The organism is Pseudomonas sp. AN3A02, assembly GCF_011765255.1.
Taxonomy (GTDB): Bacteria; Pseudomonadota; Gammaproteobacteria; order Pseudomonadales; family Pseudomonadaceae; genus Aquipseudomonas.
Genome location: NZ_JAARNI010000004.1, coordinates 1 through 115,343 on the forward strand (window position 1 = coordinate 1; position 115,343 = coordinate 115,343).

The 115,343-nt window shown below is 60.3% G+C and carries 93 protein-coding genes (1 of these 93 running past the window's edge); 40 read left to right on the top strand and 53 right to left on the bottom strand.

Going from position 1 to position 115,343, the window contains the following annotated elements; genetic code table 11:
- Positions 1-308: transposase (locus HBJ59_RS17210; protein WP_167664206.1), on the top strand; the 308-nt coding region annotated here is incomplete at its 5' end.
- A 26-nt stretch (positions 309-334) separates the two neighbouring features.
- Here HBJ59_RS17210 and map read toward each other — a convergent pair.
- A complete protein-coding gene (map, locus tag HBJ59_RS17215) occupies positions 335-1,090 on the bottom strand; it encodes a type I methionyl aminopeptidase (RefSeq protein WP_167664207.1) in 756 nt (251 codons plus the stop codon).
- Positions 1,087-1,290, bottom strand: a complete 204-nt coding sequence (locus HBJ59_RS17220; RefSeq protein WP_017475587.1) for a ParD-like family protein — start codon at positions 1,288-1,290, stop codon at positions 1,087-1,089. Before HBJ59_RS17220 ends, map begins: the two co-directional genes overlap by 4 nt.
- 258 nt (positions 1,291-1,548) lie before the next feature.
- Between HBJ59_RS17220 and ilvA the strand changes: the two genes are divergently transcribed.
- Positions 1,549-2,571: a threonine ammonia-lyase, biosynthetic gene (gene ilvA / locus HBJ59_RS17225; RefSeq protein ID WP_167664208.1), complete on the top strand. Its 1,023-nt coding sequence runs from the start codon at positions 1,549-1,551 to the stop codon at positions 2,569-2,571.
- Positions 2,572-3,075: 504 nt separating this feature from the next.
- The gene (locus HBJ59_RS17230; protein WP_063029815.1) at positions 3,076-3,351 is read left to right on the top strand and encodes a DUF1652 domain-containing protein; all 276 of its coding nucleotides are present in this window, start codon (positions 3,076-3,078) and stop codon (positions 3,349-3,351) included.
- 90 nt (positions 3,352-3,441) lie between these two features.
- On the opposite strand, the gene HBJ59_RS17235 is transcribed toward HBJ59_RS17230, so the two are convergent.
- On the bottom strand, positions 3,442-3,702 hold the full coding sequence (locus tag HBJ59_RS17235) for a DUF2790 domain-containing protein (protein ID WP_076013619.1): 261 nt from the start codon (positions 3,700-3,702) through the stop codon (positions 3,442-3,444).
- A gap of 278 nt (positions 3,703-3,980) precedes the next feature.
- Here HBJ59_RS17235 and aqpZ point away from each other — a divergent pair, with 278 nt between their 5' ends.
- Complete coding sequence (gene aqpZ, locus HBJ59_RS17240; protein ID WP_076013618.1) at positions 3,981-4,673, top strand: aquaporin Z; 693 nt, start codon at positions 3,981-3,983, stop codon at positions 4,671-4,673.
- A gap of 2 nt (positions 4,674-4,675) precedes the next feature.
- Here aqpZ and HBJ59_RS17245 read toward each other — a convergent pair whose 3' ends face one another.
- The 18 genes from HBJ59_RS17245 to HBJ59_RS17330 all read right to left on the bottom strand — a co-directional run bounded on the left by HBJ59_RS17245 (position 4,676) and on the right by HBJ59_RS17330 (position 35,453).
- Positions 4,676-7,342, bottom strand: coding sequence for an autotransporter outer membrane beta-barrel domain-containing protein (locus tag HBJ59_RS17245; RefSeq protein WP_167664209.1), 2,667 nt, complete (start codon positions 7,340-7,342; stop codon positions 4,676-4,678).
- A 156-nt stretch (positions 7,343-7,498) separates the two neighbouring features.
- Positions 7,499-8,437 carry a carbohydrate kinase gene (locus HBJ59_RS17250; protein ID WP_167664210.1) on the bottom strand — a complete coding sequence of 313 codons (939 nt, stop codon included), beginning with the start codon at positions 8,435-8,437 and terminating at the stop codon, positions 7,499-7,501.
- Between the two features lie 12 nt (positions 8,438-8,449).
- Complete coding sequence (gene xylB, locus HBJ59_RS17255; protein WP_167664211.1) at positions 8,450-9,931, bottom strand: xylulokinase; 1,482 nt, start codon at positions 9,929-9,931, stop codon at positions 8,450-8,452.
- A gap of 147 nt (positions 9,932-10,078) precedes the next feature.
- Positions 10,079-11,560, bottom strand: a complete 1,482-nt coding sequence (locus HBJ59_RS17260; RefSeq protein WP_076013614.1) for a mannitol dehydrogenase family protein — start codon at positions 11,558-11,560, stop codon at positions 10,079-10,081.
- Between the two features lie 18 nt (positions 11,561-11,578).
- A complete protein-coding gene (locus HBJ59_RS17265) occupies positions 11,579-12,682 on the bottom strand; it encodes an ABC transporter ATP-binding protein (RefSeq protein WP_167664212.1) in 1,104 nt (367 codons plus the stop codon).
- A gap of 37 nt (positions 12,683-12,719) precedes the next feature.
- Positions 12,720-13,550, bottom strand: coding sequence for a carbohydrate ABC transporter permease (locus HBJ59_RS17270; protein ID WP_003215312.1), 831 nt, complete (start codon positions 13,548-13,550; stop codon positions 12,720-12,722).
- A 10-nt stretch (positions 13,551-13,560) separates the two neighbouring features.
- Positions 13,561-14,487 (bottom strand): carbohydrate ABC transporter permease, encoded by a 927-nt coding sequence (locus HBJ59_RS17275; protein WP_017475596.1) that lies wholly within the window; start codon positions 14,485-14,487, stop codon positions 13,561-13,563.
- A 136-nt stretch (positions 14,488-14,623) separates the two neighbouring features.
- The gene (locus HBJ59_RS17280; protein WP_076013611.1) at positions 14,624-15,934 is read right to left on the bottom strand and encodes a sugar ABC transporter substrate-binding protein; all 1,311 of its coding nucleotides are present in this window, start codon (positions 15,932-15,934) and stop codon (positions 14,624-14,626) included.
- A gap of 297 nt (positions 15,935-16,231) precedes the next feature.
- A complete protein-coding gene (locus HBJ59_RS17285) occupies positions 16,232-17,137 on the bottom strand; it encodes an AraC family transcriptional regulator (protein ID WP_076013610.1) in 906 nt (301 codons plus the stop codon).
- 167 nt (positions 17,138-17,304) lie between these two features.
- On the bottom strand, positions 17,305-23,007 hold the full coding sequence (locus tag HBJ59_RS17290) for a dermonecrotic toxin domain-containing protein (protein WP_167664213.1): 5,703 nt from the start codon (positions 23,005-23,007) through the stop codon (positions 17,305-17,307).
- A gap of 173 nt (positions 23,008-23,180) precedes the next feature.
- Positions 23,181-24,464, bottom strand: a complete 1,284-nt coding sequence (locus HBJ59_RS17295) for a glycosyltransferase (RefSeq protein WP_076013608.1) — start codon at positions 24,462-24,464, stop codon at positions 23,181-23,183.
- A 102-nt stretch (positions 24,465-24,566) separates the two neighbouring features.
- Positions 24,567-29,189, bottom strand: a complete 4,623-nt coding sequence (locus tag HBJ59_RS17300; RefSeq protein ID WP_167664214.1) for a hypothetical protein — start codon at positions 29,187-29,189, stop codon at positions 24,567-24,569.
- Between the two features lie 177 nt (positions 29,190-29,366).
- A complete protein-coding gene (locus HBJ59_RS17305; protein WP_167664215.1) occupies positions 29,367-30,449 on the bottom strand; it encodes a nucleoside hydrolase in 1,083 nt (360 codons plus the stop codon).
- 27 nt (positions 30,450-30,476) lie between these two features.
- Complete coding sequence (locus HBJ59_RS17310; protein WP_076013605.1) at positions 30,477-31,787, bottom strand: MFS transporter; 1,311 nt, start codon at positions 31,785-31,787, stop codon at positions 30,477-30,479.
- Positions 31,788-31,928: 141 nt separating this feature from the next.
- A complete protein-coding gene (locus HBJ59_RS17315; protein WP_076013604.1) occupies positions 31,929-32,561 on the bottom strand; it encodes an N-carbamoylsarcosine amidohydrolase in 633 nt (210 codons plus the stop codon).
- Between the two features lie 188 nt (positions 32,562-32,749).
- Positions 32,750-33,502: an Asp/Glu racemase gene (locus HBJ59_RS17320; RefSeq protein WP_167664216.1), complete on the bottom strand. Its 753-nt coding sequence runs from the start codon at positions 33,500-33,502 to the stop codon at positions 32,750-32,752.
- A gap of 11 nt (positions 33,503-33,513) precedes the next feature.
- Positions 33,514-34,323 carry an alpha/beta fold hydrolase gene (locus HBJ59_RS17325; protein WP_167664217.1) on the bottom strand — a complete coding sequence of 270 codons (810 nt, stop codon included), beginning with the start codon at positions 34,321-34,323 and terminating at the stop codon, positions 33,514-33,516.
- The gene (locus HBJ59_RS17330) at positions 34,320-35,453 is read right to left on the bottom strand and encodes an FAD-dependent monooxygenase (protein ID WP_003215332.1); all 1,134 of its coding nucleotides are present in this window, start codon (positions 35,451-35,453) and stop codon (positions 34,320-34,322) included. The genes HBJ59_RS17325 and HBJ59_RS17330 overlap by 4 nt, the downstream gene beginning before the upstream one ends.
- A 307-nt stretch (positions 35,454-35,760) precedes the next feature.
- Between HBJ59_RS17330 and HBJ59_RS17335 the strand changes: the two genes are divergently transcribed.
- The 4 genes from HBJ59_RS17335 to HBJ59_RS17350 all read left to right on the top strand — a co-directional run bounded on the left by HBJ59_RS17335 (position 35,761) and on the right by HBJ59_RS17350 (position 41,689).
- Positions 35,761-36,813 (top strand): 2,5-dihydroxypyridine 5,6-dioxygenase, encoded by a 1,053-nt coding sequence (locus tag HBJ59_RS17335; RefSeq protein WP_167664218.1) that lies wholly within the window; start codon positions 35,761-35,763, stop codon positions 36,811-36,813.
- 155 nt (positions 36,814-36,968) lie between these two features.
- Positions 36,969-37,403, top strand: a complete 435-nt coding sequence (locus tag HBJ59_RS17340) for a MarR family winged helix-turn-helix transcriptional regulator (protein ID WP_167664219.1) — start codon at positions 36,969-36,971, stop codon at positions 37,401-37,403.
- Between the two features lie 256 nt (positions 37,404-37,659).
- A complete protein-coding gene (locus HBJ59_RS17345; RefSeq protein WP_076013599.1) occupies positions 37,660-38,136 on the top strand; it encodes a (2Fe-2S)-binding protein in 477 nt (158 codons plus the stop codon).
- Positions 38,137-38,152: 16 nt separating this feature from the next.
- Positions 38,153-41,689, top strand: coding sequence for a molybdopterin cofactor-binding domain-containing protein (locus HBJ59_RS17350; RefSeq protein ID WP_167664220.1), 3,537 nt, complete (start codon positions 38,153-38,155; stop codon positions 41,687-41,689).
- 120 nt (positions 41,690-41,809) lie between these two features.
- Here HBJ59_RS17350 and HBJ59_RS17355 read toward each other — a convergent pair whose 3' ends face one another.
- A complete protein-coding gene (locus HBJ59_RS17355; RefSeq protein WP_167664221.1) occupies positions 41,810-42,466 on the bottom strand; it encodes a TetR/AcrR family transcriptional regulator in 657 nt (218 codons plus the stop codon).
- Positions 42,467-42,619: 153 nt separating this feature from the next.
- Here HBJ59_RS17355 and ggt point away from each other — a divergent pair, with 153 nt between their 5' ends.
- Entirely contained in the window at positions 42,620-44,344 is a 1,725-nt protein-coding gene (gene ggt, locus HBJ59_RS17360; protein WP_167664222.1) for a gamma-glutamyltransferase, read from the top strand.
- Between the two features lie 76 nt (positions 44,345-44,420).
- A complete protein-coding gene (gene xth, locus HBJ59_RS17365; protein ID WP_167664223.1) occupies positions 44,421-45,215 on the top strand; it encodes an exodeoxyribonuclease III in 795 nt (264 codons plus the stop codon).
- On the opposite strand, the gene HBJ59_RS17370 is transcribed toward xth, so the two are convergent.
- From HBJ59_RS17370 to HBJ59_RS17385, 4 genes are all read right to left on the bottom strand, one after another.
- A complete protein-coding gene (locus HBJ59_RS17370; RefSeq protein ID WP_167664224.1) occupies positions 45,212-46,729 on the bottom strand; it encodes an FAD-dependent oxidoreductase in 1,518 nt (505 codons plus the stop codon). The genes xth and HBJ59_RS17370 overlap by 4 nt on opposite strands.
- Positions 46,730-46,798: 69 nt before the next feature.
- A complete protein-coding gene (locus HBJ59_RS17375) occupies positions 46,799-47,326 on the bottom strand; it encodes an AAA family ATPase (RefSeq protein WP_167664457.1) in 528 nt (175 codons plus the stop codon).
- Positions 47,323-47,886 (bottom strand): nicotinamide riboside transporter PnuC, encoded by a 564-nt coding sequence (pnuC, locus tag HBJ59_RS17380; RefSeq protein WP_076013592.1) that lies wholly within the window; start codon positions 47,884-47,886, stop codon positions 47,323-47,325. The genes HBJ59_RS17375 and pnuC overlap by 4 nt, the downstream gene beginning before the upstream one ends.
- A 231-nt stretch (positions 47,887-48,117) precedes the next feature.
- Positions 48,118-49,752 carry a methyl-accepting chemotaxis protein gene (locus HBJ59_RS17385; RefSeq protein ID WP_167664225.1) on the bottom strand — a complete coding sequence of 545 codons (1,635 nt, stop codon included), beginning with the start codon at positions 49,750-49,752 and terminating at the stop codon, positions 48,118-48,120.
- A 229-nt stretch (positions 49,753-49,981) separates the two neighbouring features.
- Here HBJ59_RS17385 and HBJ59_RS17390 point away from each other — a divergent pair, with 229 nt between their 5' ends.
- Both HBJ59_RS17390 and HBJ59_RS17395 read left to right on the top strand, forming a co-directional pair.
- Positions 49,982-50,812, top strand: a complete 831-nt coding sequence (locus HBJ59_RS17390) for an undecaprenyl-diphosphate phosphatase (protein ID WP_076013590.1) — start codon at positions 49,982-49,984, stop codon at positions 50,810-50,812.
- The gene (locus HBJ59_RS17395) at positions 50,809-51,192 is read left to right on the top strand and encodes a DUF1294 domain-containing protein (RefSeq protein ID WP_167664226.1); all 384 of its coding nucleotides are present in this window, start codon (positions 50,809-50,811) and stop codon (positions 51,190-51,192) included. The genes HBJ59_RS17390 and HBJ59_RS17395 overlap by 4 nt, the downstream gene beginning before the upstream one ends.
- Here the strand turns inward: HBJ59_RS17395 and HBJ59_RS17400 are convergent.
- The gene (locus HBJ59_RS17400; RefSeq protein WP_076013588.1) at positions 51,175-51,537 is read right to left on the bottom strand and encodes an MmcQ/YjbR family DNA-binding protein; all 363 of its coding nucleotides are present in this window, start codon (positions 51,535-51,537) and stop codon (positions 51,175-51,177) included. The two genes, HBJ59_RS17395 and HBJ59_RS17400, sit on opposite strands and share 18 nt — an antisense overlap.
- A complete protein-coding gene (locus HBJ59_RS17405; protein ID WP_167664227.1) occupies positions 51,534-52,442 on the bottom strand; it encodes a LysR substrate-binding domain-containing protein in 909 nt (302 codons plus the stop codon). The genes HBJ59_RS17400 and HBJ59_RS17405 overlap by 4 nt, the downstream gene beginning before the upstream one ends.
- A 236-nt stretch (positions 52,443-52,678) precedes the next feature.
- Between HBJ59_RS17405 and HBJ59_RS17410 the strand changes: the two genes are divergently transcribed.
- From HBJ59_RS17410 to HBJ59_RS17420, 3 genes are all read left to right on the top strand, one after another.
- Positions 52,679-53,617, top strand: a complete 939-nt coding sequence (locus tag HBJ59_RS17410; protein ID WP_167664228.1) for an AraC family transcriptional regulator — start codon at positions 52,679-52,681, stop codon at positions 53,615-53,617.
- Positions 53,618-53,737: 120 nt separating this feature from the next.
- Positions 53,738-54,349 carry an FMN-dependent NADH-azoreductase gene (locus HBJ59_RS17415; protein WP_076013585.1) on the top strand — a complete coding sequence of 204 codons (612 nt, stop codon included), beginning with the start codon at positions 53,738-53,740 and terminating at the stop codon, positions 54,347-54,349.
- 227 nt (positions 54,350-54,576) lie between these two features.
- Entirely contained in the window at positions 54,577-55,614 is a 1,038-nt protein-coding gene (locus HBJ59_RS17420) for a dienelactone hydrolase (protein ID WP_076013584.1), read from the top strand.
- Here the strand turns inward: HBJ59_RS17420 and HBJ59_RS17425 are convergent.
- The 3 genes from HBJ59_RS17425 to HBJ59_RS17435 form a co-directional block, all read right to left on the bottom strand.
- Positions 55,608-56,792: an MFS transporter gene (locus HBJ59_RS17425; RefSeq protein WP_167664229.1), complete on the bottom strand. Its 1,185-nt coding sequence runs from the start codon at positions 56,790-56,792 to the stop codon at positions 55,608-55,610. The genes HBJ59_RS17420 and HBJ59_RS17425 overlap by 7 nt on opposite strands.
- 1,744 nt (positions 56,793-58,536) lie before the next feature.
- The gene (locus HBJ59_RS17430) at positions 58,537-60,126 is read right to left on the bottom strand and encodes an ABC-F family ATPase (protein WP_076013582.1); all 1,590 of its coding nucleotides are present in this window, start codon (positions 60,124-60,126) and stop codon (positions 58,537-58,539) included.
- A gap of 162 nt (positions 60,127-60,288) precedes the next feature.
- Positions 60,289-61,527, bottom strand: coding sequence for an MFS transporter (locus HBJ59_RS17435; protein WP_167664230.1), 1,239 nt, complete (start codon positions 61,525-61,527; stop codon positions 60,289-60,291).
- Positions 61,528-61,829: 302 nt separating this feature from the next.
- Here HBJ59_RS17435 and HBJ59_RS17440 point away from each other — a divergent pair, with 302 nt between their 5' ends.
- Positions 61,830-62,642, top strand: a complete 813-nt coding sequence (locus HBJ59_RS17440) for a bifunctional 2-polyprenyl-6-hydroxyphenol methylase/3-demethylubiquinol 3-O-methyltransferase UbiG (protein ID WP_167664231.1) — start codon at positions 61,830-61,832, stop codon at positions 62,640-62,642.
- A 138-nt stretch (positions 62,643-62,780) separates the two neighbouring features.
- Here HBJ59_RS17440 and HBJ59_RS17445 read toward each other — a convergent pair whose 3' ends face one another.
- The gene (locus HBJ59_RS17445) at positions 62,781-63,167 is read right to left on the bottom strand and encodes a TIGR03067 domain-containing protein (protein WP_076013579.1); all 387 of its coding nucleotides are present in this window, start codon (positions 63,165-63,167) and stop codon (positions 62,781-62,783) included.
- 399 nt (positions 63,168-63,566) lie between these two features.
- Between HBJ59_RS17445 and HBJ59_RS17450 the strand changes: the two genes are divergently transcribed.
- Together HBJ59_RS17450 and lpxO are read left to right on the top strand one after the other, a co-directional pair.
- A complete protein-coding gene (locus HBJ59_RS17450; RefSeq protein WP_167664232.1) occupies positions 63,567-64,910 on the top strand; it encodes a Wzz/FepE/Etk N-terminal domain-containing protein in 1,344 nt (447 codons plus the stop codon).
- A 263-nt stretch (positions 64,911-65,173) separates the two neighbouring features.
- The gene (gene lpxO / locus HBJ59_RS17455) at positions 65,174-66,073 is read left to right on the top strand and encodes a lipid A hydroxylase LpxO (protein WP_076013577.1); all 900 of its coding nucleotides are present in this window, start codon (positions 65,174-65,176) and stop codon (positions 66,071-66,073) included.
- Between the two features lie 18 nt (positions 66,074-66,091).
- Here lpxO and ligD read toward each other — a convergent pair whose 3' ends face one another.
- Both ligD and HBJ59_RS17465 read right to left on the bottom strand, forming a co-directional pair.
- Positions 66,092-68,605: a DNA ligase D gene (ligD, locus tag HBJ59_RS17460; protein WP_167664233.1), complete on the bottom strand. Its 2,514-nt coding sequence runs from the start codon at positions 68,603-68,605 to the stop codon at positions 66,092-66,094.
- An 11-nt stretch (positions 68,606-68,616) separates the two neighbouring features.
- Entirely contained in the window at positions 68,617-69,453 is an 837-nt protein-coding gene (locus HBJ59_RS17465) for a Ku protein (RefSeq protein ID WP_076013575.1), read from the bottom strand.
- A gap of 198 nt (positions 69,454-69,651) precedes the next feature.
- Here HBJ59_RS17465 and HBJ59_RS17470 point away from each other — a divergent pair, with 198 nt between their 5' ends.
- Together HBJ59_RS17470 and HBJ59_RS17475 are read left to right on the top strand one after the other, a co-directional pair.
- Positions 69,652-69,972: a hypothetical protein gene (locus HBJ59_RS17470; protein ID WP_076013574.1), complete on the top strand. Its 321-nt coding sequence runs from the start codon at positions 69,652-69,654 to the stop codon at positions 69,970-69,972.
- A 30-nt stretch (positions 69,973-70,002) separates the two neighbouring features.
- On the top strand, positions 70,003-71,163 hold the full coding sequence (locus HBJ59_RS17475) for a PQQ-dependent sugar dehydrogenase (protein WP_076013573.1): 1,161 nt from the start codon (positions 70,003-70,005) through the stop codon (positions 71,161-71,163).
- A gap of 121 nt (positions 71,164-71,284) precedes the next feature.
- Here HBJ59_RS17475 and HBJ59_RS17480 read toward each other — a convergent pair whose 3' ends face one another.
- Both HBJ59_RS17480 and HBJ59_RS17485 read right to left on the bottom strand, forming a co-directional pair.
- Positions 71,285-71,764: a nuclear transport factor 2 family protein gene (locus tag HBJ59_RS17480; RefSeq protein WP_167664234.1), complete on the bottom strand. Its 480-nt coding sequence runs from the start codon at positions 71,762-71,764 to the stop codon at positions 71,285-71,287.
- A 32-nt stretch (positions 71,765-71,796) separates the two neighbouring features.
- Positions 71,797-72,348 carry a TetR/AcrR family transcriptional regulator gene (locus HBJ59_RS17485; protein WP_167664235.1) on the bottom strand — a complete coding sequence of 184 codons (552 nt, stop codon included), beginning with the start codon at positions 72,346-72,348 and terminating at the stop codon, positions 71,797-71,799.
- 125 nt (positions 72,349-72,473) lie between these two features.
- Here HBJ59_RS17485 and pssA point away from each other — a divergent pair, with 125 nt between their 5' ends.
- On the top strand, positions 72,474-73,817 hold the full coding sequence (gene pssA, locus HBJ59_RS17490) for a CDP-diacylglycerol--serine O-phosphatidyltransferase (protein ID WP_167664236.1): 1,344 nt from the start codon (positions 72,474-72,476) through the stop codon (positions 73,815-73,817).
- A gap of 30 nt (positions 73,818-73,847) precedes the next feature.
- Here pssA and HBJ59_RS17495 read toward each other — a convergent pair whose 3' ends face one another.
- The 5 genes from HBJ59_RS17495 to efeU all read right to left on the bottom strand — a co-directional run bounded on the left by HBJ59_RS17495 (position 73,848) and on the right by efeU (position 78,643).
- Positions 73,848-74,276: a hypothetical protein gene (locus HBJ59_RS17495; RefSeq protein WP_167664237.1), complete on the bottom strand. Its 429-nt coding sequence runs from the start codon at positions 74,274-74,276 to the stop codon at positions 73,848-73,850.
- Between the two features lie 137 nt (positions 74,277-74,413).
- Entirely contained in the window at positions 74,414-75,232 is an 819-nt protein-coding gene (gene efeO / locus HBJ59_RS17500) for an iron uptake system protein EfeO (RefSeq protein WP_167664238.1), read from the bottom strand.
- A gap of 27 nt (positions 75,233-75,259) precedes the next feature.
- Entirely contained in the window at positions 75,260-76,567 is a 1,308-nt protein-coding gene (efeB, locus tag HBJ59_RS17505; protein WP_167664239.1) for an iron uptake transporter deferrochelatase/peroxidase subunit, read from the bottom strand.
- Between the two features lie 14 nt (positions 76,568-76,581).
- Complete coding sequence (gene efeO / locus HBJ59_RS17510) at positions 76,582-77,784, bottom strand: iron uptake system protein EfeO (protein ID WP_167664240.1); 1,203 nt, start codon at positions 77,782-77,784, stop codon at positions 76,582-76,584.
- 10 nt (positions 77,785-77,794) lie between these two features.
- On the bottom strand, positions 77,795-78,643 hold the full coding sequence (efeU, locus tag HBJ59_RS17515) for an iron uptake transporter permease EfeU (RefSeq protein WP_003218412.1): 849 nt from the start codon (positions 78,641-78,643) through the stop codon (positions 77,795-77,797).
- A gap of 168 nt (positions 78,644-78,811) precedes the next feature.
- Here efeU and HBJ59_RS17520 point away from each other — a divergent pair, with 168 nt between their 5' ends.
- On the top strand, positions 78,812-79,834 hold the full coding sequence (locus tag HBJ59_RS17520) for an AraC family transcriptional regulator (protein ID WP_167664241.1): 1,023 nt from the start codon (positions 78,812-78,814) through the stop codon (positions 79,832-79,834).
- A gap of 550 nt (positions 79,835-80,384) precedes the next feature.
- Here HBJ59_RS17520 and HBJ59_RS17525 read toward each other — a convergent pair.
- The 5 genes from HBJ59_RS17525 to HBJ59_RS17545 form a co-directional block, all read right to left on the bottom strand.
- Positions 80,385-81,800, bottom strand: a complete 1,416-nt coding sequence (locus HBJ59_RS17525) for an efflux transporter outer membrane subunit (RefSeq protein WP_167664242.1) — start codon at positions 81,798-81,800, stop codon at positions 80,385-80,387.
- Positions 81,797-84,976 carry an efflux RND transporter permease subunit gene (locus tag HBJ59_RS17530; protein WP_076013563.1) on the bottom strand — a complete coding sequence of 1,060 codons (3,180 nt, stop codon included), beginning with the start codon at positions 84,974-84,976 and terminating at the stop codon, positions 81,797-81,799. Before HBJ59_RS17530 ends, HBJ59_RS17525 begins: the two co-directional genes overlap by 4 nt.
- A gap of 15 nt (positions 84,977-84,991) precedes the next feature.
- Positions 84,992-86,233 carry a multidrug efflux RND transporter periplasmic adaptor subunit MexE gene (mexE, locus tag HBJ59_RS17535; protein WP_076013718.1) on the bottom strand — a complete coding sequence of 414 codons (1,242 nt, stop codon included), beginning with the start codon at positions 86,231-86,233 and terminating at the stop codon, positions 84,992-84,994.
- A gap of 225 nt (positions 86,234-86,458) precedes the next feature.
- Positions 86,459-86,869: a DUF3757 domain-containing protein gene (locus HBJ59_RS17540; RefSeq protein ID WP_167664243.1), complete on the bottom strand. Its 411-nt coding sequence runs from the start codon at positions 86,867-86,869 to the stop codon at positions 86,459-86,461.
- Positions 86,870-86,937: 68 nt separating this feature from the next.
- Positions 86,938-87,324 (bottom strand): cupin domain-containing protein, encoded by a 387-nt coding sequence (locus HBJ59_RS17545; RefSeq protein WP_076013561.1) that lies wholly within the window; start codon positions 87,322-87,324, stop codon positions 86,938-86,940.
- A gap of 265 nt (positions 87,325-87,589) precedes the next feature.
- Here HBJ59_RS17545 and HBJ59_RS17550 point away from each other — a divergent pair, with 265 nt between their 5' ends.
- The 4 genes from HBJ59_RS17550 to HBJ59_RS17565 are packed head-to-tail and all read left to right on the top strand — an operon-like array spanning position 87,590 to position 92,064.
- On the top strand, positions 87,590-88,576 hold the full coding sequence (locus HBJ59_RS17550) for a sugar ABC transporter substrate-binding protein (protein ID WP_167664244.1): 987 nt from the start codon (positions 87,590-87,592) through the stop codon (positions 88,574-88,576).
- Positions 88,576-90,111: a sugar ABC transporter ATP-binding protein gene (locus HBJ59_RS17555; RefSeq protein ID WP_167664245.1), complete on the top strand. Its 1,536-nt coding sequence runs from the start codon at positions 88,576-88,578 to the stop codon at positions 90,109-90,111. The genes HBJ59_RS17550 and HBJ59_RS17555 overlap by 1 nt, the downstream gene beginning before the upstream one ends.
- Positions 90,098-91,090, top strand: a complete 993-nt coding sequence (locus tag HBJ59_RS17560) for an ABC transporter permease (protein WP_076013558.1) — start codon at positions 90,098-90,100, stop codon at positions 91,088-91,090. The genes HBJ59_RS17555 and HBJ59_RS17560 overlap by 14 nt, the downstream gene beginning before the upstream one ends.
- Positions 91,087-92,064 (top strand): ABC transporter permease, encoded by a 978-nt coding sequence (locus HBJ59_RS17565; protein WP_076013557.1) that lies wholly within the window; start codon positions 91,087-91,089, stop codon positions 92,062-92,064. The genes HBJ59_RS17560 and HBJ59_RS17565 overlap by 4 nt, the downstream gene beginning before the upstream one ends.
- A 30-nt stretch (positions 92,065-92,094) precedes the next feature.
- On the opposite strand, the gene HBJ59_RS17570 is transcribed toward HBJ59_RS17565, so the two are convergent.
- From HBJ59_RS17570 to HBJ59_RS17585, 4 genes are read right to left on the bottom strand one after another with little or no spacing between them, the layout of a single operon-like run.
- A complete protein-coding gene (locus HBJ59_RS17570; protein ID WP_167664246.1) occupies positions 92,095-92,946 on the bottom strand; it encodes a DUF1989 domain-containing protein in 852 nt (283 codons plus the stop codon).
- A gap of 14 nt (positions 92,947-92,960) precedes the next feature.
- Positions 92,961-93,626: a GntR family transcriptional regulator gene (locus HBJ59_RS17575; RefSeq protein ID WP_167664247.1), complete on the bottom strand. Its 666-nt coding sequence runs from the start codon at positions 93,624-93,626 to the stop codon at positions 92,961-92,963.
- Between the two features lie 17 nt (positions 93,627-93,643).
- Positions 93,644-95,152, bottom strand: coding sequence for an amino acid ABC transporter permease/ATP-binding protein (locus HBJ59_RS31880; RefSeq protein WP_076013555.1), 1,509 nt, complete (start codon positions 95,150-95,152; stop codon positions 93,644-93,646).
- Positions 95,153-95,168: 16 nt separating this feature from the next.
- The gene (locus HBJ59_RS17585) at positions 95,169-96,014 is read right to left on the bottom strand and encodes a transporter substrate-binding domain-containing protein (RefSeq protein ID WP_167664248.1); all 846 of its coding nucleotides are present in this window, start codon (positions 96,012-96,014) and stop codon (positions 95,169-95,171) included.
- Between the two features lie 264 nt (positions 96,015-96,278).
- Between HBJ59_RS17585 and HBJ59_RS17590 the strand changes: the two genes are divergently transcribed.
- The 8 genes from HBJ59_RS17590 to HBJ59_RS17625 all read left to right on the top strand — a co-directional run bounded on the left by HBJ59_RS17590 (position 96,279) and on the right by HBJ59_RS17625 (position 105,177).
- The gene (locus HBJ59_RS17590) at positions 96,279-97,679 is read left to right on the top strand and encodes a DHA2 family efflux MFS transporter permease subunit (protein WP_167664249.1); all 1,401 of its coding nucleotides are present in this window, start codon (positions 96,279-96,281) and stop codon (positions 97,677-97,679) included.
- A gap of 118 nt (positions 97,680-97,797) precedes the next feature.
- Positions 97,798-98,757 carry an AraC family transcriptional regulator gene (locus tag HBJ59_RS17595; protein WP_076013553.1) on the top strand — a complete coding sequence of 320 codons (960 nt, stop codon included), beginning with the start codon at positions 97,798-97,800 and terminating at the stop codon, positions 98,755-98,757.
- A gap of 85 nt (positions 98,758-98,842) precedes the next feature.
- Positions 98,843-100,219, top strand: coding sequence for a Rieske 2Fe-2S domain-containing protein (locus HBJ59_RS17600; RefSeq protein ID WP_167664250.1), 1,377 nt, complete (start codon positions 98,843-98,845; stop codon positions 100,217-100,219).
- A complete protein-coding gene (benB, locus tag HBJ59_RS17605) occupies positions 100,216-100,704 on the top strand; it encodes a benzoate 1,2-dioxygenase small subunit (RefSeq protein ID WP_167664251.1) in 489 nt (162 codons plus the stop codon). Before HBJ59_RS17600 ends, benB begins: the two co-directional genes overlap by 4 nt.
- Before the next feature lie 10 nt (positions 100,705-100,714).
- Positions 100,715-101,737: a benzoate 1,2-dioxygenase electron transfer component BenC gene (gene benC, locus HBJ59_RS17610; protein ID WP_076013550.1), complete on the top strand. Its 1,023-nt coding sequence runs from the start codon at positions 100,715-100,717 to the stop codon at positions 101,735-101,737.
- 10 nt (positions 101,738-101,747) lie between these two features.
- Positions 101,748-102,509 carry a 1,6-dihydroxycyclohexa-2,4-diene-1-carboxylate dehydrogenase gene (locus HBJ59_RS17615; protein WP_167664252.1) on the top strand — a complete coding sequence of 254 codons (762 nt, stop codon included), beginning with the start codon at positions 101,748-101,750 and terminating at the stop codon, positions 102,507-102,509.
- A 55-nt stretch (positions 102,510-102,564) separates the two neighbouring features.
- Complete coding sequence (locus HBJ59_RS17620; RefSeq protein WP_076013548.1) at positions 102,565-103,899, top strand: MFS transporter; 1,335 nt, start codon at positions 102,565-102,567, stop codon at positions 103,897-103,899.
- Between the two features lie 30 nt (positions 103,900-103,929).
- Positions 103,930-105,177 (top strand): OprD family porin, encoded by a 1,248-nt coding sequence (locus tag HBJ59_RS17625; RefSeq protein WP_167664253.1) that lies wholly within the window; start codon positions 103,930-103,932, stop codon positions 105,175-105,177.
- Here HBJ59_RS17625 and HBJ59_RS17630 read toward each other — a convergent pair.
- Positions 105,174-105,392, bottom strand: coding sequence for a DUF2790 domain-containing protein (locus HBJ59_RS17630; protein WP_167664254.1), 219 nt, complete (start codon positions 105,390-105,392; stop codon positions 105,174-105,176). The genes HBJ59_RS17625 and HBJ59_RS17630 overlap by 4 nt on opposite strands.
- A gap of 110 nt (positions 105,393-105,502) precedes the next feature.
- Between HBJ59_RS17630 and HBJ59_RS17635 the strand changes: the two genes are divergently transcribed.
- Complete coding sequence (locus tag HBJ59_RS17635) at positions 105,503-106,426, top strand: LysR family transcriptional regulator (RefSeq protein WP_167664255.1); 924 nt, start codon at positions 105,503-105,505, stop codon at positions 106,424-106,426.
- A 91-nt stretch (positions 106,427-106,517) separates the two neighbouring features.
- A complete protein-coding gene (locus HBJ59_RS17640; protein WP_167664256.1) occupies positions 106,518-107,351 on the top strand; it encodes an oxidoreductase in 834 nt (277 codons plus the stop codon).
- 8 nt (positions 107,352-107,359) lie between these two features.
- On the opposite strand, the gene HBJ59_RS17645 is transcribed toward HBJ59_RS17640, so the two are convergent.
- Complete coding sequence (locus HBJ59_RS17645; protein WP_003217142.1) at positions 107,360-108,274, bottom strand: LysR family transcriptional regulator; 915 nt, start codon at positions 108,272-108,274, stop codon at positions 107,360-107,362.
- 248 nt (positions 108,275-108,522) lie between these two features.
- Here HBJ59_RS17645 and HBJ59_RS17650 point away from each other — a divergent pair, with 248 nt between their 5' ends.
- The 4 genes from HBJ59_RS17650 (at position 108,523) to pgm (ending at position 114,801) form a co-directional block, all read left to right on the top strand.
- Positions 108,523-109,545, top strand: a complete 1,023-nt coding sequence (locus HBJ59_RS17650) for a zinc-dependent alcohol dehydrogenase family protein (protein ID WP_076013528.1) — start codon at positions 108,523-108,525, stop codon at positions 109,543-109,545.
- A 654-nt stretch (positions 109,546-110,199) separates the two neighbouring features.
- Positions 110,200-111,621 carry a hypothetical protein gene (locus HBJ59_RS17655; protein WP_167664257.1) on the top strand — a complete coding sequence of 474 codons (1,422 nt, stop codon included), beginning with the start codon at positions 110,200-110,202 and terminating at the stop codon, positions 111,619-111,621.
- A 24-nt stretch (positions 111,622-111,645) separates the two neighbouring features.
- Positions 111,646-113,055, top strand: a complete 1,410-nt coding sequence (locus HBJ59_RS17660) for a PLP-dependent aminotransferase family protein (protein WP_076013526.1) — start codon at positions 111,646-111,648, stop codon at positions 113,053-113,055.
- Positions 113,056-113,154: 99 nt separating this feature from the next.
- Positions 113,155-114,801, top strand: coding sequence for a phosphoglucomutase (alpha-D-glucose-1,6-bisphosphate-dependent) (pgm, locus tag HBJ59_RS17665; protein WP_167664258.1), 1,647 nt, complete (start codon positions 113,155-113,157; stop codon positions 114,799-114,801).
- A 125-nt stretch (positions 114,802-114,926) separates the two neighbouring features.
- On the opposite strand, the gene HBJ59_RS17670 is transcribed toward pgm, so the two are convergent.
- Positions 114,927-115,343, bottom strand: partial view of a pirin family protein gene (locus tag HBJ59_RS17670; protein ID WP_167664259.1) — the 3' portion only. 279 nt of this gene lie beyond the right edge of the window; 417 of the gene's 696 nt are visible here — the last part of the coding sequence; its start codon lies off the right edge, out of view — the gene reads right to left on this strand; it ends in the stop codon at positions 114,927-114,929.

The window sequence follows — 115,343 nt, forward strand, 5'->3', positions numbered from 1 at the left end:
CCGATGCCTATATCGCGTTCCTAGGAATGGACTTGAGGGTGTCTGACTCGGGGCAAATGAGCGGACGTCGATCACTGAGTAAAAAGGGGGACTCGGAGATCCGTCGGTTGCTGCATAACGCGGCGTCAGCAGGTATCAAGTCAAACGCTTGGAAACCGCTCTATCAAGGCTATCTGGGCAGAGGCCTGAAAACGACTCAGGCCTTGGTTATCATCGCTCGCAAGCTAGCGCGTATCGCGTTCTCCCTGATGAAAAACCAAAGTGAATACCAGTCGAAAGCGGTTTTGGGGGCTTCCCCAAAACCATAGAATCTCCCACAGGGGATTTGCGCCATTCAGACGTCCGGCTGCAACGTCAACACCTCAAACCCATCCCGCGTCACCGCCACGGTATGTTCCCACTGCGCCGACAGGCTGTTATCCCGCGTCACCACCGTCCAGCCGTCTTTCAAGCTGCGCACCTTGGCGCTGCCCTGGTTGAGCATCGGTTCAATGGTAAACACCATGCCTTCACGCAGTTCCAGCCCGGTGCCGGGACGGCCGAAGTGCAGGATCTGCGGGTCTTCGTGCATCTCGCGGCCGATGCCGTGCCCGCAATATTCACGCACCACGCTGTAGCCGTTGCTCTGGGCATGGCTCTGGATGGCGTAGCCGATATCCCCCAGGCGTGCGCCGGGCTTGACCTGGCGAATTCCGGCCCACATCGCTTCAAAGGTCATTTCCACCAGGCGCCGGGCCTTGGGGGCGACGTTGCCGATCATGTACATCTTGCTGGAGTCGGCAATGAAACCGCCTTTTTCCAGGGTGATGTCGATATTGACGATGTCGCCGTCCTTGAGCACCGCCTTGGCGCTCGGCATGCCATGGCACACCACCTCGTTGATCGAGGTGTTGATGCAGAAGGGGTAGTCGTATTGGCCCAGGCTCGCAGGCCGTGATTGCAGGTCGTTGCGGATGTAGGCTTCTACGGCGCTGTCGATCTCCAGGGTTGACTGGCCTGCGGCGACAAAGCCGTCGAGCATGGTAAACACCTGGGCCAACAGGCGGCCGGCTTCGCGCATCACGGCGAGTTGTTCCGCAGTCTTGATCATTGCGCGCGCCCCCGGATCAGGTCGGGTTTGTCCAGCAACAGTTTGTTGATCAGGTCGTTATAGGCCAGGTGCGGATTGAGCTCGGCGAGCAGGCCGATCTTGATCCAGAACTCGGCCTGGGCGTTGATGGAACGGTCCATGGTGGCGCTGGCCAGACGGAGTTGTTCGTGCAATTGGTCGGTGATCTTGACGATGCCCATGAGCTTCACTGTGCAGGGTTGATATACAAAGCGTATACGTTTCGTATGCTCTACGTAAAGCCTGGCGTTTCGCCATTGACTTGCCCGGCACCGCCGGTTAATTTCAATTCATGACATTTCAAACCTATCATTGCCAGCCAAGCATTATTACCGCCATTCCTCATCTGGCGGGATAGCGCTCGGCTGTACCCAAACCCGCCCTAGAGGCGGGTTTTGTTTTTCCGTCTCCAGGGCTCTGTAAATTCCCAGGAGACACCCATGAGTACCCACCCGGCGGCGAGCCAGACCCAAGATTCCGGATTGCTTGAGCACTACGTGAAAAAGATCCTGGCCGCCCCGGTCTACGACCTGGCGGTGCGCACGCCGTTGCAGGCGGCGCCGGCGCTTTCGGCGTTGCTGGGCAATCAGATCCTGCTCAAGCGTGAAGACCTGCAACCGACCTTTTCCTTCAAGATTCGCGGCGCCTACAACAAGCTGGTGCAACTCACTGAGGCACAAAAGGCCCGGGGTGTGATCACGGCGTCGGCCGGCAACCATGCCCAGGGCGTGGCATTGGCGGCGCGGGAGTTGGGGATCAAGGCAACGATCGTCATGCCGTGCAGCACCCCGGAGCTGAAGGTGTTGGGCGTGCGCTCCCGAGGCGGCGAGGCGGTGTTGCATGGGGCCAGCTTTCCGTTTGCCCTGGCCCATGCGTTGCAACTGGCCGAGGCCACCGGCAGCACGTTTGTCTCGCCGTTTGACGACCCGGACGTGATTGCCGGGCAGGGCACCGTGGGTATGGAAGTGTTGCGCCAACAGCAAGGGCCGCTGGACGCGATCTTCGTCCCGGTGGGCGGCGGCGGCCTGATCGCGGGTATCGCCGCCTACGTCAAATACCTGCGCCCTGAAGTGCGCATCATCGGCGTCGAGCCTGAAGGCTCCAGTTGCCTGCTGGCAGCACTGCGCGCAGGGAGCAGGGTGGTGCTGCCGAGCGTCGACAGCTTTGCCGATGGCACCGCCGTGGCCCAGATCGGCGCCTATGGTTTTGAAATCTGTCGGCACCACGTGGATGAAGTGATCACTGTCAGCAATGACGAACTGTGCAGTGCCATCAAGCTGATCTACGACGATACGCGCTCGATCACTGAGCCTTCAGGTGCCTTGGCTGTTGCCGGTATCTGCAAGCATGTCGCGAAGACCGGCATCCAGGGGCAAACATGGGTGGCGATCAACTCGGGGGCCAATATTAACTTCGATAGTTTGCGGCATGTTGCTGAACGCGTAGCAGCTCAGGCAGGTTAAACGTTTAATCTAACGAATGTTTAATTTAGTTACATTCACCCATTTGGATGGCAGTTATCCAAGTAGAAAAAAGTTCTTTAGGTGCACTTATAACGAGCGGTCTTTCATTTTGCATGATGCCAGGGCAGGTGCATTGCAAGACGCATGAACCGGCAGGCGGTTTTTTGTCCGAAAGCTGCGGTTTGTCTGGGGCGCTTCGCCGTGGGCCTGACGGCATGTTTAATGCTTTATAAGATCCTGTTACAACTCTGAATGAGCAACAAACACAGCGGCTAACACCTCGAACGGGTGAGTTAATGGCGGTCTGCCACGTAACTTATATAAGTAACGCTCTTGCTTATGAGGAAAGGATCCAACGCGTTTCAAACGAGCCTAGTACGCTGGGTCAGTGAAGCCGTCTGCCAAGGCTGGTAAGGCGCAAACGGCGAGCGTGTCACCGCGTTCGCCAGCAGTACGAAGATTGATAACAATCGATTGGCAATCTCATAAAAGGAGAGGTCGGCCATGCTTTCGGATCTGGAATTACGCGGCATCATTGAAGGAAGTTTCCTGCCCAAGCGCTGTGAAGTCACTAAGGCGCCAGACGCGTCGCTGACGGTGAAGGTCTATCACGAGATCGACCATGACCGGGTCGACCTGGTGGTCACCGGCATTTGCGCGAACAAGCTCGACAGCAGTCGGGCGATCTGCAACTTGATTACCGAGTTGCGCGAAGACCTCAAGCACACCCACACCCATGCCCCGGCCCTCAAGAGAGCTGGCGCACGTCCATTCTATTAAACGCACGGCTGAGCTTCAGTCAGTGAAGATTTGCGGGCCTGGATAAACACCAGGCCCGATGCCGTTTGCGTGATCACAGCGCACATTGGATCAATTCTGGAAATCACAGGCTTCTGACAGTTTGTGATAACCCACGTCCTGGATTTTGCCGGCGCTGTCCACGAACTTGATATCGGCCTTGATCACTTTGCATTCATTGGTATCGGTTTCGTGCATGGCAAGCACCTTCTGCACATCCATCTTCTCGCCGTAGTGATAAGGCGTGATGACAGGGGCGCTATCAGCCTGTGCCATCCCCGTTACAGCCGTCAGGGCAAATGCGCTACCGAGCATTAACGTACGCAGTTTCATGGTGTTTCTCCGCAAGCCGTTCGCAGGCTCTCGAGGTGATGAGCCGCGGCCGCCCTGGGCATCGGCCGGAGCCGTGCGAGTGCGGTCGATTCGACGATCGTCCCGGGGGATTAACCATCGATTAAGTGAGGCTTTACTGACAAAAGCTTCATCTTCAGCGTAGTCGTAACCTCACGCACACAATCCGGAAAACTCCGATACAGGCCCGGACAACGCGCTTGCTACCGTCGCTCGCGGGTCCATCAATCGGATGGCGTGTGTAAAAGGCGGAGTCGGGTTTGCAAAAGAAAATCGCAGCAGAGTTTCTCGGAACGTTCTGGCTGACCTTCGGCGGCTGCGGCAGCGCGATACTGGCGGCGGCGTTTCCAGAGTTGGGTATTGGCTTTGCGGGTGTGGCCCTGGCCGCTGGTTTGACGGTGCTGACCATGGCCTACGCAGTGGGCGGTATTTCCGGTGCGCACTTCAACCCCGCGGTGACCATCGGCCTGTGGGTCGGCCGCCGGATGGCGGGTATCGATGTAGTCCCCTACATTATTGCCCAGGTGGCCGGTGCGATGGTCGCTGCCGCCGTATTGGCGCTGATCGCCAGCGGCCGTCCGGATTTCGAGATAGGTGCATTCGCAGCCAATGGCTATGGTCAGTTGAGCCCGGGGCAATACAACCTGCTGGCGGCAGTGGTGGTGGAAGCCGTAGCGACGTTCTTTTTTGTGTTCATCATCATGCGCGTCACCGGTCCTGGTTCGGCAGCGGGATTTGCGCCCATCGCGATCGGCCTGGCGCTGACCCTCATTCACCTGGTGACCATGCCCGTCACCAATACCTCGGTCAACCCGGCCCGCAGCACGGGGCCGGCATTGTTTGCCGGGGGGGAATACGTGATGCAACTGTGGCTGTTCTGGGTGGCGCCGATCGTGGGCGCGGTGATCGGCGCCATCGTCGCGCGAGGGGTCACCTGCCCCAGGCAGGCGTGAGCCTACCAGCTCATGCGTACCCCCGCGTTGCCGCTGAATCCTTCCAGGGTGTTGCTATCCAGTTGAGTGTTGTAGTCCGCCGCCAGGTACACGCTGACGGTGGACGACAGCTTGGCCACAACGCCCACACCGAGGTCGGCGGTGGATGATGTGTGATCGGTTTTAATCCGGTCCACGTCATCGTAGGTCACCGTGTCACTGCCACCGAACGTGCGCCAGGCGTTGGCCCGCACATACGGCTCGATTGGCGTGTTCTGCACCAGGTAGCGGCCCTTCAAGCGTGCACCGAGGCGGCCAGTCCAGTAATCCTGGGAGTCGAATGAGACCTTGGAGATGCCGTCGTGCTGGCTGTCCATGTCAATCTGCTGGTTGATCACCTGGACCTGGGGTTCCACCACCCAATGTTCGGAAACAGTAATCGGGTAACCGGCTTCTGCCGACAGGGCCAGGGCGTGGCCCTTGTTGTCGATCTTCACGTCACGGTCGGATTTGCTGTCACCGTCGAGACGCGTGCCCATGGCCACCAGGTCCACGTACCAGCCTTTGGGGTCGGTGAGGGTCCAGTAGGCGCCGAAGTTATCACCGTCCAGCTTTACGCGCCCGGAGCGGTTGTCCTGGAAGCCCATTGAAAAGCCCTTGATGTCACCTTGCAGGCGGCTTTGGCCGATGAACAGGCCGAAACGCTGGATCTGCCCGCCGCTGGTCTCGGAGGCGTAAAGGTCGTGGCCGACTTGATAGCCCTTGATGGAACCGTCGAAACTCGGCGACACCGTGCCCGACCAACTTTTGTTGAAGTCACTGCCATAGGCACGGCCCCAGCCGGCCGGTACCGGCCCGGTTTCACTGAGCAGGCTTTGCTCGCCCTGGCGGTCATGGAAGGTACCCAGGGCTTGCAGCGTCATCAGTTGCGCGGCCGGTACGACCACCGAGTACACCGGCACCTCCAGGCGATACAACGGAATTGGCTCGGCCCCGGCGATGGCGGTAGGCAACACCGGGTTGCTCGCTGCCGACTCCGGTGAGGTTGCCGCCGCTACCTGGCTGGGCGCAGGAGCAGGCGGCTCAACCGGCGCGACGGGTTGCGAGGTGGGCGGTTCCACCGGCGGTTCATCCGGCGCTACCACGGGCGGCACCGGGGGAATGGGCGGCACCGGCACGATCACCGGTGGTGTGGGCGGCGTTGGCGGCACCACCGGCGGCTGCACAGCGACCACCGACGAGCGCAGGTACCAGTTGTTTTCCGTGCCAGCGGTTACACCACCTTTGAATAGAAGATACTCATAGGCCCCGGCGGATACCGAGCCTTTCAGGGCAAAGGCGTCGGTGCTGCTGGTGGCGCCGTTGAGCGCTTGCACCACCTCGATCCCGTTGTTCTGCGTAAAGCCCCCGGCGCCGCCGAGGTTGGTCACGGCCAGTTGGGTATTGCCGCTGATGGACCCATCTGAAACCACCAGTTTGTCACTGGCGGAACTGTCGTCACCGAGTACCGATTGCAACCACAGTTGGCCATTGTTGCCGACGTAGTTGCCATACACGGTCAACGTATCCGTGGCGCTGTTGCTGCGGGTGGTCATGTCGAGGGTGCCCGCGTTGTTCAGGGTGGCCAGGGCGCCCGCGGTGTAGGGGCGGATGCTGCCTTGAGTCACGCCGAGGGTACTGCTGCCATCGATGTTGAAGGTGCCGGTATTGCTGGCACTGTCGCCGAGGAAAAAGTCGCCGGCCAGGTCGAAGCGCGAGTTGTTGTTGAGGTTGACCGTCTCCCAGCCGATGTAGCGTGCAGCGGTGCTGGAGGTGGTGTTGTCGAAGGTCAGTTGGTCGTTGCCCAGGCCGCCGTCAATCGAAGGCGTGGTGCCAAGCAGGGTTTCGTTGAGGCCGCTGAGCAGTGCGGTATCGTCGCCATCGCCCATCAGCACCGCGGATTTGATCTGGCCGCCATTGAGCCAGTTGAGTGTGTCATTGCCGACACTGGCGCGGATCTCGCCATTGATGACCCCGCCACTGACGGTAATGCTGTCGTTGCCGCCACTGGTGCTGATATTGCCGCCGATGCTGCCGCCGGAGACGATGATCGTATCGGTCCCGAAAGCAGTCACCAGGTTGCCGAGAATTGACCCGCCGGACATGTCATAGATGTTGTTGTCGAGCTTCATGTCGACCCGGCCGATGGTGCCGCCGGTTTGCCTGGCCACGTCGCCATCTTCGAAGGCGCCGACGATGGTGCCGCCAGTCATCAGGAACGTATCGCGTCCATCGCCCTGGGCCAGGGACTGGATCTGTCCGCCGCTCATCACGAAATCATCAATGCCGTTGCCCTGGAAAACTGCGCCGGTCACGGTCCCCGAGCTGATCTGGAAACGATCGGCGCCGTCACCCTGGGTGATGCTCCCCACGATGCGTCCGGAATTCATATCGACGAAGTCGGTGCCGGCGCCGAAGGTGATATTGCCGTTGATGGTGCCGGTGCCGCCGGCGGGCAGGGCCAGGGTGTTATTGCCGGCAAGGTCGGTCAGGCCGGTGGCGCTGGTGCCGCTATCGCAGGTGAAAGTGTCGTTGCCGGGGCCCGGGGTGAGTACGCAAGCCGCCAAGGCTTGTTGGGGGGCCAGGTAATGCAGTGAGAGGATGCCGACAGCCAAAACGGCGCGAGGATGAAAAGTCCGTTTATTGCGCATTTATCTGCCCTGTGTTTGTTATAAAAACTGCACATGTTTTTTGGGTTTAGTACAGTTTTTGACACAGTGCAGGATTTTCTGACAGATAACCGCAGGGCTGTAAGCCACGTAATACGTGGCTTACATGGTGGCATATTGATTTCTATCGTGTATTTGTCAGTTCAACTGCTGACGATAGGGCAGGTCCGGACCGGTCTTGCTGCAGGTGAGAGCCGCAGCGCGGGTGGCGAAGGTGAGCATGCTGCTGATCTGTTCGCGGGACAGCTGTTGCAGGCCCTCGACCGAGTCCAGTTGCTGCTCGGTGAGCCAGGTGATCAGTGCCGCCTGGAACGTATCGCCAGCGCCGACGGTATCGGCCATGACGACCTTAATCGCCGGTGCCGACCAGGTGCCGTGTTGACGGCTGAACACCGTCGCGCCATCGCCGCCACGGGTCAGGAATACCAGTTGGCAACGGTGTTGCAACCAGCCTTGCAGGATGCTTTCTGGAGCCTGGCCGGGGTAGAGCAGGTGCAGGTCTTCGTCACTGACCTTGATCAGGTCGGCATGCTTGACCAACTCGGCCACGCGGGCGCGCCATAGCTCGATGTTCGGCTCGGGGTTCAGGCGTACGTTGGGGTCGAGACTGATCATGCGCTTGCCGCTTTCCCGGCGGACCAGGGCCAGCAGGGTGTCGGCAATCGGCTGTACCACCAGCGAAAAAGAGCCGATGTGTACGCCACGTACTTCATCGCCCAATACGGGCAAATGTTCGAGCTGCAACTGGCGGTCGGCGCAACCTTCACCACGGAAGCTGTACTGCGGTGAGCCATTGGCACCCACGGCGACCATTGCCAGGGTGGTAGGCGCGGCGAATTCCAGCAGGAAATCCTCGCGCACACCTTCGTCCTTGAGCACCTGCAACAGGCGCCGGCCGAGGTAGTCGTCGGAGATCCCGGCGAAAAAGCCCGCGTCGATTCCCAATCGACGCAAACCTACCGCGACGTTGAACGGCGAGCCGCCGGCAATCGCCTTGTAATTGACTCTGGACGCCTTGCCGCTGGCATCGTCCTCGCTGAAAAAATCAAACAGCGCTTCGCCACATACCAAATACATATTCGTTCGCTCTTAAAGGGATGCCACGTGCTGTTGATAACGCTCATAAGCCTGCTGGTAGGCGCTGACGCTGTCGGCGTCCGGCAGCGTGCGGCTGGCCGCGTCGACGCTGACGCAACGCTGGCACAGCTGCGCCAGGCTTTCACCGGACTGGCACCACGCCGCCTGGATCGCAGCGCCCAGGGCAGCGGCTTCGCTTTGTTCGGTGCAGATCACTTCGGTGTTCATGATATCCGCGACCATCTGCCGCCACACCGGGCTTTTCGAACCGCCGCCAATCAGCCGGATGCTCTGGCTTTGCAGGCCGGTCTGGCGCAACAGGTCGAGGCCGTAGCGCAGGCCGAAGGTGGTGCCTTCGACCACGGCGCGGCACAGGTTGGCGCGGGTCAGGTTGGTCATGGTCAGGCCGTGCAGGCTGCCGGTGGCGTGGGGCAGGGCGGGCACCCGTTCGCCATTGAGGAACGGCAGCATGCTCACGCCGTCGGCGCCAATCGGTGCCTCGGCCACCCGCGCGTTGAACGCCGCCAGGTCCAGGTCGAACAGCTCGCGGATGACGCCGGTGGCGTTGGTCAGGTTCATGGTGCAGATCAACGGCAGCCAGCCGCCGCTGGAGGAGCAGAACGTCGCGACCGACGCCTGCGGGCTGACGTTGGCCTGATCGGCAAAGGCATACACGGTGCCGGACGAGCCCAGGCTCATGGTGATCACACCGGGGGCGATATTGCCGGTGCCGATGGCGCCCATCATGTTGTCGCCGCCGCCGCTGGAGACTTGCGCATTCGGGTTGATGCCCAGGCGCTCGGCGATGGCGGGCAGGATGGTGCCCACTGGCTGATTGGCTTCGATCAATTCGGGCAGTGCGGCTTCCAGGCGTCCTTCGGGGTCAATGTGGCGCAGCATTGCCAGGTCCCACTCCCGGGTGCGTACGTTGAAATAACCGGTGCCCGAGGCATCGCCGTATTCAGCGCAGGCGCGGCCGGTGAGCCAGTAGTTCAGGTAGTCGTGGGGCAGCAGGATATGCGCGATGCGCGCGAACACCTCCGGGTGTTGTTCGCGGGTCCATAGCAGTTTGGACACGGTGTAGCCGGGAGCGATGGCCACGCCGAGGCGCTCCAGGGAACCGCTTTCACCGCCCAGGTGTTGCAGCAGGCGATCGTTTTCGGGCGCAGTTTCGGTGTCGCACCACAGCTTGGCCGGGCGCAGCACGTGGCCCTGGTCGTCGAGCAGCACCAGGCCATGTTGCTGGCCGGAGACGCCGATGGCGAGGATGTCCTGGCCGTCCACGCCGGCTTGTTGCAAGGCGCGGTGGGTGGCTTCGGTAAAGGCGTCGAGCCACTCCTGGGTGTGTTGTTCGCGGCGGCCATTGGCGCCGCTGATCAGCGTATGGCTGGCGGCGCCCAGGCCCAGGACTTTGCCGCTGCTGGCGTCCAGCACGATGGCCTTGGTGCCCTGGGTGCCGCAGTCGATACCGAGATAGAGGTTTTGCTGGGTCATGGTGGGTCGCTCAGCCTATTTTTATGGAGAACTCGGTCAATGTGGGAGCGGGCTTGCTCGCGAATACGGTGTGTCAGTTAACGCAAATATTGACTGATCCACCGCTTTCGCGAGCAAGCCCGCTCCCACATTTTTGATTCGGTTCCGTCAGTTGAGATTGGCGAGCAGCCGCTCCAGCGTTTTGCTCACACCCACATCCTGCAGGCTCTCGAAACACCGCTCAAACGCTGCCACAAACTCGGGCGAGTTGGGAATAGCTGTACCAAAAATCTCCTCCACCCCCAGCAGCCGCTTGCTGATCAACGCATCTTCCGTCACCAGCCCCTGGCAAAACTCGGCGCGGGGATCCGGGATGCGGTAGATCACGCCATTCTCATCCACGCCTTTCAAGTACAGCGCCCACGCGGCCACCACCAGTGCGGCACGCTCGGTCTCGCGGCCATCGGCAATCAGGCGGTTGATGGTGGGGACGGTGAACTTGGGAAACTTCGACGAGCCATCGGAGCACACGCGCTCCAGCTGATCGGCGATCGCCTGGTTGGAAAAGCGGTCCACCAGGGTCTGCTTGTATTCGGTCAAGTCGATCCCCGGGACCGGCGCCAGGTTGGGCGTGACATCCAGGTCCATGTAGGCGCGCATATAGGCCACGAACAACGGGTCATTCATGGTCTCGTGGACGAAGCGGTAGCCCTTCAGGAAACCCAGGTACGTCAGCGCCAGGTGGCTGCCGTTGAGCAGTCCGATCTTCATCTCTTCGTACGGCGTCACGTCATCGGTGAACTGCACGCCTACCGTTTCCCACGCCGGGCGGCCGTTGACGAACTTGTCTTCCAGTACCCATTGCACAAACGGCTCGCAGACCACCGGCCAGGCGTCGTCAATGCCGTGCTCGTCATGCAGTTGCAGGCGATGCGCAGTGCTGGTCATCGGTGTAATGCGGTCGACCATGGCATTCGGGAAACTCACGTTGGCCTTGATCCACTCATGCAGTTCAGCGTCATGCAACGCGGCGAAGGCCAGCAGGGCCTTGCGAGTCACGGCGCCGTTGTGGGGCAGGTTATCGCAGGACATCACGGTAAACGCCGGCACTCCGGCCGCCCGGCGCTGGGTCAACGCAGCGCAGATAAAGCCGAACACGGTTTTCGGCGCGCCCGGGTTGGCCAGGTCATGCTGGATCTGCGGCAGGTTAGCCATGAACTCGCCGTTGCTGTCGTCGATGCAGTAGCCGCCTTCGGTGATGGTCAGCGAGACAATGCGAATCTCTGGGCTGGCCAGCTTGTCGATCAGCGCCTGGGCGCCGTCTTCGGCCAGGAGCATGTCGCTGATGGAACCGATCACACGCACTTCGGTATCGTCGGTGTCGCCCAGTTCATACAGGGTAAACAGGTAGTCCTGGCCGGCCAGGTCGTCCCGTGCCTTGCGGTCTTCGGCGCGCAGGCCGACCCCGCAAATGCTCCAGTCCAGGCCCACGCCGGTATTCATCAAGGCGTCGGTGTAATACGCCTGGTGCGCGCGGTGGAAGCCGCCGACGCCAATGTGCGCGATGCCCTGGCGGGTGTTGGCAATCGCATAGGCTGGCAGTTGCACTTCAGGGGCCAGTTGCGTGAGGTTTTGCTTATTCAGTTTCATCAGGAAATTCTCGCGAAATCAGGCGGCGGCGCGCAGTGGGCGGGCTACCGCAACGCCGTCAGCGTCGAACAGGTGGCATTGGGTCGGGTCCAGGTACAGCTGCAGGGTTTCGCCATACTGGCTGGCCATGTCGCCACGGATCCGCAAGGTCAGCGGCTCCTTGCTGGCGGTAATGACGTGGCAGAAGGTGTCGCTGCCCAGGCGCTCACCGACATCGGCGGTCACGGTCAGGGTGGCCTGGCCAGGGGTGGCAATTTCCAGGTGTTCCGGACGAATGCCCAGGGTCACCGCGCTGCCAGCGCTCAAGGTTGCGCTGCTCAGGGGCAGGCTGATGCGGCCGCCGGCGTCCAGTTCGACTTCGCAGCTCTGGGCATCCACGCGGCTGACCTTGCCCTTGAGGAAGCCCATTTTCGGCGTGCCCAAAAAGCCTGCGACAAACAGGTTGGCCGGCTGGTGATACAGCTCCAGCGGCGAGCCCACCTGTTCCACACGGCCGCTGTTGAGCACCACCACCTTGTCGGCCAGGGTCATGGCTTCGACCTGGTCGTGGGTCACGTAGATCATGGTGGCTTGCAGTTCTTTATGCAGGCGCGACAGCTCCAGGCGCATCTGCACCCGCAGGGCGGCATCGAGGTTGGACAGCGGTTCGTCGAACAGGAAGATCTTCGGGTTACGCACAATCGCACGGCCGATGGCGACACGCTGGCGCTGGCCGCCGGACAACTGCTTGGGCTTGCGCTCAAGCAGAGGGCCCAGCTCCAGGATCCGCGCCGCTTCGTTGACCTTGCTCTCGACAATCTTCTTGTCGACGCCGGCCAGGTCCAGGGCAAACGACATGTTCTTGCGCACGCTCATGTGCGGGTACAGGGCGTAGGTCTGGAACACCATCGCCAGGTCGCGCTTGGCCGGGGTGACTTCGGTGATGTCGCGGCCATCCAGCTCGATGGTGCCTTCGGTGACTTCTTCCAGGCCGGCAATCAGGCGCAACAAGGTGGATTTACCGCAGCCCGACGGGCCGACGAATACCACGAATTCCTTGTCGTTCACCTCAAGGTCGATGCCCTTGATAATGGAGAAACCTTCGAAGCCTTTTTGCAGATTCTTGATTTTCAGGTTGGCCATGATGGGCCTCCGCTTCTAAATATTTTTGAAGGAGCCGTTACTTCACGGCGCCGAAGGACAAACCGCGGACCAGCTGTTTCTGGCTGATCCAGCCAAAGATCAGGATCGGCGCACAGGCCAGGGTCGACACGGCAGACAATTTGGCCCAGAACAAACCTTCGGGGCTGGAGTAGGAGGCGATCAACGCGGTGAGCGGCGCGGCGTTGGACGAGGTCAGGTTCAGCGACCAGAACGCCTCGTTCCAGCACAGGATCAGCGACAGCAACACCGTGGAAGCCAGGCCGCCCTTGGCGATCGGCAGCAGCACCCGGACCATTTCCTGCCACAGGGTGGCGCCGTCGAGGCGGGCGGCTTCGAGGATGTCCTTGGGGATGTCCTTGAAGTAGGTGTAAACCATCCAGACCACGATCGGCAGGTTGATCAGGGTGTAGATGATGATCAGCGCAATGCGCGTGTCCAGCAGGCCGAAGCTCTTGGCCAGCAGGTAGATCGGCATCAGCACGCCCACCGGCGGCAGCATCTTGGTGGAGAGCATCCACAGCAACGTGCCCTTGGTGCGCTTGGTCTCATAGAAGGCCATGGAGTAGGCGGCCGGTACCGAGATCAGCAGGCACAACGCGGTGGCACTGAAGGAAATCAGCACCGAGTTCCAGGCGTAGCTGAAGTAGTTGCTGCGCTCGTTGATGTGCAGGTAGTTCTCCAGCGTCGGCGTGAAGATGAACTGCGGCGGCGTGGCGAACGCGTCGATTTCGGTCTTGAAGCTGGTCAGCACCATCCAGAAGATCGGGAAGAAAATCAGGATCGCGATGGCCCAGGCCAGGGTGCCGAGCAGCACGCTTTGCAGGCGGCGGGATTGTTGAAGCGTCATGGCGCGGCCCTCAAGGCTTGTCAGTCAGGTTTTTGCCGATCATCCGCACCAGGATGATCGCCGCGATATTGGCGATGACCACGGCAATCAAGCCGCCGGCCGAGGCCATGCCCACATCGAACTGCACCAGCGCCTGGTTGTAGATCAGGTAGGCGAGGTTGGTCGAGGCGTAGCCGGGGCCACCGTTGGTGGTGGTGAAGATTTCCGCGAACACCGAGAGCAGGAAGATGGTTTCGATCATCACCACCACGGCAATCGGGCGCGCCAGGTGCGGCAGGGTCAGGTGCCAGAAGATCGCGATGGCGCCGGCCCCGTCGAGGCGGGCGGCTTCCTTCTGTTCCTGGTCGAGGGACTGCATGGCGGTCATCAGCAACAGGATCGCGAAGGGCAGCCATTGCCAGGACACGATGATAATGATCGACAGCAACGGGTAATGGGCCAGCCAGTCCACCGGCTGGGCACCGAACAGCTTCCACACGTAGGCGAGAATTCCCGACACCGGATGGAAAATCAGGTTCTTCCAGATCAGCGCACCGACGGTGGGCATGATGAAGAACGGTGAAATCAGCAACACCCGCACCAGGCCGCGACCGAAGAACTCGCTGGCTTCCAGCAGGGCACTGATCAGTACGCCAAACACCACGCTGATCAGCAATACGCTGCCCACCAGCAACAGGGTGTTGGTGGCGCCGGGCAAGAAGCCCGAGTCGGTGATGAAGTAGGTGAAGTTCTCCAGCCCCACGAATTGGTTTTCGCCGGGGTAGAGCAGGTTGTAGCGAATCAGCGAGAAGTACAGGGTCATGCCCAGCGGCACGATCATCCACAGCAGCAACAAAGCCACCGAGGGGCTGACGAGGAACCAGCCGGGGTTGATCAAGCGGCTTTTACGCGGCTTGTCCGGCGAAGCGGTTTGCACTTGGGCAGTGGTGGTATTCATGGTGATCAGGACCGAGTAGAGACAGGTACGCAAAGCCCCTGTAGGAGCGAGGCTTGCTCGCGAAGGGATTCCAGGCGCATCGCTGCGGTGGATGTACCTTTTTCGCGAGCAAGCTCGCTCCTACAGGTGTTGGGGGTTACTTGGGATAACCAGCCCGCTTCATTTCGCGTTCGGTGAAGGTCTGTGAATCTGCCAGGGCTTTGTCCACAGTGGAGCCACCGGTCAGTGCACTGGAGAAGAACTTGCCGACCTGGGTACCAATCGCCTGGAATTCAGGAATGGTCACCAGCTGGATGCCCACATACGGCACCGGCTTGGCCGACGGGTCTTTCGGGTTCGCGACTTTCAGCGATTCCAGCGTCACCTTGGCGAACGGTGCAGCCTTCATGTATTCGTCGCTGTAGGTCGACGTGCGGGTACCTGGCGGTACGTTGGCAATCCCGTCGGTCTTGGCGACCAACTGGCTGTATTCCTTGGAAGTGGCCCAGGTGGTGAAGACCTTGGCGGCGTCCTTGGCTTTGGAGCTGGTTGGAATCCCCAGGGACCAGGAGTACAGCCACGAAGTACCTTTTTCGGTTTTCTCGTGCGGTGCAAAGGTAAAGCCGACGTGGTCAGCCACCTTGCTTTGGGTCTTGTCGGTCACGAACGAGCCGGCGACGCTGGCGTCGACCCAGATCGCGCACTTGCCGCTGTTGAACAGCGCCAGGTTTTCGTTGAAACCGTTGCTGGAAGCACCCGGCGGGCCGGACTTCTTCATGTTGTCGACGTAGAAGTTCAGCGCGTCTTTCCACTCCGGCCCGTTGAATTCCGGCTGCCATTTCTCATCGAACCAGCGCGCACCGTAGCCGTTGGCCAGGGTGGTGATCAGCGCCATGTTCTCGCCCCAGCCGGCTTTGCCCCGCAGGCACAGGCCGTACTGTTCCTTGTCTTTATTGGTGAGTTTGGCGGCGAACTCGCCGATCTGCGTCCAGGTGGGGTGCTCAGGCATGGTCAGCCCGGCGTCCTTGAACAGGTCGGTGCGGTAATAGGTGATGGAGCTTTCGGCATAGAACGGCAGGGCGTACAGCGAGCCTTTGACGGAAAGGCCGTCACGCACAGACGGGAAAACGTCGTCCAGGTCGTAGGAGGCAGGCAGGTCCTTCATCGGTTCCAGCCAGCCCTTGGCGCCCCAGAGTGCAGCTTCGTACATGCCGATGGTCAACACGTCGAACTGTCCGCCTTGGGTGGCGATGTCGGTAGTGAGGCGTTGGCGCAGGACGTTTTCTTCGAGTACCACCCAGTTCAGCTTGATCTCCGGATGCTCGGTCTCGAAGGTTTTCGAGAGCTTCTGCATGCGGATCATGTCGCTGTTGTTGACGGTGGCAATGGTCAGGGTTTGCGCGCCAAGACTGACGGCGCTCAGGGTCATGCAGGTACAGGCAAGCAGAGCTTTAGCTGTGAACTTCATCGCGCACTCCATTTCTGCGCCCAGGGGCTACAGAAGGACAGTTATTGTTGTTGTGTCTTCCACGACTGCTGGAAGAGTGTGCGTTGATTACAGCCTTCAATTGGCGTGCTGACAAATCCTTGGGAGCACTTTTACTGATACTTTTTTGCACTCGGTCGTAAATGCGCTGAAACGGTTTACTGCGCAGGGCTTTACCGTAGGAGCGAGCTTGGTCGCGAAAAAGGTACATCCACCGCAGCGATGCGCCTGGAATACTTTCGCGAGCAAGCTCGCTCCTACAGGGGGGCGTTGAATTGATTAAGCGAGGTTTTGCTCGGTCAGGCGCTGCACCGCCAAACGCCGGTAGTGCGAGGGCGTCATGCCTTTGAGCTGCTGGAACCGGCGGTTGAAGTTGGAGATGTTGTTGAAACCCGACTCAAAGCACACATCCGTCACGGCCTTATCGCCATCGGCCAATAGCTCGCAGGACTTGCTGATACGCAGGCGATTGACGAACTCGATGAAGGTGCGCCCGGTGGCTTGTTTGAATACGCGGGAGAAGTAGGTGGGCTTCATGCCGAGGTATTCAGCCACTTCTTCCAGGGACAACTCCCGGGCGTAGTGGGCAAAAATGTAGTCCACCGCGCGGTTGGTGCGGTCGATGCTGTGTTCATCGGCCAGTTGCGGGGTGGTCACGCCCGAAAGCAGTTGGTAATCCTCACAGGCACTGAGCACCTCCAGCAGGATGAAGAAGTGCCCGAGGCGCGCCATGCCCTGGGCGTCCTCGATGCGCTGCATCAGGTTCATGGCCTGGGCGATGGTCTTTTTGCAGCGAAATTCGATGCCGTATTGTGCTCGTTCCAGCAGCGGCGTCAGGGTCTTGAGTTCGGCGAATATCTGACCGCCGCCTTCAAACAGGTCGTCAGTGAAGTTCACCAGCATGTCGCGCTTGGGCACCACTTCGTCCTCGGCCACCTGGCTGATCCAGTTGTGGGGCAGGTTGGGGCCAGTGAGGAACAGGCTTTCCGGGTAGAAGTTGCCGATGTAGTCGCCGATGAACACCTTGCCGGAGCTGGCGACGATCAAATGCAGCTCGTATTCCTTGTGGAAATGCCAGCGCACTAAGGGGCACGGGAAGCCGTGTTGGCGATAGATGATGGACAGACCATTGTGATCGTCCATCAGCTCGTAGGAAGGATCGGTGATTCTCGCTGCTCGGGTCATGCTGCAGTCGCTTTATTGTGGGGTCGCAAAAAGGATAATGCCCCCTTGTGCGCCAGCTCGCCAGCGTCGGTGTTTATAGGCTGCGGTTTTTCGCCTCGCAAAAAAAAGGGCGCGATCATCCATAACTGGCCAGGCATCGCGCCGTCTTTTGACTGGGTATCGGCGGGTCAGGCGCTCAAGGCGGGTTGGCTGTACGCACGTTTATCCGGGGTTTTCGGCAAATTGAACAGCGTGTTAGTCCAGTCGTTATCGAGGGGGCTCATGTTTGGGTTTGCAGTATCCCGGATCTTCAACCCCAATGCGTCCCATCTTTTCATGGTGGCCTCCAGTTCGGCGGTGTATTGCCCGGCGGGGCAGGCTATTTCGGCCCAGGGGTCAACGATCCAGGCATCGGCCCATTGGGCTTGCGAGAAGTCGGCAGTACCGCCAGGCAAGATAGACGGGCCGCCAACCACGGTGAACGCGTGAGCGTCGCCCGCTGACCAGGTATAAGCGCGACCCCCACTTTCGTTGATGATGTCCTGGGCGAGCAGGCTCATTTCCCCACAGTTCCCGGCGCCACTTTTCAAGGCCTGGGCTCCAAGGTCATACGCGCGGGGTTTCGCGGTCATACGCAACCATACAAGAGCCTCGTTCGCGGCGTCGGCGCGTTTTATGTCGGAGACTGAGCGTATCTGGTTGCTGGGACCCAACCCTGTAGCTTTCATCGCTCGGTCCACCGACTCCTTTGCCTTCAACGCATAAAACCGGTTTTTTTGCTCGACGGTCAGGTGGGCAAAGTTATCGGGCTTTTTAAGGGGAGAAATCTTGTTAGGCATCATAGAAACATTGGCTCTGCCGAGCGCGCCTCGCATTTGCAACTGGAACACTGCCTCACGCTGCTGCTCAGGGGTCATCGTGGCAGTCTTGTTTTTCAGGTCATTGATTTGAGCTTTTGAGTAGCCATTTTTTTCCAGTGACTTATACGCGTCCTTCAGTTTCGGCAGCGCAATGAAGTTGGCGTCGTTCGGATGTCCTGAATCGCCCTGCCGTATATAAAATTTTGATCGATATTTGTTTGCCAGCTCCAACTCAAATTTTGTAGCGCTGCATTTGAGGAATGACACATCCGTTGCGGGTGGCGTAGTGAGCTTCACGTAATAGAATTCAGCAGTATCAGCCTCAATCACCAGATATTCCGTTGTGTCATCCACTATAGGGCTGGACACCACTATGCCCCGCATCTCACGTTGATCGTTGACGCTGTGGGTTATGCTGCCGAGCTTCACCACACGGGTTTCTTTTTCAAGAAACGGATTGGTTTTCTCAAAGGGGAGGCCGAAACCTGGATCGGTGATTATTTTTCCATCGATATGCATTTTGTATTCGATGGGTTCGCTGACGGGCAGAGGTACAAGCTTGGTGCCCATTTCAGTGTCGACCATTTTATGTATGCGCCTTTCCCTGACAACGAACCGGTCGCTGTTGAATAGTTTGCGCGGGGAAGGAAAAAGACGCTCATGCTCCAATGCCTGCAACTCCAGCTGCAACTCGTTGCCGGTGCTGACGATGATCCTGGATAAGCACTCATCGTTGGTGCCGCGTCTTACCCTCGCGCCCGGCGCGGGTGGCACTGGGCAAACGGCTTCGAAGTTCTCCAACTCCGCCTCGTGCCCGGCTGATTCCACGTCCGTCAGTTTGCCAGGCCGTTTGGCGTTATAGCGATAGACTTTCTCGCCATCCACCACATCAAAGCCGTCGGAGCGGGAGATGACATAGGCATCTTCTGCCAATGATTGCTCGGTGACCAACGCCTTGGTGCCGTCAAAGAAGGTTTCAGTTTGCAGCGGGAGGGTTGATGGCGCGCGAGTGCTTGGCTGGATAAAGGGGTCTTCAGGTACGCTGCTTGCACCCACGGAAAACAGGCTGTTGAGTGCGCCATCTACGGCCTTTACAGCGCCATCTTTGCGCTCAGCCAAGGTGTCGCCCGATACCGATTTTTCTATGCCAAGAGCTGTTTCAGCGATCGCGGCGCTTGTAGCAACCCCAGCGACGATGGCGCCTGCCGGCGCAAACTTTGCCAAGAGTCCCGCAGCCACAGAGATGTCGTTGAGCCATGTGTCGCGAATCACCTCGCTGTTTGACTTGATCACCGTGTCTGCGTCACTGCTCATGCGTTTTTCGGTTGCATCAGTGATGTGCTTGAACACATCGCCGTGAATAATGATGTTGCCGCGATCAATGGTGATGCCTTCCAGCGGATCCCAGGCGTCTGTCCCCAACTTTGCCAAGGAGTTATCGACACCGTAATAACTGATGCCGTCTTGCCGGTCGTACAGCGAAAAGTGAGAGGCCAGGGCCTTGCGTTTGTCCGGATCTTTGGCCTGGTCGACGATCCACTGATCCATTTTTTCCAGAGAGTCGAAGCGCACGAAGGCCGGATCACCACCCGGCACGTAGAGTACCTGTCTGCCGTCACGCCGACCATTGAGGAACAGGTACTGCCCGTCATCCTGGGCCGTAAAACGCACGATATCGCTGGAGCCATAGCCGTTAATATCCAGGGCGTGGGCACGGACAAGGCCACGGGTCGATGTTGAAGCTTTCAACTGCTCTACGGTGACAGGGGCATCCTGCGCTACCGAAATGTTCGATGCTGCGGTTATCACCAGACGGTAGTCATCGACAGTGAATTTATGTTCATCCGCAAGTTTTGATTTTTCCGCAGGGGTTTTCGCCTCATAGGCCTTTAATTGCTGGCGGGCCTGGGCAATAAACTCGCCCTTAACGACGGTGCGATAGTCGTCACGGTGCTTGCCCCAGAAGTCGCCGAGCTTGGCAGTAAAGTTACTCTGCATATCGGTTTTCCAGCTTTCCTTCATGACGCTCGAAGGGGCGAGGGCAAACTTGTGGTGTTCACCGTAACCTGCGGCATCCGTGTACAGGCCCGATGTCGCATCGAGCATGCCAGGCACCCCGTCGGCCTCACTGAAGTTTTTCAGTAATGCATCCGGCAAGCGCAGAGAACTGATAATACGGGGGTGATTAAACTCTTCGGACCTCCGGACTGCGCCAAAACGGTTGTGGTAAATCGAATCTGCATCCACGGTTTTGCCCGTGAGCTTCAGTATGATTGCCTCGGCCAATTTCTTTGCTTCGGCACGTGGGTTTGGCAGTGCCTTGCCGGTCGTGTCGGCGATGTTTTCAAAGGTGGCTTTTTCAGCCGTGGCGCGGACAAGTCTGTCGTAATAGATAGCAGCTTGCACTTCATGTTTTTTAAGGGAAGGGATCGAATGCTCAGGGGAGGCCAGCACGGAGTCGAATGCACCCCTTTCTACCAGGTAGTCGGCCCTTTCCCGGGCTTGAGCGACAGTGCTGCTCGGAGGCTCATTGTAAAAACCGGCGACGATACCTAATGGCACGTCAATGAAACGGCTCAAGCGGGGCATTTGTAGTGACTGTTCCGAGCCTGGCACGATTACTTTGCCTATCGTCAGGATCGGGCCGGCGATAGACGCCCAGCCTGAATCATCTGTCAGCTCAAAGGTTTTCGGGGAGCCGTCCACCATGGCTGTCGCCTGACCGGTAGAGGGAACAACCTTGACGGTACCTGGATCAACGTTTTGCCGGACCAACCATTCCTGGACCGCTACGTGGTTAAACAAACCACGGTAGGCTTCGAGCCAGCGGCCCAGCGAGGAGTGACTTGGAACGGTGGCTGTTTCCTCTGATAAACCTTCGGCCGCTCGTCTCAGTGCGCGGGAATAGCCGGTTACCAAGAGCGTTTCTTCGGAAAAAAGCTCGGCACCACCGGTCAGGAATGTCACAAGCGCGTCGACTTGTTCCCGGTTCTCCGGCAGTCGCTTGCCCAAGGTTTTCAGGACGCTTTCGACGCTGGCAGAGGCCCCAGGCTCGGTAGTGTGCAGTTGACTGTAGGTTGAACCGGGATGGATATTCACAAGGGAGCTGGCCAATACATGGGGGAGTGTGTTTAGCGTGATTCGGCTCGCGTCCAGGCGAGCACGAATCAGTTTTAGTTCCTTCCCAAGATTGTCCCGATCATAGATATCGCCAACGACTCGACGATGAGAGGCCAGCGCCTGTGGACCGCGGGCTTTCTCCGATTTGAGAATGGATTTGAAACTGGCGTCGTAGAACGCTTTTACCATCGATGTTTTCAGCGTACCGCTCATTACCTCAGGGTAAGACAACGGCGTAGGCTGTCCGCCGCCGATGACGACGGCTTCGGCGATTGCCAGGGTCAGGATCGCGGCATTCGAGATACTTCCATTGCTGAAGGGGATCTTCACCCATTTCCCGTCGACCAACCCGCTGACGCTTGAGTCGCCAGGATGAAACTGGATGCTGGAGGCTACAAAGCGGTTGTCTCGGATAAAGTCCTGAAAAGCAGGGCTGCTCAGTGCGCTGCGCAATTGGGTTAACCATTGCCCCAGCGTCGACAAGGGAGGCACCTGCATCGATGCGTCGGGCTGTTGATCGGTGGCTTTTGCCAGGGTTTGCCCCACCTCGGCGTCGGCCTTGGCGCGAGCTTCGTCAACAACGGCCACTGTCGTGGCCAGGGGCGGGCTATGAGATGGTTGCGAGGCGGGTCGCGGGAAGCCGTTTTGCAGGGCGGCGCTCTGTTTGAGTATGTCCAGCAGGTCAGTGCCCAGTGTCGGCTGGGCGTAGAAGCCCAGCACTTGTTCAAGCGTGGCCGGCTTATGAGCAGGGTGATGTACCCGCGCCGTTGAACCACCCACCATGCGTTTGGCGGCCTGCTGGATCGCCTCACCTACTTCTGACCATCCTGAAAGGTCATGGAGGCTGAACGTTTTGTGTGTGCCATTGACCAGGCCGCTCAGCTCACCTGTGCCTGGATCAATACTGACACTGGACATCGAAATGCTGTGCTTCCTGACAAATTGCACGAACGCATCAGAGCACAGTGCGGTTTTCAACGCTTCGCGCGCTTGCCCGAAGCCCGAGCGTTCCGGTAGGTCGGTCAGCTCGTTCGTTGCCGTTTGGCCATAGGGACGGATTTCAGGGCGAAGGTAGAGCAACTCCCGTGCGCAGATTCGGGCCAGTTGTTGATCGGCCAGTTCTGTCCGCGCTGAAGGTATCAATGCTTCATTGACGGGGGCGAGTGCGCTGAACTGCTCAGGCGATAAACCGACAAGGTGTTGCTTGGCACTTTCCTGGCGCTGGCGAATAGCATCGACGTGTGAATTGCTTGAAGTCTGCGGTTGCAGGGCGTCGAAATCACCCTGGTTCAGTAGCTGGCCAACGCGACCAAGCAAGGCTGCGGCAGGGTATCTATCCGTTTCACCATAGAACGCGGCAACCACATTGGCAGGCGCACTGTCTTTGCTGAAATATTGAATCGGGCCGTGCTGCCTGTCGACGGACAACTCGGCCAGGGCGGCAAAAACGTCGCCGGTCAGCGTGTTCCAGCCGGGCGTATTGTGGGCGTTGAACTCAGAGGCCTGGCCACTGAGCCGGATGGTTTGGGAGTCGGGATACAGTAATAGTGTGGAAAGGTCGATGTTCTTTGCTTTGGCAAAACTGGCAAAGGGCTCTGAACTCAACGCCCTGTCCAGCCGTGACCAGGGCTGGCTAAACGTTGAGTAAGGCGCGACGCGCACGGCTTCCTTGAGCGGGAGGCTCTGGGTGGTTCTGATGGCAAGCGAGCGCGCACTCAGGGCCTCGGCATACCCCAGGGCCATTTCCTTGTCACCTTGTTCGACCAGTGCACTACGGATTTGTGTCAGCGTCGGCGGCGGGCTGGTTGGCGGTGGAGTGTCGGTTGATCGGCGGGTCCGAAGGGTATCGCCATTGTCTTGGGTGAGGATGTATCCGTTGGAGGCAAGGAAACGGGACTCAACACTGCTCATGGAACCACCTTGAATTAATCGACACGTTCTGTGCAGGCCGGACGATACGACCGACTTATCCAACTATGTCGCTTCGCGCTCTGCAGGCGTTCCGAAGAATGCCCGCGGGAGTTTGGCGGAGTATTTCAAGATAAAGTGCAGCCCGCTCGCGGCGCGCCCCGCCAGCGTGTGTGTTACAGGCTGCGGTTTTTTGCTTCGATCCACTGCGCCATGTACTGGGTACTTTTGTGCAGGTGATGGCGCAACATGCTGCCGGTAAAGTTGTTGCGGCGATGCTCGCTCAGCTCATTGCGGCACTGCTCCAGGCGCGCCACCAGTGCCGGGCCGTGCAGGTCCTGGGCGTAACGGCGGGCGAGTAATTGCCGGCCGTCTTCCTGGGCCTGGGTCCAGCGCTCCTGGTCTTGATACAACGCAACCGCTTGCGCCGCCAGCGCAGTGGCGCTGTGCTCGACCACGCCGGGCCAGGGTTCACCCATGGCTTCGGCACCTACTGGCGTGGTGACGCTCGGTGTGCCACAGAGCATCGCATCGGCCAGCTTGCCCTTGATCCCGGCGCCAAACCGCAACGGCGCCAGGCAGATACGCGCAGCAGTCATCACCTGCAACGCATCCTCAGCCCAATTCATCACATGGAAGCCTTGGGCCGGGTTGTGCAGGGCAGCGGCCTTGGGCGGTGTGTAGGCGCCATAAACGTGCAGTTGAGCACCCGGCAGTTGCTGGCGGATCAGCGGCCACACGCTGTTCTTCATCCACAACACCGCATCCCAGTTCGGCGCATGGCGAAAGTTGCCAATGCTCAGGAAGTGCGCGCGGTCTTCAAACGGCGCGAAGGCTACGGTGGGCGGCGTCAGCATCAGCGGGCACCAGTGGAGCAGGGCGGCGGGCACCTTGAAGTGCTCGGTCAGCAACTGGATTTCCACATCGGAGATCATCAGGCTGATATCGCAGCGGTAGATCGCGGCGATCTCGCGCTTGGCCAGGTCAGTGTCGGCCATGTAAGCGAATTCGGCGGCCAGGTCCTGGCTGAACAAAGGGCTGAAGTCGTCAGCCTCGGGTTGCGTCTTCAGGAAATCCTTGAGGCGCTGGTGCCGGGCATCCCGCAGGCTCTGCAGGTCCGAGCTTTCCAGTACGCGAAGGGCATTCGGGCAGCATTTTTCTACGCGCCAGCCGAACTGTTCTTCCATCATGAAACGGTCGAACAGCACGATGTCGGGGGCCAGTTCCCGGATAAAGTCATCGAAGCTGCTGTTGTTCAATTCAATCGCACATTCGCGAATGCCCAGGGCGGGCAAGTCGGCCTTGTGCTCGCCGGCCGCGGCGGGGCTGGCGAAGGTCAGCGCCCAGCCTTGGGCCAGGAAGTTTTCGAGGATCTGCATCATGTGCCCACCCGCAGCCGAAGAGCGAGGTTCTGGCCAGACGTAGCCGATGATCAGAACTTGGATGGCGGATGGGCTCATGAGCAACATGTTCCTGTAGGCAGAAAAAAGGCGATTTAATCACGGCTGGGCATATGCAGGCACCGCTCAGATATTCAGCACGTCATGGCTGACGTGATTCTCTCAATCAAATTTTTTCTCCGCGTCGACGGTACCCTTTAGCCAGTCTGGGTCATCTGCATTGATCCAATCACCGTCGTTGCTACGGATAGCTTGGCCTTTTGCTTTCCACTCGAGCATTTTTTCTTTGAATTTCTTCATGTATTCGGGTGCTGGGCATTCTATTTCTGCCCATGGGTCAGAAATCCAGATGTCCTTCCAAACAGGTTCCGAGAAATCAACCGTTTTCACAGTGGGGCTAATATCCCCTACAACGGTAAACGCATGTTTGTCAGGCATTCCCATTACCCGTGCTTTACCCCCGTTCATTTGAATGATTCTTGCCGCAGTATGGGCCATATGGTCGCAGTTACCTGCGCCCGTTTTGAGGATGGTATTAAAATAGGCATCATTTGAAGCGTCAAACTTCTCATATAACCATGCCGTGAGAGGTTTGGAAGTATTGATCCTTTGCACATCCAAACTATTACCCGCTATACGTAAGTTGGCGGGGCCTACGCCGGTTGTAGAAATTTGTTTATCCACTTCGTTTTTGGCTTCGCGAGCAAAAAAATTATTTTTCTCCGATGGGACCAGTGCATTGAAGTTTGCCGGTTTGTTTAAGGTGGGAAGCCGCACTGGCTCCATTGCGATATCAATGTCGCGAGTAGTTCCCTTGTTCCAGATGTTGAATACAAATTCACGTTGCTTCTCAGGCGTCAGTGTCGCAACTCCGGCCTTCAGTTTATTCAACGTTTCGAGAGAGTGTCCCTTCCGTTTCAGGCTTACGTAAATGGAGTCGATGGGTGGCAAGTTTATAAAGTTGCCGGGTAAGGCTGGACGGCTTAATTGGAATTTTTCTTTGATGTTTTCGTAGTCGTAAATTAAGTGGTCGCTGGGGCTTTTTCCAAACTCTATGTGGGTAAACAGGTCCGTGTCACGATCAAGATCACGATAATAGAAACGTCCGGGATCAACTTCTACGACGAGGTATTTTTTACTTCCGGAAGGTACGATCAGTCCTCTTAACTCTCGCTTGTCGTTACTAATGTCAGAGATCGCGTCAAATTTGATGACTCGGCTTTCAGCGTTTAGCTCATTGGAGAAGTTCTTTTCAGCGAACCCGAAAAATTTATCATTGACAATAGTTCCCGATATGAACGGCTTATACTGTATTGGGGTGTTGAACGGATGCGGGACCAGTTTGTCGTTCACAACATTAAAAAGGCGGCCCTCGTAGACCACGGTTCGGGTGCCGTTGTATCTGATCGGAGCAGGGAATAAGCGTTGGTGCTCCAATGCTTGGGATACCTGCGCAGATTTGGAGAGTTTCGGTTCAATGATTTTTGGAAAGCAAAGATCATTGAGCCCACGCCTCACTCGTCCTCCAACGGCTGGAGCGGGGCAGTACGCTTCGAAGTTATCCAGTTCCTTATAGTGCTCGGCAGATTGCAGATCGGTTAATCGATCTGGACGGGCAGGGTCGTAGCGGTAAACCTTCTCGCCATCAACAAGATCGTAGCCTTTTGACCTATTAATGATGTGTGCATCTTTGGAAAGGGTCTTTTCTGAAAACTGCACCGTTGTGCCGTCGGCCAAGGTTTCCTGCAGTAGAGGTACCGAAGCGTCGCTGCGAAAGCCCACCAGCGGCGCACCGTAGGCGCTGCCGGTATTGGGGTTGACCGCATACCATTTATCGCCCTCGTATTTCGCCAGCAACTCAGTTCTTTCCGCGCCGTTGGCTATCGAACTGATGATCCCTTTGGCGATGCTGGCTTCCTTGAGCAAGTTGTTGGACGCAGCAAATTTGTGCCCGAAGGAGGGAATGGTCGAGTAAAACGACTTGGCGTTTTTGTGGGTTGCCGCCACCAGTCCCATCAAGTCATCGGCGTTTGATGTGGCTTTGGTCAGCATGACTCTCAGGGTGTTCAGCGATTTGGCGCTATGGCGCAGTGCCGTGCCCAAGCCTTTGGGGCCCGGTATCAGCATCATGGTGGCATCGATCAAAAAGCTGCCGATCGCTTCTGCCGCGTTGCCCTCAATTGCATATTTCAGGGTGGTGCCAAAAGGCAGAAGGCTGAGTGCTGCGGCGGCACCGGCCTCGGCGTAACGCTGCTGCAGCTCGACGGCGCTTTCGCCTGCGGCCATGCTCATGAACATCTTTTTGGGCACGACAAGATGTTCTTTTGCGGCGACAGAGGCCAGATAGACGGTCTTGCTGTTGGAGTAAGACAGGCCGGGCGTCTTATCGCGGTGCTGTGGTACCCAGGGAGTCTCGGGTATGAGCTCTTCAATAATCAGTTCCGAACGTGTATTGCGTACCGGTTCTGTACCGCTGCTATAGGCGTCCCAGTCGAAAGCCTGGCGTTTGTCGGTTTCATAATTACTATAGGGCACCACATTTCTGCCCGCCGGCAGGTCCGCCGGCAGATCGGTGCGTACGACGATTTTTTTCAGCCCGGGGAACACCTCGTAGTAGCGCACGTCCGAGCCGAGCTCTGAGCGAATAATGATGCCATGACGACCTTTGCCATTTTCGATCGCCTCCTGGCTGACCAGGTGTGACGCGCCGGAAATAGCCTTCCTCAGCGAGTAGAACTTCTGCGTACCGAGGTTGAGATGTTGCTGATCTGTTTCAGGCAACTGCGATAGCAGGTGCCGGACCAAATAGGCCTCGGACCTCTGAAGATTGTAGTGATGAAAGTCGGCACCGGACTTGAACACCCTTGGAATATTGTTGAGCCGTGAGAATTTTTGCTCAAGGTCGTGCATGGAGACCTGGCTGTTGATGGAACGCCAACGCCCCTTGACCAGTTCGCCCGACATGTGTGCGTCCAGCAGGCTGTAAAAGGCATTCTGGTCGCCGTCGATGCTTTGCAATACGGGTCTTTCAAAATTGATCGACTCTCCATAAACGCGCTTCAGTTCATCAAGCGCCATTTGCCTGCGGGTGGGTATGGGCTTGAGCAAATGTTGGCCGGCAAACCCCAAGTCCGAAATCTCTTTTTTGTAGGCCGATTTAGCGGTGGCGATGTCGCTCGACGAGTAATTGCCGTCATCTTTTTTCGGCAGGGCGCCGTTGGTAATCGCCCAATCGATCATTGATTCGCGCAGGGTGTACAGGTTGAGCCATTCTTCATCATCGGTAATCGGCTCCAGTTCTGCGAAATCGGTGATTTGCGGGTAACTCATGGTGGCGCTTGCGCCGGGTGCCAGGTGCTCTATTTTCGATATGGCGCTGCTCAGCGAGGCCCATTGATGGGTGCCATAACGCAGGTCGTCGGGCAACCCCTGGGCCAGCAGTGCTGGCGCGGCGTGAGACAACATCAGGTAGGCGGCAACATCCTTGTGCGCGGGTTGCACGCGACTCTGGGTCATCAGGTGGTCGCCGACAGACTGGACAATGTCCGCCGGTTTCTTTCCCCAGTTGCCTGGCTGATCAAGTTGATAGTGCGCAATTTTGTTACGGGTGGCTCCGGCATTGGCGTCCAGGCTCAGTACCAGGGCCGATAGCACCAATTCGCGACGGCTTGTGGGGGTGGGCAAGATGCCCAGCTCGGCCTCCAGCGTTTGCCCAAGCGCCAAGGCCTTGGGGTGCGTGAGCATCTGTTCGAGTTGCTCCCGAGGGGACGCGGGCGTCGCAGTGTGGGTGGGTCCCATCAAGGTGGAAAACAGTGTTTGGCCGGGGGCTATTTCTGCTTGTGCTGCAGCGCTCAGTTGCCTGCGCTGAGCAGTGCTCAATGACGCCGGTGTGGACAGAAATCCCCAAAAGTTGGCCAGGGGCGGGCTTTGCGGAACAGGCGTGCGCAATACGTCCAGCAGGTTACCGAATCCCTCGTCGGTGGTCGGCAGCGTCCAGCCTTTGCCGGTGATAAAGTCTTCGGCTCTGGTAAAACCCTTGGGTTGATGGGAGGAGTTGGGGTCAACTTCGAAGCCGGCCAGGCGCATACCTACGAGGTGGTTATGCAGTTTGCGCTTCAGGGTATTACGGTCATTGATGTCACCCAGTACCTCACGCTGATTTTGCAGGGCCTGCTCACTGCGTGAGGCGGCCAGGCGTTCGGTCGGCGGGGCAAAACTATAAGTGCTGGCCAACTGCGCGAGGCTTGTCGGGTCAAGGTCCTGCCCGTAGAAGTGTGCCACCAGCCAATGCGGAACGGCGGTTGCGTCGATGTGGTGCAGTGCGACAGGTCCGTTAATACCGCCGGCAAAGATCTTCGCTGCTGCCAGCACCGGGCCTGCAACCTCTCGCCATCCGGATTGATCGTTCAGGTTGAAGACCTTTGTCTGATTGTTGACGGTGGCCATCAGCTGGTTGGTATCCGGGTAAAGGACGATCCCCCAGGGTCGAATGCCCTGGGCTTTTGCCCATTGCTGAAATTCCGGGTTCTTCAATGCATTGTTCAACTGGGCCTGCCACTCGCCCAGGGTCGAGTGAGGCGGGACCACGATATTCGTTTGCCCCTTGAATCCATTTGCGAAGGCACTGCACAGATTTTGCGCCAAGGCCCTGTCGCCCGCTGCACGGGTATTGTCGCTGGTTAGCGGCGGGGTGGTTGGGTTGAGGACTGGCGCCAAGCTCTCGAGGGGCGCAGGGTAAGAGTTCGGGGTGCGCCCGGTGGTCAGGCTGGCGTTGGAGAGTGTCATCAATGAGTTCCCGAATAGGTTTTCAGACTTGGCACAGGCCGCTGATAGCGGTCTGTGGTGTCACCTATGTGGTGAAATCCGAAGGGGTGATTCCAATAAAACGGGAATGAAGCTTGAACGGGTGTTGCGAGGCGGCGCGCAACAAGCCTCGATGACTTTGTTGCGCGGCTTAAGCGCTTAGCGGGGAGCTTTCACTGGCGTCGGCAAGGTGACGAGGTTGACGTAGCCATCCCAGAACTTCTTCTGGTCCACGGCAAACACCACCTTGGCCTTCTGCGTGCCCACCGGAGCACCTTTCTTGTAGCCCAGTGCCCGGCCGTAATCGGCGCCGAAGGTGGTGTCTACGTCCACCCACAGTTCACGGGATTCGGTGACGATCTCGGGGCTCACGAGAAACAGCGCCGGCAGGCTGTCCCAGGTGAAGCTGTGGTAGGTGGGGTCTTTGTCGAACAGTGGGCCGAACTCGTGTTTGTACAGGTCGGCAATCGCGCCTTTGTGGGCAATCACCCGCTCGTACACCGTCTTGTCGAAGGTGACTTTCTCACAGACATCGTTGGGAAAAATCACGTGTTCGATCGGCGAGCGCAACACGATCTTCGCGGCCTCCGGGTCGAACCACCAGTTGAACTCCGCCGCCGGCGTGGTGTTGCCCGGAATCTCAAGGGCACCGCCCATGTACACGATGCGCTTGATCAACGGCACGATGTCCGGCGCCGAACGAATCGCCAGGGCAATGTTGGTCAGTGGGCCGACCGCCAGAATCGTCACCTCGTGGGGATTGGCCCGCACGCTGTCGACGATGAACTGCACGGCGGTTTCCTTGCGCAGCGTGGTATGGGTCGCCAGCCCGTCCGGCGGTGCTACCCGCTGTGATGCGCTGGTTGGCCGCGGGTTCTTGAATGCGCCTGGCCAGCCGTAGCCGAACAGGGATTTTTCCGCCTCATAGGTGGCGTAGTCATGCAGCAGCGGGTAGGCGGCGCCGGAATAGACGCCGACCTCCTTTTCCACGCCCATGCGCTCTACGGCCTTGAGGGCATCCACCTGTTCCTGGTCGACCCAGGCATTGCCGCTGACCAGGGTCATGCCCAGCAGGTCGATGCGTTTTTGCCCATGTAGCTGGGCAAGCATGATAAAGGCCTGGCCGTCATCGTTGAGCACGTTGAAGTCGGTGTCGAAGATGACCTTTTCTGCGGCCTGTGCCGTACCGGCACACAGGCCGACGGCGACAAGCAGGGCACAGCGCTTGATGAAACCTTGCATGGAGACTCACCCCAGGAATTGTTGTTATTAACGGTTCACCAGTTTCGCCGGCAAGGCGATGACCAGGAAGCTGCTGAGAATCAGGCAGCCGGCGAAAAACCACAAGGCGCCTGCACTGCTGCCGGTGACGTCGATCGCCACCCCCATCAACGAGTTGCTCACCAGGCCTGCAATGTTCGCCAGCGAGCAGGCCAGGGCGAACCCGGTGGCGGCTGCGGTGCCTTTGAGAAAGGTCGCCGGCAGGCTGAAAAACACCGGCACCGCACCAATGATTGCCGCCGAGGCAATCGCAAACAGGGCCACGGTGGCGACCACGTTATGGGTGAAGAAGGTGCTGGCGGCCATCGCTGCCGCGCCGATGAAAAACGGCACGATGATGTGCCAGCGGCGTTCGCGGTGTTTGTCGGAGCTGGCGCCGATCAGCAGCATGCCCAATAGTGCGGCCACGCTGGGCAACGCGGTGAGGATGCCGATGTGGAAGGTGTCGGTGATGCCCGCGTTGCGGATGAACGTCGGCATCCAGAAGCCCATGGCGTAGGCGCTGAGCAGGATCGAGAAGTCGATTCCGCCGAGCATCCATACCTTGAGGTTGAAGAAACCGTCGCGGAAGCTGTGCTTGCTGTCGGCACCGTCGGCGTCGTCCTTGCGCAACTCGCTTTCCAGCAGGGTCTTTTCTTGCGGCGAGAGCCATTTGGCTTGCTGGTAGGAGTTGGGCAGTGCCCAGAAGGTCCAGATACCGAGCAGCACGCTGGGTACCGCCTCGATCAGGAACAGCCACTGCCAGCCACGCAGGCCGCCCGTGTTGTCGAAATGGCTCATGATCCAGCCGGACAATGGGCCGCCGATCACGCTGGACAGCGGCAGGCCGATCATGAACAGGGCGATGATTCGCCCTCGGCGATGGGTGGGAAACCAGGTGGTCAGGTAATACAGGACGCCCGGCAGGAACCCGGCTTCGGCGGCGCCCAGCAGGAATCGCAGGATGTAGAACTGGGTGGTGGAAGTGACCAGCATGGTGCAGGCCGAGAGCAGGCCCCAGGTGATCATGATGCGGGCGATCCAGATCTTCGCACCGACCTTTTCCAGGATCAGGTTGCTCGGGACTTCGAAGAGGATATAGCCGACAAAAAACAGCCCGGCGCCGAGGCCGAACGCGGTTTCGCTGAAGTGCAACTGGTCGAGCATCTGCAGTTTGGCAAAGCCGATATTGATGCGATCCAGGTAGGCTGCGAGGTAGCAGAAACACAGGAACGGAATCAGCTTCCAGGTGATCTTGTGGTAGAGCGTGTTGACCGGATCGGCGACCGTAGTCGCGGGCGCTGCATTCGCAATGGGCATTGGGGTGTCTCCTGGCGGTGACTTATGGTTTTTATACAGCCGCTTTTTTTTCAGCACTTCGGAGTGCTGAGAAAGCGACGTCCAAAGGCAGTGTCAGAAGAGTGCAAGACCGCGCTCTGTGGCGCGGTTCTTAATGAAACATTATTGCTCCTTGAACTTGTTCATCGCCTCCTGCTTGCTGACCACGTCGCCGTACTTGCTGTCGATATCAAACAAGTTGGCTTCATGGGGCGCCGGGTGACGGTCGCCGACGCATTCGCGCACGACGATGGTACGAAAGCCATGTTGCACTGCATCGACTGCGGTGGCGCGGATGCAGCCGCTGGTGGAGCAGCCGGCGAGCACCACGGTGTCGATGCCCTGGGCGTGCAGCATCGGGGCCAGGCTGCTGCCGAAAAACGCGCTGGCGTATTGTTTGGTGATCACCACTTCATTGGCCAGGGGCAGGACTTCGGGGCAGAAGGCTGCCATGGGGTTGCCTTCGACCATGTCTTTCATCACCGGGGCCTTTTTTACCCAAATACCGCCGTCGGCGAAATGGCCGGGATGGTAACGGATATTGGTGTGCACCACGCTAATCCCGTGACGCCTGGCGCAGGCCAGCAGTTCGACACTTTCGGCCACGGCGATGCGCACTTCGGGGGCAAACAGCGGCGCGCCTTCGGTGGTATAGCCTTGCATGAAGTCGATCATCAGCAGGGCGGATTTTTTGCCGAAGCCGATTCGGTTGCCCCAGACGCCCTGGTAGTTGGCGTCGGCGGATTGTTCGGTCATCTTTCAGTCCTCGGTAATGGACAGTGCACATACCTTGTGGCGAGGGAGCTTGCTGTGGCGAGGGGGCTTGTCCCCCGTTGGAGTGCGAAGCGCTCCCGGCTTTTTTGGGGCCGCTGCGCAGCCCAACGGGGGACAAGCCCCCTCGCCACAACAAGCCCCTTTGCCACAAAGGTGTTGTCAACTCAGGGTTAGTAGGCGCCGGAGAGCAGGGCGCCGGCGCCGGGGACGATGGGTTCCAGGTCCAGGGCCTTGAGCATGGCGTAGGTGGTGGCGATGGCGGCGGTGAGTACCGGCAGGCCGGTTTGCGCTTCGACCTTGGCCACCACCGGCAACGACTGCATTTGCACGCAGGCCGACAGCACGATCACGTCGACGCCTTCCAGGTTCATCCCGGCAACGATGGCCGGCAGGTTGGCCGGGTCGTGGCGGGCCACTTCGAGGTTGTCGGGGATCTCCAGGGCGCGCCAGTCCACTACTTCAAAGCCTTCTTCGCGAATGTAGTTCACCACCAGTTCGGTCAGCGGTTTCATGTACGGCGCGACGATGGCGATGCGCTTGGCACCCATGACTTTCAGGCCTTCGATCAAGGCGCCGGCACTGGTGATCACCGGGGCGTTGGCGTCGTTGTCGGCGGTGGCCTTGCGCAGGCGTTGCTCGGAGTTACGGTGGTAACCCAACCCCATGGCCATGATCGCCACCAGGCAGGCGTAGCCCAGCACGTCGACCTTGGCGTCGGACAGTTCGATGGCGCAACGGTCGGACTCGCCGTCCATCGCCGCCAGTTCTTCCTTGCGCACTTGCTTCATGCGCATGCGGCTGGAGTGAAAGGTGAAACGTTCCGGGCGGATCGCCTGGCGCGCGTTGAGCATCGCCGGGATCTCGGTCTCCATGGTGGTGTTGGAACTCGGCACGATCTGGCCGATACGGTAAGGCTTGAGCATGATGGTCTCCGTTATGCAGTCAGGGGCTGGCCGAGGAAGTCGCCGAAGGCAGCGAAAAAGCCTTCAAGGTCGTCCCAGGGGATCATGTGTCCTGCATTTGGCACATGGGCGACCTGCAGGGTTGGCTGTAACTGTCGGACTTGCGCGACATCTTCGGCCTGAATTACACCGCCGCGTCCGGCAACAATTAACAGGGCAGGGGCCTCCAGGTGCGGCAGGTCCTGATGGAAGTCGACGGTGTGGAAGTCGTTGAAGGCGCGAACGATGGCTGGCTCGTAGCAGGTGTGCAGCCATTCGGCGCGCAGTTGCAGTTGTTCGTCGGTCCAGGTGGCGCAGAAGGCGCGCATCGCCTCCGCATCCATGCCGACCAGGGACTGACGAATCGAATCGACGTACCACGGCAGCTTGCTCGGGTATTCCCGGCGACCCGGGCCGGACATCGGCGGGTCGATCAGCACCAAACGGTTGACGCCCTGTGGATGGCGCACCGCACTGCGCACCGCAAACCGCGCGCCCATGGAGTGGCCCACCAGGTGATAGCTCTTGAGCTTGAGGGCGTCGGCAAAGGCGCCGATATCATCGGCGCAGGTGTCGGCGCTGTAGTCCAGTTCCGGGCCGGTGGACGACAGGCCACGCCCGCGCACATCCAGCACATAAGTATCGAAATGCAGGCCCAGGCGTTCCGCAACAAAACCCCAGGTAATCGCCGGGCTGGTGATGCCGGGAATCAGGATCAGCGCCGGGCCTTTGCCGCCATAACGCAAGTAATGCTGGCGAATACCGTTGGCCTGGACGTTGCCACCGTAGAGAAAGCTGCTCACGCGGCCACCCCCGACTTCAGCTGCTGGGCATAGAGGTCATAGCCGTAGACCCAGTCCGGATCTTCCTGGGTGCGCAGCCAGGTGTTGGCGTTGGACACGGCCTGTACCCGGGACGCGCGCTCCTTGCGGTTGGCTTCATACAGTTCGAAAGCGGTGCGGTAGTCGCCGATGCCGGTTTCCTGCAGGCAACGGGTGAGCATCGCCGCGTCTTCGATGGCCATGCCGGCGCCCTGGGCCATGTGCGGCTTCATCGGGTGGCAGGCATCGCCCAGCAATACCAGGCGGCCGCGGCTCCACAGCGGCAGCGGGTTGCGGTTACGCAACGGCCATTTGGTCACGCTTTCAGTGGATTCGATCAGGGCCTGGACGGTGGGGTGGTAGCCCTTGAAGGCGTCGAACATCTCTTCGCGACTGCTGTCGACGAAGGCGCCCTGGAAGTCCCATTCCGGGTGCGGCACGCCGGTGACGTAGTAGTACTCGTCGCGCTTGCCGGTGGTGTAGTAGACCATCATGTGCCGGTCCTCGGTCCACCACTTGATGCAGTCTTCAAACTTCAGGTCGTACTTGGCCAGTTGATCGCCCCGGATCAGCGCGCGGTGGGCGACCCAGCCGCTGTACAGCGGCTTTTCCGCGCCCAGCAGCTCTTCACGAATGCGCGAGTTGATGCCGTCGGCACCGATCACGATGTCGGCGTAGGTCACTTCACCGTCGGCGAAGGTCAGGCGCACCTGGGTGTCGGTTTCCTCGAGGGTTTCCAGGCGTTTGTTGAAGTGCAGGGTGCCGGGCTTGAGGGTAGACATCTGCAGCGCGTGCAGGTCGCCGCGGTGCACGGTGATGTAGGACGCGCCGTAGCCGGTCAGGGGGATGCGGGACAGGTAGTCGCCGGTTTCACCATCGCGGCTGAACCAGTGCTCGGGGTGAGAGCCCATCAGGTCCAGCTGCTTTTCAATGCCCATGCGCCGGAAGATTTTCATGATGTTGGGGCCCATGTGGATCCCGGCACCGAGACGGGAAAACTCCGGCGCCTGCTCGTAGATGTCCACGTCGAACCCTGCCTGTTGCAGCAGGGTGGCAGCGGCGGCACCGCCAAGGCCGGCGCCGACGATTGCGATTTTTTGTGTGCTTCCCATGGGGCGTGGTCCTCTTTTCGAATGATGGCCGGCGGCGTCAGTCCGCAAGGCTTTTAAAGTGTATACGCTCATTTTTTCAAATGAAAAGCCCGCGCCTGAAAAATTGTTTTTTTGGCCGGATCGATCCCCTGTAACCGATTGTCGCCCTATAACATTGGGTTTGTGTGGATTAGTAACGTTTTGGCGTGGCGCTTGCAGTCCATCCTAAAATCAGTTCTTATCGTGATTAATTGGCGTATACGCTATAAAAACGCACTAGAGTGAAGCGCACTGCAAGATCTTGGTGCAGCAGCTGAGGAGACAGGAAATGCCGGTAAGTGATTGCGAACTGACCCAGATGTTTGAGCACGTGTTGAAGCTCTCTAAGGTCGACCCGACCCAGAGCGTTGCCGTGCTCAAGAGCCATTACTCCGACCCGCGCACCGTGCGCGCGGCGATGGATGCGGCGCAGCGCCTGGGGGCCAAGGTGTATGCGGTGGAATTACCGTCGTTCAACCACCCCCGGGCGATGGGCAATGACATGACCGCCTACTGCGGCGACACCGCGCTGACCGGCAACATCGCAGCCCAGCGGGCGCTGGAGGCGGCGGACCTGATCGTCGACACCATGATGCTGTTGCACTCGCCGGAGCAGGAACAGATCCTCAAGACCGGCACACGCATCCTGCTGGCGGTAGAACCCCCGGAAGTACTGGCGCGCATGCTGCCTACCGAAGAAGACAAGGTGCGGGTGCTGGCTGCTGAAGAGCTGCTGAAAAAGGCCCGCTCGATCCACGTCAAATCCCGCGCCGGCAGTGATTTTAGTGCAGCGTTGGGGCAATACCCGTCCGTCACCGAATACGGCTTTGCTGACGAGCCCGGGCGCTGGGATCACTGGCCCAGCGGCTTCCTGTTCTCCTGGCCCAATGAAGAAACCGCTGAAGGCGTGCTGGTGCTGGATATCGGCGACATCCTGCTGCCGTTCAAGACCTACACCCGCGAGAAAATCACCCTGGAGATCGAGAAGGGCTTCATCACCAAAATCCATGGCGGTTTCGAAGCCGAATACCTGCGCGACTACATGAAATACTTCAACGACCCTGAGGTTTACGGCATCTCCCACATCGGCTGGGGCCTGCAACCACGGGCGCAATGGACCGCCATGGGCCTGCACGACAAGAACGACGGCATGTGCATGGACGCCCGGGCGTTCTACGGCAACTTCCTGTTCTCCACCGGCCCGAACACCGAAGTCGGCGGCACCCGCAAAACTCCGTGCCACATGGACATCCCGCTGCGCAATTGCGACGTCTACCTTGATGACCAAGCCGTCGTCATCGCCGGCGACGTCGTAGCCCCCCAAGCCTCCCTGGCCCCCTGACACCTCCACCTGTAGGAGCGAGCTTGTTCGCGAAAAACTCAAGGACACCGAGGGAAACCAGACCCCCCGCGTCATCGTTGACGACCTTCGCGAGCAAGCTCGCTCCTACAGATGTAAGATGCCACCCCATCGACCACCGCCTTCCCGAGCCCGCCGTGCCTGATTCCTACGTTTTCTCCGAGCAAGTCGGCCACCTGTTGCGCAAGGCCTACCAGCGCCACCTGGCGATCTTCCAGCAGAACGTCGGCGACTCCCAGCTCACCGCCGTGCAGTTCGTCACCCTGTGCGCCCTGCGCGATCACGGTGCAAGTTCGCTCACCGAACTCGTCAAAGCCACTGCCGTCGACCAGGCGACCATCCGCGGCATCGTCGAACGCCTCAAGGCCCGCGAACTGATCACCCTCGAACCCGATCCCCAGGACAAACGCAAAGTCGTAGTCAACCTGTCCGACTCCGGCGCCGCCCTGGTGCAGCAAACCGTACCCTGCGCCGCCACCATCACCGAACTGACCCTGAGCAACCTCAACCCCGCCGAACGTGTCGCCGTACTGTTCCTGCTACGCAAAATGATCGACGACCCCCAAACCTGAAAGCCCCGCCAACCTATGTAGGAGCGAGCTTGCTCGCGAAGGGCGTTAACGATAACGCGCTTAGTCTGGTTCCCCGCGGTGTCCCTGAGTTTTTCGCGAGCAAGCTCGCTCCTACAAAGGGCTGGCACCGTTTTTGCTCTGCTTTGATGTAGTAACTACTTCACCAGTCAAGTGTGTCGCGAGACCCCAGGTACGCGACGCTTTTTTTGACTGTTTGATGTAGTGGGCACTTCACCAAACCCAACGGGCAAAGCGAATGATCAGCCAGCACATCACGGTAACGCTTGAGGTCAACGGTCACACCAGCGAAGTCAGCGCGATGGCCGACACCCCGCTATTGCTGATCCTGCGCAATGACCTGCAACTCAACGGCCCCAAATACGGCTGCGGCCTGGGGGAGTGCGGCGCCTGCACGGTAATCATCGACGGCGTGGCTGCACGCTCCTGCGTCTTCCCACTGTCGGGCGCCGTGGGCCGCGACATCGTCACCCTCGAAGGCCTCGGCACCCGCGAAACCCCGCACCCGGTGCAACAGGCCTTTATCGACGAGCAGGCCGCGCAGTGCGGCTACTGCCTCAACGGCATGATCATGACCGCGAAGGCCTTGCTCGACCGCAATCCCAACCCCAGCGAAGCCGAGGTGCGCAGCGAACTGTCGGGCAACCTCTGCCGTTGCGGCACCCATATCGAAATCCTCCGCGCGGTGCTGCGTGCCGCCCGCCAAACGCCTTGAACGTGGATCGATGACCATGACTGACACAATCCCTTCCCGCGACCAATGGCTGGCCAAGGCCGGCGTCCTGCTGATCGTCGACGACGTGCTGCCGCCTTCGGGGCCGGTGGCCAAGGGTGGTACCCCGACGATCAAACCCAAGGAGCTGGGGCTGTTTATCGCGGTGAACGATGACGGGCTGGTGTACGCCTTCAACGGGCATGTGGACCTGGGCACCGGCATTCGCACGTCCCTGGCGCAGATCGTTGCCGAAGAACTGGACCTGGCCATGGAACAGGTGCGCATGGTGCTGGGCGACACCGAGCGTGCGCCGAACCAGGGCGCGACCATCGCCAGCGCAACCTTGCAGATCTCCGCGATCCCGTTGCGCAATGCCGCTGCCGAAGCCCGGCGTTTCCTGCTGACCCGGGCAGCGCAACGTTGGTCGGTCAATGCACAGAGCCTGAAGGTCGACGCGGGGGTGATTACCGCCGAGGACGGGCGCACCACCACCTATGGCGAACTGGTCAAGGGCGAGCATGACGAACTGCGCATCAGCGGCGATGCACCGCTTAAAGCCATCGCCGATTACCGCCTGGTGGGCAAGGGCGCAGCCCGGGTGGATATTCCCGGCAAAGCCACTGGCGAGCTGACCTACGTCCACGACATGCGCGTGCCGGACATGCTTCACGGTCGGGTGGTCCGCCCGCCGTACGCGGGGCTGGATTGCGGCGACTTTGTCGGCAACAGCCTGCTGAACGTCGACGAATCATCCATTGCCCATATCCCGGGCATTGTTGCCGTGGTGGTGATCCGCGATTTTGTCGGTGTGGTCACCTTGCGTGAAGAACAGGCGATCAAGGCCGCCCAGGAACTGCGGGTTCACTGGAAACCCTGGAATAACCAACTGCCGGACATGAGCGATGTGGAACAGGCGATTCGCGACAACCCAAGGGTACGCCGAACCGTACTCGACCAAGGCAATGTCGACGAAGCCCTGGCCGCCGCCAGCCAGCGCATGCCGCGCACCTACCTGTGGCCGTACCAGATGCACGGTTCCATCGGCCCGTCCTGCGGCGTGGCGGATTATCAGCCCGGGGTCAGCCGGGTCTGGTCCGGCAGCCAGAACCCGCACCTGCTGCGGGCTGATCTTGCGTGGCTGCTGGAGTGCCCGGAAGAATCCATCGACGTGATCCGCATGGAGGCCGCCGGCTGCTACGGCCGCAATTGCGCGGATGACGTGTGCGCTGACGCGTTGCTGCTGTCCCGCGCCGTGGGCAAGCCGGTGCGGGTGCAACTGACCCGCGAACAGGAGCACCTGTGGGAGCCCAAGGGCACCGCGCAATTGATGGATGTCGACGGCGGCCTGAACGCCGACGGCAGCATCGCCGCCTATGACTTTGAAACCAGCTACCCGTCCAACGGCGCGCCCACCCTGGCGCTGCTGCTGACCGGCCGGGTCGAGCCGGTGGCGGCGATGTTCGAAATGGGCGACCGCACCTCAATCCCGCCCTACGACATCGACAACATGCGCGTCACCATCAACGACATGGCGCCGATCGTGCGTGCTTCGTGGATGCGCGGCGTGTCGGCGTTGCCCAACACCTTCGCCCATGAATCCTATATCGACGAACTGGCGTTTGCCGCCGGCGTCGATCCGGTGGAATACCGCCTGCGTTACCTGAAGGATGAGCGCGCCATCGACCTGGTGAAATCCACCGCCGAGCGGGCCAACTGGGCACCGCGCACTGCGCCGATGCAAACCGCCAACGAAGACCACCTGCTGCGAGGCCGAGGCTTTGCCTACGCGCGTTACATCCACAGCAAATTCCCCGGCTTCGGCGCGGCGTGGGCGGCCTGGGTGGCGGATGTGGCCATCGACAAGCAGACCGGCGATGTCTCGGTGACCCGCGTGGTGATCGGGCACGACTCGGGGATGATGATCAACCCGGCGGGGGTGCAGCATCAGATCCACGGCAATGTGATCCAGTCCACCAGCCGCGTGCTCAAGGAACGTGTGACCTTTGAAGAGTCCACCGTGGCGAGCAAGGAGTGGGGCGGTTATCCGATCCTGACCTTTCCTGAAGTACCGCAGATCGACGTACTGATGATGCCGCGCCAGGACCAGCCGCCGATGGGCGCCGGGGAGTCCGCCTCGGTACCCAGCGCGGCGGCGATCGCCAATGCGATCTACGACGCCACCGGGATTCGTTTTCGCGAGCTGCCGATTACCCCCGAGCGCGTGCTGGCTGCGCTGAATGCCGGCACGCTGGGCGAGCCGGCGAAGTCCCCGGAGAAGCGCCGCAAATGGCTGTTCGGTTCATTGTTCGCCGCTTTTGGCGCGGTACTGGGCATGGCCTCCACCGCGTGGCCGTTTCACAGTGAGATCGCCCCGATCGCCCCGCCCAGCGCCGGCACCTGGTCCAAGGCCACCCTGGAGCGCGGGCGTTTGCTCGCGGCCGTAGGGGATTGCGCGGTGTGTCACACGGCGCCGGGTGGCGCCACCAATGCCGGCGGGCTGGCCATGCATACGCCGTTCGGCACGCTGTACAGCAGCAACATCACCCCGGACGAGAAGACCGGGATTGGCAACTGGTCCTACCCGGCGTTTGAGCGGGCAATGCGCGATGGCATCGGCCGCGACGGGCGCAACCTCTACCCGGCGTTTCCCTATACCGCGTTTCGCAACATCAACGATGCGGACATGCAGGCGCTGTACGCCTACCTGATGTCCCAGGCGCCGGTGAGCCAGGCGCCGGTGCCGAATGCGATGAAGTTTCCGTTCAATATCCGGCCGTTGATGGCCGGCTGGAATGCACTGTTTTTGCGCCGAGGGGAAATTAGCGTGCAACCCCAAAGAAGTGAGCAATGGAACCGCGGCGCCTATCTGGTCAACGGGTTGGGGCACTGCGCGGCGTGCCACTCGCCGCGCAACCTGATGGGGGCGGAGAAGGGCGGTAAAGCGTTCCTCGCGGGCGGCAGGGTGGATGGTTGGGAAGCGCCAGCGTTGAATGGCTTGTCCAAGGCGCCGACGCCGTGGACCGAGGACCAGGTGTTCACCTATCTGAGCACCGGTTATTCCGATGCCCACGGTGTAGCGACAGGACCGATGGGGCCGGTGGTGACAGAACTGGCGAAATTGCCCAAGACCGACATCCGCGCGATGGCGGTGTACCTGGCTTCGCTGAATGACAGCGCGGCGGCAGAAGCGCAGGTGGTGGCGGCCGCGACGGTGCCCAATGCCAATGGGCGAAGGGTATTTGAAGGTTCGTGCAAAGCCTGCCATGCCGACGGGCAGGGGCCGAAACTGTTCGGGGTCAGCCCGTCACTGGCGACCAATACCAACGTGCACAGCGATCAACCGGATAATCTGATCAAGGTGATTTTGCAAGGGATCAGCACCCCGGCGACCAAGGATCTGGGGTACATGCCGGCGTTCAAGGACAGTCTGTCCAATACCCAAGTGGCAGAGCTGGCGTCATACCTGCGTACCCGCTTCGCGCCCAATGCACCGCAGTGGGAAGGCCTCGAGCAAACCGTGGCGCACCTGCGAGCCAACCCCGGCACCCATTGATTCACACGGTCAAAAATGTGGGAGCGGGCTTGCTCGCGAATGCGGTGTATCAGTCAATGCATTTGGCGACTGACGAACCGCATTCGCGAGCAAGCCCGCTCCCACATTTAGATCCCGGTTCTACCGTTGGACAGGCGGTGTCAGGCATACCCCACGCAACACCAGATCACTGATAAACCCCAGCCAATCCCGCTGCTGTGTCTTATCCGCCAAATCCTCCCCCAAAAACGAACTCAGCGTGTGCTGGTTGGAGTTATAGAAGTAGCACAACGAAGCAATCATCAAGTACACATGCTTGATGTCCACATCTTCGCGAAACAGCCCCTGGGCCTGACCCGCCTCGATAATCGGCCGCAACACCCCAACCGCCTCCCCGGACAACCGCCGCAGCTCCCCGGACTGCTTCGCATGCTTGCCCTTATGCAGGTTCTCGATACTCAGGATCGCCACAAACTCGGGATGCTTGACGTAGTAATTCCAGATAAACCCCACCAGCGCCTGCAACGCTTGCACCGGCGCAGTCAGGTCGAGCTTGAGTTTGCTTTCGGCCTTGTTGAACTGTTCATAGGTGTGCTCCAGCACACACACAAACAGGTGCTCCTTGCTGCCGAAGTAGTAATACAGCATGCGGTCGTTGGAGTCGGCCTCCCGGGAAATGCTTTCCACACGCCCGCCGGAATAGCCGTCGCGGGTGAAGACCTTGACCGCCGCCTGGAGAATCCGCGCGCGGGTCTGGTCGGCTTGCTGGGCGCGGATACCGGTCTTCTTGATCACCATCGAAAAGCCTCTGCTGCGCGGCGTAAAGGCCCGGAATATAGCATGGGCATTATTCCGTTACCGACAGGCTCTGTCACAAACGCGGCATAACGCTGGGGCTTGGATCGGAAACGTATTACTTTCTAGTTCTTCTAATAAACAGAGTATGCAGGGATGAAATACCAACCGTTTACCCGAACTTTGATTGCCACCGCGTGGGTGCTGACCGTCAGCGGTGTACAGGCGGCCTCCCAGGCCCCGGTGGCTGGCGAAAATGGCATGGTGGTCACGGCTCAGCACCTCGCTACCCATGTGGGCGTGGACGTGCTCAAGGCCGGTGGCAATGCCGTGGATGCGGCGGTGGCAGTGGGTTACGCCCTGGCCGTGGTGTACCCGGCGGCCGGCAACCTGGGCGGCGGCGGCTTCATGACCGTGCAACTGGCCGACGGGCGCAAGACCTTCCTCGACTTCCGCGAAAAAGCCCCGCTGGCAGCCACTGCCGACATGTACCTGGACAAGGACGGCAACGTCGTCCCCGACCTCAGTTCCAAAGGTCACCTGGCCGTCGGCGTACCCGGCACCGTGTCGGGCATGGAACTGGCGTTGAGCAAATACGGCACCCTCAAGCGCGCCCAGGTGATCGCCCCGGCAATCAAGCTGGCCGAAGACGGTTTTGCCCTGGAGCAGGGCGATATTGACCTGCTGCACACTGCCACCGACGAATTCAAGAAAGACAAGGACCTGCGCGGCATCTTCCTCCACGGTGGCGAGCCGATGCTGGTGGGCCAGAAACTGGTGCAGAAAGACCTGGCGAAAACCCTGCGGGAAATCTCCGCCAAGGGCGCCGACGGCTTCTACAAAGGCTGGGTAGCCAAGGCGATTGTCGATTCCAGCCAATCGGGCAAAGGCATCATCACCCAAGCCGACCTGGACAAATACAAGACCCGCGAACTGGCGCCCATCGAGTGTGACTACCGTGGCTACCACGTGGTCTCCGCGCCACCACCGAGCTCCGGCGGCGTGGTGATCTGCGAGATCATGAACATCCTCGAAGGCTACCCGATGGCCGACCTCGGCTATCACTCCGCCCAAGGCTTGCACTACCAGATCGAGGCCATGCGCCACGCCTACGTCGACCGCAACAGCTACCTCGGCGACCCGGACTTTGTGCAGAACCCGGTCGAGCACCTGCTGGACAAGGACTACGCCGCCAAACTGCGCGCCGCCATCGACCCGCAGAAGGCCGGGATCTCTCAGGACATCAAGCCCGGGGTTTCGCCTCACGAAGGCAATAACACCACCCACTACTCCATCGTCGACAAGTGGGGCAACGCCGTCTCGGTGACCTACACCCTCAACGACTGGTTCGGTGCCGGTGTAATGGCGAGCAAGACCGGGGTAATCCTCAACGACGAAATGGACGACTTCACCTCCAAGATCGGCGTGCCGAACATGTACGGCCTGGTCCAGGGTGAAGCCAACGCCATCGCGCCGGGCAAGACGCCGCTGTCGTCCATGAGCCCGACCATCGTCACCAAGGACGGCAAAGCGGTGATGGTGGTGGGTACGCCGGGGGGCAGCCGTATCATCACGGCTACTTTGCTGACCATCCTCAATGTGATCGACTACAAGATGAACATCCAGGAAGCCGTGGACGCCCCGCGTTTCCACCAGCAATGGCTGCCTGAGGCGACCAATATCGAGCGCTTTGCCCTGAGCCCCGACACCCAGAAAATCCTCGAAGGCTGGGGCCACAAGTTCGCCGGCCCGCAGGATGCCAACCACCTGGCCGCCATCCTGGTGGGCGCACCGTCCCTGGACGGCAAGCCGGTCGGCAATAACCGTTTCTATGGGGCCAATGACCCACGGCGCAATACCGGGTTGTCGTTGGGCTACTGAAGTCAATCGCGCCTGAAAACGGAACGACCGAACACCTTCCGGGCTCTACTCCAAGAGCCCTGGAAGGACCCTTCCCATGAAAGCGCTGAAGATCGCGACCTTCAACATCAATGGCATCCGCGCCCGCCTGCCCAATCTGCTGGAATGGCTGGCGCGGGAACAGCCCGACATTGTCTGCCTGCAAGAACTCAAGGCGCCCGACAGCCTGTTTCCTTTCAACGACTTTGACGCAGCCGGCTACGGTGCGTTGTGCCTGGGCCAGGCCTCGTGGAACGGCGTGGCGATTCTGGCCCGCGACGCGCAACCGCTGGAAAGCCGCCGGGGTTTGCCCGGCGATGACGCCGACCATCAAAGCCGCTACCTCGAAGCCGCTGTGCACGGCGTTCTGGTGGGCTGCCTGTACTTGCCCAACGGAAACCCCCAGCCGGGGCCGAAATTCGACTACAAGCTGGCGTGGTTTGAACGGCTGATCGACTACGCCAGGCACCTGCAATCCAGTGAACACCCAGTGTTGCTGGCCGGGGATTTCAATGTGGTGCCCACTGACCTCGATATCTACAACCCGCGCTCCTGGCTCAAGGACGCATTGCTGCAACCGCAAACTCGTGACTGTTACCAGCGCCTGCTGGAGCAAGGCTGGACGGACGCCTTGCGCCATCTGTATCCCAATGAGCGGGTTTATACCTTCTGGGATTATTTCCGCCAGCACTGGCAGAAAAACGCCGGCCTGCGAATTGACCACTTGCTGCTCAATCCGGCGCTCAAGCCTTATCTGAAAGGCGCCGGCGTGGATGCGTGGGTGCGCAACGAGCCCCACGCCAGCGACCATGCGCCGACCTGGATTCAGCTCGGCACCCGCAAGAATCGTTAGAGCCCGCGGATCAGCTCAAGCACCTCGGCCTTTTTCAGCGGGTGCTTCATGCGTTGCGAGAGCAGCGCCATCGCCCGCTGATGTTCACAGGCAACCACTGCTTCCACTTCATCGCCACGGCAGAGCAGGGCGATGAAGTGGTGGTGCTGCAGGTGACCTTCCACGTGGAGTTGATTCCAGTGGCGGGGATGGCCCAGCAGTTCGAAGGTCTTGCCGAAGTGATAGGTCCAGAAGAACGGCACATCGGCAAACGCCTGCTCGGCTCCCAGCATGTTGCGCGCCGCCAGCACCCCGAGTTGCTGCGCCACGCGCCAGTGTTCGATACGCACGGGGTGGTCGTTCCATGGGAAGGTCACCATGTCGCCGGCTGCCCATAAACCTGGCGCGACGCGCAAATTCGCGTCTGCTTTCAACGATTGGTCATCGGCGGTTTCCAGCCCGCGGACGAACCCGGTGGCGGGTGTTACACCGACTCCCATCAGCACCAGGTCTGCGGCCAGTCTATGGCCGTTTTTCAGTACGACCGTCGTGACGTCACCATGTCCTTCGAGGCGCGCGGGCTCACTGGCGCTGTGGAATATCACGCCGTTGGCTTCATGCAACTGGCGCAGTGAGGCGCCAATGCGCTTGCCCAGTTGCGCTGCCAGCGGAATCTCGTGACGGCCCACGACCTGCACCGTCAACCCACGCTTGCGCAACGCTGACGCGGCCTCCAGGCCAATAAAGCTGTCGCCGATGACCACCGCGCATTTGCCCGGTTGCGCAGCCTCAACGATGCGCGCCGCATCGTCTCGTGAGCGCAGCACAAAGACGTTATTGAGTACGGTGCCCGGAATATCCAGCGGTTTGGCCTCGCCGCCAGTGGCCAGCAGCGCCGCGTCGTAGTCGAAGCGGCGACCGTCTACGAGTTGGAGGCATTTGGCGTGAGGGTCAAGGTTTTGGACTTCGCCGTGGATCTGGATGTCGCGGTAGCTGGCTTCATCCAGCAACGGTGGGGTTTCGTCGGGCGGCATCTCGCCTGCGATGACGAATTTGCTCAAGGCGGTTCGGTCGTAAGCAGGATTTTGCTCCTGGTCGATCCACAGCAGGCGGCCGCTGAAGCCCTCGCGGCGCAGGGTGGCGACGGCCGCCGAGCCCGCTGCGCCGGAGCCAATCACGATAAAGCAGCGGGAATCACTGGCCTGTGGGGCGGATGAAGAGGGCAGCGCTTTGTCGCCCACACTGACCACGCCATCGTGAATCTCCACCGGGTACTGCGTGAGCTGCACCAATGCGGGCGGCTCGCAGACCTGGCCGTCCTCTACCCGGAAGGCCGCCTTGTGCCATGGGCAAATGATCCTCCCGTCACAGATTACGCCTTGCTCCAAAGGCGCCCCGGCGTGGGGACACTCCGCCTGATAGGCCCGCACCTGGTTGCCCGACCGCACCAGCAGGAGCTTGTGGGCGGCGGTTTCAACACGAACGCCACGGTCTTCGGGCAAGTTGATCAAGCGGGCAACAATGCGCATGTTCATAGGCCAATCTCCTTTTAAGGATTGACCTGTGCCCTGGGTGGAGAGCTGCGTTGACCCGATAACCGGTCTTCAGCGCTGTGGGAGCAAGTGCTTAACCGCTGAAAATGCTTGTTGCCTGCGCGCTTGCCAATTGCCCCGGATCACCTGCAGTGGCAGGTGCTGTTGCTCCAGCCAATCGAGGCTGCCCTGGAAAAATGCCAAGCGGTCGGCAAACTCCGGCTGGCAGCGCTGGCCGTCGGCAGTCCATTCCACGTCTTCCGGCGACAGCAGCAGATGCAGGTCGTAGTGGCGGGCGAGCAGTTCGCTGTCGAGCCAGGCCGGGCAGTCGCCAAACAAAGTCTGGCTCCACAGCTTGTTGGTCAGCAGGTTGGTATCCAGGATCAGCAAGTCTGGCTGCCGGGCGCGGGCGGCATCCTCCCAGGCCAGTTGGCCACGGGCGATGTCGGGGATATCGGCCAGGGTGGTATCGCGCTGGTGGTGGTCGATGAAATGGCGCACGTATTCGCCCACCATCACACCGCCAAAATGCGCCTGCAATTGCGCGGCCAGCCAGCTTTTACCGCTGGATTCCGGGCCGGCCAATACCACGACTTTCATGCGTGCAGCGCCGGGTCGGCGCGCCATTCGCGCCAGCCTTGCACGGCGATCACGGTGAACAAGGCATAGAGTGCGGCGGTGAGGTACAGGCCTTTATAGAGGAACAGCCCGACAAAGATCACATCCAGGGCAACCCACAATGGCCAGCACTGCACACGCTTTTGCGCCATCCACATTTGCGCCACCAGGCTGAAACCGGTCAGGGCCGCGTCCAGCCAGGGTTGTGCGGCGTCGGTCCAGTGGGCCATGGCGGCGCCCAGCAACAGGCTGCCCAGGGCACCCACGGCCAGGCCTTGCAGGATCGGTTGCAGGCCCAGGCTGGTGACTTGCCGGCCTTGCTTGACCTCGCCGGCACGGGTCCACTGCCACCAGCCGTAGAGCTGCAGGCCGGCGTAGATGACTTGCAGGAGCATGTCGGAGTAGAGCTTCACATCGAAGAAGATCCAGGTGTACAGCAGCACCATCACCAGGCCGATGGGCCAGCACCACGGGTTCTGTTTAACCGTCAACCAGACAGCGATCACCCCCAGGGCGGCGGCAAACAGTTCAAGCCCGGACATGGCGGTTCCTTGGGGGAGTCGAAGAGGGCGGTGATTGTAACCAGAGTGGTGGGCGCGGGGGTAGAGCTCACCTGTGGCGAGGGGGCTTGTCCCCCGTTGGGCTGCGCAGCAGCCCTAATAAGGTAAACGCGTTTTTTCAGGAAAACCGAGTGGCAGGGTTTGGCGCCGCTTCGCAGCGCAACGGGGGACAAGCCCCCTCGCCACAGAAGCCACCTTCAGCAGAGATCCGGGTTAGACCTTGAACTGGCGGAGCAGTCCGTCGAGTTGTTCGCTCAGGCCTTTCAAGTGTGCACTCGCGACGCTGGACTGCTGCGCCGCCAGTGCCGTGCTGCGGGACAAGCCGGCTGCCTGGGTGACGTTCTGGTTGATGTCTTCCACCACATGCGCCTGCTGCAACGTGGCGCTGGCAATCGAAGCGTTCAAACCATTGAGATTACGCAAAGCCTGGCCGATGGCGGTGAGGCTCGCGCCGGCCTGGCCCGCTTGTTCGATGGTCAGTTGCGACGCCTGGTGGCTGTCGCTGATGACCTTGACCGCCGCTTCCGAATGGCCTTGCAGGCGCTCGATCATCGCCTGGATTTCAGCCGTGGATTTTTGCGTGCGCTGGGCCAGCAGCCGTACTTCGTCGGCCACCACCGCGAAACCACGGCCTTGCTCCCCGGCGCGGGCTGCTTCGATGGCGGCGTTGAGGGCCAGCAGGTTGGTCTGGTCCGCGATTGAGCGGATCACTTCCAGTACCCCGCCAATCTGCGTGCTTTCAGTCGACAGCGTACGAATCACCTCCACCGCCTGGCTGATGGTGCTGGAGAGCTGGTCGATCCGTTGCAGGCTGCCGTCGATATTGAGCTGGCCCTGTTCGGCCTGTACCTGGGCATCGCGCATTTCACTGGCAGCGTGCTCGGCATTCTTGGCCACGTCCTGTACGCCATAGGTGACTTCGTTGATCGCGGTTGCGACCAATTCCATCTGCTGTGATTGCTGCTGGCTGCGGTCATGGGCATCACTGGCGTTGCTGCCCAGTTCGGTGGATGACTGGCCCAACGCATTGGCGCAGGTCTGCAACTGGCCGACCACCTGCCGCAACTTGGCGGTAAAGCTGTTGAAGTGCCGGGACAGTTGAGTGACCTCGTCCTGGCCGTGGGTGTCGAGGGTGCGAGTCAGGTCGCTTTCGCCACTGGCGATATTGGCCATCGCGTTCACCGCTTGCTGCAACGGGCGCACGATACTGCGGGCAATCAGCACCACCAGCAGGGCCATGATCACAGCAATCACCAGGCCGACCATTGAGGCTTTCCACACCTGGCCCCGGAACTCGCCTTGCACGTCATCGACATACACGCCGGAGCCGATGATCCAGCCCCAGGGTTCGAACAGCTGTATATAGGAGGTCTTGGCCACCGGCGCATCGGCCCCGGGCTTGGGCCAACGATAGTTCACCATCCCGGCGCCCTTGGCCTTGGCCAGGATCACGAACTCGTTGAACACCGCAAAGCCGTCCGGGTCGCGGATGGCCGACAGGTTCTGGCCGTCGAGCTTGGGGTTGGCCGCATGCATGATCATCACGGGCGTGAGGTCGTTGATCCAGAAGTAATCATCCTTCCCATACCGCAGCCCGCGCACTGCGCTCAGGGCTTGCTTCTGCGCCGCCTCACGGGTCAGGACCCCACTGGTTTCGAGGCTGTGATAATAAGTCAGGATCCCGCTGGCGGTTTGCACCACACGCTGAGTCTGCTCACTCTTGGCCTGGTAAAGGTCGCCATGAATCTGCTTGAGCATAAGCAGGCCGAGGGTTAGCAGCATCAGCACGGCGACGATCAGGATCAGCCAGAGACGCCGGCTGATGGACATACTGCGCAAACTGTTCATGGTCCTGTCACTCCGTGTTCTTATAATTTTGGGTGCTGCTTCGACATTTCCGGCTTGTCTGATAGGCTTTCGGCCCAGAATCAAAAAACCTGAGTCCTGCCTGATTTTTCACGGAATTTTCGCAGTTCGGCCTTGATCATTTGCGCTGTGCTTGCAGCGCATTCTTCGTTAGTGAACGTCTAAAAAATATCAACGAGGTATGCCGTGGGCATGACCTTTGGGGGAATCGATGGATCTTTGGACCGCCGTACAGGCACTGATACTCGGCGTTGTAGAAGGGCTGACGGAGTTTTTGCCGATCTCCAGTACCGGGCACCAGATTATCGTCGCCGACCTGATCAACTTCGGTGGCGAGCGCTTTGAAGCGTTCAATATCATCATCCAGCTCGGCGCGATCCTGGCGGTGGTGTGGGAGTTTCGACGCAAGATCCTGGATGTGGTAATCGGCTTGCCGACCCAGCGCAATGCCCAGCGTTTTACCATCAACCTGATCATCGCCGTATTGCCGGCGGTGGTGTTGGGGGTGATTTTCGCCGACCTGATCAAGCACTACCTGTTCAACCCGATCACCGTTGCGGCGGCATTGGTAGTGGGCGGCATCATCATGTTGTGGGCCGAGCGTCGCCAACATGAAGTGCACGCCGAAACCGTCGACGACATCACCTGGAAGGACGCCATCAAAGTCGGCTTCGCCCAGTGCCTGGCGATGATCCCGGGTACCTCGCGCTCCGGTGCCACCATCATTGGCGGCCTGTTGTTCGGCCTGTCGCGCAAGACGGCCACCGAGTTCTCGTTCTTCCTGGCGATGCCGACCATGGTCGGCGCTGCGGTGTATTCGGGCTACAAGTACCGCCACCTGTTCCAGCCCGATGACCTGCCGGTGTTTGCCATCGGGTTCGTCACCTCGTTCATCTTCGCGATGATCGCGGTCAAGGCGCTGCTCAAGTTCATCGCCAGCCACAGCTACGCGGCGTTTGCCTGGTACCGGATCGCCTTCGGCCTGGTAATTCTGGCCACTTGGCAGTTCGGCTGGATCGACTGGTCAGCCGTCAAGCCATGAACATCCAGCATCCGCGCTTGAAGGCGCTGGTGTTGGTGCTGTTGTGCGCCGCGCCGCTGTTTGGTTCGGCGTTGCTGGGGTATCGCGGGGTTTCGCTGATCCCGCTGGTGGCCTATGGCGGGGTCAGTGTGGTGGCGTTCCTGCTGTACTGGAGCGACAAGCGCAAGGCCCGTGAAAACAGTTGGCGCACCCCGGAAAACGTCCTGCACGCGGTGGAGCTGGCAGGCGGTTGGCCGGGGGCGTTGATTGCCCAGCAGGTGTTCCGCCACAAGACGCGCAAGGTGTCTTATCAGGTGGTGTTCTGGTTGATCGTGTTGCTGCACCAGGTGTTCTGGATTGACCAGTTGTTCCTCGGCGGCACGCTACTCTCGATTTTCTAGCAACAAGCCGACCTGCGTGCGCTTGGGCAGCTTGCTCACCACCAATTGGTGGGAACGCTGCAACAGGCCACGCAGTTCTTCAGCGCCCAGCGGGTAGGGCGTTTCCATGATGATCCACTGCGCCCGCGCCAGGTACGGCGCCGGATGGATGCCCGGGCGGTCTACGTGGCCCAGGAACAGCTCCTTGTCGACCTTGAACGCCAGCGAGTCACCCCGCAGGTTCTGCAAGGCAAACATCTTGTTGCCGGCAATCGAAAACACCCGCACGCCGCCCCATTTGTAATCTTCCCGCGCACCGGGCAAGCCCAGGCAAAACGTGGCGACTTGTTCTTCGGTCAGTCTCATAGCAAACGGTCTCCACACCCTTTGAAGGCGTTATCCAGATGGTCGATCCAGGCCCGCACGGCCGGTAATACGCCACGCCGATGAGGGTAGACCGCTTGCAACCAACCGCCCGGCAAGGACCATTCGGGCAAGAGCTGCACCAACTGGCCGCTGGCCAATTCCTCCTCGCAATACATCATCGGCAGCACGGTGAACCCCAGGCCGGCGAGGGCGCAGGCCTTGCGTACCAGGAAATCGTCGATGCCCAGCCGGGCTTCCATAACCAGGTCGTGGCTGTTGCCCTCCGGGCTGAGCATGCGGAAGTGCACCATGCGGTCTGCTTCCAGGGCGCCCAGCACCGGCAATTGTTTGAGGTCTTCCAGGCTGTTGATCTGCCGCTCACGCACAAAGCCGGGGCTGGCGACAATCGCCGTCTGGGCCTGGCGCAGGCGTTTGGTCACCAGCAACGGGTCTTCATCCCCGAGTTCCCGCACGCGCAAGGCCACATCGATGCCTTCGGCCACCAGGTCGACGCGGCGGTTGACCAGGCTCATCTCCAACTGCACCAGCGGGTTGGCGGTGAGAAACTCCGCCACCACGGTCTGCAGGAATTGGTGAGCCAGGCCCACCGGGCTGCTGACGCGCAGCCGGCCACGGGGCTCGCTGGACATGCTGGCCACCGCCTCATCGGCCATTTCCGCCTCCAGCAACATTGCCTGGCAGTGGCGCAGGTAGCGTTCACCCACGGCAGTCAGGGTCAGTTGGCGGGTGGTGCGTTGTAGCAAGCGGGCGCCGAGGCGTTCTTCGAGTTCGGCAATGCGCCGCGACAGCCGCGACTTGGGAATCCCCAGCAGCCGGCCGGCGGCGGCGAAACCGCCGGCTTCCACTACTTTGGCGAAATAGTAGAGGTCATTCAGATCTTGCATGGTGGGCCTATTGTCCTGTCTGTGGGACGAACTATCCGCGTCCCGCGCAGGCAAATCCACCCTAAAATGTAGGAGCGAGCTTGCTCGCGAAAAAACCGCGGATACCGCGTGCATTCAGGATACCCGCGTTATCGTTGACGTTTTTCGCGAGCAAGCTCGCTCCTACAGGGGGAAGCAGGGCTGGCCAGTAAGGTACCGGCGGGTTACCTTTTGATTTTCCCGTCCAGTGCATTCCAATGAGCCTTGAACATCCGCGTACCCGCCGAATCATCGAGCTGATGGGACAGTTGGCGCCCGTTGAGGGTTACAACCTGACGCCGCTGGATGACGTGCGTTTCCTGCGTTCCAACCGGCCGCTGACGCGAATTCCGGTGCTTTACGACCCGGGTATTGTGATCGTGTGCCAGGGCCGCAAGCGCGGTTACCTGGGTGAAGACATTTATGTCTACGACGCCCAGCACTACCTGGTGGTGTCGGTGCCGGTGCCGTTCACCATGGAAACCGAGGCCAGTGAAGCAGAACCGATGCTCGCGGTGTATTTGCGCCTGGATTTCAACCTGGCCGCCGAACTGATGCTGGAGCTTGACGCGTTGGCGCCGCAGCCCGAAGCCAGGCCAAAAGGCATGTACTCCTCACCAATGGACGACAGGCTCAGTGAGTCGTTGCTGCGCTTTCTGGAAGTGATGAGCGTGCCGGTGGAGGCGCAGGTGCTTGGGCCGACCCTGATGCGGGAAATCTACTACCGCATCATCACCGGGGAGCAGGGCGGTTCGATGCGCGCGGCTCTGAATCGCCAGGGCCAGTTTGGCAAGGTGGCCCGGGCGATTCGCAAGATTCACGCTTGTTATGCTCAGCGCCTGGACGTGGAGGAGCTGGCCAAGGAAGCGATGATGAGTGTGCCGAGTTTTCACGCGCACTTTCGTACGGTGACTGACACTTCGCCCATGCAGTACCTGAAGTCGACGCGCTTGCACCAGGCGCGATTGCTGATGCTTAGAAGCGACATCACTGCCGCCACTGCCTGTGCCAAGGTCGGGTACGAGAGCGCCTCGCAGTTCAGTCGTGAGTTCAAGCGATTCTTTGGTCGCACGCCTCATGAAGAAATTGACTGGATGAAGCGCACCTATGCGCTGCCGGCGCCGACCACTGCGTCCATCTATGTGTCATCCCACTAAAAGCACTGTCCTGTAAGTGGGACGAACAATCGCGTTTTGCCCGACTAATCGCCGATTGGTTTCATCTGTAGGCTTATTTCCATTCAGTCGCCCTTGGCGATACTTACTTGGAGATGAACCATGAAACTATTGCATATCGATTCCAGCATCCTGGGCGACAACTCGGTTTCCCGTCAGTTGAGCGCAGGTGTAGTCAAAGCCTGGCAGGCAGCAGAGCCGGGTGTCGAGGTGGTTTATCGTGACTTGGCCGCTGACGCCATCAGTCACTTCTCCGGTGTCACCCTGGGCGCCCTGGGCACTGCCGCCGAATTGCGCGATGCCGTGCAAAAGCACGAAGCCGACCTGAGCGCTTCCACCCTGGCCGAATTCCTGGCAGCAGACGCCGTAGTGCTGGCTGCGCCGATGTACAACTTCACCATCCCGACCCAACTGAAAGCCTGGATCGACCGCATTGCCGTCGCCGGCCAGACGTTCCGTTACACCGAAGCCGGCCCGGAAGGCCTGTGTGGCGGCAAGAAAGTCATCATTGTCTCCACCTCCGGCGGCTTGCATGTAGGTCAGCCGACTGGCGCAGCCCACGAAGACTACCTGACCGTGCTGTTGGGTTTCCTCGGGATCACCGACATCGAGTTCGTCCGTGCCCACGGCTTGGCTTACGGTGACGAGGCCCGTACCAAGGCGCTCAGCGACGCCCATGTATTGATCAGCGACCAGTTGTTCGCCGCAGCGTAAGACTTGTGTAAATTTTGCTGTTCCTCGATATCAATCTGATTCGAGGCGCCTAAACTCTGTATTCTGCTCGCCTGAAAAGCGATCGGAGTACGGAGTTTTTTCGTTTACCCGCTGTCACTACTTTGGCCCAGGTTATGCACGCATGGGTAAACCCTGCCCGTCCGAGCGCCTGAACCATGGATATTTCAACAGCTACGCGGGCTTACGCAGCAAAGGTGGACATCCCCATGATGCGTCTTTGTGCAATCCTGGTTCTTTCTCTGCTCGGCGGCCTGATTTCAGTGCAAGCCGCGCCCGCACCGCACCCTCATTGGAGTGTGGGCTTCCATCGCATGACTTTTCTTGATCCGCTGGATTTGCAGCCGATGAAGGCCGTTGCGTTCTATCCGTCCACCGACCAGGAACACGTTACCCAGGTGGGTACTTATCACATCGCGGCCACTGAAGACTCGAAAATCGCCATCGGCCGCTTTCCGATGTTGATGCTGTCCCACGGCAATACCGGCACACCCCTGGCCCTGCACGACCTTGCCACCTCCCTTGCACGCAAGGGGTTTGTCGTGGTGGCGGTGCTGCACCCCGGCGACAACTACAAGGATCACAGCCGCCTGGGCACCTTGAGCAACCTGTATGGGCGCCCGATCCAGATTTCCGAAGCCATAACCGCCACCCTCGGCGACCCGATGCTGTCGCCGTTCGTCAACGTCGATCAGGTGGGCGTCATCGGTTATTCGGCCGGCGGCGAAACCGCGTTGATCCTCGCCGGCGCCAAGCCCGACCTGGACCGCCTGCGCCGCTACTGCCAACAACGCCCTGAAGACCGCGACGCCTGCACCACCAAGGGCGAACTGATCGTCGACCGTGACGATTTGCAGCCCCAGGCCGACCCGCGCATCCACGCGTTGATGTTGATGGCGCCGTTGAGCCTGATGTTTGGCCGGCACACCCTCGCCGACGTGCATGTGCCGGTGCTGCTCTACAGCGGCGACGGCGACAAGCTGGTGGCCGTGGACAAGAACGCCGAGGCCCTGGCGCGCAAACTGCCGGAGCCGCCGAACTTCAAACTGTTGGCCGGGGCAGGGCACTTTGTGTTCATGGCGCCCTGCGATGAGAGCCAGTTGGCCGCGATGCCCGCGATGTGCACCGATGCCGACGGGGTTGACCGTGAAAGCATCCACCGCGACCTGATTTCCGAGGCCGGGCGGTTTTTCAATCACACCCTCGGGCAATCCACCCGCGCGGGTTTGCAAACGGCTGATCAGTAAGCGCGCCGCTTGAGCATCAACGTCAGGCCCAGGCCGGTGACCGAGAGCAGGGCGGCGCAAAAGAAGATCCACGAATAGCCCAGGTTCAACGCCACGGCGCCCATCACCGGGCCGGCAATCGCCAGCGCCAGGTCAAAAAACACCGCATACGCACTCAACCCGGCGCCCCGGCTGCTGTTGGGCACCTGCTTGATCGCCTCCACGCCCAGCGCCGGGTAGACCAGCGACAAGCCAAAGCCGGTCAGCCCGGCGCCGATCAAGGCCACACCGGGGGACGGTGCCAGCCACAGCAGCGTGAGCCCGAGGGTTTCGATGGTCATGCAGGCAATCGCCGCCGTGAAGCCGCCGAAGCGGTTGATGGCGGAGATGAACACCAGGCGCGACAGGATAAAGCACACGCCAAATACCGTCAGGCACCAGGCGGCGCCGGTCCAGCCGAGGCTCAGGTAGTAGAGGGTGACGAAGGTGGTGAGGGTGCCGTAGCCAATCGATGCGAGACACAGGCTGGTGCCAAATGGCGCGATACGTCCGAACACCGCCCAGAACGGCATCCGCTCGCCACGCACCACGGGCACTGAAGGTTTGTTGCGGATCAGCAACAGGCCCAGGGCGGACAGTACCGTAAGGGCGATGCCAAGGCTGGTGTAGCCGTAGTCGGCAACCATCACCACGCCCAGCGGTGCACCGATTGCAATTGCGCCGTAGGAGGCGATGCCGTTCCACGAGATCGAGCGTGCTGTGTGTTCGGCGCCGACTGCGCCCATGCACCAACTAATGGTGCCGACGCCGATCAGGCCCTGAGCCACCCCCAGCAACAGGCGGCTGACAATCAATATGCCGAGGCTCAGCAGGGGCAGGCTTTGCACCAGCGTGGCGATAAATGTCAGCACGCCGCTCAGCAGGATTCCGCTCAAGCCCAGCACGATCGCGCGTTTGGTGCCTACATTGTCTGACATGCGTCCGGCCATCGGGCGGCTGAGCAGCGTGGCCAGGTATTGCGAGCCGATGGTTATTCCGGCGATTACTGCACTGAAGCCCAGTTCGCCGTGGACGTAGCCGGGGATCACCGCAATCGGCAGGCCGATGCAGATAAACGCGATAAAGGTGTAGAAGACGATGGAGACGATCTGCAGGGTGATCGACAAGGAGCTGGGGGAGGCGGGCTGTGTGGCAGGCATGGGAACTCGTTCGCGGGCGGGCGGTGAGCGCATCATGGCAAGGGCTTGGGGTAAAAGGAAGCAGGCTAACTATATTTGGTGTGTTTGAGGTGGGGGTGTATATCCGTTGTTTTTGTGATGGCTGATAGGGGTTCCGCTCTTACAGCGGGTCACTTTTGGAAAAGAGCCCCAAAAGTAACCAAAAGGGCTCTTGCCCCACCACTCGGCACCTCGCTAATGCTCGGTGTGCCCTCACTCCGGCTTTGGACCGTGGGCCGCCGCGATGGGCCATCCTTGGCCCAGCGCGGCTAACCCGGCGTCCTGCCGGGTTACCCACGCTCCAAAGCCTGCGTTCGGCCAGCGTGGTTTAACGGGGCGCCTAAGATCAAGATCAAAAGCAGATCAACAGCACAGCGGCCTACAGGCCGGCTTGAGTGTGGTGAAGCAACAGCAACAGCAACAGCAAGATCAGAGCGGGCACGGGCAAATGTGGGAGCTGTCGTGCTTTAGCGAGGCTGCGATGGCGGCGGCATGGTTGATAAAGAGGTTGCCTGACACACCGCCATCGCGGCCTCGCTGGGGCTCGACGGCTCCCACAGGGTTTGGGGGAAGTCTGGTGGTTGTGTGTTCAGTCGCAAGTACTTGGGTTGCGCAAATCGAATGTGGGAGCTGTCGAGCCCTGGCGAGGCTGCGAAGGCGGCGGAACAGTTGATAAAGAGGTTGCCTGACACACCGCCATCGCGGCCTCGCTGGGGCTCGACGGCTCCCACAGGGGGCGGTGGAAGTTTGGTGATTGTGTGTTCGGTCGCAAGCACTCGGGTTGCGCAAATCGAATGTGGGAGCTGTCGAGCTTTAGCGAGGCTGCGAAGGCGGCGGCACAGTCGATAAAGAGGTTGCCTGACACACCGCGATCGCGGCCTCGCTGGGGCTCGACGGCTCCCACAGGGGGCGGTGGAAGTTTGGTGATTGTGTGTTCGGTCGCAAGCACTCGGGTTGTGCGAATCAAATGTGGGAGCTGTCGAGCTTTAGCGAGGCTGCGAAGGCGGCGGCACAGTCGATAAAGAGGTTGCCTGACACACCGCCATCGCGGCCTCGCTGGGGCTCCACGGCTCCCACAGGGGGCGGGGGAAGTCTGGGGGTTGTGTGTTCGGTCGCAAGTACTTGGGTTGCGCAAATCGAATGTGGGAGCAGTCGAGCTTTAGCGAGGCTGCGATGGCGGCGGCATGGTCGATAAAGAGGTTGCCTGACACACCGCGATCGCGGCCTCGCTGGGGCTCGACGGCTCCCACAGGGGGGCGGGGGAAGTCTGGGAGTTGTGTGTTTGATCGCAGCGCGAATCGACTGTTTGTGGCCCTTGCTCTTGCTTCTACCACTCAGGTCGGCTTTCAGGCCGCCGTGCTGTTGATCTGGCTTTTGATTTTGATCTTAGGCGCCCCGTTAAACCACGATGGCCGCAAGTAGGCACGGTGGAGCGGGTAAACCGGCAGGACGCCGGTTTAGCCGCGACGGGCCAGGGACGGGCCGTCGCGGCGGCCCGCGGAAGCGTGCCGGAGTGCGGGCATGCCGAGCCTGGGCGAGGCACCGAGTGGTGGGGCAAGAGCGTTTTGCTTACTTTTGCGCTGTTCAAAAGTGAGCCGCTGTAAGAGCGGAACCCTAAGCAGCCGTTACCGAAGCAACGGATATGTCCCCAACCCCAACCCCAACCCCAAAAAAAAGCCCCATCACATTGGACGGGGCTTTTTGCATTTCAAACAACTAGCAGTGCTTAGAAAACCACACCCTGACTACGCAGGTAATCATCATAAGTACCGCTGAAGTCGATCACACCACTCGGGCTCAGCTCGATAATGCGAGTGGCCAGGGACGACACAAACTCACGGTCATGGCTGACGAAAATCAGCGTGCCCGGATAGTTCTCGAGCGCCAGGTTCAGCGCCTCGATGGATTCCATGTCCAAGTGGTTGGTCGGTTCGTCCATGATCAGCACGTTCGGCTTTTGCAGGATCAGCTTGCCGAACAGCATGCGGCCTTGCTCACCACCGGAAATCACCTTCACCGACTTCAGGATCTCATCGTTGGAGAACAGCATGCGGCCCAGGGTGCCACGAACCACTTGTTCACCTTCCTTGGTCCAGCGGCCCATCCAGTCGAACAGGTTGGACTCGTCTTCGAAGTCCGAAGCGTGGTCCTGGGCGTAATAGCCCAGTTCGGCGGCTTCGGTCCATTTGACGGTACCGGCGTCCGGGGACAGTTCGTTGACCAGGGTGCGCAGCAGGGTGGTCTTGCCGATACCGTTCGGGCCGATGATCGCCACGCGCTCGCCGGCTTCAACCTGGAAGCTGAAGTCCTTGAACAGCGTCTTGCCGTCAAAGCCTTTGGCCATGCGATCAACGATGACCGCCTGGCGGTGCAGCTTCTTGGTCTGGTCAAAGCGGATGAACGGGCTGACGCGGCTCGATGGCTTGACTTCGGCCAGCTGGATCTTGTCGATCGCCTTGGCGCGGGAAGTGGCCTGCTTGGCTTTCGAGGCGTTGGCCGAGAAGCGGCTGACGAAGGATTGCAGCTCGGAGATCTGGGCCTTCTTCTTGGCGTTGTCCGACAGCAACTGCTCGCGGGACTGGGTCGCCACGGTCATGTATTCGTCGTAGTTGCCCGGGAACAGGCGCAGCTCGCCGTAGTCCAGGTCCGCCATGTGGGTGCAGACGCTGTTCAGGAAGTGACGGTCGTGAGAGATGATGATCATCAGGCTCGAACGTTGGGTCAGGATGTTTTCCAGCCAGCGGATGGTGTTGATGTCCAGGTGGTTGGTTGGCTCGTCGAGCAGCAACACTTCCGGATCGGAAAACAGCGCCTGGGCCAGCAATACGCGCAGTTTCCAGCCTGGCGACACTTCGCTCATCGGGCCATTGTGCTGCTCGATGCCGATACCCAGGCCCAGCAGCAATTCACCGGCGCGGGATTCGGCGGTGTAGCCGTCCATCTCGGCGAAGTCGGTTTCCAGCTCGGCAACGGCCATGCCGTCGTCTTCGGTCATTTCCGGCAGCGAGTAGATGCGGTCGCGCTCGGCCTTGACCTTCCACAGCTCTTCGTGACCCATGATCACGGTGTCGAGTACGGTGAATTCTTCGTAGGCGAACTGGTCCTGGCGCAGTTTACCCAGGCGCACGTTCGGCTCCAGCATGACCTGGCCGCCGGACGGGTCGAGGTCACCACCGAGGATTTTCATGAAGGTCGACTTGCCGCAACCGTTGGCACCGATCAGGCCATAACGGTTGCCTGCGCCGAACTTGACCGAAACGTTCTCAAATAGCGGCTTGGCGCCGAACTGCATGGTGATGTTAGCTGTGGAGATCAATTACTTTACCTATCAATAGCTTGGAGTGCGCTAATTTGAGCCGGGCCCATTTTGTGGCCCGGGCCAACGGGCATACGTCGGCAGCGACATCAAGGCTTGAGGCCCAGTCGCTGAGCAGAAAAATGGGTGCATGTTGGAATTTGGCGCGCATTGTCGCATATGTCAGGCGGGAGTTGTATGGCGCTGCACGGATGGATTCGCCTGAGTCTCGGGCATCGCCACCCACACCAGCCCCAACGCGACGGCAGCCACACACGCCAGTGTCAGGAACGCGGCGTTGTAACCCGCCCACTGCACGACAAAACCCGCCAGGCTGCTGCTCAGTGCCGCGCCCAGTCCGAATACCGTGGACAGCGCCCCCAGGCTGACATTGAAGCGCCCGGTGCCTTGGGTGAGGTCTTTGACAATCACCGGAAACAGCGCGCCGAACACCCCGGCGCCGACGCCGTCGAGCATCTGTACCGCCACCAGCCAATAAGGATCACTGGACAGCGTATACAGCACGCCCCGCAGCGGCAGGATCATGAACCCCGCGAGCAACAGCGGTTTGCGCCCCCACACGTCGGCTTTTACGCCCACCAGCCAGGCCACCGGCACCATCACCAGTTGCGCCGCGACAATGCAGGCCGAGGTCAGTGGCGTGGCCATTTGCAGGTTGATCTGCGACAGCTTCTGGCTGACCAGCGGCAACATGGCTGCATTGGCCAAGTGAAACAGTGCGCAGCAGATCGCGAACAGCATTAATGGCTTGTTCGCCATAAGCACGGTCATCCCCGACGGCTGTTCGTGTTCGGCACCGTGGGCAGGGTCGAAACCCCGCGCGACTTCGTGATCGATTGCTTCGGCTGACACGCAACTGACCGCAATTACGCTGGCCACCGCCATGACCGCCATCAGGTAAAACACCGCCACGGGGCCAAACAGATAGGCGAACCCACCGGCGAGCAGGGCTGCAACCGCGTTACCGGCGTGGTTAAAGGTTTCGTTGCGACCGGTGCGGCGGGTAAAGGCGCGCGGGCCGGTGATGCCAAGGGAAATCGCCGAGATGGCCGGCGCGAACACCGAGGCCGCCGCAGCACTGGCCGCCTGGGTCAGCGCCACCAGGCTGAAGGAGCTGACAAAAGGCAGAAGCAGGCAACTGGCGGTCACCAACAGGGCGGCGACCGCGATCACGGCCCGCTTGCTGCGGGTGCGGTCAATCAGCGCTCCGGCGGGCGTCTGAGTGAGCAGTGCCGCGATGCCGGCGATGGTCATAACCACGCCAATACTGGCGGGGTCCCAGTGGTGCACGGCCAGCAGATAAATCGCCAGGTAGGGCCCCAGTCCGTCACGGACATCCGCCAGGAAGAAGTTCAGGCCGTCCAGGGACAGGGTGTTGCGCAGGTCAGAGCGAGTGGCCATGGCACGGTCTTCAAGCGAGAGGTCGGTAGCGATAATGACCCATGGCACGTGTTGATAGTTTCTGACGCAAGCGTCGTACAAGCACAAACATTTACAAAGTGGAGCCATGTGTATCGAAAAATAGCGCCGGAGGAGGTTTTTTCAGGGATTTTTATTGTTAACAGTTGAACATCCCATAAGCCTGGCTTATTTTCCGCACGTTCGCCCTACAGTGAAGGCTCTTTACCGGTTCAAGGATGGCGAGGCTTTTGGTGTAGGGCGGACTTCTTTTGTCGCAATGACTAGAACGTTTTGGAGACGCAATGGACATGCTGTCAGCCCAAGAGGCTATATCCAGCAACAAGGACGCTTGGAACGAATCCGCCAGGCTGCATAAAAACACCGCCAACTGGAAGGCCTTGCTTGAGGATGTCGCCAAACCCGGCTTTTCGCGTTTGGCCCCGACGTTGACCGCATTGCTGCGCAAGGTCGGTGTCGAGGGCAAGGATGTGGTGCAACTGGGCTGCAACAATGGCCGCGAAAGCCTGTCGCTGTTCGGGTTGGGCGCGCGCACGGTGGTGGGGATCGATCAGTCCGAGGCCTTTCTGCAGCAAGCTCGTGAGTTGGCCGACGCGTCCCCGTACAAGGCGGAATTCATCGAGGCCGACATTCACCATTTGCCCCGTGGATTGGCCCAACGCTTTGATCTCGCCTTGATTACCATCGGCGTGCTGAACTGGATGCCGGACATCGCGCTGTTCATGGCCCACGTCGCCAGCACCCTGAAGCCAGGCGGCAGCCTGGTGATTTACGAGACCCATCCGTTCCTGGAAGTATTCGACCCGACGGCGCCCAACCCAATGTTGCCCGTCAGCTCGTACTTTCAGCGCGAGCCTTTTGTGCAGCAGGAGGCCATCGTCTACGAAGGTGAGACGGAAGGCGTTGCGGCTGCTTCTTACTGGTTCGTGCACACCCTGGGAGAAATCGTCAACGGGGCCATCGCTGCCGGGTTGCAGATCAGCCATCTGCAGGAGTTCGCGCACTCCAATCGCGAGGAGCTCTACGACCAGTACGAAAACCAGCCTGCGCAATTGCCGATGTGCTACACCCTCACCGCCATCAAGCGTCCGGCCTGACTGGCTGCCGAACAGGCAAAAAAAAGCCCGCGAGGACGGCGGGCCAAGGTGTTCACTGGAGTAGGTAGCCTTCACCCTATAGGCCGATAAGTGAAGGCCATGTGAAAACCATGTCGCAAGAACGGACGTTCAGCCTCTTCAGCTTCTGCGCACAAAGGTACGCATGGTTTGTCCCGGGCCAGTACTGAAACGGGTAGGGCGGGGCATGCCTTCATCTGCTGCGATGAACATGAAGTGATCACCTTCCAGCTGGTAACTCGCAAGCAATTGCTTGCCAGCATCTTCACCCATTGAATCAACCCAGGTAATGCTTTTGGGTGCCGTGCTGGCATCGAGCGTAAAGCTGCCTGCCAGTAACACCTCACCGTCGACGGTCACCACCTGGAATTGATCACCCGCGATCGTCGTAATAGCGCCTGGAGCGCTGTGCTCATCGGCAGGGTTGAGCACGCCGCTGTCTTCTAGCGCCGTTTGTTCCCAGGCTCCCTGAAGCGCCTGAAAGTCGTCCTTTGAAACAGATGTCATACAAATTCCTTTTTTTGATTAAAAAATGACCAGACAATGCGGCGGATTTCCGAGGCCTGACGGATTAACTGAATCGATTTTGTGAGAAATGTCTTGTTTCACATGACTGCGTACGAATTTTCCTAATAATGCCGGGTGTTTAGCGCTATTTTATGCGCTGTTTCAGACACGGTTCTTTACAAGTTCGTCTACGCTCAGCGCATCGGCAATGACATCCAGGTATCTGAATGGAAACAACCTTCATGTGTGTGGGACTTTTCTGGGTTCTCAGTGGTCCGATAACCATCGATAGATCGTGTGTTTCTTGCGCACAGGGCGTTGTCCCTGGTTTCAAGTGGTTATTCAGTCTTTCATGAATATGTGCGGCCGTTGACGTCGACTTTTTAAGGTGCTCCAGTTTTGAATAAAACTCCTCGGTTCCAAGCTCATCCGGCATCGGACGAAATTGATCTGTTTGAACTGTTTAACGGTATCTGGCGGCAAAAAAAGTTGGTGTTGGGATGCACGCTTCTGGCGGGTGTCCTGGGGGTAGGCTATGCATTTCTGGCGCCACGAGAGTATCAGGTCAGCAGCGTGCTGCGTCCTGCCGCCATCAACGAACTCGATGCACTGAACCGTTCCGAAGTCTATAAGCTGCCTCCGGCCGATGCTCTGAACAAAGTAGGGGCGCAACTCGATTCCTACGAAGCTCGCCTCGGATTCTTCAAGTCCCATGAAGATTTGTTCAAGGCGTTTCAGAAATCCGGACAAAGCCTTGAACAGAGTTTTGAAGAGTTCAACCGAAACTCCATCAACCTGATCCTGCCTGACCCGAAAAAAGCCGACTCCCTAAGCAGCTATATCCGGCTCGAGTTGCAGTACCCGAAAGACATCGATGGCGTTGCCATTCTTAACGGCTTTGTGGACTACGCCATTGATATGGAACGTGCCCAGGTCGGCGCGGACCTGAAAGTGATCGTCAATAACCGCCAGAACGAACTCAAGGGCAAGATTGACGCGGCTCGTTCCAACTACGAAACCGATAAGGAATCGAAGATTGCCAAGCTGCTTGAGGCCGACAGGCTGAAGCGGGCCCAATTGGAAGACGAGTTGGGTGCCCTGCGCCTGCAAATGAAGATGGAGCGAACGGATCGGTTGGCGGAGTTGGCCGAGGCTATTTCCATCGCCAAGTCGATGGGCATCAAGACGCCGACGACGCCTTCCTCTATGGCGGATGCATCGCGCAGCGGCTCGAATCAAGTCATGCGCACCGAGGTCAATAACCAGAAAATCCCGCTGTACTTCCTTGGTACCGAAGCGCTAGAGGCAGAGCGTACGGCCTTGCAGGCGCGTACCAACGACGACTTCACCAACAGCCGCATTGCAGAGATTGGCAAAGAATTGCAGATGCTGCAGGTCAACCGTGAAGTGGAAGTGCTGAAAAAGCGTGGGAATGAAGACATCTTCTTGCAGGATGTTGAACCGTTGCGAGCTGAAGTCGCGCGACTGAAGAGCCTTAACATCGACATGAGTGGCCTGAAACTGGTCACCATTGACCGCCGTGCCCAGGAGCCGCTGAGCCCGATCAAGCCTAAAAAAGGCTTGGTTATTGCGCTGAGTCTGGTTGGAGGATTGGTGCTGGGTGTGCTGATTGCGCTGGGCCGCCATTTTGTCTTGGCGCGGCGCGAGTCTGTGCCTTATTCGCAGTTGGATGAACAACGGCTTTCCCTGCGCCCACGCAAGGATGACGAACCGCAAGTTTAACCCCGACAGCCCTCGGGCTTGCCGCCTGGCAAGCCCGCTCCCGCCCCCTCGCAGCACACTCAGTGGACACCTTTTCACAATTCTTGATTAACCTTTGGTTACAAAGTGTGGCTAAAATAGCTGCTAATGGCCATGACGGGATTGTCGCCCAGCCCGTCGTGTTGCCTATTTGTGAATTGTGATTTCAGGTGCTGCATCTTCAATCCTCGGCCGTCGTGGGCACGCAGGAGCAGCCTGTTCTCTTCTGACTTGTGACGAATACCTTGAAACTCATCATTGTTGCTCTCTACGTTGCCTCCATTGCGTACGTTCACCTGCGTGGCCGGGTGCGTCACAAGTTGGGCCGCCAGCTCAGCGATCACTCGACCTTCCTGGCTCCGGTGAACTGCTTTCTGTACCTCTTTTCCAAACTGCCCAGCCGACCGTACCTGTCCCCCAGCGACTTTCCAGACCTGAGCCCGCTTCAGGAACACTGGGAAGAAATTCGCCTGGAAGGCCAGAACCTGCTGCGCGCAGGCGAGATCAAGCGCTCTGACCAATACAACGACGTGGGCTTTAACTCGTTTTTCAAGTCGGGCTGGAAGCGCTTTTACTTGAAGTGGTACGGCGACAGCCATCCGTCCGCGATGAAGCTGTGCCCGCGAACCACTGAGCTGGTGCAAAGCATTGGCTCGATCAAGGCGGCGATGTTTGCCGAATTGCCACCGGGCTCCAAGCTGGTACGCCACCGTGACCCGTACGCCGGTTCCTACCGCTACCACCTGGGGCTGGACACGCCGAACTCCCCGGGCTGCTACATCAACGTGGACGGTGAAAACTACTATTGGCGCGACGGCGAGCCGGTGATGTTTGACGAGACATTCATCCACTACGCCGAAAACACCACGGAGCAGAACCGGATCATTCTGTTCTGCGATATCGAACGCCCGATGAAGTACCGCTGGGCGGCTGCGTTCAACCGTTGGTTCAGCCGCAACGTAATGGCTGCGGCCGGCTCGCCCAACGATGCCGGGGACAAGACCGGTGGCTTGAACCGTGCCTTTACCCGTCTGTACAAGATTCGCCTGCGGGGCAAAGAGCTGAAGAAGCGCAATCGCACCCGTTACTACCTGGAGAAGTGGGCGATCTTCGCCGGTTTGGCGTTGATCTTCATCCTGATCTGAACCTGGCTGGAGCGCGCATCAGCCTGGCGGATGCGCGCCCAGCTTGTCCCACATCTTCTTGCTGATCTTCTGCCGATTGGCATAGCCCGCCCACGGGTCCTTCTTCAAACCCTGCAAACGCTCGTGCAAGTTGGCGACGGTCCATTGCTGGGCACCGTGCAAACCCTTCAACTCATCACGACTCACGGGTACCGAGACCGGCAGGCCAGGGCGTGCGCGCACCGAGTAGGCCGCCACTGTGCTGGCGCCACGGGCGTTACGCAGGTAATCGATAAAGATTTTGCCGATGCGATTTTTCGGGCCTGAGGTCGCGGTAAAACGCTCCGGCAACTGCTGCGTCATGAACTGGGCAATCGCCTTGGCGAAGGCTTTTACCGTTTCCCAGTCGTCCCGGCGCGCCAGCGGCACCACCAAGTGCAGGCCTTTGCCACCGCTGGTCTTGACGAACGCTTCCAGCCCTAACTCTTCCAGCACCGACAGGGTCAGTTGTGCCGCTTCGAGCATGCTTTTCCAGGGCAGGGCCGGGTCCGGGTCAAGGTCGAGCACAAACAGGTCCGGGGTTTCGATCTTGTCTGCGGTGGCGCCCCAAGTGTGCAACTCGACGGTGCCCATTTGCACCGCGCCGATCAGCGCGGCCGGGCTGTCGATTTCCATCAGCCGCGCATGGCCTGGATCCAGGGTCTGGTCCAGTTGCTTGATATTCGGGATCGCCAGGTGCTCGGAGTGCTTCTGGAAAAACTGTTTACCGGCAATGCCTTCCGGTGCCCTGAGCAAAGACACAGGACGGTTACGCAGGAAGGGTAGGATCCATTCGCTGATGCCCTCGTAGAACTGCGCCAGTTGCAGTTTCTGTGTAGCGCTTTGGGTGTCGATGACTCGGTCGGGATGGGTGATCTTGACCCCGGCCACAGCACCGGCCTCCGTTGTTTTTTTGCGCGGTTTTTCCTTCAGCGGCTTTTCCTTCAGCGACTTGGCTGCTCGCGGCTGTTCATGAACAATCTGCTCCACCGGCTTATCGGTACGCAGTCCGACAAAGGCCGCCTGGCGCACCACGCCTTCGCGGGTCCATTCGGCGAATTGCACTTCGCCCACTAATTGAGGTTCGACCCAGTGCACGCCACGAGCCTGGGCGCTGGTCAGCGGTTTGGCCAGCGGCGACGCATCGCGCTCCAAGGCTTTCAACTGCTCACTGATCTTCTTTAATGCGGCCTGATCAAAGCCGGTGCCCACGCGCCCGGCATACACCAGCCCGGTGTCGTCATTGACCGCCAGCAACAGCGCACCAAAACCGCTGCGTGAACCTTGCGGCCGGGTGAAACCGACGATCACGAACTCCTGGCGCAGCCGGCACTTGAGCTTGATCCAGTCCGGGCTGCGTTTGGAGACGTACAGGCTGCCCGCACGTTTACCGATCACGCCCTCCAGCGCCAGATCACAGGCGCTTTCGAAGATGTCCCGCTGGTTGGCGGCAAACGACTCGGAGAATCGCAGCAGCTTGCTCTTGCTGCGAGGCAGTACTTTCTTCAGCGCGGCGCGGCGTGCTTCAACAGCCGTTTCCCGTTGGTCGCGACCATCCAGAAACGGCGCGTCAAACAGGTAGTAGACGATGTCGAGGCTGCGGCCGATATCAAAGGCGTTCTGCAACGCCTGAAAGTCCGGCAACCCATCAGCGTTCAAGCTGACCACCTCTCCGTCGAGCCAACTGTCTTTGAGTTTAAGCGCCTCCAGGGCCTTGGCCTGGCGCGGTAGCCGGTCGGTCCAGTCATGGCCATTGCGGGTGAACAGCCGCACTTCACCGTCACGAATACGCGTGAGGATGCGGTAACCGTCGAATTTGATCTCGTACACCCAGTCGCCGTCCGGTGCGCGGTCCACCAGCGTCGCCAATTGTGGGGTGAACTGATCGGGCAGGGCGGTTGAGGATTTGCGCGTGGTTTTTTTCGGTGCGGCGGTTTTTTTCGGGCGTCCCACCGTTGCATCACTCAGCACGCTTTTCGGCTCGGCCTGGACCACGTCGTAATCTGCCGCCGGGCGCGCCTGCTGATCGTTTTCCTTGATCAATAGCCACTGCTCCTTGTCGCCGCTGCCCTTGAGCCGCGTGCGCACCAGCGTCCAGTCGCCAGCGAGCTTTTCGCCGATCAGGGTGAATTTCAGCTTGCCGGCCGCGTAGGCTTTGCGCGGGTCGTCGTGGGGCTGCCACACGCCGCGATCCCAGACGATCACGTCACCCGCGCCGTATTGGCCAGCGGGAATGCTGCCCTCGAAACTGCCGTAGCCCAATGGGTGGTCTTCCACATGCACTGCGAGGCGCTTCTGGCTCGGGTCCAGGCTCGGGCCCTTGGGCACCGCCCAGCTTTTGAGCACGCCATCCAGCTCCAGGCGAAAGTCGTAATGCAGGTTGCGCGCATCGTGCTTTTGAATCACGAAGGTCAAGGCCTGGGCCCGGCTCCTGCCGCGAGGCGCACTGCCTGCAGGTTCGGCGGTTACATCGAAGTCGCGCTTGGCGTTGTATTCACTCAGGGGCTTGGCCATGGCGGTCTACCTCATGAAGCCTTACGGGTTTTTTTCGCGGCAGGTTTCTTCGCCGGGCTCTTGCCTGCCAGGCTGCGCTTGAGCAGTTCCGTCAGGTCGATCACATCGGCTGATTTGCGCTCCTCTTCACCCTCGCTGGATTCCACGTCTTCGATCTTGCCGGCCTTGGCCTTCTTCGCCACCAGCGCCATGATCTTTTCCTGGAAGCTGTCGCGATATTCTTCGGGCTTCCAGTCGGCGCTCATGTCTTCCACCAAGCGCTTGGCCATGTCGAGCTCGCCCTTGGCCAGGGTGGGCTTGGTCACGTCGCTGCCCAGCTCAAGCTCATCCAGCCCGCGAACTTCTGCGGGCCAGCGCAGCATCACCAGCACCAGTGCCGACTCCAGCGGCATCAGCGCCGCCAGGTGCTGCTTGGTGTGCAGCACCACGTTGGCCAGGGCGACCTTGCGGGTTTTTTTCAGGGTTTCCCGCAGCAGCGCATAGACCTTGCCGCCGCGCTTGTCGGGCGCCAGGAAGTAGGGCGTGTCGATGTTCTGCAACGGGATCTGGTCGCTGGCCACAAACGCGATGATTTCAATGGTCTGGGTGGACTTGGGGTGGGCCGAGCGGATTTCGTCTTCGCTGAGGATCACGTAGCGGCCTTTCTCATAGGCCACGCCCTTGACGATATTGTCCTTGGTGACTTCCTTGCCGGTGGCCTTGTTGATGCGCTTGTAACCCACCGGGTCCATGCTGCGCTTGTCCAGCCAGTCGAAGTCGACGCCCTGGGAGGACGTGGCCGATACCAGCGATACAGGGATGTGTACCAAGCCAAAACTGATTGCGCCTTTCCAGATAGCCCGTGGCATGTCGGTTTTCCTGAAGATGTAGGGGTCTTCAGGTGACACGCCGGTTTCGGCAAAAGTTTCCCTGGCCAGCCGGCTGGCACCGGGGTTTCAGACAGATCGTGTTACACCTGATGAGAAACTATTTAGTTACCAAAGCCGAACCCAAGGCGTAGCGTGTTATCGAAAGCACGTATTACTCGCGCCCAGAGAGGCTTTGTCATGAACACCCGTTTGCGTCACCTTGCGGTATTGGCGATGGGCCTGGCCTTGAGTTCGTTGGCACAGGCACAAAACCTGCCTGGCAGCAGCAACAACCCCTACAACGGCCCGATTCACCAGGCCAACCCCAACAGCATGCAGGGTACCCAGCCCAACGCGCCAGCTGCGCGGGGTACCTACATTCCACCGGCGCAGCGGCCACCAACCCTGCAAAACGGCGGCATCGGCAATAGCGTCCAGCGCCGCGACAGCCGACAGACCCCGCCGGCCATCCAGCCCAAAGCTCCCACTCGCGACGCCAATGGCAATCGCGGCGATTGAGTGTGTAAAAACGACAAGGACACCCACCGTATGTTTCTACGCAAAACCCTCCTGGCGACCTTCTGCGCCGCTGCCTTGCTGCCCCTGACGCTGCCCGTTTCGGCGGCCGACACCCAACAGTTCCCCAGCGAGCAGGGGAGTATCACTGTCACCCCGATTGCCAAGGGCCTGGATCATCCCTGGGCCGTGGCCTTCCTGCCGGACAAAAAAGGCTTCCTGGTCACCGAGCGTCCCGGCAACCTGCGGTTTGTCAGCCCTGACGGCAAACTGTCCGCGCCCCTGACGGGCGTGCCTGAAGTGTTTGCCAAAGGGCAGGGCGGTTTGCTGGACGTGGTCCTGTCACCCGACTTCAAGGAGGACCGCCTGGTGTACCTGTCCTACGCCGAAGGCGGGGGCAAGAACGGCACTGCCGGCACCGCCGTCGGGCGCGGACGCTTGAGCGATGACCTGAGTGGCCTGCAGGACTTCAAGGTGATCCTGCGCCAGGAGCCCAAGCTGTCCACGGGCAACCACTTCGGCTCACGGCTGGTGTTTGACCGCGATGGTTACCTGTTCGTGACCCTGGGGGAAAACAACGACCGACCCACCGCCCAGGACCTCGACAAGCTGCAAGGCAAAGTCGTGCGGATCTTCCCGGATGGTCGTATACCCGAAGACAATCCCTTCGTCGGCCAGGAAGGTGTGAGGCCGGAAATCTGGTCCTACGGCCAGCGTAATCCTCAGGGCGCGGCGCTGAACCCGTGGAGCGGCACTCTCTGGGAAAACGAGCACGGCCCGCGTGGTGGGGATGAGATCAACATCATCGAGCGTGGGAAAAACTACGGCTGGCCGCTGGCGACCCACGGCATCAACTATTCCCTGACGCCGATTCCCGAGGCCAAGGGCAAGACCGCCGAAGGCACCGTTGCACCGCATCACGTATGGGAGAAATCACCAGGCGTGACCGGCATGGCGTTCTACGATGCCGACCGCTTCAAGGCTTGGCAGCACAACGTGTTTATTGGCGCACTGGTGAGCCAGGAGTTGATTCGATTGCAGTTCGACGGTGACAAGGTCATCCACGAAGAGCGGCTGCTGGGCGGTTTGAAAGCGCGGATCCGCGATGTGCGTCAGGGACCGGATGGCTACCTGTATGTGCTGACGGATGAAGATAACGGCGTGTTGTACCGGGTAGGCCTGAACCAGGACTGACAACCGTTCAACTGTAGGAGCGAGCTTGCTCGCGAAAAACCTGAGGACGACGCGGGGTGCCAGGCTTCCCGCGTTATCGTTAACGTCCCTCGCGAGCAAGCTCGCTCCTACAGGTTGTTGTTTACAACCCAAGCTCTGACAACCCCGGATGCTCATCCGGACGCCGTCCCAGCGGCCAGTGGAACTTGCGCTCGCTTTCCTTGATCGGCATGTCGTTGATGCAGGCAAACCGGTTCGCCATCAAGCCATTCTCATCAAACTCCCAGTTCTCGTTGCCGTAGGAGCGGAACCAGTTGCCGGAGTCGTCATGCCATTCATAGGCATAACGCACCGCGATGCGATTGCCGGTAAACGCCCACAACTCCTTGATCAACCGATAATCCAGTTCCTTGGCCCATTTGCGGGTCAGGAAACCCTTGGCTTCCTCGCGGTTATGGGCGAACTCGGCGCGGTTACGCCATTGGGTATCCAGGGTATACGCCAGGGATACCCGTTGCGGGTCGCGGGAGTTCCAGCCGTCCTCGGCCAGGCGAACTTTTTCAATGGCCGATTCACGGGTGAATGGCGGCAACGGCGGGCGTATTTCTGGGTTAGATGACATGGGACGGCTCCTTAACAGGTTTAAAAGTCAGGTCAAAGTTGCAATAAAGTTCGCGCCATGGATTGCGCGTTATCGGCAGCGGTTGAGTCGCCCATGACCAGGGCTACGGTAATGGCGCCATCAATCAGGATCAGCAGGTGCGCGGCCTGGCGTTCCGGGTTGGGGGTGCCATGTGCTTGACACAGTTCGAGGGCATATTCGAACAGCTTCTGTTTATGGGCCTTGGCCAGCAGGCGCACCGGGTCTTGCGGGTCGCCGGTCTCGCCGCTGGTGTTGATGAAGGCGCAGCCGCGAAAGTCATCGGAGCCGAACCAGGTTTTCAACGCGCTGAACACACCCAGCAGGCGCTCGCCCGTGGTGGCGTGGTGTTCAACTTCGTTGCGCAGCCAGTGCATCCAGCGCTCGTCGCGGCGTTGCAGGGCGGCAATCACCAGTTCGTCCTTGTTGGCGAAGTAGCGGTAGACGCTCTTTCTGGAGACGCCGGCGGTTTTCACCAGAAGATCCATGCCGGTGGCAGCGATGCCATTTCGGTAGATCAACTTTTCGGTAACGTCGAGGATAATTTCGCGAGTGATATCGTTCATGCAATCTACAGTAGAACGATCGTTCTCCTTGGTCAATTAATTATTTTTAACCCCGGGCGGGAAGACCTGAGCCACCCCATGGTGTAAGCTCTCGAGTCCTTCGGATTCGACCCATTGCGAGCCCTATGCCGTCGTTATTCAAACGCTCCCTGTTGCCCAAGCTGCGCGGTTTTCCCCTCACCCCTGACGCGATCGAGGTGCTGTCCGGCGCTGCGCAGTACCGCCGTTGCCTGTTGGAGAAAATCTCCCAGGCCACCCAGCGCATCTACATCGTGGCGTTGTACCTGCAACAGGACGAGGCCGGGCAAGAGATCTATGACGCGTTGCATGCCGCCAAGGCTGCACGGCCCGGGCTGGATATCGTGGTGATGGTCGACTCGCTGCGCGCCCAGCGCGGTTTGATCGGGGCTGGCAAGCAACCGGGCAACAGCGCCTGGTACCAGGCCATGACCCAGTCCCACAGCACCGAAGTGCCGGTGTACGGCGTGCCGGTGCAAACCCGGGAACTGTTCGGCGTGCTGCACCTCAAGGGCTTCGTGATCGATGACAGCGTGCTGTACAGCGGCGCCAGCCTGAACAACGTGTACCTGCACAAGTTTGACAAATACCGTTATGACCGTTACCACCTGATCCACAACAAGGCGCTGGCCGACTCGATGCAGCACCTGGTGGAGCACGGCCTGGTGGCCTCCAAGGCCGTGCATCGGCTGGACCTGCCCAACCCGCCGACCACCCGCAGCCTGCGTAACGACATCGGCGACCTGCGCAGCCGGCTGAAGCACGCGGTGTATGACACCACGGCCGGGCAGTTGCCAAACGGCAACCTGACGGTCAGCCCGTTGCTCGGCGTGTGCAAGAACAACCCCCTGAGCCGGGTGATCTGCGAGCTTATCGCCAGTGCCCAGCACCAGCTGACTATCTGTACGCCGTACTTCAACCTGCCGCTGCCGGTGACCCGGGAAATCAACCGCGCCCTGGCGCGCGGGGTGAAGATCGACATCATCGTCGGTGACAAGACCGCCAACGACTTCTACATCCCGCCAAGCGAGCCGTTCAAGGTCATCGCTGCACTGCCGTATCTCTACGAAATCAGCCTGCGACGCTTCGCCAAGCGCCACCAGCGGATGATCGACAGCGGCCAGCTGAACCTGCACCTGTGGCGCGACGGCGACAATACCTATCACCTCAAGGGCATGTGGGTCGACCAGCGCTATACCTTGCTGACGGGCAACAACATCAACCCACGAGCGTTTCGCCTCGACCTGGAAAATGCCTTGTTGATCGATGATCCGAAGGGTGAATGGGTAGGGCCTCGGCGCACCGAGCTTGCGGAGATTTTCCAGCACACCTCGCGTATTGAACGCTACCAGCAACTGGAAACCCTGGTGGAGTACCCGGCGGCCGTCGGCAAGTTTTTGCGTCGGGTCAGCCGGGTGCGGATCGAGCGGTTGTTGTATCGGATTTTGTAGAGGAAGGCCTCTTACCCGGCGTGTTCCACTTCAGCGAGAAACAGCCGCAAGGTACAACGTGTCAATTGCGACGGCGTCATTTCTGCTGTCAGGCGGCGGTTGAATCTGGATCCTGAGAGAGCCAGGGCCGCCTTCTGATTCAACGAGTTTGAAGGGGACGCTGATTGTTGCCTCAGATGTTTTTTTCAACTCTACAGACGCCAGCGTTCGCTGATCAAAATAAAGCGTATACCAGGCATCGACTGTGGCTTTGTATCTCAGTTGGAATAGGTGTTCTTCGCCATGCTTCAGTGAAAATTGTTTGGTCAGGACGGCAATCGCTGATGGTGACGTTGGTCCCGGCTGTGCGTAATAACGCGACCCCTGCTTCACGATTTCCATTGGGTAGGCCGAGTCGGGGTACCAGCCATTCCATTCTTCTTCGTCAAAGGTTGTCTCATCAATCAGTTTAGTGTTCATCACGAACTCCCTGGCGTTAGACGGAAGCGTCTACTGTCATGAAGGTTGATTTTGTGTGGGCTGTCTACTGTCAAAGTTGACAGGTACCGACCTGCTTCCCCTGCGTCAGGGCGCGGGAGAAGCAGGCAGCATGCCAATCAGTTCAAGCCAAGCTTGCCACGCAAGGTGGACAGGTCTTCCGCCAGGGTATTGACCGGGCCAACCAGGGCTTTACGGTCAGCTTCCTTAACCTTGTCGTAGGTCTCGAAACCGCCATCCTTGGTTTTGTACTTGGCCAGGATCTTGTCCACGGCCGCGAAGTTCTTGTCGACTTTGGCGACGAACGCCTTGTCTTGCTTCTCGATCTGCGGACGGAACAGGTCGACGATTTTCTTCGCACCGTCGATGTTGCCCTGGAAGTCATACAGGTCGGTGTGGCTGTAGCGATCTTCTTCACCGGAGATTTTGGTCGCGGCCACTTCTTCCAGCAGGGCAGCAGCGCCACCGACGACTTTTTCCGGCGGGAAGGTCAGGCCGTCAACCCGGGTTTTCAGGTCGAGCACGTCGCTGTTGAGCTTGTCCGCCAGGGCGTCCAGGCCTTTGGTGGTGTTCTCGGAGAACAGGCTGTACTCGATGCGGTGGAAACCGGTGAAGTCTTCGGCTTTCACGCCTTTTTCGTGGTCGTCGACACGGGAGTCGATGGAGGCGTCGAGGTCGCTGAACAGCTCGGCGATCGGCTCGATCGACTCATAGTGAACACGGGTTGGCGCGTACAGCTTCTTGGCGGTGGCCAGGTCGCCTTTTTTCACGGCGTCGGTGAACGCCTGGGTCTGGGTGACCAGCTCGCCGATTTCTTCGGTGACGTAGATCTTGTAGTCCGACACCGGCCCTACCAGGTCCAGCGGCGCGGTGGCGGCGAAGGCGGCCAGCGGCGAAAGGCTCATTAACAACGACAATGCGAGAGACGACTTCTTCATGGGACGATTTCCGCTCTGGGGTTTGTTTTAGGTATTGGCAGTGGTTTGAGGATGTGTCGCATCAAGCAGCGTGCGCCCGATGAAATCCTGGGCCCCGGTGACGCCTGGCAAGGTGAAGAAATAACCGCCGCCGACCGGCTTCAGGTATTCCTCCAGGGGCTCGCCGTTGAGCCGGGTTTGTACGCTGATAAAGCCTTTCTCCAGGTCAGCCTGGTAGCAGATGAACAACAGCCCCATGTCCAGCTGACCGTTTTTGTTGACGCCGTTGGAGTAGTTGAACGGCCGGCGCAGGATCAGGTTGGCCTGGGTCTGTGCTGTACGTGGGTTGGCCAGGCGGATGTGGGCATCGAGCTTGGTCAACTTGCCTTCCGGGTCCTTGCTGTAGTCCGGCACCTGGGTTTCTTTCTGGCCATCCATGGGCGCGCCACTGGTCTTGATCCGGCCAATGATGCTTTCTTGCTCTTGCAGGGGCGTGCGGTCCCAGCGCTCGACGAAGTTGCGGATGATCCGCACCGCCTGGTAGCTGCCATTGACGGCCCAGGCCGGTTCGTCGCTGCCCGGCTGTACCCACACAATCTGGTCCATCGCCTTGTTGTCGTTGGAGTTCGGGTTGGCCGAGCCGTCGCGAAAACCCAGGAAGTTACGCGCGCTCTGCGCCGGCTCGCCAGGGCGGGCAGGGGCCTGGGGCGGTACGCTGCCTTCCTGCTTCCAGCGCACCAGCAGCAGGTCCGGCAGGTTTTTCACGATGTCGCGCAGGGCGTGGATATTGGTGTCCGGGGTGTTGGAGCTGAACTGCAGGCTCAGGTCGCCGTGGCACTGCGCCGGTTCCAGCGCATCGTTGGGGAAACCGACCATGCGGATCAGGCGCTTGGGCTTGGCTGCGGCCAGGCCGAAGCGTTCGTCGAACAGCGACTCGCCCACCGATACGGTGATGGTCAGGTTGTCCGGGGTCACCACCGGGCCGAGGATGCCGGAGTCGGTGGGGGGCAGTTTTGGATCGACTTGCACCACAGTGCCGCCGGTCATCAGGAACGCGATGCGCTCGTTCAAGGTGCGGAACAGCCGCTCCAGGTCTTCGCGGTCGCTGGCCAACACGTCGAACGCCACCAGCATGCCGCAGGCCGGGCGCGGGGTGACGATGCCGGTCTGGTGCTTGCCGTGGTAATCGTGATGGTCCTGGGTCTTTTCACTGCTCGGTGCGGTGGTGACTTGCGCGGCAGCGTTGGCAGCCATCGCCGGGCAGCTCAGGCTGCTGCCGGCAATCGCGGCTCCGGTAGCGGCCATGCCCAGCAATACACGCCGACGCTGGGATGAAAATTGTTCTGAATCACTCATGTCTACGGTCGTCTTCACTTCAGGCCGGAAAGGCCAAGGGCGGGGTCGATTCCATCGAGTGCAACGGCCAGAGCCTTGGCCTTGTCGGCGATCTGCTTGTGCTGATCGGCGGTAACGCTGTCATACGAGGCGTAGCGGCCATCGACTTTCAAGCCGTTGAGTTCGGCGTCGAGGGCGGTGATCGCGCTGTCGATCCCCGGCAGCAATTGCGCGGCAGATTTGGTCAACAGCGGGCGCATCAGGTCCACCACTTTGCGGGCGGCATCCAGGTTGGCGGCGAAGCCGTTGAGATCGGTATGGCTGTAGCGCTCTTCCTCGCCGCTGGCGGCGCGTACGTCAGCCAGGCTGTTGAGGTTGCGCACCACGATGCTCACCAGTTGCTCCGGCGGCAGCGACTGGGCCAGCAGCTGTTGCTTGAGGCTGGTGACGTCGGTGACCAGGCGCTGGGCAATCGGCGCCAGGCCGTCGAGATTGCGTTGCTGGAACAGGCCGTATTCGAGACGGTGGAAGCCGCTGAAGGCCGGGTCCTGCTCGCGCTTTTCAAAGTAGTCGGCGCGGGCGTTGATCGCGTTGTCCAGTTCCGCCAGGCGTTGGGAGGCCGGGGCCAGACGCTGGTAGGCCTCGCGGGCCGGTACGTAAAGTGCCTGGGCCTGGGCGAGGTCGCCGGCTTCGATGGCCTGGTCAAGTGCCGTAACGGCCTTGACCAGCGCGCCGCCCTGACTGCTCAGGTACACGCGGAACTCCGACAACGGGCCGATAAACGCCATCATCGACGGCTTGGCCTTGGCTTGGGCGTCCGACTCGGCAGTCGGTGTCACCTTCAAGGTGCCACGCGGGTTGCTCAGCAGGCCGCAGGTGATCTGGTAGTCGCCGGGCAGCAGGTTGGCGTTGATCACCTGGCTCAGGCCCGGGGCGATATTTTCGCGCTCTTCGACCACCAGCACGCCGTCGAGGATTTCCCACTCCACGGCACGGTCCGAGCGGTTGATGATGCGGAAACTGGCGCGTCCTGCCGGCACTGTCAGCGCATTCGGCTCGCAGCTGTGGGCGTGGATGGTGACGGCAATTTCATTGTGGTTGGCCTGGCGCTTGGAGGCGGCCAGTTGCGAGGCGTAGTAGAACAGGCCACCGGCGGCGATCATCACGACCACCGAGCCGCCCACCGCCCAGCGCAAGGCGCGGGACGGCGGAGCCGGTTGAGGGGTTGGGTTGGACAAGAGGCGGTCCTTACTGGCTGGAAACGGAAGAAGTTGTGCGGGTAGCCGGCTTGCTCGGCGGCGCGGGCAGGAAGAACATCACCAGGGCCACCACCAGGTAAATCAGGTAGGCGCCGAGGGTGCTGATGGTCGGGGCGTCCTGATAGCCGAACATGCCGGCCAGCACCGAGCCCAGCGGGCCATCCATCGGCAGCGTCGCGCTGAAATCGAACAAAACGGTTTGCAGGTGGTTCCACACCCCGGCTTCGTGCAGGGCTTGTACCGAGTTGGCGAGGATGCCGGCGGCGACCACCAGGATAAACAGGCCGGTCCAGCGGAAGAACGCGCCGAGGTTCAGGCGCATGCTGCCGGTGTAGATCAGGAAGCCGACGATGATCGCCAGGATCAGGCCGAGCAGGGCGCCAATCGGCGCACCCGGGCCTTCGCTTTGCTGGAACACGGCCAGCAGGAAGAATACGGTTTCGAGGCCTTCACGGGCCACGGCAAAAAACACCATGGCGATCAGCGCCGTGACCTGATGCTTGGAACCGGCCAAGGCATGATCGAGGGATTCATGCAGGGAATGCTTGATGGAGCGCGCCACCTTGCGCATCCAGAACACCATGGAGCTGAGAATGCCCACGGCCACCAGGCCGACGATGCCTTCGAACAGTTCCTGTTGTTTCTGCGGGAATTCGGCACTCACCAGTTCCAGGCCACCGCCGACCAGCAGTGCCAGGGCTGCTGCCAGAAATACGCCGATCCACACTGCGGGCATGTACTGGCCACGGCCAGTTTGCTTGAGGTAGCTGGCAATAATGCCAACGATCAAGGCGGCTTCTATGCCTTCGCGCAGCATGATTAAAAAAGGAACAAGCATTCGGCACCGAATCGTCACTAGATAGGAAGCTAAGTTGTAACATAATGATACTCATTACTAAACAGTGAATCTTGACCTTTACTGAACCTTGACTGAACGGTGGTGGCAAACCGCAACCCCCACTAGAATGCGCGGCATTGCCCAAGCCACCGGATCGCTCCATTCCCCATGTCGGAAAAAGACACCATTTCCATCCAACTGGTCCGCGAAGCCCTGTTGCAGAGCTGCGCGCCGGGTGCGGCGACCGATGAAGTATTGAGCAAAGTCGGAATCGATCCCGCGCTGCTCGGCCAGCCAACCGCACGCGTCCCGGCAACGGCTTACGCGCGTTTATGGCGCCTGCTGGCACGGCGGATGGACGACGAATTTTTCGGCATGGACGCGCGCAAGCTCAAATCCGGCAGCCTGGAATTCCTCTGCCGCGCCTCGATGGCCCAACCGACCTTGGCCACCGCGTTGGAAACCGGCCTGGGCTTCCTGTCACTGATGCTCGAGCGTATGCCGGCGCAACTGGTGCACCAGCAGAGCCTGGCGGAAATCGTACTGTTGGAACCGGAGCCTGAACCCAAGCGCGCCTTTACCTACTTCGCCTACTGGATGATCGTCCACGGCGTCGCCTGCTGGCTGGCGGGGCGGCGCATCCCGATCCTGGCGATCGAACTGCGCTGCCCGCAGCCAGACTTCTGCGACGACTACCAAGTGATGTTCTCCGACAACCTGCGCTTCGACCGGCCGCGCACCCGAATGATTTTCTCCGCCGACTGCCTCGACCTGCCAATCAAACGCAGCCCGGAAGAACTCAAGCGCTTCCTGGCCCATGCCCCCGCCAACATCCTCGTCAAATACCGCGACCCCGACAGCCTCGCCACCCGCATCAAGACTGACCTTCGGCAAATGCCCGCCGATACCTGGCCGGAAACCGAAGGCCTGGCCGCGTCGCTGTGCATCTCCGCCTCCACCCTGCGCCGGCGCCTGGCGGAAGAAGGGCAGACCTACCAAGGTCTCAAGGACAGCGTGCGCAAAGAACTGGCGATCGTGTGGTTGGCGGACTCCGACATCAGCTTTACCGAAATCGCCACCCGCCTGGGGTTTGCCGATGCCAGCTCGTTCTACAAGGCGTTTCGCAAGTGGTCGGGCTCCAATCCCGGGCACTATCGCAGCCTGATACTTAACGAAACGCCGAACCTGTAGGAGCGAGCTTGCTCGCGAAAAACTTGAGGGCGCCGCGTTCATCCAGAATGCCAGCGTCATCGTTAACGACCTTCGCGAGCAAGCCCGCTCCCACATTTGGACCGTGCCCGCTTTAGCTTCTGATTTTGCTCTTCAACACTCAAGCCGGCCGGTAGGCCGCTGTGCCCTTGATCTGCTGTTGATCTTGATCTTAGGCGCCCCGTTAAACCACGCTGGCCGAACGCAGGCTTTGGAGCGTGGGTAACCCGGCAGGACGCCGGGTTAGCCGTGCTGGGCCAAGGATGGCCCATCGCGGCGGCCCACGGTCCAAAGCCGGAGTGAGGGCACACCGAGCCCAAGCGAGGTGCCGAGTGGTGGGGCAAGAGCGTTTTGCTTACTTTTGCGCTGTTCAAAAGTGAGCCGCTGTAAGAGCGGAACCAATAGCAGCCCTGACCGAAATAACGGATATGTACACACCACAAACGAGCAAAAAAAAGCCCCGCGACCGAATGACGGCGCGAGGCTAAAAATTGGCTGGATGCGACCAACCAAAGGAGCTCTTTAAATCACATCACTTGGCACTGGCGATGGTGGTACTCGGCTGCCACCCACCCCCCAACGCCTTGTAAATCGCGACAATCCCACGATACAGATCCACCTCGGCCTGAGCCTGCGAATCCTCGGCAGCCAAACGCTCACGTTGCGCGTCCAGCAACACCAGGAAATCCACCGTCCCTTCGCGATAACGAATCTCCGCCAGATCCGCAGCCGCCCGACTCGACTCACTCTGACGAATCAGCGAAACCAACCGCTGCTGGCGTTTACCGTAATCACTGAAGGCATTTTCCGATTCTTCCAGCGCCAGCAACACCTGCTGTTCATAGCTCGCCAGAGCGCCATCCGCCTCGGCATCCGCGCCGCGCAACCGCGCCCGCACGCTACCCAAGTCAAACGCCGCCCAGGTAATGCTCGGACCCAGCGACCAGGCATTCGCCGCCGCCGACCCAATCTGCGAACCCCGCCCAGCGGTAAACCCGAGGAACCCACTGAGACTCACCCGCGGAAACAGATCAGCCTTGGCCACCCCAATCCGCGCCGTGGCGGCTGCCAACTTACGCTCGGCACTGAGAATGTCCGGACGACGCTGCAACAGTTGCCCCGGATCACCAATCGGCAACGCCTTGGCAATCGCCGGCAAATCTTTCGGGCTCAAATCCACGCTCAACTTGTCCGGACGCTCACCGAGCAGGGTAGCGATGCGATTACGCTCGCGAACTTCCTCGGCCTGCAGTTGCGGCACACTGGCTTCTACAGCCGCCAGCCGCGCATCGGCACGCACTACATCGAGCTGATCGCCCACACCGGCATCCCGCAGGCTGACCGTAATGCCGCGCGAATCCTCCTGATTCTTCAGGTTGGCCACCGCGATCTTCTCACGCAGTTGCGCGCCCCGCAGTTGACCGTAAGCATCCACCAGCTCGGCAATCATCGTGACTTGCAGTTGATACAGGTCGGCCTCGGCAACCTGTTGGTCAGCGTCGCTGGCCTCGAGGTTGCGGCGGATGCGCCCGAACAAGTCCACCTCCCAGGCCATGTCCAGGCCCAGGTCATAACGCTCACTGTTGACGCGTTTGGTGGTCTGGCCCGGAATCTGGCCTTTGCCCACGTCGCTGCTGACGCGGCTGGTGATCACCGGCATCACGTCATTGGCAGCGTCGTCACGAATCGCCCGGGCTGCCCGCAGGCGGGCAAATGCCACCCGCAGGTCACGGTTACCGTTCAGGGACTGAGTCACCAACTGGTTAAGGGTCGGGTCCTCGAACTGCTGCCACCAGATGCCTTCGAACTTCGCGTGGTCGTACTGCTTGGCGTCGGCGGCGGCCGTTACGTTGGCCGCCTCCAGTGGCTGGGTTTTATAGTCCGGGCCCACGGCACAGGCGCTCAGCGCCAGTACCAGCAAGCTCGGCAAAAATACTTTCACGCTCATTGCTGTGTCTCCAGCTTCAAGGCCTTGGCCGCTTTGCGCGCCTCACCGCGTTCAACAAACCGGCGGATCAGAACATAGAACACTGGTGTCAGCAGCAGACCGAAGAAGGTCACGCCGATCATCCCGGAGAACACCGCCACACCCATGGCATGACGCATCTCGGCACCGGCACCGCTGGACAACACCAGAGGCACTACACCCATGATGAAGGCGAACGAGGTCATCAGGATCGGCCGCAGACGCAGACGGCAGGCTTCCAGTACCGCGGCGAGCGGGTCGAGGCCTTCCTGCTGTTTATCCTTGGCGAACTCGACGATCAGAATCGCGTTCTTACAGGCCAGGCCCACCAGTACGATCAGGCCGATCTGGGTAAAGATGTTGTTGTCGCCGCCAGAGATAATCACCCCGGTGATGGCCGACAGCAGGGTCATCGGTACGATCAGGATCACCGCCAATGGCAGGCTCCAGCTTTCGTATTGGGCGGCGAGTACCAGGAACGCCAGCAGTACGCAGAGCGGGAACACGAACAGCGCAGTGTTGCCCGAGAGGATTTGCTGATAGGTCAGGTCGGTCCACTCGTAGGTCATGCCGTTGGGCAGTTCGTCTTTCAACAGTTTCTCGATCGCCACCTGGGCCTGGCCGGAGCTGTAGCCCGGTGCGGCGTTGCCGTTGATCTCAGCCGTGATGAAGCCGTTGTAGTGCATCACGCGGTCCGGACCCGAGGTGTCGCTGACCTTGATGAAGGTCGCCAGGGGAATCATCTCGCCTTTGTTGTTACGCACTTTCAGCTGACCGATCTGGTCTTCATCCTGGCGGAACTGTTGCTCAGCCTGCACGTTGACCTGATAGGTGCGCCCGAAGCGGTTGAAGTCGTTGGCATACAACGAACCCAGGTAGATCTGCAGGGTGTCGAAGATGTCACTGATCGCCACGCCATGGGTCTTGGCCTTTTCGCGGTCGATGGCCGCATCGACCTGAGGCACGTTGACCGTGTAGCTGGTGAACAGGCCGAACAACTCAGGCACGCCACGGCTTTTGGTAATGATGTTCTGCACTTCTTTGTACAGCTCGTCGTAACCCAGGTTGCCACGGTCTTCGACCTGCAGGCGGAACCCGCCAATCGTCCCCAGGCCCTGTACCGGCGGCGGTGGGAAGATCGCCATGTAGGCTTCCTGGATGCTGCTGTACTTGCCATTCAGTGCACCGGCAATCGCACCGGCAGACAGGCTCGGGTCTTTACGCTCATCGAACGGCTTCAAGGTCACGAACACGATGCCGTTGTTCGGGCTGTTGGTAAAACCGTTGATCGACAAACCAGGGAAGGCAATCGCGCTTTCCACGCCCGGCTGTTTCATCGCAATGTCCGACATGCGCTTGATCACGTCTTCGGTGCGGTCCAGGCTCGCGGCGTCCGGCAATTGCGCGAAGGCCACCAGGTATTGCTTGTCCTGGGCCGGTACGAAACCGGTCGGCGTGTGGGCAAAGCCCAGCCAGGTCAGGACCATCAGGCCGGCGTACAGGAACAGCGCGATGCCACTGCCGCGAATCACCCGGCGCACAGTGCCGACGTAACCATGGCTGGCCTTCTCGAAGAAACGGTTGAACGGCTTGAACAACCAACCGCCCAGCATCTTGTCGAGGAACCTGGAGAAGCCGTCTTTCGGTGCGTTGTGGCCTTTGAGCAATACCGCTGCCAGTGCGGGCGACAGGGTCAGCGAGTTGAACGCCGAAATCACCGTCGAGATCGCAATGGTCAAGGCGAACTGCTTATAGAACTGCCCGGTCAAGCCGCTGATAAAGGCCGCTGGAATGAACACCGCACACAGTACCAGCGCGGTCGCGATGATCGGGCCGGTCACTTCGCTCATGGCCTTTTCGGTGGCCGGGAACGGTTCCAGTCCAAGCTCGATGTTCCGCTCGACGTTCTCCACCACCACGATGGCGTCGTCCACCACGATACCAATCGCCAACACCAGTCCGAACAGCGACAGCGCATTGAGCGAGAAGCCAAACAGGTGCATCACCGCAAAGGTACCGATCAACGAAACCGGCACCGCCACCAACGGAATGATCGACGCACGCCAGGTTTGCAGGAACAGGATCACCACCAGCACCACCAGGATCAGTGCTTCGAACAAGGTGTGAACCACGGCCTCGATGGAGCCGCGCACGAAGACGGTCGGGTCGTAGGCGATTCGGTAGTCCATGCCTTCCGGGAAGCTCTTTTTCAGCTCCGCCATTTCGGCGCGCACTTCATTGGAGATGTCGATGGCGTTGGAGCCAGGGCGCTGGAAGATCGGAATCGCCACGGCCGGCTGGTTGTCGATCAACGAGCGCAGGGCATATTGGCTGGAACCCAGCTCAACCCGCGCGATGTCCTTCAGGCGCGTGATTTCGCCGTTGTCACCGGCACGAATGACGATGTTCTCGAACTCTTCCTCAGTGACCAGACGGCCCTGGGTATTCACCGACAGCTGGAAACTGGTGTCAGTCGGCGCAGGCTGCGCACCCAGCGCACCGGCCGCTACCTGGCGGTTCTGCTCGCGAATGGCCGTCACCACATCAGTGGCGGTCAGGTTGCGCGAGGCGGTCTTGTTCGGATCGAGCCACACCCGCAGGGAGTAGTCGCCCATGCCGAACAGCTGCACATCACCCACGCCGCCCAGCCGTGCCAACTCATCCTTGATATTCAGGATCGCGTAGTTGGACAGGTACAGCATGTTGTAGCGCTGATCGGGGGAGGTGATGTGCACCACCATGGTCAGGTCGGGAGAGGCCTTGTCCACGGTGATGCCGATGCGTGTCACTTCCTCAGGCAGTTTTGGCTGAGTCCGGGTTACCCGGTTCTGGACCTGCACCTGCGCGTTGTCCAGGTCGGTGCCCAGGGCGAAGGTGATGGTCAGGGTCAGCTTGCCGTCGGCGGTCGATTGCGAGGACATGTACAGCATGTTCTCGACGCCGGTGATGGCTTGCTCCAGAGGCGCGGCCACGGTTTCACCGATGACCTTGGGGTTGGCGCCCGGGAAGTTGGCGCGTACCACTACAGTCGGCGGCACCACTTCCGGGTATTCACTGATGGGTAGCTGGAACAGTGAAATCGCGCCGGCGATCAGGATCAACAGCGACAGCACCGCTGCGAAGATCGGCCGCGAAATGAAGAACTTGGAAAAATTCATCTTGAGTCGTATCCCTTAACCGCGTGGAGTCGCGACACTGGCGAGCTTGGGCGCGGCTTTATCCGGCGCCACTTGCTCCAGGTTGCTGGCTTCAAGCGCTTGTCGTTGTTGTGCCAAGGCGGCGAGGGTTTCCTTGCTGGCCATCGGGATGGTTTCCGGAGCAACCGGCGATCCCGGGCGAACGCGCTGCAAGCCTTTGACGATGATCGTGTCGTCCTTGGTCAGGCCGCTGCGCACGATGCGCAAGCCTTCGATCTTCGGCCCCAGTTCCACGGCGCGATAGGCAGGCTTGTCGCCGTCCATCACCAGTACGAATTTCTTGCCCAGGTCGGTGCCCACGGCTTCGTCGCTGATCAGCACGGCGGAGTAGGTGCCGCTGCCCACCAGCTTCAAGCGGGCATACAGGCCAGGGGTGTATTCGCCCTTGCTGTTATCGAACACGGCGCGACCGCGAATGGTGCCGGTGGCCGGGTTGACCTGGTTGTCGACGAAGTTCATCTGGCCCAGGTGCGGGTTGCCGGTTTCATTCGACAGGCCCAGGTACACCGGGGTGGTAGCGCCACGGCGACCCTGGCGCGCGAGTTCGGTGTACTTGAGGTACACGCGCTCATCGGCGTCAAAGTAGGCGTAGACCTTGTCGGTGGAGACCACGCTGGTCAGCGCGGTGACATCGGCGGTCACTAGGTTGCCGGCGGTGATTTCGGCACGGCTGACACGGCCGCTGATGGGCGAAGTCACGCGGGTGAAACTCAGGTTCAACTTGGCCAGGTCCAACTGCGCCTGGATCCCGGCGACGGCGGCGCGGGCTTCCTGGGCGGCGGTGGTGCGCGAATCGGCCAGTTCGGCGGAGATCGCATTGCTCTGGCGCAGGCGTTCGCCGCGCTGGGCTTCGTTATCACTGCGGGAGGCAGCAGCTTTGGTTTGCTGCAGTTGGGCTTCGAGGCGGCGCACTTCAGCCTGGAATGGGCGTGGGTCGATCTGGAACAGCAGGTCGCCTTTCTTGACCAGCGCGCCTTCGGTGAAGGCTACCTGATCGATCTGGCCCGACACGCGCGGACGGATCTGTACGGTTTCCGGCGCTTCGAGGCGGCCGGTGAATTCGTCCCACTCGTTGACCGGTTGTTCCAGCACCTTGGCCACGCTGACATGGCTGGGTGGCATGGCGGCTGCTTGTTCCGGCGCTTTGCCGCAGGCGCTCATCACCATCACGGCCAAAATGGCCAAGGGATAGCGCAAATGTTTGAGAGACTGTTCCATGAAGTGCATCCGCCAATGTATTTAAGATGGGCGGATCATGCTCGGCAGGGTGCTATCTCACGAATCGAATGAAACAAAGGTAACTATCATTCGGAATGATATAAGCGTAAAGCGAGCCCTCTAGCATGCAGGTTTCGTTAGGGAGCTATCAATGCTGCTGATGACAAAGGACTGTTGCGCAAGATGCAAGGAACAGCGCGCCACATAAACTGTCGGGCATGCTTGCTATTCAAACGTACAGAGCGCCGGGTCGGTTGCCGTGCATTCGTTGCCTGCCCACGCGCTGCCGACGGGCTTGGCATTGACCGGGTTTTTCAGGGTCATGCTCACCGGTTCGTGGTTCTGATCCAGGTAGTGGCATGCCACCGACGACTCACCCTGGCTGCTTTGGATCACCGCCTTTTCAAAGTGGACCTGGTGCAGGTCCTTCTGCTCTGTCATCGGGTTTTGCCCGGTCCATTGCTGACCGTCCGGGCCGGACGCGGAGTAGGCAACCACTTCGCCGGTCGGCGTCTTTTTGTACGTATCTTTAAGGGCATGGGTGGGCGGGCAGGCGGCAGTGCCAGCGTAAGCGTTGCCCGCCAACGCCATCAGGATAACCACGAGGGCTGAGGTTTTCTTGAGCTGCCTGTTCATCACGCGGGCTCCTGGTCGGGAGAAACAGTGATGTAAAGACTAGCCCAAACAGGCAACGCCGGAAGGTGCTAAATCCACACGTCGTTGATTGCCGTACGCTCGCCACCCTCACTGCCGGTGTTCAGCACGCCGCAGGGCTCGATCAACAGCAGCTTCACCTCACCCAATGCGTGCGGCTTGTGCTCAACCCCTTTGGGCACCACATACATTTCCCCTTGGCCGATGGTCACGGCGCCGTCGCGGAAGTCGATGCGCAGGGTGCCTTCCAGGACGATAAAGGTTTCATCGGTGTCGGCATGGTCGTGCCAGATAAAGTCACCTTCAATCTTCACCACCTTGAACTGGTAGTCGTTCATTTGCGCGACGACCTTGGGCGCCCATTGCTCGCTGAACAGGGCGTATTTTTGCGCGAAGTTGATCGAAGTGTAATGCGTCGAAGCGGAGGTGGCAGGCATCGGAGGTTCCAGGGTTTCAGCAGATCGGAGCCTTACGTTAGGCCCAACGGCCCCATGGATATTGAATGATCGTGCAGTAGGCGGCGGTCTTGGGTGTGTGCAACTGTTGGCTGGGCAACACCAGTCGGACACTTATGGTTTACGCGGGACAGCGTGATGCCAGCCGTTGTTTTTATCTGATTGATTTTATTAACAATAATTTATGGCATGGGCTCTGCAATGCACACAGGTGAACCCTTTCACCCGTAGCTCAGCGGAGCCTTGTATGCCTTGCACTTTTTTCTCACGTTTCCGTTTCATCTGGCTTGGCGCAGCGCTGTTGCTGGGCCACCCCGCGCTGTCCCAGGCCGCCGAGGGCGACGACGCGGTGCCGTCCCTGGCCGGCAAGCACATTGCCGTGAGCATGACCGGCACCAGTCACTATTTCGATATCAAGGCATTCCAGGCCCAGGTCGACGAGATCAAGCGCCTCGGCGGCACGCCGATCACCCTCGACGCCGGGCGCAATGACAAGAACCTGGTGACCCAACTGCAAACCGTGGTCACCCAGAAACCCGATGCGGTGATCCAGACCCTCGGCACCCTCAGCGTGATCGACCCGTGGCTCAAGCGCATCAGCAAGGCCGGCATCCCGCTGTTCACCATCGACGCGCCTTCGCAGTACAGCCTCAACAACACCACCTCGGATAACGTCGCCACCGGCAAGGCCTTGGCCGATCAACTGATCAAGGACGCCGGCGGCAAGGGCAAGATCCTGGTGTTCAATGGCTTCTACGGCGTGCCGGTGTGCGCGATTCGCTATGACCAGTTGAAGCTGGCGCTCAAGGATCACCCGCAACTGGAAATCATCGAGCCGGAGTTGCGGGATGTGATCCCCAACACCGTGCAGGATGCGTATTCCCAAGTGTCCGCGTTGCTCAACAAGTACCCGGCCGGCAGTGTCTCGGCGATCTGGGCGGCGTGGGACATTCCGCAACTGGGGGCGAGCAAGGCGTTGATCGATGCCAAGCGCACCGAGATCAAGACTTATGGTGTGGACGGCACGCCTGAAGTGCTGGAGCTGCTCGGCCAGGCCAATTCACCGGTGGGCGCAGTGGTCGCCCAGCAGCCGGCGCTGATCGGCAAGACCGCGGTGCAGAACGTGGCCCGCTACCTGGCCGGGCAGCGTGACCTGCCCAAGGAAACTCACGTCGCGACGCTGCTGACCACGGCTGCCAACCTGGCGCAGGTCCAGCAACTGCGGGGTGATTAATGGCTGCATTGCACTTGCAGCACCTGCACAAACGTTTCGGCGCCACCCTGGCGCTGGATGATGCGAGCCTGAAAGTCGAGCGCGGCACCATTCATGGCCTCGTGGGTGAGAACGGTGCCGGCAAGTCGACCTTGATCAAGGTGTTGGCGGGGATCCACAAGGCGGACTCGGGGCAGGTGAGCATTGACGGCCAGGCGTATGCCGCGCTATCGCCGCGCCAGGTGGATGCCCTGGGCGTGCAGTTCATCCATCAGGAGCGCCTGTTGCCGGCGAGTTTTACCGTGGGCGAGGCGCTGTTTTTCGGGCATGAATTACGCCGTGGCCCGTTTGTGGATCGGCGTCGGCAGCAGCGTGAGGCCGAGCGCTTGCTGGCGGAATATTTTGAGCTGCAACTGCCGGCCGACGCGTTGGTAGGCGAGCTGAACAGCGCCGAGCGCCAGGTGCTGCAAATCACCCGGGCGTTGATTCGCCAGCCGAAAATCCTGGTGTTCGACGAGCCCAGCGTGGCGTTGGTCAAGCGCGAGGTCGACCAGTTGCTGCGGATCGTCAAGCGCCTGCGGGACCAGGGTTTATCAATCCTCTACATCTCCCATTACCTGCAGGAAATCGACAGCCTGTGCGATGAGGTGACGGTGTTGCGCAATGGTCGTGATGTGGCGGTGGTGGAGCCACGGCATACCTCCAGCGCGCAGATTGCGCGGTTGATGGTCAATCGTGAGGTGCAGGACATGTATCCCAAGGCTCAGGTCGAACTGGGTGAACCGTTGCTGCAGGTGCGCTCGTTGAGCCTGGCCCGGCGCTACCGGGAGATCGACCTGGAGCTGCGCCGAGGCGAAATCGTCGGACTGACCGGGCTGGTCGGGTCGGGCGCTAAAGACTTGCTCAAGACCCTGTTTGGCGTAGCGCGTGCCGACAGCGGCAGCATCCACCTGGAAGGCCGCTTGTTGCGCCTGCGTTCACCCGGCGACGCCATCGCTCGAGGGATTGCCCTGGTGCCGGAAGAGCGCCGCAGCCAAGGGATTTCGCCGCTGCTCTCGGTGCTGGAAAACCTCACACTGGCCGGGCTTGCGCGGTTCAGCCGTTGGGGCTTGCTGAACAAGCGCCAGGAACAGGCCGAAAGCCTGCGCCTGATCGACGAACTGGCAATCAAGGCGCCAGGTCCGCAGGCCGCGGTCAGCCAACTCAGCGGGGGTAACCAGCAGAAAGTTGCCTTGGGCAAATGGTTGAGTCGACGCTCGGCGGTGTATCTGTTGGATGAGCCGTGCGTGGGGGTGGATGTGGGCGCCAAAGTCGAGATTTATCGCCTGATCGGGCGCCTGGTGGAAGAGGGGGCTGCGGTGCTGGTGCTGTCTTCGGACTTGCCCGAGCTGCTGGGAATTTGCGACCGCATCCTGGTGTTGCATCGAGGCGAGATTGCCGGTGAGTTCCTGGCCGGTGAGGCGGACAGTGATCAATTGCTGGCGTGTGCCACGGGGGCTGTGCCGCCCACGGTATCCGTGCCGGTGAATCGGGAGGTGGCGCATGTCCCTGCTTGAGACGGCTGCGCCGGGCTTGTCCCAACGGTTGTGGGTACTGGTGTTGCGGCGCGGTTCGGTGGGGGTGTTCCTGGCGATCCTGCTGGGGTTTGCCGTGGCCGCGCCAAACTTTTTGTCGGTGGGTAATATCGCCAATGTGTTCAGCCAGTCGGCCATCCTGGGGGTGCTTGCCTTCGGCCTGACCTGCGTGATCATTGGCGGCGGTTCCAATGTCGTCGCTGGCGGGCTGGACCTGTCGCTGGCGGCCAATCTGGGGTTGTGCGCTGCACTGTTCAGCCGACTCAACAATGCCGGTCTCGACCTTTGGGCCAGCCTGCTGCTGACCTTGGGCTGTGGCCTGGCGGTCGGCCTGCTCAATGGCCTGGCTGTGGTGGTACTGCGTTTGCCACCGTTGCTCGCGACCCTGGCAAGCATGAATGTTCTGGCCGGCCTGGAGTTGGTCCTGACCGAAAACACCGTGGTCTCCACCGACTCACCGTTGCTCGACCTGCTCAGCGGCGGGACCTGGCTGGCAGTGCCGGCACTCGCCTGGGTGTTGCTGGTGACGGCCTTCGTGCTGACGCTGTTGATCCAGCACACGGCGTATGGCCTGCGCCTGCATGCCGTCGGGGAATACCCGCACGCCGCTGAGGCTGCGGGCATTCGGGTGCCAGCGTATGTGCTTTCCAGCTATCTGTTGTCGGGGTTGTGTGCCGCCGTGGCGGCTTTGTGTTCAGCGGCATTTTTCAGCGGCAGCACCACCGGCTCCGGCGACATGCTGCTATCGGTGGTGGCGATTGCCTTTCTCGGCGTGGTGTTTTCCCGGCGACTGGTGGCGAGCATCCCCGGCACCTTGCTGGCGACCTTGCTGATCGGCTTTTTGATCAACGGGTTTCAACTGCTGAACCTGTCGAGCTTCTGGGTCAACGGTGTGCAGGGCGTGCTGATTTTGCTGGTGGTCGCGGCTTCCAGTGCATTGAACCGGGGAGAGCCTTCATGAGTCAGGTATCGACGCTACAAGCACATGGCGGTGGGTGGCGTTCACTGTTACCCCTGACGTTACCGTTGGTGTTCGTGGCCATCGTCATGGTGTTTGCCTGGCAGGCACCCGGGTTCCTCAGTGGCGGTAATCTCAAAAGCCTGGTGCTGAACAACTTCGTGCTGCTGGCGATTGTCGCCATCGGCATGACCTACGCGGTGGCGGCCGGTGGCATCGACCTGTCGGTGGGCACCGCGCTGGATTTCGCCAGTTTCAGCTTTGTAGTGTTACTGAACGCCGGGCACGGGTTGGGTGTGGCGATCGCTGGTGCGTTGGCCGCCGGGTTGCTGGTAGGACTGTTCAACGCCGGCTTGATCGCGGGTTTGCGGATCAGCCCGTTCCTGGCGACCCTCGGCACCTTGTTTATCGGCACCAGTGCCCAGCAGTTGCTCTCGGACGGTGGCCAGCCGATCTACATCGCCCAGGGCTTCAAGCCGGAACTGGCGAGCTTCAGCCCGTTGGGTGTGCCGTTGCCGTTGTTGATCGTGCTGGTATTGGCAGTGGTCTACGGCCTGTTGCTGGCCCGTGGACGCCTGGGGCGCGAACTGCTGGCCCAAGGCACCCAGCCGCTGCTGGCGTATTACTCAGGGTTATCGGTACGGCGCATTGTCACCACCACAGTATTGGCCGCTGCGCTGGCGTGTGGGGTGGCGGGGATTCTGCTCAGTTCGACGGTGAGCGCTTATGTGCCGCTGTCGGGCAATGCGTTCCTGCTGAATGCGATTGGTGCGGTATTTATCGGCACCACGTTGAATCGCCAGGGCCGGGCGAATATTCCGGGCACGCTGCTGGGTGTGCTGTTTATCAACGTCATTGCCAATGGCTTGCTGTTGATCGGCTGGAATTTTTACTGGCAGCAGGTGGCCACCGGCGTGCTGATTTTTGTGGTGCTGGCCTTCAGTTTTATCAGCCGCAGGATCGCCCAGAACACCTGAGGCGCGGCGCCCCAGGTGTCAATCTGGCGGTTACTTTTCCCAGTCAGCCTTGGGGATCAACAGGCCATGGTTGCCGTTATAGGCGGCGCGTTCGGGCTGTTTCCAGCCTTCCAGCAGCGCGTCGTCGAGGCGGTAGATCTCAACCCCCAATGGACGGCAGACCTTCAGCGGGTCTTCGGCGTCCGGGCCCCACATCGGCAGCGACAGGTCGCCACCCGGGCAGGTGGAGAGGGCGCACAGCAGGTCGATTTCGGCAAAAAACTCCAGATAGTCGCCCTGTTTGGCCGGGCAGGCTTTCATGAAGTACATGTCGTCGTGATTCAGGCCGGTGCACTGAAAGATATTCAACACGTCATGCACGTCGAACTCGGTCAGGCCGTGGGGCAGCACGGCCCGAGTCAGGTTGGAGTGGCAGTGGTGGTGGAAGTCTTCGCCGGTGAGCATCTTGTTCACGTAAGGGTCGCAGCGCGTGCCGAGCAAATCGTGCAGGCGCCCGCCGTGTTCGTCGATGCCGTAGTCGGCCAGGCTGTCGTCGGTGATGGTGACCATCGGCCGCAAAAACGGCAAATTCGACCACAGGCGGTCATAGGTGCTGACGTGAGCGCCTTGCAACTGGCGGGTGCGTGCCGCCCACATGCGCTCGCGAGGGTCGTTTGCACTCCACACGTTGAAGTCGCCGACCTGCGGGCCCACCGGTGTGGTCACACGGAACACATGGCCGGCCGGCACTTTCCAGGCGCGGCCGGTGCGGATCGGCACTTCAAATTGTTCGATCAGGGTGCGGCCGTCCCGGGACTCGCGCACGCGGTCATAAAAGGCTTTGTCGACCTGCAAGGCAGCGCCTTTGCTGACTTGGTAGGCCGCTGGATAGTCCTTGTACATGGTAGGTCCTCGCTTCAGGGTTTGGGGATGCTGCTCAGAATGTCCAGCAGCACCGATTCGGAGTCGTTGAGGTAGCTGCCCAGGGCTTCCCTGGCGGCTTGCTTGTGGCCGTCAACCAACAGGTCGTGAATCTGCCGGTCGCGTTCCAGCCAGGGTTTCTGGAAGGTTTCCTCGCTGGGCGCGTTGGAAAACACCAGGCGCATCTGGGCTGCAATATGGGTAAAGAATTCGTCCAGCAACGGGCTGCGCATCAGCCCGACGATGTGTTGGTGAAAGCGCAGGCTGTGAGTACCGAAGGCCTGCCAGTTTTCGCGATCCTGGGCCAATTGCGCGGCCTCGATGGACTCGAGCATCAAGTCGGACTGGTACTCGCGCAACGGCTTGCTGGCGGCGATGGCCTGCAGCTCCAGGGTGCGACGCACCTTAAAGAGGTCACGCACTTCATCCACCCCGAGGCGGCGCACGATCACGCCTTTGTTGCGCACGTAACTGGTCAGGCCTTCGCGGCCCAAGTGATGCAGGGCTTCGCGCACGGTGTTGCGCGAGGCGTTGTAGGCGTTCACCAGCTCGCTCTCCACCAGCGGCATGCCGGGCAGCAGGCGGCCGCCGATGATGTCTTCACGCAGCTCGATGGCAACCTGGTCGGCCAGCGACAGGCTGGGTTCCTTGGCTTGACTCACGTTGGGGCTCCTTGGGCTCACGCCAGTTGGACGTCTTTGAGGAACTTGGTCATGCGTTCGCTGCGTTGTTCGAGCATTTCACGCGGCGGGGCGTCCTGAATAATCTCGCCGCCTTCCATGAACACCACACGATCGGAGAGCTTGAACGCGAAGTTCATTTCATGGGTCACGATGACCATGGTCATACCTTCGCGAGCCAGCTCTTCGATCACCGCGAGTACGTCGCCCACCAGCTCCGGGTCGAGGGCTGAGGTGGGTTCGTCAAACAGCATCACCGACGGCCGCATCGCCAAGGCGCGCGCAATTGCCACACGCTGCTGTTGGCCGCCGGACAATTGATGCGGGTACTTGCCGGCGTGCTCCAGCATGCCGACCTTGCGCAGCAGGGCCAGGCTCAACAGGCGCAGTTCTTCGCCGCCCCCATGGGCATGGTAGACGGGCGCGAGCATCACGTTCTCAAGGGCGGTTTTATGCGGGAACAGGTTGAACCCCTGGAACACCATGCCGACATGCACGATGCCGCGCATATGCACCTTGTGACCCAGCGCACCCTGGGGCTCCTGAGTGCCACGCAGGAACGGCTGGCCTTGCAGGGTGATTTCGCCACGGTCCAGGCTTTCGAGGCCGTTCATGGTGCGAATCAACGTAGTCTTGCCCGAGCCCGACGGGCCGATGATCGACACCACCTCGCCCCAGCGCACATTCAGTTCGACACCCTTGAGCACTTCCAGCTCGCCATAGGCCTTGCGCACTGCGCGGGCCTGCAACGCAAACTCGCCGGGCTCGGCCTGGCCGGACGCACGACGCGTCGCCACCTGGTCGAGTTCAGCGGGCGCGATTGCCTTGGGTTTGCGGCGGGTCACGTCCAAGTGGTTTTCAAGCACCCGCAGCAGCCAGCTGAACACCGTCACGATGAACACGTAATAGAATGCCACGGCCAGCATGGTCTCCATCACCAGGAAGTTCTGGGTGTAGAGCTGTTGGCCCACCAGCAGGATTTCCGAGAGCGAAATCACCGACACCAGCGAGGTCAGCTTGACGATGGTGATGTATTCGTTGGCCAGTGTCGGCAATGCCACCCGCAGCGCCTGGGGCACCACGATCAGGCGCTGCACGCCGCGATAACCCACGCCCAACGCCTTGCCGGCTTCGCGCTGCCCCTTGACCACCGCCAGCAAGCCGCCCCGATGAATCTCGGCGATGTAGGCCGCCTCACTCAATACCAGGGCGATCAGGCCCGCGGAGTAAGGGTTGGACAACACCACGCTGGTGGACGGAAACACCTGGGGCAGGTTGTAGACAAAGATCAATAGAACCAGTAACGGCAGGCTGCGGAAGAACCAGATGTAGACCCCGGCGCAATCCCGCAGCCAGCGCCGTTCAGACTGCCGGGCCAGGGCCAGGAAAAACCCCAGCACAATGCCCAGCAGCCAGGTTTCCAGGCTCAGTTCGACCACAGTGCCGACGGCGCGCCAGAAGTCGCCGTTCCACAACAGGCCCAGGGTGTAGTGCCAATCGAATTGCATAAAGGTGCTCCGCGTTTCAGTTACCCAGTGCCGCAGTGATTTCGGCGGCGTTCGGCTCGGCCAGGTTGTAGCGCGCAAGCAGATTGCCGTAGCTGCCGTCCTGCTTGATCTGGCTCAGGGCACCGGTCAGTTCCTGGAGCAGTGCCGGGTTTTCTTTACGCACTGCCAGGCCGACCACCACCGGGTAGATCAATTCGTTTGAGCTGATCACGGTTTTGCCTTGCAGTTTTTCCACAGTGATCTTGGCGACCGCCGCGTCTTCCATCTGCACGTCGACCGCTTGGGCGAGCAGGGCCTGGGCGGCTTCCGGAGACGTCGGGAACTCACGCGACTCGATCGCCGGCTTGCCCGCAGGGAGGCAGTAGTCCGCCGAAACCTTGTTCAGCTTCGGCACCCACGACGCGCCCTTGATCGACCCGACGCGCTTGCCGCACAGGTCTTCCGGGCGTTGGGGTTTGAAGTCACCGGCGCTGAGCACCATCAGCGAAGAGCCGGTCTTCAGGTAGCTGAGGAAATCCACCTGTTTGGCGCGCTCGGGCGTGACATACAGCGCCGAGGCCACCACGTCGAAACGCTGCGCGTTGACGCCGAGGATCAGGTTGGCGAAACGGGTGTCGAGAAAGCGCGGTTTCAGCCCCAGTTGCTTGCCCATCAACTGCATGAACTCCGGGTCGAAACCGGCGGGGGTCTTTTGCTCAAGGTAGGTGTAAGGCGGGTAGGTGAGGTCGGAGCCGATCGACAGCTCGCCCTGCTTGAGGGTGCCCTTGACCTCGGCAGCCGACAGTAGCGGTGCCACACACGCCAGGGTGATCGCTAGCCCCAGGGTGCGCTTGGTGTTCTTGCCCTTCAGACCTTTTTGCATGTTTGTCGCCTCGGTTGCTGGATTCAGGGGTAGTCGTGATTGTTCAACAATCCTGTATTAGTGGGTAAGCGTTTATCGTGCCAAGTAGATTGATTAAGGGTTTTTTGATGAGTTTTGATGGGAGGCGAGGGCTTTTTTTGTAGGCGCGCACACCAATTCGGGGCGATTCGTTACCACGCGCTACGTTGTGGGGCGGGAATATTGCGGGGCATCACGCACGTACTTATTGATAAAGTGCCGCTACGAAACCCTGAGTGAACAGCAATGACGTCGATCTCCCAACGCCGCTCAACCTTGATTGCCTTGTTGGTCGCCGTCACCTTTTTCATGGAGAACCTGGACGCCACGGTGATCGCTACTGCGTTGCCGGACATCGCCAAAACCTTCGGGGTGGGCGCGGTGGACGTGAACATCGGCATGAGCGCCTACATGCTCGCCGTTGCGGTGTTTATTCCCATCAGCGGCTGGCTGGCCGACCGCTTTGGGTCGCGGCGGGTATTCGGTTCGGCGATTGTGCTGTTCAGCGTGTCGTCATTGCTGTGCGGCTGGAGTGACAGCCTCGAAACCTTCGTTGCCGCGCGCGTGTTGCAGGGCATCAGCGGGGCGATGATGGTGCCGGTGGGGCGCCTGGCGGTGCTGCGTAGCACCGAGAAAAAAGACCTGGTGCGGGCGATTTCATTTATCACCTGGCCCGGCCTGGTGGCGCCGATACTCGGGCCGCCGGTGGGCGGGTTTATCGTCACCCACGCGTCCTGGCCGTGGATTTTCTACCTCAACCTGCCGCTGGGCCTGCTGGCGTTGATTGCGACGCTGGTATTGATCCCCAAGCACGACGAGGTCACTGCCCGCACCTTCGATTTCAGCGGTTTCCTGCTGGTGGGCGTCGCCAGCGCGGCGCTGTTGTACGGTGTCGAACTGCTCGGGCAAAGCCGTGGCAGCCTGTTGCAGGGCCTGTTGCTCAGTGGCGCAGGCGTGATGCTCGGTGCCTTTGCCTGGCGCCATATGCGCCGGCATGCCCAGCCGTTACTGGCGTTGGGTGTGGTGAGCGTGCGCACCTTCAGTGTGTGCCTGTGTGGCGGGTCGATTTTCCGGGTGGCCATCAGCACCTTGCCGTTCCTGCTGCCGTTGATGTTTCAACTGGCGTTCGGTCTCTCGGCCTTCGATGCGGGATTGCTGGTGCTCGCGGTATTTGCCGGCAATCTGGCGATGAAGCCGTTCACCACCTGGGTAATGCAGCGTTGGGGTTTCCGTCCGGTGTTGATGATCAACGGCATCCTTGGCGTACTGGCGATTGCCGCCTGTGCGTTGCTGGATGAGCGCATGAGCTGGGCGCTGATCCTGTTCATTCTGTTCGTCGGTGGGCTGTCACGCTCCATGCAGTTCACCTTGTTCAACACCCTCGGGTTTGCCGATATACCCAAGGCGCAGATGAGCGATGCTTCAACCTTGTTCAGTATGTTTTTCCAGCTGAGCATGGCCATGGGCGTGGCGATTGGCGCGCTGTTGTTACGTTTTGCCATGAATTTTCACGGCAATACCGGGCAGGCCGCCACCGCCGATTTCCAGCTGACGTTTCTGTTGGTCGCGGTGATTGCCGGCGTGGCGTTGCTGGATAACCTGCGCTTGCCGCCCCAGGCCGGGGAGTCGGTACTGCAACGCAAGTGAACCCACGATACCTTCGGGGTATGAAGCAACACCTATTGAATATTGGACGGTTTGCGTCCCCCGCATCACTCTGCGGTGAAGTACACACGCAGGGCCCATAACAATAAAAGGCGCAACCATGACCGTGCTATTGAGTGAGCGCAGCCAGATTTTCGATCGTGCAGATGCCTATGCCGTGTCCGACTACGTCAACCAGCACGTAGGCAGCCACTGCATCCGCCTGCCCCCCAAGGGCCGCCCGCAGGCGAGCATCAGTCACCGGACCTTCTCCAGCCTGGACCTGTGCCGCATCAGCTACGGTGCGCCGGTGCGGGTGACGTCGGTGGCGCTGGAAACCATCTACCACCTGCAAATCCTGCTGCACGGCCACTGCCGCTCGAACTCCCGTGGCGAAGAGCAGGTGCTGGGCCCGGGGGAAGTGCTGCTGATCAACCCGGATGACCCGGTGGACCTGACCTATTCCGCCGACTGCGAAAAATTCATCGTCAAAGTGCCGGTTCGCCTGCTGGAAAACGCCTGCCTTGAACAGCACTGGACGTTACCGCAGCCGGGCATCCGTTTTGCGGCGCCGCGCCATGCACTCACTGAAATGGGCGGGTTCCTGCAACTGCTGGGGCTGATCTGCCACGAGGCCGAAAACGCCGCCGAGCCGGAAGTGCAGGGCCTGTATGAGCGCATCGTCGCCAATAAGTTATTGGCGCTGCTGGCCAGTAACGTCCTGCGGGTGATCCCGCGGCCCGATCAAGGCGGCGGCTTTGAAGCGGTGCGCCAGTTTATCGAGGAGCACCTGACGGACGACATCAGCGTCGAACAACTGATGGCCATCGCCAGGGTCAGCGAGCGGTCGCTGTATACCTTGTTTGAACGCCAGGTCGGCCTGTCGCCCCGGGACTACATGCGCCAACGCAAGCTGGAGCGGGTGCACACCATGCTGCAACTGGCCACGGCGCGCAGCGTCACCGAGGTGGCGCTGGATCACGGGTTTGTACACCTCGGGCGGTTCTCCGAAGCCTATCGCAAACGCTTCGGCGAGTTGCCCTCGCAGACATGGAAGCGTCGGCTTGCGCCAGGCGGATAGCGAATTGCAGTCAGCGGATATTGAGGGGTAGGGCAAGCACATAAGGTGGTGGGGCCTGATACAAGAACAACCGAGGGCCTACCCCATGATCAGCACATTCGACCGACTCGCCCGACAACTGCGCGACTCCGTCCAGGAAGATCCCGCCACCGGGGTGTTCCGCTGCCGCCGCGACATCTTCACCGACCCCGACCTGTTTGCCCTGGAGATGAAGCACATTTTCGAAGGCGGTTGGATCTACCTGGCGCATGAAAGCCAGGTGCCAGAGATCAACGACTACTTCACCACCTGGATTGGCCGCCAGCCCGTGGTCATCACCCGCGACAAGCAAGGCACGCTGCACGGCCTGGTCAACGCCTGCGCCCACCGTGGCGCCATGCTCTGCCGCCGTAAACAAGGCAACAAAGGCTCGTTTACCTGCCCGTTCCACGGCTGGACCTTCAGCAACGCCGGCAAGCTGCTCAAAGTGAAAGACGCCAAGACCGGCGCCTATCCCGACAGCTTCGACTGTGACGGCTCCCACGACCTCAAGCGCCTTGGCCGTTTCGAAAACTATCGCGGCTTCCTGTTCGGCAGCCTCAGCGAGACGGTACCGGAACTCAGCGACTACCTGGGCGAAACCCGGGTGATCATCGACCAGATGGTCGACCAGGCACCGCTGGGCCTGGAAGTGCTGCGGGGCAGTTCGTCGTATGTGTATGACGGCAACTGGAAGCTGCAGATCGAAAACGGCGCCGATGGTTATCACGTCAGCTCCGTGCACTGGAACTACTCGGCGACCATGGGCCGCCGCAACTACGAAGCCGAAGGTACGCGCACCGTCGACGCTAATGGCTGGTCGAAAAGCCTGGGCGGCGTCTATGCCTTCGAGCACGGGCATATTCTGCTCTGGACGCGCCTGCTCAACCCCGAAGTGCGCCCGGTGCATGCTCACCGTGAAGCGCTGGCCGAGCGTCTGGGCCAGGAACGTGCGGACTTTATCGTCGATCAAACCCGCAACCTGTGCCTCTACCCGAATGTGTACCTGATGGACCAGTTCTCCACGCAGATCCGCGTGGTGCGGCCAATTGCGGTAGACAAGACCGAAGTCACGATTTACTGCATGGCGCCCAAGGGCGAAAGTGCCGAGGAACGCACCACGCGCATTCGCCAGTACGAAGACTTCTTCAACGTCAGCGGCATGGGTACGCCGGACGACCTGGAAGAGTTCCGCGCCTGCCAGACCGGCTACCAGGGCGCGACCACCTTGTGGAATGACCTCAGCCGCGGCGCGAAACAGTGGGTGGAAGGCGCCGACGAAAATGCCAAGGCCATGGGCATGAACCCGCAGCTAAGTGGCGTCAAAACCGAGGACGAAGGGCTGTTCGTGCGCCAGCACGCCCACTGGGCCCAGAGCCTGCAACGCGCTATTGAGCGTGAGCAGCAAGGCTTGATCGCCACGGACAAGGAGGTGCTGTCATGAGTGCTTCCCGCGACCGCCTGCTGGACTTTCTGTACCGCGAAGCGCGCCTGCTGGATGACCGCCAGTGGGACGAATGGCTCGAATGCTATTCACCCAAGGTCGAGTACTGGATGCCGGCCTGGGATGACCAAGACACCCTGACCGAAGACCCCCAGAGCGAAATTTCGCTGATCTATTACCCCAGCCGCGACGGCCTGGAAGACCGCGTGTTCCGGATCAAGACCGAGCGCTCCAGCGCCAGCACCCCGGAGCCGCGCACCGCGCACCTGATCACCAACCTCGAAGTGCTGGCCGATGACGGGCAACACGTGGAGCTGCGTTTCAACTGGCAAACCCTCAGCCATCGCTACAAGAGCACGGATACGTACTTCGGCACCTCGTTCTATCGCCTGGACATCCGCGCCGAACAGCCGCTGATCACGCGCAAGAAGGTGGTGCTGAAAAACGACTACATCCATCAGGTCATCGATATCTACCACATCTGAGGACACGCCCATGACGTACTCCATTGCCCTGAACTTCGAGGACGGAGTGACCCGTTTCATCGACTGCAAGGTGGGTGAAAAGGTCCTCGACGCGGCCTTTCGCCAACGTATCAACCTGCCCATGGACTGCTCGGACGGTGTGTGCGGCACCTGCAAATGCCGCTGTGAAACCGGCGCCTATGACTTGGGCGACGACTATATCGAAGACGCCCTGAGCGAGGATGAAGCCGGCGAGCGCCAGGTGCTGACCTGCCAAATGGTGCCGCAATCCGATTGCGTGATTGCCGTGCCGGTGCCGTCCGGTGCGTGCAAGACCGGCACCGCGCAGTTTGCCGCGACGGTGGCGAGCATTACCCGGCATGCCGATGCCGCCCTGGAGGTGAGTTTCGAGCTGGACCAGGCGCCGGTGTTCCTGCCGGGCCAATACGTGAATATCGGCGTGCCCGACAGCGGGCAGACCCGCTCTTATTCCTTCAGCAGCAAGCCCGGTGACAAACGCGCCAGCTTCCTGATCAAGCATGTGCCCGGCGGGCTGATGAGTGGCTGGCTGGACCGCGCCCGGCCGGGCGACGCCGTACCGATGACCGGACCACTGGGCAGTTTCTACCTGCGTGAAGTGGCGCGGCCGTTGTTGTTGCTGGCGGGCGGCACCGGGTTGGCGCCGTTCCTGTCGATGCTCGAAGTGCTGGCCGAACGTGGGGAAACCCGGCCGGTCAGGCTGATCTACGGCGTGACGCGGGATCAGGATTTGGTGATGGTCGACGTGCTGGAAGCCTTCGCCAAACGCCTGCCCAATTTCAGTTTTGTCAGCTGCGTGGCCGACCCACAGACAGCGCATCCGCAGCAGGGCTATGTCACCCAACACATGGCCGACGACGTGCTGAACGACGGCGACGTGGATGTGTACCTGTGCGGGCCGCCGCCGATGGTCGATGCAGTACGCCAGCACTTCAAGAACCAGGGCGTAACGCCCGCCAGCTTCCATTACGAGAAGTTCACACCCAACGCCATCGTCACCGGCGACGCCGCCTGAGGAAAGCCCCATGAACCCACGTTTCAACACCAAGGTCGCGCTGGTGACCGGCGCCGCCCAGGGGATCGGCCGGCGTGTCGCCGAGCGTTTGCTGGAAGAGGGCGCCTGGTTGGTGGCGGTCGACCGCTCGGAGCTCGTGCATGAGTTGCAGCATGAGCGGGCGCTGGTCCTCACTGCCGACCTTGAACAGCACGCCGAATGCGCGCGCGTGATGGCCGCCGCAAAGGCGCGATTCGGGCGTATCGACATTCTGGTCAACAACGTCGGCGGGACCATCTGGGCCAAGCCGTTCGAACATTACGCCGAGAACGAAATCGAGGCTGAAGTGCGTCGTTCGCTGTTTCCGACGCTGTGGTGCTGCCATTGCGTGCTGCCCTACATGCTGGAGCAGGGCAGCGGCGCCATCGTCAATGTCTCGTCCGTCGCCACCCGTGGGGTGAACCGCGTGCCGTATGGCGCGGCCAAGGGCGGCGTGAACGCCCTGACCGCATGCCTGGCCCTGGAGACCGCCGGCAGCGGCATTCGGGTCAATGCCACCGCGCCGGGTGGCACCGAAGCACCACCGCGCCGGATCCCGCGCAACAGCCAGCCCCAGAGCGACCAAGAGCGCGTCTGGTACCAACAGATTGTCGACCAGACCCTCGACAGCAGCCCGATGAAGCGCTACGGCAGCATCGACGAACAAGCCGGCGCGATTCTGTTTCTCGCCTCCGATGAGGCTTCTTACATCACGGGCGTCACCTTGCCGGTAGGAGGCGGCGACCTCGGCTGACCCATCGCTGTACCTGCAGACACTGACTCACAACAACAATAAAGAGAGCATTGCCATGCGTACCCATGACGTTAATTCGATTATCGACAACGCCCGTTTCAACCGTTTCCACTGGTTGGTAGTCAGCCTGTGTGCCTTGCTGTTGATCTTTGACGGGTATGACTTGTTTATCTATGGCGTGGTCTTGCCATCGATCATGACGGAATGGGGGCTGACGCCCTTACAGGCCGGCGCGCTGGGCAGTTACGCCCTGTTTGGCATGATGTTCGGAGCGCTGATCTTCGGTAGCCTGGCGGACAAGTTTGGTCGCCGCAAAGGCATCGCCATCTGCTTTGCGTTGTTCAGCGTCGCCACCGTGATTAACGGTTTTGCCAGCAGCCCGACTGAATTTGGTATTTGCCGGTTTATCGCCGGGCTTGGCTGCGGCGGGCTGATGCCCAACGCGGCCGCACTGATTACTGAATACGCGCCGAAGAAAATGCGCAGCATCCTGATGGCAGTGATGTTCGGCGGTTATTCGCTGGGCGGCATGCTCTCGGCCGGGGTCGGGATTTTCATGTTGCCGCGTTTCGGTTGGCCGTCCATGTTCTTCGCGGCGGCCATCCCGCTGCTGCTCATGCCATTGATTGTGTATTGGCTGCCCGAATCCATCGGGTTCCTTATCCGTCAGGGCCGACAGGAGCAGGCGCGTGCGCTGCTCAAGCGCCTGTCGCCGCACATTTCGATCAACCCGGAAGATGAGCTGCACATCAGCACCGGAAAAGGCAAAGGTGCCTCCGTGTTGGAGTTGTTCCGCCATGGACTGGGCCTGAGGACGGCGGCGATCTGGGTCGCGTTTTTCTGCTGCCTGTTGATGGTTTACGCCTTGAGTTCCTGGCTGCCCAAGCTGATGGCGGGTGCCGGTTACAGCTTGGGGTCGAGCCTGTCCTTCCTGCTGGCGCTGAACTTTGGTGGCATTGCCGGGGCGCTCGTCGGCGGCTGGCTGTGTGACCGGCTTAACCTGGTGAAGGTGGTGATCGGCTTCTTCATCGCCGCGCTGGTTTCCATCAGCCTGCTGGGGATCAATAGCCCGATGCCGGTCTTGTATCTGCTGATCTTTTTTGCGGGCGCCACCACCATTGGCACACAGATCCTGCTGTACGCCGGTGCCGCACAACTCTATGGCTTGAACATTCGAGCCACTGGCCTCGGCTGGGCTTCCGGTATTGGCCGCACGGGCGCCATCGTAGGTCCGCTGTTGGGCGGCGCACTGATGGGCATTGAGTTGCCCCTGCACCTGAACTTCATGGCCTTTGCCATTCCTGGGGCTATCGCGGTGCTGGCGATGACGGGGTACGCCCTGAATGAACGTCGAGGCCGGCCAGAGGTGGTCGCCGCCCCGGCGCAATAACTGTCGATAACAATAACTAAGAGCAACGACATGAATACACAACGTATCTGGCTGTCCCTGTTGGGCATGCCCCTTGCGGCGACGGCGGCTGAGGGTGGTTTTTTCGCAGACTCCACAGCCACCTTGCAGGCCCGCAATTACTATTTCAGCCGCGACTTTTCGGACATCGTGGGCGCCAACAAGCAATCAAAGGCGCAGGAGTGGGGCCAGGGTTTTATCCTGACCTACAAATCCGGCTATACCCCGGGGCCCGTGGGTTTTGGTTTGGATGCCCTAGGCACCCTGGGGCTCAAACTCGACAGCAGCCCGGACCGGACCAATACCGGCTTGCTCCCGGTCAAGGGCGATGGCAGTGCCCCGGACGACTACAGCCGTTTGGGCCTGACCTTCAAGGCGAAACTCTCCAAAACCGAATTGAAGGTTGGCGAACTGCAACCCAACCTGCCGGTATTGGCCTTCAGTGACATTCGCCTGTTGCCGCCCAGCTACCAGGGCGTGAGTGTCAGCTCCGGCGAAATCGCGGGCCTGACGCTACAGGCCGGGCATTTGACCACCACCAGCCTGCGCAACGAAGCCGGCGACGAGAAGATGATCGCCATGCTCGGCCATGTGCCGCAACGCGGGGCAGAAAGTGATGCGTTCAACTATGTCGGCGGCGACTACACCTTCAACACCAACCGCACCAGCGTCAGCTACTGGCATGGCCAACTCAAGGACATCTACCGCCAGGACTTTGTGGGCCTCAAGCACAGCCAGCCGATGGGCGACTGGATACTCGGCGCCAACCTCGGCTACTACGATGCCCGGGAAGACGGCGACAAACTGCTCGGCAAGATCGACAACCAGGCGTTTTTCTCGCTGCTGTCGGCCAAGCATGGCGGCCATATCTTCTACGTCGGCTATCAAGCCATGTACGGCGACAGTGCGTTCCCACGGGTCTTCGCCAACATCTCGCCACTGGGCAACGAGGTGCCCACCTACGAGTTCGCCTACACCGACGAACGCTCCTGGCAAGCGCGGTACGACTACGACTTCGCGGCGCTGGGCATACCGGGGCTGACCACCACCGTGCGCTATATCACTGGTAATAACGTGACCACCGGCGCCGGTTACGAAGGCAAGGACCGCGAGCGCGACCTGGATATCGGCTATGTGGTGCAAAGCGGCACGCTGAGCGGCCTGGGCATCCGGGTACGTAACGTCATGGCCCGTTCAAACTACCGCAGCGATATCGACGAGAACCGGCTGATCCTCAGTTACACCTGGAAGCTGCTTTAAACCCCGCCCTGGCACGTACCCATGACCTGGTAGTTGACGGTGTGGCTGACGCCCTGGCTGTCGAGATAAACCATCGTCGCCGGTTCTACCTGGCAACTGCCGGGCACGGGTGTGAGTGAAACAATGCGCTGGATATCCGGCGCTTCACTGATGCCGGCCGCCATGGCGCCGGTGGCGGTGAAGAGCAGGATCAAGCTGAGCCATTTGATATTCATGATGAGTCCCTCTGTGAGTAGGGTTCATTTTAGTGATTGCCACAGCGGGATAAAGACAGGAACAGGTGAATGACTCGTACGTATCAGGTAGCAATCGAGGGGCAGTGCTGATGGATCTGCTCAATGGGATGCAGGTGTTCGCCCGGGTTGTCGACACAGGCAGCTTTGCTGCGGCGGCCGAGGCTCTGGACATGTCCGGCGCACACGTGTCGCGGTTGATCGCCGAGCTGGAAAAACACCTTGAGACCCGCCTGTTGCAACGCACCACCCGACGCCTGAGCCTTACCGACTCAGGCGAGCGGTTCCTGCTGCGCTGTCGCGACATTCTTGAGGACGTGAGGGAAGCCACCGCGGAGGCCAGCGGCGCACACCTCAACCCGCGCGGGCGGTTGCGGCTGCATTGTATGAGCGGGCTTGGCGTGCTGATCACCCCGTTGATTGCCCGCTACAGCGAGCAATATCCGGATGTGTCCATCGAGCTGACCCTGTCACAGCACAACCCGGACCCGCTGGAAGAGGGCCACGACGTGGTGATCTCCATCGCCCATTCATTGCCGGATTCAGCGCTGGTCAGCCAGACGGTGGGGCAGTTGTTCAGCGTACTGTGTGCGGCGCCGGGGTATCTGGCCAGATACGGCGTGCCCGAGAGTCCGCAGCAACTGGTGCAGCACCGACGCTTGCACCTTCAGGATTTCCAGGAGGATGTCTGGGTGTTCAAAGGTGAAGAGGGCGAGGTTGCGATTGCGCCGGGGGACACCTTCAGGACCAACGTGGCGGATGCGATGGTCAAGGCGACGCAGGAAGGAATGGGCGTCAGTTTGTTGCCGTTTTTCAGTGCAAGTGCGGCACTGCGGGAAGGTTCGCTGGTACGGCTGTTGCCCGACTATCGGCTAAGGGAGCGCAGCATTTTCGCGGTGTATCCGTCGAGGCGTTTTTTGGATGCCAAGGTGCGCACGTGGGTCGCGTTTTTGCAGCTGCAATTGCCGGTGTTGCTGGCGGAGCAGGTGAACGTGATTGAGGCTCCCCGAGGCTAATAGGAATAGGCAAACCTCATAGAGTTACCGGCATAGGTCGACAGTGCTTACCTGACTACCATGGGGGCACATCCACCGAGAGCCATTTTTCATGAGTACTCAAAAAACACTGTTCATCACCGGCATCAGCAGCGGCTTTGGCAAAGCGCTGGCAGCAGAGGCGTTGGCTGCCGGCCACCGAGTCATCGGGACTGTGCGCAATGAGACGGCCCTGCAGGCGTTCGAAGCGTTATCGGCGGAACGCGCCCATGGCGTAATTCTGGACGTCACGGACTTTGAGCGGATCGACAGCGTCGTCGCCGAGGTGGAGACCCGCTTCGGCCCGGTGGACGTCCTGGTGAACAATGCGGGTTACGGCCATGAGGGGATTTTTGAAGAGTCGCCGCTGGAGGACATGCGCCGTCAGTTCGACGTCAATGTGTTCGGCGCCGTTGCCGTGACCAAGGCCTTCGTGCCGTACTTCCGCCAGCGCCGCCGTGGGCACATCATCAACATCACGTCCATGGGCGGCACCATCACCATGCCGGGTATCGCCTACTACTGCGGGAGCAAGTTCGCGCTGGAAGGCATCTCCGACACCCTGAGCAAAGAACTCCGGCCGTTCAACATCTTTGTCACGGCCGTGGCGCCGGGTTCGTTTCGCACCGATTGGGCCGGACGGTCCATGCAGCGCACGCCCCGCAGCATTGCCGACTACGATGCGAGCTTTGATCCGGTGCGCAAGGCGCGGGAAGAAAAAAGCGGCCATCAATTGGGTGACCCACAAAAAGCCGCGCAGGCGATGTTGACGCTGATTGCCAGCGACAACCCACCGGCGCATTTGCTGCTGGGCAGTGATGCGCTGGGTTATGTGCGGGAAAAACTGCTGCAATCCCTGCGGGATATCGATCAGTGGGAGGCGCTGACGCGTTCTACGGATGGTTAAGTCATGGGTCAGAGGCTGTCCGGATCCCCAAAGAACATCTGAATCCGCGACCGCAACCACCGTTCCCCCGGATCATTGTCCTGAGACCCACGCCACGCCATGTGCAATTCAAACGTACGCACTGGCAACGGCGGCTCTTCCGCCCGCAAGCCACCCGCTGAAGTCAACGCCTCAGCCGCATAGTCCGGCACGGTCGCGACAATATCGGTACCCGCCAGCAACGTCCCCAGTCCATTGAACTGCGGCACAGCCAGTACCACATGGCGCTTGCGGCCAAGCTTCTCCAGCTCTTCATCGAGAAACCCGCTCAAATCCCCGGCAAACGACACCAGGGCATGGGGCCGGGCGCAAAAGTCATCCAGGCTCATGGACCCAGGCATGCTGTCGGCCCGCAGCAGCATCGGCTTGCTGCGGCGCAGGACCTTGCGCTTGGCGTTGGCCGGCAAATCGGTGGTGTAGCTCACGCCGATGGAGATTTCCCCGGAGGCCAGCAGCCCGGGCATCAGGATGTAGTTGACGCGGCGCACCACCAGCACGATGCCGGGGGCTTCGGCCCGCAGGCGTTTAAGCAGCAGTGGCAGCAGGGCGAATTCGACGTCGTCCGACAGGCCGATGCGGAATACGGCGGTGCTGGTGGCCGGGTCGAACTCCGATGCGCGGCTGACGGCCGTGGAAATCGAGTCCAGGGCCGGGGAGAGCAGGGCGAAGATTTCGACCGCACGGGCCGAAGGCTCCATGCTGCGCCCGGTACGCACGAACAACGGGTCGTCGAACAGGCCGCGCAGGCGTGACAACGCCGCGCTGATGGCCGGTTGGCCAAGGAACAATTTCTCGGCAGCGCGGGTCACACTGCGCTCATGCATCAAGGTTTCGAATACGATCAACAGGTTGAGGTCGACACGACGCAGGTCGTTACGGTTCATCTTGTGTCCCAGGCGGCGTCAGTAAACTTGACGGGAGCGGTCATATAAGAACAATGACCGGCATGAATCTTACGGGGAAAGGCTGGTACTCTGCACCGGCTAATTCAGTTTTCCTACATGGCTTGGTGCGTTTTCCGTATGTGCGGAATCAATGACAGGCATGTCGACTATTAATGGCGACCGGTGGCCTTGCTCCGAAAGCCCAGATAGAGTTCATGGCAATAGAGGTTACTTTGACGAGGTTTGCGATGTCCCGCACGATCCGTTTTCACAAGTTTGGTCCGGCCGAGGTGCTCAAATGCGAAGAGCATGCAGCCGCTAAGCCCGCATCGGGCGAAGTGCAGGTGCGCGTCGAAGCGATTGGCATCAGTTGGTACGACATTCTGTGGCGCCAGAACCTGGCGTCGTCGCATGCCCGTCTGCCATCAGGCCTGGGCCATGAAATGGCCGGTGTGGTTGTGGCCGTAGGCGAGGGTGTCGACGACCTGGCGGTGGGTGACAAGGTCGCCAGCTTCCCGGCCGAGAGCCCGAATGATTACCCGGTGTATGGCGAACAAATCGTCCTGCCCCGTTCGGCCTTGACCCGTTACCCGGACGTCTTGAGCCCGATTGAAGCCAGCGTGCACTACACGCCGCTGCTGATTGCGTACTTTGCGTACATGGACTTGGCGCGGGTCAAACCCGGGCAGTTTGCCCTGGTGACGGACGCCAGCCACTGTGCCGGCCCATCGTTTGTGCAACTGGGTAAAGCCCTGGGTGTGCGGGTGATTGCCGCCACCAAGACCAGCGATGAGCGCGAGTACCTGCTGTCCCTCGGGGCAGAAAAGGTCATCGTCACCGAAGAGCAGGACCTGCTGATGCAAATCAACAAGTTCACCGACAACCGCGGCGTTGACGTGGTGTTCGATGGTTTGGGTGGCCCGCAGATGTCGCTGCTGGGCGATGTGTTGGCGCCCCGTGGCAGCCTGGTGCTGTACGGCCTGCAAGGTGGCAACCAGACGCCATTTCCGGCCTGCGCGGCGTTCCAGAAGAACATTCAGTTCTTTGTGCACTGCATCGGCAACTTCACCGGCAAGCCGGAACTGGGCATCATCCAGGACCAGGTTGCCTTGCAGCGAGCCTTGCGTGACATCAACCAACTGACCGCCGACAAGGTGCTGGTACCGCTGAAGACCACGGTGTTTCCGTTCAGCCAGTTCGTTGAAGCGCACCGTTATATGGACGAATGTCCGTGCCGTGAGCGCGTCGCCTTGCAGGTAGAAGCTGTTTGATCTGTGGGAATATTCTCAAGCGAGTATTCCTTCCCCCGGGCGCATGGGGCAAATGCGCCATTTGACAGGATTTAACCTGCCCACCGTTTTAATCGGGACTTCAGCGTTTTAGCCCGATAAATCACCTTGCTGCCCCTCACGCCGCCCTGAATCCCAGTGCGGCGTTGTCGTGTCTGGGGGGTCGATACCCGATGCCTGCGCTCATCTGAACTGGTTTCAGGCCCGGTTCTGTATCTGTTAATCAGGATTCAAGCGCTGATAATTGCTCCCTCACTTTCATCTCAAGGATTGAGCAATGATTGAATATCTGAAGTCACCCCATGCGTTCATTAAATCCAATAAAGCGCTGTATGCCCGCTCAGGCGAAAAACCATTATTTAAGTTGGTTGCGTCAGATGCTTCTTTAGTTTGTAAGTTAAGACGGTGTAGGAAGTTGTCAGAACAATCCTAAGACCGCCGGTGTTAGCACCGCCGACTCGAAGCGTGCCGCGTTTCCGGGACTGGAAGCCCCGAAGCGCCCATTGGCAGGCAGGGTGCGGTGCTAATCTCCATTGAATGTCACATGTTGCAACGCCCCTACAGAAACAACAGTCAGGCAAACACCGTTAGTTAACGGTTGCCCGACACTGATATTTCAACTCAGGTAGTAGAACTATGAGCGCTATTCACGAACAAGCCATGAACTATGTCTATCAACAAGTATTACAACGCTTGGTTGGACATTTTTCTCGAACAGAACGCACCTCGCTTCAATTATTGATTCAACGAATCGTGGTGGCGGCAGGCGGCATGGAGCGGATCGGTGAATACAAGGTGCTGTTCGCTCACGGCGCTGGCGCTGGCAGCAGCTACGCCTTGACCTTGCTGCGTGCGGCGCAGCTGACACTCGCGGGCCGGGCGCCTCGCACCTTTCAATTACGCGTCGCCACACTGCGCCACGCAGGCATGACGCAAACGGCGCTGGATACATTGCATCGCGGCTACAGCGCGCTGTTTGTGCATGACGACCCGCGTGTGGAACTGCTGATGGTGGAAAACCAGGAAGTGTTGCCGTTCAACCACCTGCGGCCGGCCTCCGCCACGGCGCGCGATACCAGTCGGCGCAACATGCTGATGGTGGGGCACCTGACCTCGGGAGACCTGCGCCAAACCCTGTGCAACGACGCCTACCTGGCCCTCGGCGACTTCTATCAGCGTGTGAGCACATGGGATGGCGGCGTGCACGCGATGGTCAGCGGTGATTCCCCACGCAAGCAACGCGAGTACCTGGCGTGGTTGAAAAAGGCTGCGCTGGCGGCGGGTGCAGCGGTTCCGGCGCGGCAGCCTATGGTGCTCAGCGGATTGTTCGCGCGCATGGACGAGTGGAGCAGCGCTTATTACTCCGATGTCTACGGCGAGCACTATGTCGCCGTCGATGCGTCCGACAAGGACACCGACCGTCCCCTGGCCTACATCGGCATTGCGGACCTGATGGAAGCCGTCGAATACCCGTCCGGCCCGTTGTTGCGGCAGTTCCTGGCTTATCAGCCGGAAGAGTTTGGCTTTCACTTCAGTCATCCAGCCTACGCGAACCCATTGCTGATGGCCCACCTGCGCGGCTTGCAGGCAGAGTGCCTGCGGGAACTGAGCTATGAAGAGGGCGCCTTGGGCTTTGTGCAGCAGGCCACGTTGTTTATGCGGCGCAAGCAGATTCCCGAGCAGCTGATAGCCCAGGCCGGCAGCCAGGATGGCCGCGCCTTGTCGGCCGACTACGCCCAGGCGCTGTTCGGGCTGGATGAAAACCAACTGAACTGCCTGATGTTTTCGCCGTTCATCCGTCATGGCGAGCGCCTCGAAAGCTTTTTGCGCCAATGCCACCCCGGCATGTTGGTGGCACTGCCCGAGCTGCACAAGGCGCTGCAAGGCAAGCCGGTGGCCGAGATGCTCATGCAATGGGCGATCGACATCAGCGGATTGCCGATCGACCTGTTGCAACATCTGTATCGCAAGCGGCCTGCCATAGCGGCTGCGTGTGTGGCCGCAGGGCCGCAGCAAGAAGCGCCCGCCCTGGCAACCTGCCAACTGGCAGGGCGTTGAGGGGGTGACGACGGGTAAACAGCGATGAACCTCAAGGACGACAGCCAAACCGACTTCGCTTACCAGGCGGTTTATCGCTACATGATCAACCTCATCAGTGAGGTCGGCACCGACGCCCGGGTAAAATTGCCGTCATTGCGGCAATTGTCTCAGCGCCTGAATGTGTCGATCTCGACCATCCAATACGCTTACTCGTTGCTGGAGAAGGAAGGGCGGGTCTATTCGGTGGCCAAGTCGGGCTATTACGCCTGGCCGGTGTTGAATAAGCCGCCCAGTAGCAGTGGTGACCTGCTGGAGCGCCTCTATGCCAGTGCACGACGCCCCGGCATGCTGGTGCTCAGCGCCGATGAACCGGCACTGGGGGCGTCTCTGGACGGTGCGTTGTTGTTGCTGGAGCGCGAACTGTTGCGTCACTACCCGCGCCATTTGCAGCCATGGTCGCAGCCGTGCGGCGTCTGGGAATTGCGCGCGGCACTCGCGGCACGCTACACCTCGTCTCCAACCCGCTGCTGGCAGGCGGATGAGGTGTACATCGGCGCCGATCTGCGCGGAGTGCTGGAAATCCTGATTGAGGTGCTGGGGCTCAAGGGCGCTGCCGTTATTGTGGAATCACCCTGTGACTGGTTGATTCTGCGGTTGTTGCAGGGCGCAGGCGTGAAGGTCCTGGAACTACCGTTCACGGCGGACGGCGGCCTGGATCAAGGGTTGCTCGAGCAATTGCTCAGCAATGAACCGGTTCAACTGGCGTTGCTCTCCTCGGGCATCAGCCAGCCGTCAGGCATCGTCCTGTCCACTCATGACCGCCTGCACTTGGTACGGTTGCTGAACCAGCATGGCTGTTGGTTGTTAGAAAATGACAGCCATGGCGAACTGGGCTTCGAGCAGCCAACCACTGCCTTGCGGGACCTGGCGAACCCCGAGCGGCTGATGGTGTTTTCCACCTTCGAGAAAGTGCTCGGGCCTGAAGCGCCGTTTGGTTATTTGCTGTCCCGGCACTTGAGCGGCGAGCTGCAACGCCTGTTCCTGCTGCGCGAGTTCCGGTTGTCCTCTATCCGCCAGCGGGCGATTGCGCGGCTCTACCTGAGCGGGCGGATCGACCAGCATCTGCGGGAGTTACGCCCGCAACTCAAAGAGCAGGCCCGGCTGATGAGCCTGCGCCTGGACGAGCATCTGGGGGATCAAGTGAGCTACCAAATGCCTGCCGCTGGCGCCACCTTCTGGTTGCGCTCAACGGCGGCGGTGGACATGCGCCAGGTGTTCCAGCGCCTGCTCGGCCGGCAGGTGGTGATCGCGCCGGGTGAGTTGTTCAGCGTCAGTGGCCTGCACCGCCAGCATTTGCGGCTGAGCCATACCTTCGACGGGGCGCATAACCTGGAGAACGCCCTGGGTGAGCTGGCTCAGGCGCTGAGGCAGACACAGACCAGCGCCGAATGAAATTTCCCTGATTGTTGTAGGATTTATAACGTCGCGGAGCAGTCCAACTCTCAGTAAACTGCACTTTTTTCCGAATCCTTCTCTTTCAGAGGTTTATGCATGACTCTCAGTCCTTTTGCGGGCAAGCCGGCACCAGCTCAACTGCTGGTAGACATCCCGCGACTGGTAACGGCCTATTACACCGGCCAGCCTGATGCAGCGATCTCCACCCAGCGCGTCGCCTTTGGAACCTCCGGGCATCGCGGCAGCTCGTTCGACTTGAGCTTCAACGAATGGCACGTGCTTGCCATCAGCCAGGCTATTTGCCTTTACCGTGAAGCCCAAGGCATCAACGGCCCGTTATTTGTCGGCCTGGACACCCACGCGCTGTCCACCCCAGCCGGCGCCAGCGCCCTGGAAGTGTTGGCCGCCAATGGCGTACAGGTGATGTTGGCCGAGGGCGACGAGTACACCCCGACACCGGCGATTTCCCACGCCATTATTTGCTACAACCGTGGCCGCACCAGCGGCCTGGCCGACGGCATCGTGATCACGCCGTCCCACAACCCGCCGCAAAGCGGCGGCTACAAGTACAACCCGCCGAATGGCGGCCCGGCCGACACTCACATCACCAAGTGGATCGAAGCCAAGGCCAATGAATTGCTGGCCAATAAACTGTCCGGGGTCAAGCGCATCACCCACGCCCAGGCCTTGAAGGCCGACACGACCCATCGTCACGACTACCTCAACACCTACGTGGCCGACTTGGTCAACGTCATCGACTTTGATGCGATCCGCAGCGCGGGCCTGCGCCTGGGCGTCGATCCGCTGGGCGGAGCAGGGGTGCGCTACTGGTCGGCCATTGCCGAGCACCATCGCTTGAACCTGGACGTGGTGAACACCGAAGTCGATTCCACCTTCCGCTTCATGAGCGTCGACTGGGACGGCCAGATCCGCATGGACCCGTCCTCCAGCTACGCCATGCAAGGCTTGATCGGCCTCAAGGACCGTTACGACGTGGCCTTCGCCTGCGACCCGGACCACGACCGCCACGGCATCGTGACGCCATCCGGTGGCTTGCTCGCGCCGAACAACTACCTCGCGGTGTCTATCGATTACCTGTTCCAGAACCGCCCTGAGTGGCGTGCTGATGCTGCCGTGGGCAAGACCGTGGTCAGCAGCGGCCTGATCGATCGCGTGGCCAAGCGCATTGGCCGTCGCCTGTACGAAGTGCCGGTGGGCTTCAAGTGGTTTGCCGACGGCCTGTTCGACGGCTCCCTCGGTTTTGGCGGTGAAGAAAGCGCCGGTGCGTCGTTCCTGCGCAAGGACGGCAGCGTGTGGAGCACCGACAAGGATGGCTTGATCCCGGCGCTGCTGGCCGCAGAGATGACTTCCCGCAAAGGCCAGGACCCGAGCCAGATCTACCGTGGGCTGACTGACGCGTTGGGCGAACCGTTCGCCATTCGTGTGGATGCCAAGGCCACCCCCGCGCAGAAAGCCTTGCTGGGCAAGCTGTCGCCGGACCAGGTGACGTCCACGCAGTTGGCGGGGGAAAGCATCCAGCAGATCCTCAGCCACGCGCCGGGTAACGACCAGGCGATTGGCGGGCTGAAAGTGATGACTGAAAACGGCTGGTTTGCCGCACGGCCATCGGGTACTGAGGACATCTACAAGATCTACGCCGAGAGCTTTATTGGCGAGGATCACCTCAAGCAACTGGTGGAAGAGGCGCAGGTGTTGGTGGACGGGGCGATCTCGGCTAACTAGAGCTGTAACAACTGTAGGAGCGAGCTTGCTCGCGAAGGACTTTAACGATGACGCGGGCTTTCTGAAAACACGCGGCGCTCTTTAGTTTTTCGCGAGCAAGCTCGCTCCTACAGGGGTGTTTAGCGTCAGGCGAGGTCGACCAACACGATCTCGCTGTCTTCAATCGCCGTCACCCGCAATACCTGCTCATCCTCAACCGCTACACCGTCTCGAGCGTGTGCACGCAAGCCGTTGACTTCAATCACTCCGGTCGCCGGCACCAGGTACGCCCGGCGTCCGCTGTCCAGGCGATACTCCGCGCTTTCACCGGCTTTCAAGTTGGCTGCCACCAGGCGTGCATCCGCACGAATGCGCAGGCTTTCGCTGTCTCCAGCCTTGCCACTGGCCAGGGTCACAAAACCTTCGCGGTCACCCTTCGGAAACGGCTTGGCGCCCCATGACGGCGGCAAACCCGCCTCATTGGGAATAATCCATATCTGAAAAATCTTGGTCGGCGTGGCTTCCAGGTTGTATTCGCTGTGGGCAATCCCGGTGCCGGCGCT

Bases quoted from the DNA above. Each gene is read 5' to 3' on its own strand.
- map (WP_167664207.1), bottom strand. From the start codon at position 1,090: ATGATCAAGACTGCGGAACAACTCGCCGTGATGCGCGAAGCCGGCCGC.
- HBJ59_RS17220 (WP_017475587.1), bottom strand. From the start codon at position 1,290: ATGGGCATCGTCAAGATCACCGACCAATTGCACGAACAACTCCGTCTG.
- ilvA (WP_167664208.1), top strand. From the start codon at position 1,549: ATGAGTACCCACCCGGCGGCGAGCCAGACCCAAGATTCCGGATTGCTT.
- HBJ59_RS17230 (WP_063029815.1), top strand. From the start codon at position 3,076: ATGCTTTCGGATCTGGAATTACGCGGCATCATTGAAGGAAGTTTCCTG.
- HBJ59_RS17235 (WP_076013619.1), bottom strand. From the start codon at position 3,702: ATGAAACTGCGTACGTTAATGCTCGGTAGCGCATTTGCCCTGACGGCT.
- HBJ59_RS17245 (WP_167664209.1), bottom strand. From the start codon at position 7,342: ATGCGCAATAAACGGACTTTTCATCCTCGCGCCGTTTTGGCTGTCGGC.
- HBJ59_RS17250 (WP_167664210.1), bottom strand. From the start codon at position 8,437: ATGTATTTGGTATGTGGCGAAGCGCTGTTTGATTTTTTCAGCGAGGAC.
- xylB (WP_167664211.1), bottom strand. From the start codon at position 9,931: ATGACCCAGCAAAACCTCTATCTCGGTATCGACTGCGGCACCCAGGGC.
- HBJ59_RS17260 (WP_076013614.1), bottom strand. From the start codon at position 11,560: ATGAAACTGAATAAGCAAAACCTCACGCAACTGGCCCCTGAAGTGCAA.
- HBJ59_RS17265 (WP_167664212.1), bottom strand. From the start codon at position 12,682: ATGGCCAACCTGAAAATCAAGAATCTGCAAAAAGGCTTCGAAGGTTTC.
- HBJ59_RS17270 (WP_003215312.1), bottom strand. From the start codon at position 13,550: ATGACGCTTCAACAATCCCGCCGCCTGCAAAGCGTGCTGCTCGGCACC.
- HBJ59_RS17275 (WP_017475596.1), bottom strand. From the start codon at position 14,487: ATGAATACCACCACTGCCCAAGTGCAAACCGCTTCGCCGGACAAGCCG.
- HBJ59_RS17280 (WP_076013611.1), bottom strand. From the start codon at position 15,934: ATGAAGTTCACAGCTAAAGCTCTGCTTGCCTGTACCTGCATGACCCTG.
- HBJ59_RS17285 (WP_076013610.1), bottom strand. From the start codon at position 17,137: ATGACCCGAGCAGCGAGAATCACCGATCCTTCCTACGAGCTGATGGAC.
- HBJ59_RS17290 (WP_167664213.1), bottom strand. From the start codon at position 23,007: ATGAGCAGTGTTGAGTCCCGTTTCCTTGCCTCCAACGGATACATCCTC.
- HBJ59_RS17295 (WP_076013608.1), bottom strand. From the start codon at position 24,464: ATGAGCCCATCCGCCATCCAAGTTCTGATCATCGGCTACGTCTGGCCA.
- HBJ59_RS17300 (WP_167664214.1), bottom strand. From the start codon at position 29,189: ATGACACTCTCCAACGCCAGCCTGACCACCGGGCGCACCCCGAACTCT.
- HBJ59_RS17305 (WP_167664215.1), bottom strand. From the start codon at position 30,449: ATGCAAGGTTTCATCAAGCGCTGTGCCCTGCTTGTCGCCGTCGGCCTG.
- HBJ59_RS17310 (WP_076013605.1), bottom strand. From the start codon at position 31,787: ATGCCCATTGCGAATGCAGCGCCCGCGACTACGGTCGCCGATCCGGTC.
- HBJ59_RS17315 (WP_076013604.1), bottom strand. From the start codon at position 32,561: ATGACCGAACAATCCGCCGACGCCAACTACCAGGGCGTCTGGGGCAAC.
- HBJ59_RS17320 (WP_167664216.1), bottom strand. From the start codon at position 33,502: ATGCTCAAGCCTTACCGTATCGGCCAGATCGTGCCGAGTTCCAACACC.
- HBJ59_RS17330 (WP_003215332.1), bottom strand. From the start codon at position 35,453: ATGGGAAGCACACAAAAAATCGCAATCGTCGGCGCCGGCCTTGGCGGT.
- HBJ59_RS17335 (WP_167664218.1), top strand. From the start codon at position 35,761: ATGCCGGTAAGTGATTGCGAACTGACCCAGATGTTTGAGCACGTGTTG.
- HBJ59_RS17345 (WP_076013599.1), top strand. From the start codon at position 37,660: ATGATCAGCCAGCACATCACGGTAACGCTTGAGGTCAACGGTCACACC.
- HBJ59_RS17350 (WP_167664220.1), top strand. From the start codon at position 38,153: ATGACTGACACAATCCCTTCCCGCGACCAATGGCTGGCCAAGGCCGGC.
- HBJ59_RS17355 (WP_167664221.1), bottom strand. From the start codon at position 42,466: ATGGTGATCAAGAAGACCGGTATCCGCGCCCAGCAAGCCGACCAGACC.
- ggt (WP_167664222.1), top strand. From the start codon at position 42,620: ATGAAATACCAACCGTTTACCCGAACTTTGATTGCCACCGCGTGGGTG.
- xth (WP_167664223.1), top strand. From the start codon at position 44,421: ATGAAAGCGCTGAAGATCGCGACCTTCAACATCAATGGCATCCGCGCC.
- HBJ59_RS17370 (WP_167664224.1), bottom strand. From the start codon at position 46,729: ATGAACATGCGCATTGTTGCCCGCTTGATCAACTTGCCCGAAGACCGT.
- HBJ59_RS17375 (WP_167664457.1), bottom strand. From the start codon at position 47,326: ATGAAAGTCGTGGTATTGGCCGGCCCGGAATCCAGCGGTAAAAGCTGG.
- pnuC (WP_076013592.1), bottom strand. From the start codon at position 47,886: ATGTCCGGGCTTGAACTGTTTGCCGCCGCCCTGGGGGTGATCGCTGTC.
- HBJ59_RS17385 (WP_167664225.1), bottom strand. From the start codon at position 49,752: ATGAACAGTTTGCGCAGTATGTCCATCAGCCGGCGTCTCTGGCTGATC.
- HBJ59_RS17390 (WP_076013590.1), top strand. From the start codon at position 49,982: ATGGATCTTTGGACCGCCGTACAGGCACTGATACTCGGCGTTGTAGAA.
- HBJ59_RS17395 (WP_167664226.1), top strand. From the start codon at position 50,809: ATGAACATCCAGCATCCGCGCTTGAAGGCGCTGGTGTTGGTGCTGTTG.
- HBJ59_RS17400 (WP_076013588.1), bottom strand. From the start codon at position 51,537: ATGAGACTGACCGAAGAACAAGTCGCCACGTTTTGCCTGGGCTTGCCC.
- HBJ59_RS17405 (WP_167664227.1), bottom strand. From the start codon at position 52,442: ATGCAAGATCTGAATGACCTCTACTATTTCGCCAAAGTAGTGGAAGCC.
- HBJ59_RS17410 (WP_167664228.1), top strand. From the start codon at position 52,679: ATGAGCCTTGAACATCCGCGTACCCGCCGAATCATCGAGCTGATGGGA.
- HBJ59_RS17415 (WP_076013585.1), top strand. From the start codon at position 53,738: ATGAAACTATTGCATATCGATTCCAGCATCCTGGGCGACAACTCGGTT.
- HBJ59_RS17420 (WP_076013584.1), top strand. From the start codon at position 54,577: ATGATGCGTCTTTGTGCAATCCTGGTTCTTTCTCTGCTCGGCGGCCTG.
- HBJ59_RS17425 (WP_167664229.1), bottom strand. From the start codon at position 56,792: ATGCCTGCCACACAGCCCGCCTCCCCCAGCTCCTTGTCGATCACCCTG.
- HBJ59_RS17435 (WP_167664230.1), bottom strand. From the start codon at position 61,527: ATGGCCACTCGCTCTGACCTGCGCAACACCCTGTCCCTGGACGGCCTG.
- HBJ59_RS17440 (WP_167664231.1), top strand. From the start codon at position 61,830: ATGGACATGCTGTCAGCCCAAGAGGCTATATCCAGCAACAAGGACGCT.
- HBJ59_RS17445 (WP_076013579.1), bottom strand. From the start codon at position 63,167: ATGACATCTGTTTCAAAGGACGACTTTCAGGCGCTTCAGGGAGCCTGG.
- ligD (WP_167664233.1), bottom strand. From the start codon at position 68,605: ATGGCCAAGCCCCTGAGTGAATACAACGCCAAGCGCGACTTCGATGTA.
- HBJ59_RS17465 (WP_076013575.1), bottom strand. From the start codon at position 69,453: ATGCCACGGGCTATCTGGAAAGGCGCAATCAGTTTTGGCTTGGTACAC.
- HBJ59_RS17470 (WP_076013574.1), top strand. From the start codon at position 69,652: ATGAACACCCGTTTGCGTCACCTTGCGGTATTGGCGATGGGCCTGGCC.
- HBJ59_RS17475 (WP_076013573.1), top strand. From the start codon at position 70,003: ATGTTTCTACGCAAAACCCTCCTGGCGACCTTCTGCGCCGCTGCCTTG.
- HBJ59_RS17480 (WP_167664234.1), bottom strand. From the start codon at position 71,764: ATGTCATCTAACCCAGAAATACGCCCGCCGTTGCCGCCATTCACCCGT.
- HBJ59_RS17485 (WP_167664235.1), bottom strand. From the start codon at position 72,348: ATGAACGATATCACTCGCGAAATTATCCTCGACGTTACCGAAAAGTTG.
- pssA (WP_167664236.1), top strand. From the start codon at position 72,474: ATGCCGTCGTTATTCAAACGCTCCCTGTTGCCCAAGCTGCGCGGTTTT.
- HBJ59_RS17495 (WP_167664237.1), bottom strand. From the start codon at position 74,276: ATGAACACTAAACTGATTGATGAGACAACCTTTGACGAAGAAGAATGG.
- efeO (WP_167664238.1), bottom strand. From the start codon at position 75,232: ATGAAGAAGTCGTCTCTCGCATTGTCGTTGTTAATGAGCCTTTCGCCG.
- efeB (WP_167664239.1), bottom strand. From the start codon at position 76,567: ATGAGTGATTCAGAACAATTTTCATCCCAGCGTCGGCGTGTATTGCTG.
- efeU (WP_003218412.1), bottom strand. From the start codon at position 78,643: ATGCTTGTTCCTTTTTTAATCATGCTGCGCGAAGGCATAGAAGCCGCC.
- HBJ59_RS17520 (WP_167664241.1), top strand. From the start codon at position 78,812: ATGTCGGAAAAAGACACCATTTCCATCCAACTGGTCCGCGAAGCCCTG.
- HBJ59_RS17525 (WP_167664242.1), bottom strand. From the start codon at position 81,800: ATGAGCGTGAAAGTATTTTTGCCGAGCTTGCTGGTACTGGCGCTGAGC.
- HBJ59_RS17530 (WP_076013563.1), bottom strand. From the start codon at position 84,976: ATGAATTTTTCCAAGTTCTTCATTTCGCGGCCGATCTTCGCAGCGGTG.
- mexE (WP_076013718.1), bottom strand. From the start codon at position 86,233: ATGGAACAGTCTCTCAAACATTTGCGCTATCCCTTGGCCATTTTGGCC.
- HBJ59_RS17540 (WP_167664243.1), bottom strand. From the start codon at position 86,869: ATGAACAGGCAGCTCAAGAAAACCTCAGCCCTCGTGGTTATCCTGATG.
- HBJ59_RS17545 (WP_076013561.1), bottom strand. From the start codon at position 87,324: ATGCCTGCCACCTCCGCTTCGACGCATTACACTTCGATCAACTTCGCG.
- HBJ59_RS17550 (WP_167664244.1), top strand. From the start codon at position 87,590: ATGCCTTGCACTTTTTTCTCACGTTTCCGTTTCATCTGGCTTGGCGCA.
- HBJ59_RS17555 (WP_167664245.1), top strand. From the start codon at position 88,576: ATGGCTGCATTGCACTTGCAGCACCTGCACAAACGTTTCGGCGCCACC.
- HBJ59_RS17560 (WP_076013558.1), top strand. From the start codon at position 90,098: ATGTCCCTGCTTGAGACGGCTGCGCCGGGCTTGTCCCAACGGTTGTGG.
- HBJ59_RS17565 (WP_076013557.1), top strand. From the start codon at position 91,087: ATGAGTCAGGTATCGACGCTACAAGCACATGGCGGTGGGTGGCGTTCA.
- HBJ59_RS17570 (WP_167664246.1), bottom strand. From the start codon at position 92,946: ATGTACAAGGACTATCCAGCGGCCTACCAAGTCAGCAAAGGCGCTGCC.
- HBJ59_RS31880 (WP_076013555.1), bottom strand. From the start codon at position 95,152: ATGCAATTCGATTGGCACTACACCCTGGGCCTGTTGTGGAACGGCGAC.
- HBJ59_RS17585 (WP_167664248.1), bottom strand. From the start codon at position 96,014: ATGCAAAAAGGTCTGAAGGGCAAGAACACCAAGCGCACCCTGGGGCTA.
- HBJ59_RS17590 (WP_167664249.1), top strand. From the start codon at position 96,279: ATGACGTCGATCTCCCAACGCCGCTCAACCTTGATTGCCTTGTTGGTC.
- HBJ59_RS17595 (WP_076013553.1), top strand. From the start codon at position 97,798: ATGACCGTGCTATTGAGTGAGCGCAGCCAGATTTTCGATCGTGCAGAT.
- HBJ59_RS17600 (WP_167664250.1), top strand. From the start codon at position 98,843: ATGATCAGCACATTCGACCGACTCGCCCGACAACTGCGCGACTCCGTC.
- benB (WP_167664251.1), top strand. From the start codon at position 100,216: ATGAGTGCTTCCCGCGACCGCCTGCTGGACTTTCTGTACCGCGAAGCG.
- benC (WP_076013550.1), top strand. From the start codon at position 100,715: ATGACGTACTCCATTGCCCTGAACTTCGAGGACGGAGTGACCCGTTTC.
- HBJ59_RS17615 (WP_167664252.1), top strand. From the start codon at position 101,748: ATGAACCCACGTTTCAACACCAAGGTCGCGCTGGTGACCGGCGCCGCC.
- HBJ59_RS17620 (WP_076013548.1), top strand. From the start codon at position 102,565: ATGCGTACCCATGACGTTAATTCGATTATCGACAACGCCCGTTTCAAC.
- HBJ59_RS17625 (WP_167664253.1), top strand. From the start codon at position 103,930: ATGAATACACAACGTATCTGGCTGTCCCTGTTGGGCATGCCCCTTGCG.
- HBJ59_RS17630 (WP_167664254.1), bottom strand. From the start codon at position 105,392: ATGAATATCAAATGGCTCAGCTTGATCCTGCTCTTCACCGCCACCGGC.
- HBJ59_RS17635 (WP_167664255.1), top strand. From the start codon at position 105,503: ATGGATCTGCTCAATGGGATGCAGGTGTTCGCCCGGGTTGTCGACACA.
- HBJ59_RS17640 (WP_167664256.1), top strand. From the start codon at position 106,518: ATGAGTACTCAAAAAACACTGTTCATCACCGGCATCAGCAGCGGCTTT.
- HBJ59_RS17645 (WP_003217142.1), bottom strand. From the start codon at position 108,274: ATGAACCGTAACGACCTGCGTCGTGTCGACCTCAACCTGTTGATCGTA.
- HBJ59_RS17650 (WP_076013528.1), top strand. From the start codon at position 108,523: ATGTCCCGCACGATCCGTTTTCACAAGTTTGGTCCGGCCGAGGTGCTC.
- HBJ59_RS17655 (WP_167664257.1), top strand. From the start codon at position 110,200: ATGAGCGCTATTCACGAACAAGCCATGAACTATGTCTATCAACAAGTA.
- HBJ59_RS17660 (WP_076013526.1), top strand. From the start codon at position 111,646: ATGAACCTCAAGGACGACAGCCAAACCGACTTCGCTTACCAGGCGGTT.
- pgm (WP_167664258.1), top strand. From the start codon at position 113,155: ATGACTCTCAGTCCTTTTGCGGGCAAGCCGGCACCAGCTCAACTGCTG.